Annotated in this window: 115 protein-coding genes and 1 tRNA gene (2 of these 116 running past the window's edge); 93 read left to right on the plus strand and 23 right to left on the minus strand. The window is 44.1% G+C overall.

Annotated elements, in window-relative coordinates:
• From ACESZH_RS03705 to ACESZH_RS03760, 12 genes are all read left to right on the plus strand, one after another.
• Window positions 1-860, plus strand: the 3' portion of a protein-coding gene (locus tag ACESZH_RS03705) for an acyltransferase family protein (RefSeq protein WP_373212361.1). The gene continues 304 nt to the left of window position 1, outside the view; only the last 860 of its 1164 coding nucleotides appear in the window; its start codon lies beyond the left edge, outside the window; its stop codon occupies window positions 858-860.
• Window positions 861-913: 53 nt separating this feature from the next.
• The gene (locus ACESZH_RS03710; protein ID WP_373212358.1) at window positions 914-2215 is read left to right on the plus strand and encodes an adenylyltransferase/cytidyltransferase family protein; all 1302 of its coding nucleotides are present in this window, start codon (window positions 914-916) and stop codon (window positions 2213-2215) included.
• Between the two features lie 3 nt (window positions 2216-2218).
• The gene (locus ACESZH_RS03715) at window positions 2219-4510 is read left to right on the plus strand and encodes a LicD family protein (RefSeq protein WP_373212355.1); all 2292 of its coding nucleotides are present in this window, start codon (window positions 2219-2221) and stop codon (window positions 4508-4510) included.
• A gap of 25 nt (window positions 4511-4535) precedes the next feature.
• Window positions 4536-5696, plus strand: coding sequence for a hypothetical protein (locus ACESZH_RS03720; RefSeq protein ID WP_373219854.1), 1161 nt, complete (start codon window positions 4536-4538; stop codon window positions 5694-5696).
• Window positions 5697-5703: 7 nt separating this feature from the next.
• Complete coding sequence (locus ACESZH_RS03725; protein ID WP_373212352.1) at window positions 5704-7476, plus strand: thiamine pyrophosphate-binding protein; 1773 nt, start codon at window positions 5704-5706, stop codon at window positions 7474-7476.
• A complete protein-coding gene (locus ACESZH_RS03730; RefSeq protein ID WP_373212349.1) occupies window positions 7473-8210 on the plus strand; it encodes an SDR family NAD(P)-dependent oxidoreductase in 738 nt (245 codons plus the stop codon). The genes ACESZH_RS03725 and ACESZH_RS03730 overlap by 4 nt, the downstream gene beginning before the upstream one ends.
• A gap of 205 nt (window positions 8211-8415) precedes the next feature.
• Window positions 8416-8565 carry a 50S ribosomal protein L33 gene (rpmG, locus tag ACESZH_RS03735; protein WP_373212815.1) on the plus strand — a complete coding sequence of 50 codons (150 nt, stop codon included), beginning with the start codon at window positions 8416-8418 and terminating at the stop codon, window positions 8563-8565.
• 25 nt (window positions 8566-8590) lie between these two features.
• Window positions 8591-8806 carry a preprotein translocase subunit SecE gene (secE, locus tag ACESZH_RS03740; protein WP_373212347.1) on the plus strand — a complete coding sequence of 72 codons (216 nt, stop codon included), beginning with the start codon at window positions 8591-8593 and terminating at the stop codon, window positions 8804-8806.
• Window positions 8807-8822: 16 nt separating this feature from the next.
• Entirely contained in the window at window positions 8823-9338 is a 516-nt protein-coding gene (gene nusG / locus ACESZH_RS03745) for a transcription termination/antitermination protein NusG (protein ID WP_373212345.1), read from the plus strand.
• A gap of 66 nt (window positions 9339-9404) precedes the next feature.
• A complete protein-coding gene (gene rplK, locus ACESZH_RS03750; RefSeq protein WP_373212343.1) occupies window positions 9405-9830 on the plus strand; it encodes a 50S ribosomal protein L11 in 426 nt (141 codons plus the stop codon).
• A gap of 56 nt (window positions 9831-9886) precedes the next feature.
• On the plus strand, window positions 9887-10579 hold the full coding sequence (rplA, locus tag ACESZH_RS03755) for a 50S ribosomal protein L1 (RefSeq protein ID WP_373212339.1): 693 nt from the start codon (window positions 9887-9889) through the stop codon (window positions 10577-10579).
• 637 nt (window positions 10580-11216) lie between these two features.
• Entirely contained in the window at window positions 11217-12137 is a 921-nt protein-coding gene (locus ACESZH_RS03760; RefSeq protein WP_373212336.1) for a D-alanyl-D-alanine carboxypeptidase family protein, read from the plus strand.
• A gap of 169 nt (window positions 12138-12306) precedes the next feature.
• Here ACESZH_RS03760 and ACESZH_RS03765 read toward each other — a convergent pair whose 3' ends face one another.
• Together ACESZH_RS03765 and ACESZH_RS03770 are read right to left on the minus strand one after the other, a co-directional pair.
• On the minus strand, window positions 12307-12849 hold the full coding sequence (locus tag ACESZH_RS03765) for an NADH peroxidase (protein WP_373212333.1): 543 nt from the start codon (window positions 12847-12849) through the stop codon (window positions 12307-12309).
• A 99-nt stretch (window positions 12850-12948) separates the two neighbouring features.
• The gene (locus ACESZH_RS03770) at window positions 12949-13347 is read right to left on the minus strand and encodes a transcriptional repressor (RefSeq protein ID WP_373212332.1); all 399 of its coding nucleotides are present in this window, start codon (window positions 13345-13347) and stop codon (window positions 12949-12951) included.
• Window positions 13348-13569: 222 nt separating this feature from the next.
• On the opposite strand from ACESZH_RS03770, the gene ACESZH_RS03775 reads away from it, so the two are divergent.
• The 4 genes from ACESZH_RS03775 to metG all read left to right on the plus strand — a co-directional run bounded on the left by ACESZH_RS03775 (window position 13570) and on the right by metG (window position 18367).
• The gene (locus tag ACESZH_RS03775) at window positions 13570-13938 is read left to right on the plus strand and encodes a BlaI/MecI/CopY family transcriptional regulator (RefSeq protein ID WP_373212812.1); all 369 of its coding nucleotides are present in this window, start codon (window positions 13570-13572) and stop codon (window positions 13936-13938) included.
• On the plus strand, window positions 13935-15920 hold the full coding sequence (locus ACESZH_RS03780; protein WP_373212329.1) for a M56 family metallopeptidase: 1986 nt from the start codon (window positions 13935-13937) through the stop codon (window positions 15918-15920). Before ACESZH_RS03775 ends, ACESZH_RS03780 begins: the two co-directional genes overlap by 4 nt.
• A 116-nt stretch (window positions 15921-16036) precedes the next feature.
• Window positions 16037-16219 (plus strand): hypothetical protein, encoded by a 183-nt coding sequence (locus tag ACESZH_RS03785; RefSeq protein WP_373212326.1) that lies wholly within the window; start codon window positions 16037-16039, stop codon window positions 16217-16219.
• Between the two features lie 186 nt (window positions 16220-16405).
• The gene (gene metG / locus ACESZH_RS03790) at window positions 16406-18367 is read left to right on the plus strand and encodes a methionine--tRNA ligase (protein ID WP_373212323.1); all 1962 of its coding nucleotides are present in this window, start codon (window positions 16406-16408) and stop codon (window positions 18365-18367) included.
• Window positions 18368-18468: 101 nt separating this feature from the next.
• On the opposite strand, the gene ACESZH_RS03795 is transcribed toward metG, so the two are convergent.
• On the minus strand, window positions 18469-19746 hold the full coding sequence (locus ACESZH_RS03795; RefSeq protein ID WP_373212320.1) for an ATP-binding protein: 1278 nt from the start codon (window positions 19744-19746) through the stop codon (window positions 18469-18471).
• Window positions 19747-20064: 318 nt separating this feature from the next.
• Between ACESZH_RS03795 and moaC the strand changes: the two genes are divergently transcribed.
• Both moaC and ACESZH_RS03805 read left to right on the plus strand, forming a co-directional pair.
• A complete protein-coding gene (gene moaC / locus ACESZH_RS03800; RefSeq protein WP_373212318.1) occupies window positions 20065-20544 on the plus strand; it encodes a cyclic pyranopterin monophosphate synthase MoaC in 480 nt (159 codons plus the stop codon).
• 38 nt (window positions 20545-20582) lie between these two features.
• Complete coding sequence (locus ACESZH_RS03805) at window positions 20583-21359, plus strand: TatD family hydrolase (RefSeq protein ID WP_373212316.1); 777 nt, start codon at window positions 20583-20585, stop codon at window positions 21357-21359.
• Between the two features lie 130 nt (window positions 21360-21489).
• Here the strand turns inward: ACESZH_RS03805 and ACESZH_RS03810 are convergent, their stop codons facing one another.
• The gene (locus ACESZH_RS03810) at window positions 21490-22905 is read right to left on the minus strand and encodes a CapA family protein (RefSeq protein WP_373212314.1); all 1416 of its coding nucleotides are present in this window, start codon (window positions 22903-22905) and stop codon (window positions 21490-21492) included.
• A gap of 126 nt (window positions 22906-23031) precedes the next feature.
• Complete coding sequence (locus ACESZH_RS03815) at window positions 23032-24813, minus strand: DUF885 domain-containing protein (RefSeq protein WP_373212311.1); 1782 nt, start codon at window positions 24811-24813, stop codon at window positions 23032-23034.
• Window positions 24814-25006: 193 nt separating this feature from the next.
• On the opposite strand from ACESZH_RS03815, the gene trxB reads away from it, so the two are divergent.
• The 7 genes from trxB (at window position 25007) to ACESZH_RS03850 (ending at window position 33255) form a co-directional block, all read left to right on the plus strand.
• Window positions 25007-25927 carry a thioredoxin-disulfide reductase gene (gene trxB, locus ACESZH_RS03820; protein ID WP_373212309.1) on the plus strand — a complete coding sequence of 307 codons (921 nt, stop codon included), beginning with the start codon at window positions 25007-25009 and terminating at the stop codon, window positions 25925-25927.
• A 239-nt stretch (window positions 25928-26166) separates the two neighbouring features.
• Window positions 26167-26610, plus strand: coding sequence for a C40 family peptidase (locus ACESZH_RS03825; protein ID WP_373212307.1), 444 nt, complete (start codon window positions 26167-26169; stop codon window positions 26608-26610).
• Between the two features lie 626 nt (window positions 26611-27236).
• Entirely contained in the window at window positions 27237-28238 is a 1002-nt protein-coding gene (locus ACESZH_RS03830) for a LacI family DNA-binding transcriptional regulator (protein WP_373212304.1), read from the plus strand.
• Between the two features lie 265 nt (window positions 28239-28503).
• Complete coding sequence (locus tag ACESZH_RS03835; protein WP_373212301.1) at window positions 28504-29814, plus strand: sugar ABC transporter substrate-binding protein; 1311 nt, start codon at window positions 28504-28506, stop codon at window positions 29812-29814.
• Window positions 29815-30004: 190 nt separating this feature from the next.
• Window positions 30005-30904, plus strand: a complete 900-nt coding sequence (locus ACESZH_RS03840; protein ID WP_373212298.1) for a carbohydrate ABC transporter permease — start codon at window positions 30005-30007, stop codon at window positions 30902-30904.
• Window positions 30905-30920: 16 nt separating this feature from the next.
• Entirely contained in the window at window positions 30921-31769 is an 849-nt protein-coding gene (locus ACESZH_RS03845; protein WP_373212295.1) for a carbohydrate ABC transporter permease, read from the plus strand.
• Between the two features lie 7 nt (window positions 31770-31776).
• The gene (locus ACESZH_RS03850) at window positions 31777-33255 is read left to right on the plus strand and encodes a glycoside hydrolase family 32 protein (RefSeq protein WP_373212292.1); all 1479 of its coding nucleotides are present in this window, start codon (window positions 31777-31779) and stop codon (window positions 33253-33255) included.
• 69 nt (window positions 33256-33324) lie between these two features.
• Here ACESZH_RS03850 and ACESZH_RS03855 read toward each other — a convergent pair whose 3' ends face one another.
• Window positions 33325-33519 carry a DUF6783 domain-containing protein gene (locus ACESZH_RS03855; protein ID WP_373212809.1) on the minus strand — a complete coding sequence of 65 codons (195 nt, stop codon included), beginning with the start codon at window positions 33517-33519 and terminating at the stop codon, window positions 33325-33327.
• On the opposite strand from ACESZH_RS03855, the gene ACESZH_RS03860 reads away from it, so the two are divergent.
• Entirely contained in the window at window positions 33439-33615 is a 177-nt protein-coding gene (locus ACESZH_RS03860) for a DUF6783 domain-containing protein (protein ID WP_373212807.1), read from the plus strand. The two genes, ACESZH_RS03855 and ACESZH_RS03860, sit on opposite strands and share 81 nt — an antisense overlap.
• On the opposite strand, the gene ACESZH_RS03865 is transcribed toward ACESZH_RS03860, so the two are convergent.
• From ACESZH_RS03865 to ACESZH_RS03905, 9 genes are read right to left on the minus strand one after another with little or no spacing between them, the layout of a single operon-like run.
• Entirely contained in the window at window positions 33593-34210 is a 618-nt protein-coding gene (locus ACESZH_RS03865) for a V-type ATP synthase subunit D (protein ID WP_373212290.1), read from the minus strand. The genes ACESZH_RS03860 and ACESZH_RS03865 overlap by 23 nt on opposite strands.
• Before the next feature lie 25 nt (window positions 34211-34235).
• Window positions 34236-35618, minus strand: coding sequence for a V-type ATP synthase subunit B (locus ACESZH_RS03870; RefSeq protein ID WP_373212287.1), 1383 nt, complete (start codon window positions 35616-35618; stop codon window positions 34236-34238).
• A gap of 17 nt (window positions 35619-35635) precedes the next feature.
• On the minus strand, window positions 35636-37405 hold the full coding sequence (locus ACESZH_RS03875) for a V-type ATP synthase subunit A (protein ID WP_373212286.1): 1770 nt from the start codon (window positions 37403-37405) through the stop codon (window positions 35636-35638).
• Window positions 37398-37985 (minus strand): V-type ATP synthase subunit E, encoded by a 588-nt coding sequence (locus tag ACESZH_RS03880; RefSeq protein ID WP_373212285.1) that lies wholly within the window; start codon window positions 37983-37985, stop codon window positions 37398-37400. The genes ACESZH_RS03875 and ACESZH_RS03880 overlap by 8 nt, the downstream gene beginning before the upstream one ends.
• A gap of 18 nt (window positions 37986-38003) precedes the next feature.
• A complete protein-coding gene (locus ACESZH_RS03885) occupies window positions 38004-38312 on the minus strand; it encodes a V-type ATP synthase subunit F (protein ID WP_373212284.1) in 309 nt (102 codons plus the stop codon).
• Window position 38313: 1 nt separating this feature from the next.
• Window positions 38314-38748, minus strand: a complete 435-nt coding sequence (locus tag ACESZH_RS03890; RefSeq protein ID WP_373212282.1) for an ATP synthase subunit C — start codon at window positions 38746-38748, stop codon at window positions 38314-38316.
• A 51-nt stretch (window positions 38749-38799) separates the two neighbouring features.
• Window positions 38800-40773 carry a V-type ATP synthase subunit I gene (locus tag ACESZH_RS03895; protein ID WP_373212280.1) on the minus strand — a complete coding sequence of 658 codons (1974 nt, stop codon included), beginning with the start codon at window positions 40771-40773 and terminating at the stop codon, window positions 38800-38802.
• Between the two features lie 17 nt (window positions 40774-40790).
• Window positions 40791-41834: a V-type ATPase subunit gene (locus ACESZH_RS03900; RefSeq protein WP_373212278.1), complete on the minus strand. Its 1044-nt coding sequence runs from the start codon at window positions 41832-41834 to the stop codon at window positions 40791-40793.
• 35 nt (window positions 41835-41869) lie between these two features.
• Complete coding sequence (locus tag ACESZH_RS03905) at window positions 41870-42178, minus strand: hypothetical protein (RefSeq protein WP_373212275.1); 309 nt, start codon at window positions 42176-42178, stop codon at window positions 41870-41872.
• A 327-nt stretch (window positions 42179-42505) separates the two neighbouring features.
• On the opposite strand from ACESZH_RS03905, the gene trmB reads away from it, so the two are divergent.
• The 27 genes from trmB (at window position 42506) to ACESZH_RS04040 (ending at window position 64662) form a co-directional block, all read left to right on the plus strand.
• Window positions 42506-43159 (plus strand): tRNA (guanosine(46)-N7)-methyltransferase TrmB, encoded by a 654-nt coding sequence (gene trmB, locus ACESZH_RS03910; protein WP_373212272.1) that lies wholly within the window; start codon window positions 42506-42508, stop codon window positions 43157-43159.
• A gap of 150 nt (window positions 43160-43309) precedes the next feature.
• Window positions 43310-43474, plus strand: coding sequence for a hypothetical protein (locus ACESZH_RS03915; RefSeq protein ID WP_373212269.1), 165 nt, complete (start codon window positions 43310-43312; stop codon window positions 43472-43474).
• A 90-nt stretch (window positions 43475-43564) separates the two neighbouring features.
• Window positions 43565-43637, plus strand: a tRNA-Lys gene (locus ACESZH_RS03920).
• A 266-nt stretch (window positions 43638-43903) separates the two neighbouring features.
• Entirely contained in the window at window positions 43904-44122 is a 219-nt protein-coding gene (locus tag ACESZH_RS03925; protein ID WP_373212267.1) for a hypothetical protein, read from the plus strand.
• A 142-nt stretch (window positions 44123-44264) separates the two neighbouring features.
• Window positions 44265-44594 carry a nucleotidyltransferase domain-containing protein gene (locus tag ACESZH_RS03930; RefSeq protein WP_373212264.1) on the plus strand — a complete coding sequence of 110 codons (330 nt, stop codon included), beginning with the start codon at window positions 44265-44267 and terminating at the stop codon, window positions 44592-44594.
• 54 nt (window positions 44595-44648) lie between these two features.
• Entirely contained in the window at window positions 44649-44876 is a 228-nt protein-coding gene (locus tag ACESZH_RS03935) for a DUF2442 domain-containing protein (protein WP_373212261.1), read from the plus strand.
• Between the two features lie 234 nt (window positions 44877-45110).
• Window positions 45111-45755, plus strand: coding sequence for an HD domain-containing protein (locus ACESZH_RS03940; RefSeq protein WP_373212257.1), 645 nt, complete (start codon window positions 45111-45113; stop codon window positions 45753-45755).
• Window positions 45756-45799: 44 nt separating this feature from the next.
• Window positions 45800-46351, plus strand: coding sequence for a GNAT family N-acetyltransferase (locus ACESZH_RS03945; protein WP_373212255.1), 552 nt, complete (start codon window positions 45800-45802; stop codon window positions 46349-46351).
• A gap of 65 nt (window positions 46352-46416) precedes the next feature.
• The gene (locus tag ACESZH_RS03950; RefSeq protein ID WP_373212253.1) at window positions 46417-46806 is read left to right on the plus strand and encodes a nuclear transport factor 2 family protein; all 390 of its coding nucleotides are present in this window, start codon (window positions 46417-46419) and stop codon (window positions 46804-46806) included.
• A gap of 128 nt (window positions 46807-46934) precedes the next feature.
• Window positions 46935-47537: a signal peptidase I gene (gene lepB, locus ACESZH_RS03955; RefSeq protein WP_373212250.1), complete on the plus strand. Its 603-nt coding sequence runs from the start codon at window positions 46935-46937 to the stop codon at window positions 47535-47537.
• Between the two features lie 203 nt (window positions 47538-47740).
• Window positions 47741-48184 (plus strand): GNAT family N-acetyltransferase, encoded by a 444-nt coding sequence (locus ACESZH_RS03960; RefSeq protein WP_373212247.1) that lies wholly within the window; start codon window positions 47741-47743, stop codon window positions 48182-48184.
• Window positions 48185-48212: 28 nt separating this feature from the next.
• Window positions 48213-48530 (plus strand): DUF3784 domain-containing protein, encoded by a 318-nt coding sequence (locus ACESZH_RS03965; protein ID WP_373212245.1) that lies wholly within the window; start codon window positions 48213-48215, stop codon window positions 48528-48530.
• 64 nt (window positions 48531-48594) lie between these two features.
• Entirely contained in the window at window positions 48595-49215 is a 621-nt protein-coding gene (locus ACESZH_RS03970) for an NUDIX hydrolase N-terminal domain-containing protein (protein ID WP_373212804.1), read from the plus strand.
• A gap of 123 nt (window positions 49216-49338) precedes the next feature.
• Window positions 49339-49485: a hypothetical protein gene (locus ACESZH_RS03975; RefSeq protein ID WP_373212242.1), complete on the plus strand. Its 147-nt coding sequence runs from the start codon at window positions 49339-49341 to the stop codon at window positions 49483-49485.
• Between the two features lie 137 nt (window positions 49486-49622).
• Window positions 49623-50051 carry a helix-turn-helix transcriptional regulator gene (locus ACESZH_RS03980; RefSeq protein WP_373212239.1) on the plus strand — a complete coding sequence of 143 codons (429 nt, stop codon included), beginning with the start codon at window positions 49623-49625 and terminating at the stop codon, window positions 50049-50051.
• Window positions 50052-50118: 67 nt separating this feature from the next.
• On the plus strand, window positions 50119-50880 hold the full coding sequence (locus tag ACESZH_RS03985; protein ID WP_373212236.1) for a TraX family protein: 762 nt from the start codon (window positions 50119-50121) through the stop codon (window positions 50878-50880).
• Window positions 50881-51031: 151 nt separating this feature from the next.
• The gene (locus ACESZH_RS03990) at window positions 51032-51697 is read left to right on the plus strand and encodes a response regulator transcription factor (protein WP_373212234.1); all 666 of its coding nucleotides are present in this window, start codon (window positions 51032-51034) and stop codon (window positions 51695-51697) included.
• Window positions 51698-51700: 3 nt separating this feature from the next.
• On the plus strand, window positions 51701-53311 hold the full coding sequence (locus ACESZH_RS03995) for an ATP-binding protein (RefSeq protein ID WP_373212231.1): 1611 nt from the start codon (window positions 51701-51703) through the stop codon (window positions 53309-53311).
• A 40-nt stretch (window positions 53312-53351) separates the two neighbouring features.
• Window positions 53352-54254, plus strand: a complete 903-nt coding sequence (locus tag ACESZH_RS04000) for an ATP-binding cassette domain-containing protein (protein ID WP_373212229.1) — start codon at window positions 53352-53354, stop codon at window positions 54252-54254.
• 1 nt (window position 54255) lies between these two features.
• Window positions 54256-55011 (plus strand): ABC transporter permease, encoded by a 756-nt coding sequence (locus ACESZH_RS04005; protein ID WP_373212227.1) that lies wholly within the window; start codon window positions 54256-54258, stop codon window positions 55009-55011.
• 308 nt (window positions 55012-55319) lie between these two features.
• Window positions 55320-56675 carry an MATE family efflux transporter gene (locus ACESZH_RS04010; RefSeq protein WP_373212226.1) on the plus strand — a complete coding sequence of 452 codons (1356 nt, stop codon included), beginning with the start codon at window positions 55320-55322 and terminating at the stop codon, window positions 56673-56675.
• A gap of 129 nt (window positions 56676-56804) precedes the next feature.
• The gene (gene guaA, locus ACESZH_RS04015; RefSeq protein ID WP_373212223.1) at window positions 56805-58349 is read left to right on the plus strand and encodes a glutamine-hydrolyzing GMP synthase; all 1545 of its coding nucleotides are present in this window, start codon (window positions 56805-56807) and stop codon (window positions 58347-58349) included.
• 565 nt (window positions 58350-58914) lie between these two features.
• On the plus strand, window positions 58915-60264 hold the full coding sequence (locus ACESZH_RS04020; protein ID WP_373212220.1) for an MATE family efflux transporter: 1350 nt from the start codon (window positions 58915-58917) through the stop codon (window positions 60262-60264).
• 84 nt (window positions 60265-60348) lie between these two features.
• Window positions 60349-60732 carry a hypothetical protein gene (locus ACESZH_RS04025; protein WP_373212217.1) on the plus strand — a complete coding sequence of 128 codons (384 nt, stop codon included), beginning with the start codon at window positions 60349-60351 and terminating at the stop codon, window positions 60730-60732.
• Window positions 60733-60982: 250 nt separating this feature from the next.
• On the plus strand, window positions 60983-61450 hold the full coding sequence (locus ACESZH_RS04030) for a GNAT family N-acetyltransferase (protein ID WP_373212214.1): 468 nt from the start codon (window positions 60983-60985) through the stop codon (window positions 61448-61450).
• A gap of 34 nt (window positions 61451-61484) precedes the next feature.
• Window positions 61485-62798, plus strand: coding sequence for a Na+/H+ antiporter NhaC family protein (locus tag ACESZH_RS04035; RefSeq protein WP_373212212.1), 1314 nt, complete (start codon window positions 61485-61487; stop codon window positions 62796-62798).
• 28 nt (window positions 62799-62826) lie between these two features.
• On the plus strand, window positions 62827-64662 hold the full coding sequence (locus ACESZH_RS04040; protein ID WP_373212209.1) for a DUF975 family protein: 1836 nt from the start codon (window positions 62827-62829) through the stop codon (window positions 64660-64662).
• Here ACESZH_RS04040 and ACESZH_RS04045 read toward each other — a convergent pair.
• The 3 genes from ACESZH_RS04045 to ACESZH_RS04055 form a co-directional block, all read right to left on the minus strand.
• Complete coding sequence (locus ACESZH_RS04045) at window positions 64634-65683, minus strand: sensor histidine kinase (protein WP_373212207.1); 1050 nt, start codon at window positions 65681-65683, stop codon at window positions 64634-64636. The genes ACESZH_RS04040 and ACESZH_RS04045 overlap by 29 nt on opposite strands.
• Window positions 65670-66362, minus strand: coding sequence for a response regulator transcription factor (locus ACESZH_RS04050; RefSeq protein ID WP_373212204.1), 693 nt, complete (start codon window positions 66360-66362; stop codon window positions 65670-65672). The genes ACESZH_RS04045 and ACESZH_RS04050 overlap by 14 nt, the downstream gene beginning before the upstream one ends.
• Before the next feature lie 115 nt (window positions 66363-66477).
• Window positions 66478-67332 (minus strand): DegV family protein, encoded by an 855-nt coding sequence (locus ACESZH_RS04055; protein ID WP_373212201.1) that lies wholly within the window; start codon window positions 67330-67332, stop codon window positions 66478-66480.
• A 193-nt stretch (window positions 67333-67525) separates the two neighbouring features.
• Here ACESZH_RS04055 and ACESZH_RS04060 point away from each other — a divergent pair, with 193 nt between their 5' ends.
• From ACESZH_RS04060 to ACESZH_RS04115, 12 genes are all read left to right on the plus strand, one after another.
• Window positions 67526-68206, plus strand: a complete 681-nt coding sequence (locus ACESZH_RS04060; protein ID WP_373212198.1) for an exonuclease domain-containing protein — start codon at window positions 67526-67528, stop codon at window positions 68204-68206.
• Window positions 68207-68278: 72 nt separating this feature from the next.
• Window positions 68279-69316, plus strand: coding sequence for an alcohol dehydrogenase (locus tag ACESZH_RS04065; RefSeq protein ID WP_373212195.1), 1038 nt, complete (start codon window positions 68279-68281; stop codon window positions 69314-69316).
• Between the two features lie 168 nt (window positions 69317-69484).
• Window positions 69485-70777: a glutamine-hydrolyzing GMP synthase gene (guaA, locus tag ACESZH_RS04070; RefSeq protein WP_373212192.1), complete on the plus strand. Its 1293-nt coding sequence runs from the start codon at window positions 69485-69487 to the stop codon at window positions 70775-70777.
• A 159-nt stretch (window positions 70778-70936) separates the two neighbouring features.
• On the plus strand, window positions 70937-71059 hold the full coding sequence (locus ACESZH_RS04075; protein WP_373212190.1) for a hypothetical protein: 123 nt from the start codon (window positions 70937-70939) through the stop codon (window positions 71057-71059).
• Complete coding sequence (locus tag ACESZH_RS04080; RefSeq protein ID WP_373212188.1) at window positions 71056-71625, plus strand: TetR/AcrR family transcriptional regulator; 570 nt, start codon at window positions 71056-71058, stop codon at window positions 71623-71625. Before ACESZH_RS04075 ends, ACESZH_RS04080 begins: the two co-directional genes overlap by 4 nt.
• An 8-nt stretch (window positions 71626-71633) precedes the next feature.
• Window positions 71634-72782 (plus strand): GNAT family N-acetyltransferase, encoded by a 1149-nt coding sequence (locus ACESZH_RS04085; protein ID WP_373212185.1) that lies wholly within the window; start codon window positions 71634-71636, stop codon window positions 72780-72782.
• A gap of 165 nt (window positions 72783-72947) precedes the next feature.
• Window positions 72948-73091: a hypothetical protein gene (locus tag ACESZH_RS04090; protein ID WP_373219861.1), complete on the plus strand. Its 144-nt coding sequence runs from the start codon at window positions 72948-72950 to the stop codon at window positions 73089-73091.
• A gap of 586 nt (window positions 73092-73677) precedes the next feature.
• Entirely contained in the window at window positions 73678-75582 is a 1905-nt protein-coding gene (locus ACESZH_RS04095; protein WP_373212182.1) for a diguanylate cyclase domain-containing protein, read from the plus strand.
• Between the two features lie 330 nt (window positions 75583-75912).
• Window positions 75913-76350, plus strand: a complete 438-nt coding sequence (locus ACESZH_RS04100; RefSeq protein ID WP_373212180.1) for a MarR family winged helix-turn-helix transcriptional regulator — start codon at window positions 75913-75915, stop codon at window positions 76348-76350.
• Between the two features lie 46 nt (window positions 76351-76396).
• Window positions 76397-76876: a GNAT family N-acetyltransferase gene (locus tag ACESZH_RS04105; protein ID WP_373212177.1), complete on the plus strand. Its 480-nt coding sequence runs from the start codon at window positions 76397-76399 to the stop codon at window positions 76874-76876.
• Window positions 76877-77149: 273 nt separating this feature from the next.
• Entirely contained in the window at window positions 77150-77476 is a 327-nt protein-coding gene (locus ACESZH_RS04110) for a PadR family transcriptional regulator (RefSeq protein ID WP_373212175.1), read from the plus strand.
• Window positions 77469-78161, plus strand: a complete 693-nt coding sequence (locus ACESZH_RS04115) for a DUF2812 domain-containing protein (protein WP_373212173.1) — start codon at window positions 77469-77471, stop codon at window positions 78159-78161. The genes ACESZH_RS04110 and ACESZH_RS04115 overlap by 8 nt, the downstream gene beginning before the upstream one ends.
• 25 nt (window positions 78162-78186) lie before the next feature.
• Here ACESZH_RS04115 and ACESZH_RS04120 read toward each other — a convergent pair whose 3' ends face one another.
• Window positions 78187-79056 carry a DegV family protein gene (locus tag ACESZH_RS04120; protein ID WP_373212170.1) on the minus strand — a complete coding sequence of 290 codons (870 nt, stop codon included), beginning with the start codon at window positions 79054-79056 and terminating at the stop codon, window positions 78187-78189.
• Between the two features lie 180 nt (window positions 79057-79236).
• On the opposite strand from ACESZH_RS04120, the gene ACESZH_RS04125 reads away from it, so the two are divergent.
• Window positions 79237-79773, plus strand: coding sequence for a TetR/AcrR family transcriptional regulator (locus tag ACESZH_RS04125; protein ID WP_373212168.1), 537 nt, complete (start codon window positions 79237-79239; stop codon window positions 79771-79773).
• A 77-nt stretch (window positions 79774-79850) separates the two neighbouring features.
• Window positions 79851-80201 carry an arsenate reductase family protein gene (locus tag ACESZH_RS04130; RefSeq protein ID WP_373212165.1) on the plus strand — a complete coding sequence of 117 codons (351 nt, stop codon included), beginning with the start codon at window positions 79851-79853 and terminating at the stop codon, window positions 80199-80201.
• 3 nt (window positions 80202-80204) lie between these two features.
• Here ACESZH_RS04130 and ACESZH_RS04135 read toward each other — a convergent pair whose 3' ends face one another.
• Entirely contained in the window at window positions 80205-80960 is a 756-nt protein-coding gene (locus tag ACESZH_RS04135; RefSeq protein WP_373212162.1) for a hypothetical protein, read from the minus strand.
• Window positions 80961-81175: 215 nt separating this feature from the next.
• Between ACESZH_RS04135 and ACESZH_RS04140 the strand changes: the two genes are divergently transcribed.
• A complete protein-coding gene (locus ACESZH_RS04140) occupies window positions 81176-81970 on the plus strand; it encodes a SagB/ThcOx family dehydrogenase (RefSeq protein WP_373212159.1) in 795 nt (264 codons plus the stop codon).
• Window positions 81971-82094: 124 nt separating this feature from the next.
• Complete coding sequence (locus ACESZH_RS04145) at window positions 82095-83099, plus strand: helix-turn-helix domain-containing protein (RefSeq protein ID WP_373212156.1); 1005 nt, start codon at window positions 82095-82097, stop codon at window positions 83097-83099.
• On the opposite strand, the gene ACESZH_RS04150 is transcribed toward ACESZH_RS04145, so the two are convergent.
• Window positions 83082-84014 carry a helix-turn-helix domain-containing protein gene (locus ACESZH_RS04150; protein WP_373212154.1) on the minus strand — a complete coding sequence of 311 codons (933 nt, stop codon included), beginning with the start codon at window positions 84012-84014 and terminating at the stop codon, window positions 83082-83084. The genes ACESZH_RS04145 and ACESZH_RS04150 overlap by 18 nt on opposite strands.
• 135 nt (window positions 84015-84149) lie before the next feature.
• On the opposite strand from ACESZH_RS04150, the gene ACESZH_RS04155 reads away from it, so the two are divergent.
• The 5 genes from ACESZH_RS04155 to ACESZH_RS04175 all read left to right on the plus strand — a co-directional run bounded on the left by ACESZH_RS04155 (window position 84150) and on the right by ACESZH_RS04175 (window position 89271).
• On the plus strand, window positions 84150-84458 hold the full coding sequence (locus ACESZH_RS04155) for an LPS biosynthesis protein (RefSeq protein WP_373212151.1): 309 nt from the start codon (window positions 84150-84152) through the stop codon (window positions 84456-84458).
• Between the two features lie 113 nt (window positions 84459-84571).
• The gene (locus tag ACESZH_RS04160) at window positions 84572-85849 is read left to right on the plus strand and encodes a 2-hydroxyacyl-CoA dehydratase subunit D (protein WP_373212149.1); all 1278 of its coding nucleotides are present in this window, start codon (window positions 84572-84574) and stop codon (window positions 85847-85849) included.
• Window positions 85842-87497, plus strand: a complete 1656-nt coding sequence (locus ACESZH_RS04165) for an acyl-CoA dehydratase activase (RefSeq protein WP_373212147.1) — start codon at window positions 85842-85844, stop codon at window positions 87495-87497. The genes ACESZH_RS04160 and ACESZH_RS04165 overlap by 8 nt, the downstream gene beginning before the upstream one ends.
• Before the next feature lie 55 nt (window positions 87498-87552).
• Window positions 87553-88719: a glycosyltransferase gene (locus ACESZH_RS04170; protein WP_373212144.1), complete on the plus strand. Its 1167-nt coding sequence runs from the start codon at window positions 87553-87555 to the stop codon at window positions 88717-88719.
• 69 nt (window positions 88720-88788) lie between these two features.
• Window positions 88789-89271: a glycosyltransferase gene (locus tag ACESZH_RS04175; RefSeq protein ID WP_373212142.1), complete on the plus strand. Its 483-nt coding sequence runs from the start codon at window positions 88789-88791 to the stop codon at window positions 89269-89271.
• 8 nt (window positions 89272-89279) lie between these two features.
• Here the strand turns inward: ACESZH_RS04175 and ACESZH_RS04180 are convergent, their stop codons facing one another.
• Window positions 89280-90536: a hypothetical protein gene (locus ACESZH_RS04180; RefSeq protein WP_373212139.1), complete on the minus strand. Its 1257-nt coding sequence runs from the start codon at window positions 90534-90536 to the stop codon at window positions 89280-89282.
• Window positions 90537-90753: 217 nt separating this feature from the next.
• Between ACESZH_RS04180 and ACESZH_RS04185 the strand changes: the two genes are divergently transcribed.
• The 18 genes from ACESZH_RS04185 (at window position 90754) to ACESZH_RS04270 (ending at window position 112667) form a co-directional block, all read left to right on the plus strand.
• Window positions 90754-91425, plus strand: coding sequence for a hypothetical protein (locus ACESZH_RS04185; protein WP_373212137.1), 672 nt, complete (start codon window positions 90754-90756; stop codon window positions 91423-91425).
• Window positions 91409-93322, plus strand: a complete 1914-nt coding sequence (locus tag ACESZH_RS04190; protein WP_373212134.1) for a DUF2142 domain-containing protein — start codon at window positions 91409-91411, stop codon at window positions 93320-93322. The genes ACESZH_RS04185 and ACESZH_RS04190 overlap by 17 nt, the downstream gene beginning before the upstream one ends.
• Window positions 93323-93348: 26 nt before the next feature.
• On the plus strand, window positions 93349-94782 hold the full coding sequence (locus ACESZH_RS04195) for a flippase (protein WP_373212132.1): 1434 nt from the start codon (window positions 93349-93351) through the stop codon (window positions 94780-94782).
• Between the two features lie 31 nt (window positions 94783-94813).
• On the plus strand, window positions 94814-95698 hold the full coding sequence (locus ACESZH_RS04200) for a glycosyltransferase family 2 protein (protein WP_373212130.1): 885 nt from the start codon (window positions 94814-94816) through the stop codon (window positions 95696-95698).
• 7 nt (window positions 95699-95705) lie between these two features.
• Entirely contained in the window at window positions 95706-96794 is a 1089-nt protein-coding gene (locus ACESZH_RS04205) for a glycosyltransferase family 1 protein (RefSeq protein ID WP_373212127.1), read from the plus strand.
• Window positions 96795-96813: 19 nt separating this feature from the next.
• Window positions 96814-97935: a glycosyltransferase family 1 protein gene (locus tag ACESZH_RS04210; RefSeq protein ID WP_373212124.1), complete on the plus strand. Its 1122-nt coding sequence runs from the start codon at window positions 96814-96816 to the stop codon at window positions 97933-97935.
• Window positions 97936-97939: 4 nt separating this feature from the next.
• Window positions 97940-98674, plus strand: a complete 735-nt coding sequence (locus tag ACESZH_RS04215) for a glycosyltransferase family 2 protein (protein ID WP_373212121.1) — start codon at window positions 97940-97942, stop codon at window positions 98672-98674.
• A complete protein-coding gene (locus ACESZH_RS04220; protein ID WP_373212119.1) occupies window positions 98671-99045 on the plus strand; it encodes a DUF2304 domain-containing protein in 375 nt (124 codons plus the stop codon). The genes ACESZH_RS04215 and ACESZH_RS04220 overlap by 4 nt, the downstream gene beginning before the upstream one ends.
• The gene (locus ACESZH_RS04225) at window positions 99042-100184 is read left to right on the plus strand and encodes a glycosyltransferase family 4 protein (protein WP_373212116.1); all 1143 of its coding nucleotides are present in this window, start codon (window positions 99042-99044) and stop codon (window positions 100182-100184) included. The genes ACESZH_RS04220 and ACESZH_RS04225 overlap by 4 nt, the downstream gene beginning before the upstream one ends.
• 47 nt (window positions 100185-100231) lie before the next feature.
• On the plus strand, window positions 100232-101194 hold the full coding sequence (locus tag ACESZH_RS04230; RefSeq protein ID WP_373212114.1) for a DUF6020 family protein: 963 nt from the start codon (window positions 100232-100234) through the stop codon (window positions 101192-101194).
• 5 nt (window positions 101195-101199) lie between these two features.
• Entirely contained in the window at window positions 101200-102009 is an 810-nt protein-coding gene (locus ACESZH_RS04235) for a DUF6020 family protein (protein ID WP_373212111.1), read from the plus strand.
• On the plus strand, window positions 102002-102952 hold the full coding sequence (locus ACESZH_RS04240) for a glycosyltransferase family 2 protein (RefSeq protein WP_373212801.1): 951 nt from the start codon (window positions 102002-102004) through the stop codon (window positions 102950-102952). The genes ACESZH_RS04235 and ACESZH_RS04240 overlap by 8 nt, the downstream gene beginning before the upstream one ends.
• Window positions 102953-102955: 3 nt before the next feature.
• Window positions 102956-103339: a GtrA family protein gene (locus ACESZH_RS04245; protein WP_373212109.1), complete on the plus strand. Its 384-nt coding sequence runs from the start codon at window positions 102956-102958 to the stop codon at window positions 103337-103339.
• 8 nt (window positions 103340-103347) lie between these two features.
• Entirely contained in the window at window positions 103348-105879 is a 2532-nt protein-coding gene (locus tag ACESZH_RS04250; RefSeq protein WP_373212105.1) for an LTA synthase family protein, read from the plus strand.
• A 340-nt stretch (window positions 105880-106219) separates the two neighbouring features.
• Window positions 106220-107188 carry a hypothetical protein gene (locus ACESZH_RS04255; RefSeq protein WP_373212104.1) on the plus strand — a complete coding sequence of 323 codons (969 nt, stop codon included), beginning with the start codon at window positions 106220-106222 and terminating at the stop codon, window positions 107186-107188.
• A 393-nt stretch (window positions 107189-107581) separates the two neighbouring features.
• Window positions 107582-109228: an AAA family ATPase gene (locus ACESZH_RS04260; protein ID WP_373212102.1), complete on the plus strand. Its 1647-nt coding sequence runs from the start codon at window positions 107582-107584 to the stop codon at window positions 109226-109228.
• 310 nt (window positions 109229-109538) lie between these two features.
• Entirely contained in the window at window positions 109539-110258 is a 720-nt protein-coding gene (locus ACESZH_RS04265) for a glycosyltransferase family 2 protein (protein ID WP_373212099.1), read from the plus strand.
• Between the two features lie 72 nt (window positions 110259-110330).
• Window positions 110331-112667 carry an Ig-like domain-containing protein gene (locus ACESZH_RS04270; RefSeq protein ID WP_373212097.1) on the plus strand — a complete coding sequence of 779 codons (2337 nt, stop codon included), beginning with the start codon at window positions 110331-110333 and terminating at the stop codon, window positions 112665-112667.
• A gap of 90 nt (window positions 112668-112757) precedes the next feature.
• Here the strand turns inward: ACESZH_RS04270 and mgtE are convergent, their stop codons facing one another.
• The gene (mgtE, locus tag ACESZH_RS04275) at window positions 112758-114095 is read right to left on the minus strand and encodes a magnesium transporter (RefSeq protein ID WP_373212096.1); all 1338 of its coding nucleotides are present in this window, start codon (window positions 114093-114095) and stop codon (window positions 112758-112760) included.
• Between the two features lie 326 nt (window positions 114096-114421).
• Here mgtE and ACESZH_RS04280 point away from each other — a divergent pair, with 326 nt between their 5' ends.
• Window positions 114422-115343 carry the 5' portion of a PLP-dependent aspartate aminotransferase family protein gene (locus ACESZH_RS04280; RefSeq protein ID WP_373212094.1) on the plus strand. Its footprint extends 245 nt past the window's final position, so the window shows 922 of its 1167 coding nt (coding positions 1-922); the start codon lies at window positions 114422-114424; the stop codon falls past the right edge of the window.

The raw sequence follows: 115343 nt of genomic DNA on the forward strand, positions 1-115343 counted from the left end.
TTGATTATGAGCTGCTCCGTCCTTCAGGAACAGTTATGTGGTATGTGTTGGCGCTTTTTGCCTACCGTCTTACCATAGAAGCGTTAGGAAGGATTCGCTTTATCGTACCCCTGAGCATTATTTTTGCATTGTGGGCAGGGACGAGAGCGGAGTTCAGCACCTATCTGTCGGCATCCAGAATCGTAGTATTTTTTCCGTTTTTTGTGGCAGGCTATCTTTGGAAAAGCGAATATACTCATGCGGTCCGTAAATTCAAGGGAAAATGGGTGCTGCTGTTTTTGGCTGCATTTTTGCTCTATGCAGTCCCGAATTATATGATCAGCAACGCAGTCCCGGTAGATATTTTCCGGGGAAATCATTCCTATAAAGTCTGCGGCATGAATGATCCGGAAGGAATGGTCATCAGGCTTTTGATGTATCTGGTATCCTTTGCGCTGATCATTACTTTACTGGCGCTGTTGCCGGATATAAAGCTTCCGTTTACTTTTATCGGAAGAAATACCATGGGAATTTACTTTTTCCATTATCCCATCATGATTGTGATGAATGGACTTCTGATATTGAAAATCCCGCAGCTTCTGAATGTGTGGGCGCTCCTGGGTGTTTCACTGGTATTTGTTCTGATATTGGGAAGCCCGCCTGTAAACTGGCTGTATAATGGAATTTTGTATCTTATAACTCTTATTTTTTTCAAGAGGGAGAAAAAGATTGAGGAGGAAATAGAGGAAGAGACAGAGCTTCCGGAGGATGAGTACGATGAGGAAAAGGAAAATAAATTTGAAATATTAAGCCAGCGCCGCAAGGCGATCGCTGAGCTGGCGGCAACGCTGGAAACAGAAGAGAAGGGAAAAGGTCTGTAAATAGTAACAGTATTGAAGTAATAAACAGGGGATTGTAATAACAGGGGTAAAATATGAAACGAGTGATCACTTACGGAACATTTGACCTGTTTCATCAGGGGCACTACAACATTCTGAAACGGGCGAAGGCGCTGGGCGATTATCTGATCGTGGGAGTTACCAGCGAAAGTTACGACATTGAGAGAGGGAAACTGAATGTGCGCGACAGCCTCCTGAAAAGAATTGAGAATGTCCGGCAGACAGGCTTTGCTGATGAAATCATAATTGAGGAATACCAGGGACAGAAATTAAGTGATATAATCAAATACAATATTGATGTGCTGGTGCTTGGTTCCGACTGGAGAGGAAAATTTGATTATCTGAAAAGCTACTGTGAGGTGGTTTATCTGGAGCGGACAAAAAATATTTCCAGCACCAAGCTGCGGGGCGCAGGCACGAACTATAATGTAGGCGTTGTCACAGACGATACCTGGGATAACGGGATCGTGTGGGAAGCAAAGTATGTCAGCGGCGTTCATGTGGAAAGTGTATTTTCCGAGGACGAGGATGCAGCCAGGATTTTTTGCAAAAAATATGAGCTTGATTCCTACGGGACGGATTTTGACAGATTTTTGGACCAGGTGGAGATCGTTTATATCAAGACTCCTCTGGAAACCCGTGCCGGGTATATCGAGAAGGCTCTGAAACGGGGGAAATATGTGATCAGCGATTCGCCTATGACCTTAAGCCCTGAAAAAGTAAAGGGACTTTTTGAACTGGCAGCCAGGCAGAATGTAGTTCTTGTGGAAAAAATCAACCTTGTATACCTGAGGGCTTTTAACCAGCTTGTCTGGCTGACACACGGCGATGTGGCAGGCAGTGTGGTGTGCGTAAAATGTTCCATATGCCAGGAGCATTTTGAGGGAGGAAAATCATTTAATGAGACTGTTGTTTATCCTCTTTGCGCCATCATCAAGCTTTTGGGAAAAGATTTCCTTGAGGTAAACACCAACGCTGTAAAGGATGACCAGGGACACCTGATCTATAATATGATAACCCTGCGATATCCCAAAGCCATTGCCACCATTGAGATCAGCAGTTCTGTTGAGGTGGAGGATGAGTTTGTGGTGATCGGCACAAATGGGCGCATTACTATTCCAAATGACTGGTGGAATACCGGATATTTTGAGGTAAAGGTGGATGACACACAGTTTTTAAAGAGATTCAGCTTTAACTTTGAGGGAAACGGTTTCCGTTATCTTCTTCAGGAGCTGTTGATCATGATTAGCGATAAACGGACAGAATGTACCAGACTTTTTACGGAGGAATCCAGGACTTTGGTTGACATTCTCAGAATCATTGATGAAAGAGGATAACAAATGACAGAAAAACAGGAGCATCTGCTGCAGCTTTTTCAGGAATTGGATGAAATCTGCAAAGAGAATAACCTGAGATATGTAATGGCGGGCGGGACTGCTATCGGCGTTGTGCGGAATGAAGGCTTTATTCCGTGGGATGACGACGTGGATGTATATATGCCCCGGGATGACTGGGAAAAGCTGGTGGAGCTGTCAAAAACACAGCTTCCGGAGCATCGTGCCCTCCAATGTGTGGATGTGGACAGATCCTATACAAATACCTTTCCACGCTATGCCTCCACGGATAGCTGCGCACTTCATAAGCATCAGATCATCGGAGATGATACTGCAGGAGAAATTATAGACGTGCTGACGCTGGATCCCATTCCGGCTGATGACAGGGAATACGAAAAATACAGAACCCATATGATGATCTACTCCGAGCTGGTAAATATTGCGGTGGTATTCGGCGCACGCTGGGAGATCCCTGTAACCAAATATCTGCGCTGGCTTTTGTCCTATGCTTTTCTGGGAAGGGACAGGACGCTGAAAAAGCTGGAAAAGATCATGTTTTCCTACCAGGAGGAGGACTGCCCACGTTATGCCATGCGCTGGGGCGGCTGTCCGTTTCTCTTTGATAAAGATATGATGTTCCCTGTAAGATATATGAAATTTGAGGGACTTGATGTTATGGTTCCCCACCGCATGAGCGATTACCTGATCTGGCATTACGGGGATGAATGGTCTTACATTCCGCCTCACGGAGAGAGAGAGTCCCACGATGCCATCACGGTGGAGGGCATCAGCTACAAGGAATTGCGAGAGGATTATCTGCCGGGCATCAAAAAGGGAAAACTGAAGCGAAGCGCCATTATGCGCAAGCTTTATTATCTTGCAACGGCGAAACGCACCCATCGTCTTAACCACAAGCGTGACCTTCTTCGTGCAAAAAGTACGGTAATGGACTTAAATGCCCGTATCCGGGAGTGCGGACGCAGCGTGAAGGACCTTGCAGGGGAGCGGGATTTTAAGACCTTAAATGATATATTCGGTAATTATTTCCAGGTACAGTTAAGTGCCGGATTTATCGGAAGGGAGGATTTCAGTGGTATTTATGCCTTTTATCACCCTACGCTCCTGGAGGTTGATGATGATACATTCCTGGCAGCTATGCTGACGCTGATTTACACAGAACGGGTGGGAAAGGCGTACAGGATGCTCCAGGTCAAAGAAAACATGGATCATTTGACGCCTGAACTGGAAAAACTTAAGGCAGATATTGTGCTGTTCAGAAAAGGCGTTTCCCATTACGAATTCGGGGAATTGAAAGAGGCAGAGCAGATTGCAGAGGAGCTTCTGGAAAGGTATCCCCAGGCGCCTGGATTTATGAAGTTTAAGTGCTGTTTCCTGATGGAAAGGGCGAGAAAGGACGGATATCCAGGTGAGGCTCAGGAGTTTATCAGGGAGGCACTGGAGGTTTATCCGGAGGACGGATATTTCCTGAAATACCAGGGCGAGCTTTTGTGGATGAAGGGCAAATGCGCCGATGCGCTTGAGGTTTTTGCCGATGCCCGTGAAAAAACGAATAATGGAATTACCCAGCTTGAGCTGGACAAATTTCTGAAACCATACGGAAAGCAGACAGTGGAGACCTGCTATATGCTTCTGCGAAACAGGGAAAAGCAGGGAGCATTGAAGCTTATGACCCTGTGGAACAGGCTTTTGCCCAATGATGAGTTGGTGAAGGAGGCATTTTATCTGGCGCGTGTCAGCGCAGCACAGACACGCCATGAGATGGAGTCAATTGTTGGCGAGATCATGCAAAAGCTGGATAATGCGGCAGCAAGTCCGGGTGAGCGGGAGGAAACTACAGAGAATACAGAGATTTATAAAAAGGCATTGACGAAGGCATGGGAACGTTTGGGGTTCCCCGCAGAGCTTGCCACACTCCGCACAGATATCCTTTATACGGAGGAGCCAGGCGAGCTGGAATGGATGGCAGAGAAGGTAAAAGATTGCCAGCTTCGCAAGGATAAGCTTGCCGAGGTGTATAAGGTGCTGGGCGATGCACGCAGGAAACAGGGGCAGACGGCCCAGGCATTTGAAAATTATAGGAAAGCCATGGAATGTGCTTCCGGCCGTTCCTACGTAAAGACGGAGCTTTCCAGGATCTTCCTCACGGATTTCTATGAGGGAGACCAAAAAGCAAGGATTTATGCGGCTAAAACGGATGCAGCGGAATATCTGGATCAATGGCTGGACAAATACGGAAGCGTGGAAGAAATCCAGGCTTTGGCACGGAAGGTTTTGTAAGAAGAGCAGATTGGAGCAGACTGGTTTGAATAGAGAGCAGAAAAAAGTTTTATCTCTTCTCGCAGAAGTGGATAAGATATGCAGAAAGCACAAAATTACATATTATCTGTCCCCGCAGCTCACCCTGTGCAGTGTGACAGGGCAGCCTTTTCCCCAGAATCCCGGTGCAGGCGTTGTCTACATGAAGATTGGGGATATGGAGCAGTTCAGGCTGGCGGTGGAAGAGGGGTGTCCGGAGCGGAGAATCCTGGAGTCTATGAATAACAATAAATTCTTCCCGGGCTTTTTTCTGCGGTATACGGATATGGATACCCTGGATTTCCGACTGAATGAGGGACGTAATTTTAAATATCCGGGGATAGGCATTAACATTCTGCCTTTGCGTGGAAAAATGAATTCCAGGCTGCGGCATCTGTGGAATCGCGTAGAAGAAGTGGGCTGGATTGAGATGTGTGATTTCTATGGCGATAAAAAAGGGAAAAAGAGATTCCTGTGCCGCCTGTTCATGCGTTTCCGCTGCATTGCCGGACGCGGTCGGCTGGGAAGGAGTCTTTACCGCCATTTCTGCAAGCGCCAGAATGTGGAGAAAACACAGGAGTACGTATTGCGTTTAAAGAAAAAGACGGTTTATTTTCCTGCGGAAACCTTTGATGGAACGAGAAAGGTCATGCTTGAGGGAAAGAAATTCCTGGCACCGGAAAAGCTCAGTCTCTATCTGACGAAATATTACGGGCCGGAATACAGGGAAAAGGAATTTGCAAAATATGTGCCAAAGGCTGCCCAGATGGTTAGCGCTCTGGTGAGCTATGAGGATTATTTTCAGGAGATTGGAAGCCAGAAGCGGTTTATTAAGAAACGGAACCGCGCCCGGAGGAAGGATACCTACGGACGGAACCAGAAGAAATATCTGACCTGGAGCTGGAATTATGCAAAATTTTGTGGCTCCCGCATTGAACTGGAGAATTATTATCTGAAGAAAAAAGACTATATTGAGAATCTTTATAAAAATAAGGATTATGCGGCGCTGGAAGAGATTTTTGTGCCATATACAAAGGCTATGGTGAAGAGCCTGAAAAGCAACGAGATTTTTGCGCCGGATGAAGAACTTCTGGAGATTTTTCTGGCAATGCTTGAAAAAACAGGGCGGACTGCGCTAAAGGGGAAGGTAGAGAAGTTCTGGAGGTAAGTTGTAGATGAAATTAACGGATTTTGTAGTTGAGTTTTTGCAGAGAAAAGGGATTCAGGATTTCTTTGGATACCAGGGAACCATGATCGCCCATCTCGTTGATTCCATAGAGAAAAACCCGGAAACACGAAGCCACTCCTGCTACAATGAGCAGGGAGCCTCCTTTGCCGCCTGCGGTTACGCCCAGGCAAAGGAGGACTGTGCCTGCGCATATGCCACCAGCGGGCCGGGAGCGGTGAATCTTCTCTCCGGTGTGGCGGATGCCTATTTTGACTCTCTGCCTGTGGTGTTTCTTACAGGACAGTTAAATACCTATGAATATTCAGGGATCGATGGTCTGAGACAGCAGGGATTTCAGGAGATTGACATTGTTTCTATGGCGAAGCCTGTGACAAAGTATGCGGTACAGGTACGTGAGCCGGAGGATATTGTAAAAGAGCTGAATAAAGCGTATTATATAGCAAATACCGGGCGGAAAGGTCCGGTACTTATTGATTTGCCTATGAATGTGCAGAGAGGAGAGGTAGAAACGCCTGTCTATGATATGCTACCGGAGGAATGGGGGCAGGAGAGCGGAGTTGTCTGTGAGGCGGATAAGAATGAGAAAACAGCTTGCAGAGCAGCATCAGCCATTGAGACAGCGCTTGGGAAAGCAAAGCGTCCTGTAATCATGATGGGCCATGGAGTCAGCGGCAGACAGGAACAGCAGATGTTGCTGGAGATGGCGGAAAAGCTGAACATTCCTGTGGTTACCAGCGTGCTGGAGAAATCTGCGCTGCCATATGAGCATCCGCTGAATTTCGGCTGCATCGGCGGCGCTTACGGGCATAGATACGCAAATATGATCGCGAATATAAAGAGTGACCTGCTTTTATGCTTCGGCATTTCCCTTTGTACAAGGCAGATTGGGACAAAGGTACACGAGTTTGCAAAGGATGCGGAGATTATCCGTGTTGATCTGGATTCCTTTAATTTACAGAGGGATATCCATGAGAATGGAGACAGGGAGCAGAAATTCTGTGCAGACGCGGGGGCGGTGATCCGGCATTTGTCGGAGTTAGAGCTTTCTGCGGACGAAAAAAGCCGTGAGTGGCTTAAGGTCTGTCAGATAATCAAAGAAAGCCTTCAGGCAGTGGATGATGCCACAGAGGAACGCTATCCCAACAGAATGATCAGGGAGCTGAGCAGACAGCTTAAGGACGCCTCTGCCGTGGCGGTAGATGTAGGACAGCATATGGTATGGAGCTACCAGTCCTTCGAAAACCAGAAGGGGCAGAAGCTGCTTTTTTCCGGCGGTCACGGGGCTATGGGATATGCTCTTCCGGCTGCCATCGGGGCTTACTATGCTCTGGGAAAACCGGTTGCCTGTATCTGCGGCGATGGAGCGTTCCAGATGAATATCCAGGAGCTGCAGTGGGTAAAACGGGAGGGCATTCCGGTCAAAATCATTGTGACAAACAATAATGCTCTGGGCATGATCCGTCATCTTCAGCGGGATTATTTTGACAATGTGTTTGCAGATACGTCTGATGGCAGCGGATTTTCTTCCTGCTGTTTCGGGGAGGTCGCCAGAGCCTATGGGATTGAGGCAAGGACAATGGAATGTGAAAAGGCAAAAAGCGGTGCGGCGGAATTTCTGGCGGGTAAAGGCCCAAAGCTTTTGGAGATCACCATGGAGCCGGGAACCTACGCATATCCCAAGACCTGTCTTGGAGAGCCGATTCACAACCAGCAGCCCTATGCACCGGATGAAGTTTATGAAAGGTTATTAAAGTTATGAGTCGAGTTTCAGTGGTGACTGGCGGAACGTCAGGCATTGGACGGGGGATTGCAGAGAAGATCCTGACGCATTCCGGACCGGAGGATCTGGTTTTTGTCAGCTATGGGCACAACCGGGAACGGGCGGAGGCTTTTTGGGAGGCGCTTTCGGAGGAAAACAAAAAGAAGGTTATTCTTTTGCGCGCAGACATGTCCTCCTATGAAGAGATGATCTGTTTTGCCCGGGAAATAACAGAGCGTGCCGGACATGTGGACTGGTTGGTAAACAATGTGGGAATCGGGATTTATAAAAAATATGAGGACTATACCTTTGAAGAATGGACAAAGGTGGTAAACACAAATCTTTCTATTCCGGTGTTTCTGGTAAAGGAGCTGCGTCCGGTTATGGAAAAAGGAGGCAGCATCCTTTTCACAGGCTCGTATGCAGGACAGCAGGCTTATTCCTCCTCTCTGGTGTACGGAGTGACAAAGGCGGCAATTCATTTTCTCACAAAATCTCTTGTGAAAGAGTTTGAGCCGAAGGGAATTACGGTAAATGCCATTGCGCCAGGCTTTATCCAGACAGCATGGCATGAGAATCGAAGCCCGGAAAGCTATGAGCGTATCAACAAAAAAATTGCGCTTCATCGTTTTGGGGAGGTATCTGAGGTTTCCGATATGGCATATGCAATCCTCACTAACGGATATATGAATGGAAGCGTTGTGGATATTCATGGGGGATATGATTATTTTTAGCGATGACCGGGGAAGCCGGATGGGATATTTATAAGAAGATATAAGAAGAAATTCCTGGAAAAGACTTGACGAAAGCGCACTGTCTATGGTAAACTGGACAAGCGACATGGAAGTTAGGTCTTTTTTTTATGCCCGAAAATTGCGGCGGATAAGCAGTTTTCATAGGAAGAAGACCATGCAAATGAAAACACTGGAGGTGGAAGTTGTGCGCGTTAAGATTACATTAGCATGTACCGAGTGCAAGCAGCGTAACTACAATATGACGAAGGAGAAGAAAAACCATCCTGAGAGATTGGAAACCAAGAAATATTGTAAGTTCTGCCAGAGACACACAATGCACAAGGAAACAAAATAGTCACTGAAGATTGTGAGGTTAGGCTATGCAAGAAAAGGAAAAATCTGCTGGCAAGGCAAAAGGCCAGAAGAAAAGTTGGTTTCAGGGACTTCAGGCTGAATTCAGGAAGATTGTCTGGACAGACCGCAATACACTGATGAAGCAGTCCGTAGTGGTGATTGTTGTTTCCGTGCTTTTGGGCGTAATTATCAGCGTTATGGATGCAGGCATTCTGGAATGCATTAATCTTTTAATCAAATAAGGACAAAGGTGATTGTATGTCAGAAGCGAAATGGTACGTTGTCCATACCTATTCCGGGTATGAGAACAAGGTAAAAGCCAACATTGAAAAGACGATCGAAAACAGACATCTGGAAGACCAGATCCTGGAGGTCCGCGTTCCGCTGGAAGATGTAGTGGAAATGAAAAACGGAACTGCCAAGCAGGTTCAGAGAAAAATGTTTCCGAGTTATGTTCTGATCAACATGGTGATGAATGACGATACCTGGTATGTTGTCCGTAATACCAGAGGTGTGACAGGTTTCGTAGGACCTGGATCCAAGCCTGTACCGCTGACGGAAGAAGAGATGAGGCCGCTGGGCATCAAGGAAGAGACTGTTCAGGTCGATTTCGCAGAGGGCGATACAGTGGTTGTCACAGGCGGAGCCTGGAAAGATACCACAGGTGTTGTATCGGCTATCAACATGCAGAAGCAAGTTGTGACCATCAATGTTGAGATGTTTGGCCGCGAGACGCCGGTAGTAATTAGTTTCGCAGAAATCAAAAAGATGTAAAAATAAGGTAACAGATATCGTGGGAGGGATACACCCCCGCCAATACCACATAGGAGGTGCCGAAAAATGGCAAAGAAAGTAACAGGATATATTAAATTACAGATTCCCGCTGGTAAAGCAACTCCAGCACCACCAGTTGGTCCTGCACTTGGACAGCACGGTGTAAATATCGTTCAGTTTACAAAAGAGTTTAACGCAAGAACAGCAGACCAGGGCGACTTGATCATTCCTGTTGTTATCACTGTTTATGCAGACAGAAGTTTCAGCTTCATAACCAAAACTCCGCCGGCAGCAGTTCTTCTGAAGAAAGCTGCTAACATCAAATCCGGTTCCGGCGTACCGAACAAGACAAAAGTTGCAAAGGTTACCAAGGCTCAGATTCAGGAAATTGCTGAGATGAAGATGAAAGACTTAAATGCAGCATCCATCGAAGCAGCTATGAGCATGATCGCAGGTACTGCAAGAAGTATGGGAATTGAAGTAGTTGATTAATCGCAAATTTTAAGTGGGAGGGCTTTTCCCCGCAAATACCACAGGAGGTTATAGAAATGAAACGAGGAAAGAAATACGTGGAAGCTGCGAAAGCAGTGAACCGCGCAACATTATATGATACCGCAGAAGCTATCAGCTTAGTTAAGAAAACTGCAGTTGCTAAATTTGATGAGACTATCGAAGCTCATATCCGCACAGGCTGCGATGGACGTCATGCAGACCAGCAGATCCGTGGTGCAGTAGTTCTGCCTCATGGTACTGGTAAACAGGTTCGTGTTTTAGTATTTGCAAGAGATGCTAAGGCCGAGGAAGCAAAGGCAGCAGGCGCTGAGTTTGTTGGAGCAGAGGAACTGATTCCGAAGATCCAGAACGAAGGATGGCTGGATTTCGACGTTGTTGTTGCAACTCCTGATATGATGGGTGTTGTAGGACGTCTGGGTCGTGTACTTGGACCGAAAGGTTTAATGCCAAACCCGAAGGCTGGTACTGTAACTATGGATGTTACGAAAGCGGTTCATGATATCAAAGCAGGTAAGATTGAGTACCGTCTTGACAAGACTAACATTATCCATGTTCCGATTGGTAAGGCTTCCTTTACCGAGGAGCAGTTAAGCGACAACTTCCAGACGCTGATTGGAGCTATTTTAAAGGCTAGACCGAGCACTGTAAAGGGACAGTATTTGAAGAGCGTTACCATCGCTCCGACAATGGGTCCTGGTGTGAAGATTAATCCGATGAAATTGGCTTAATAGATTTATGAGGACACCCGTTTTGTGCGGGTGTTCTTTTTTTGGGGGGAAGGGGACGGCGGGGAGTGAGAGAAGGTGCAGAGGCGTTTCGCGGGACGGAATTACTAAGGCTTCTTCGATTTGCTAAAGGCGTCGCGGATTTGGGCAAACTCGCTTCGCTCAGACAGTGCCCAAATCCGCTCCAACGCAAATCGCAGAGGCCTAAGTAATTCCAGGTCCCGCTGCAAAAGCCTCTGTACCTTCTCTCACTCCCCGCCTGTGCATCGGCTCCGGAAGAGCGGCGGCGTAAACGACCTCATATGGGGGAGGGGCGAACGGGAAGGTTTGGATTTAGAGATAATTTACAGGAATGGGTGGTAGTATGGTATAATGTGAACACTTGATGAGCGCAAGCCGTTAGGCGAAGTGCGAGTCTAGTGAGAACATATGGCTGGACACTTAGTGAATGCAAGCTGCAAAGTGCAGCATGAACTTAGTGACCATGGTATAATGTGAACACTTGATGAGTGGAAGTCGTAGGCGCGGTATGAGTTTTCGGTGTGTTATATTGTTATGTGTAAGAGAGAGTTTGGGATTGAGAGGTGTTGGAGTGGCTAGACGGCGTAGGAGGAGACGGAGAAATTCGGGGAAGAGGATTTTGGTTTGTGCGGTGATTGAGATTGTGGTGCTTTTGGCGTTGGGGGTTGTGCTTTGTTGGAATAAGGGGGTTAGCTCGTGGGTTGGAAATCTTGCGGGGGTTTTTGACAGGGCGGTGGTGAAGGATGTGGATCTTTCGGGGATTCATAGTACGAATGCGGTTTTGATGGATGCGGGGAGTGGGAAGGTGATCAGTGAGGTTAAGGGGGAGGATGCGATTTATCCGGCTTCTATGACGAAAATTATGACGGCTATTGTGGCGATTGAGGCATTGGATAGCCTGGAAAAAGAGATTACTTTGACGGATGAGATGTTTGCGGGGCTTTATGAGCAGAATGCTACGCAGGCGGGATTCCAGCCAGGGGAGACGGTGAAGGCGATCGATCTTTTGTATGGAGTGATGCTTCCATCGGGGGCGGAGTGTTGTATTGCTTTGGCGGATGAAGTCGCTGGTTCGGAAGAGGCATTTGTGGAAAAGATGAATAAGAAGGCGGAACGGTTGGGGATGAAGAAGACGAATTTTTGCGACTCTACGGGGCTTCATGATCCGGATCATTATAGTTCTGCTTATGATATAGCGGTGCTTTTGCGGTATGCGCTGCATAATAGTACGTTTCGGGAGATCGTTCAGTCGGCACGGCATTCTACACCGGGGACGAATGTTCATCCGGATGGGATTACGTATTATAGTACCTTGTTTAAAAATCTGAGTGATACGACGGTGACGGGCGGAAAGATTCTTGGAGGGAAGACGGGATATACAAGTGAAGCGGGGCATTGCCTTGCAAGCTTTGCGGAAATTGAAGGGCGTGAGTACATATTGGTGACAGCCGGGGCGGCTGCAGATGCTACGGGGATTCCGCATATCCAGGATTGCCAGACGATTTATAATCGTGTGGGAGCGGCTGCGGCTGGAGAATGACAGAAAAGGGCTGAAATGTAGGGAGGAGCTATTTGCAGCGGTGGGATTTGTGGGGCAAATCGAGGTGCTCCCGTGGTTTTGGCGATGAGGAACCGGCATAAAAGAATCAAATAAATTAGGGTGTGCGGGATATTCCGCACACCCTTAAAGGTTAAAAATAAGACTTTTCTTAGCCGAAGTATCTCTTTAACAGACCAGCGAATGCTTTTCCGTGACGAGCCTCGTCTCTTGCCATTTCATGAACAGTGTCATGGATAGCGTCAAGGTTAGCAGCTTTTGCACGTTTTGCAAGGTCGAATTTACCAGCGGTAGCGCCGTTCTCAGCAGCAACACGCATCTCAAGGTTTTTCTTGGTGCTGTCAGTAACAACTTCGCCTAATAACTCAGCGAATTTTGCAGCATGCTCAGCTTCTTCGTAAGCAGCTTTTTCCCAGTATAAGCCGATTTCCGGATATCCTTCTCTGTGAGCAACACGTGCCATAGCCAGATACATACCAACCTCAGAGCACTCGCCCTCGAAGTTTGCTCTTAAATCTGCAAGGATGTCTTCGCTAACGCCCTGAGCAACACCAACAACATGCTCAGCAGCCCAGCTCATCTCGGAATCCTGTTTGGAAAATTTTTCAGCAGGTGCTTTACAGATTGGACATACTTCCGGAGCTGCTTCTCCTTCATAAACATAACCACAAACATTACATACCCATTTTGCCATAGTTTTTTTCTCCTTTTATTTTGATTTATTTAGTTTTGATAATAGTAATTATTACTATTTTAATCTAACATATTAATGTAGACTTGTCAAGTATAAGTTCTAGTTTTTCTCCTTTTTCAAACAATCTTCACAAATCCCGAAAAATCGTGCCGAAAAACCGAGAACCTGCCCACTTTCAAACTTTGATGCTGTTTTTTCCAAAAGCTGATCAATGTTTTCCGTGTCTATGTCCATTATTCTGCCGCATTTTGTACAGATGAAATGGCTGTGCTGGTCAGTACGGAAATCAAATCTGTCTGCGCCGCCAAAACTGGGGAGCTTTTTGATTTCTCCGATATCAGCAAGAAGAGAAAGATTGCGGTATACGGTGCCAAGGCTGATATTGGGGTAAATGAGTTTCATATTCTCATAAACCACATCGGCCGTCGGGTGATCCGTCCTGCCCATCAGAAATTCTTTGATGGATTCTCTCTGGCGGCTGTACTTTAGTGATGCCATGACATCTCCTCCTTTCTCTGTAGTAACAGTAACAATTACTGATATCACAATTATAGAATATTGTACTAGTTTTGTCAAGTAACTTTCTTGTTTTGAATGTTCAGGAAAATCCTGGAAAAATAAAAAAACACTTGCAAAGTTTGGTCTATTGTTATAGACTTTATGCAGGAGGTTTATACTCATAAACCAAAATGAGACGATAAAATGGAAAAGAGGAAAATTATGGAAAGCTGGAAGCTGTGCGACAGCGATTATCGATTTATGAGCATCGTGTGGGACCACGCACCCTTGGGTTCAGGAGAACTGGTGAAAATCTGCAGAGAGGAGTTGGGGTGGAAAAAATCAACCACCTACACTGTGCTGAGGAAGCTTTGCGAAAAAGGCTATATAGCCAACGAAAATGCAGTTGTGTCTGTTCTCGTTCCCAGAGAGCGGGTTCAGGAGGATGAAAGCACATATTTTGTGGAGCGTACGTTTGGAGGATCGCTGCCTGGATTTCTCACCGCCTTTCTCGGAAATAAAAAACTGAGTGACAGGGAGGTAAAAGAACTGGAGCAGCTTATTTCAGCGCATAAGGAGGATGGCGTATGATAGAAAAGCTGGATAGAGTTTTTTTGTATCTTGTAAATAAAAATATCACGATTTCCATCGTAGTGCTGTGCATTCTGGTTGTGCGCTGGTTATTAAAAAGATATCCCAGGAAATATTCGTACCCGCTGTGGGCAGCATTGGGCGCACATATTATAGGTGTAAAGCTTGGGAAACTGGTGCATTTTGATATTTTTCCAACTTCTGTTTTGACGGACGGTATATGGAACGGAGCAGTATATACGCGAAATGCAGTTGGAAGTCAGGCGTCTGTCGGTGCGGGGGAAAGCGGCACTGTAGGAGTAAAGATTCCAGTAAGCAGTCAGACAGCACTGGAGCCGGTAAAAGGACAGCAAGGAGTGGAGCTGCTGAGAATTGCTGCTGTTATATGGCTCATTGGACTTGTTTTGTTCTGCGGCTATTTTCTGATATCGTACATCCGTATGAGCAGAAGAGTGCGTTTTGGGATACGGCTTCAGGATAATATTTTTGAGTGTGATACGGTTGCATCGCCTTTTGTTATGGGCGTTTTCCGGCCCAGGATTTATCTGCCTGTCCGTATGACTAAGGAGCAGCAGGCATATGTGATCTGCCATGAACAGTACCATATCCGCAGAAAGGATTATCTTATAAAGCTTTTGGCGTTTTTTCTTCTGGGAATTTACTGGTATCATCCGATGATGTGGGCCGCATATTTTTCTATGTGCCGTGATATGGAAATGAGCTGTGATGAACATGTATTAGAATTGCAGGGCTTGGATTCCAGGCGGGCATACAGCATAGCTCTGCTGGATTTTGCTTCAGGAAAAAGGCTGCCGGGAAACCTTCTGGGATTTGGAGAGCACGAAGCACAAGGAAGGATCAAAAATATTCTGCGGTTCCGCATTCCGGGAAGATGGGCGAGGGCGATCCTTCCGGCAGTGTGTATTGTGGTTTTTGTGATACTGGGATGCAGCGAGATCGCAGTGGGAAAGGACGCTGGGAGCCAGCAGATTGCTGTGGAAAAGGATGCGGGCAGAGGCACAGAAGCGGTGGCGGCAGAAAGGCTGTATGGTGCATCCACACCATATATAGGGGATGCCTCGGCAGTGGGAAACCTGCTGAAGATTTTAACGGAATATGACATTATGCCAGACGGGGAACGGACAATGGAGCTGTTTACAGATGAAAAGCCCTATGGGATGGCGGTGCATTTTGCCGGGATACCAGAGGATGAGGATGGTTTTACAGAGAAAATGTACAGTACAGGTATCTTGTGCTGGGCACTGATTGAAAATCTGGAAGACTTCCAGTGGTCTTTTCCGGCACCAGAGGAAAGCCAGGAGATACTGACGACCTATTATCTGGATGAGACGGCGCTGAAAGCGGCATTTCCCGGTATTTCAGATATTAAAGAGTATGGAAAAAGTGCAGAAGGAGTTCAGGAGCTTATGAAAAGGATAGGGTTAGAGAGTGAGCAGAAACCGGAGGAGATAGAAAACATTGTTTCAAGCATCATCGGAGGAGCGAGCGGGCCTACATCCATTTTTATTGCGGGAAAAGTGGACAGAACGGATATGGACGCAGCCATAAATGCCTGCCTTTTGCAGAAAAAAAGGGATGCAGAGGATGTTTCCGGGGATTTCCAGGTGTATGCGCATGTTGTTCAGGACGCTGCTGAGACACAGGAGCAGGAAGACGGAGTATATAAGCTGCATCTCTGGACCATGTATCATGAATACGACTATGACACCAGAAGTGGCTTGCAAATGCTGAAAAATGAAACAAAGCCTGTGTATATGGAATTGAAATTGAGCGAGCAAGGCGAGTACCAGTTATTGGACTATATTGAATGGATGGAAGAAAACAGAGAGGAAGAGCTCTGGAAACAGTTTTCATGGGATGATAAGTACAGGGAGCAGATGTTTGATGACTGTCAGAAACAGGCGGAAGAATACAGTGAGATGATCGCGGAAGTACAAGAGGCTATAGATAAAGAAGAATAAAACGTCGTTACATCGAATGAAGCCAGATGCTTGGGCGCAGGCACAGTAATCTGGCTTCATCATTTGCCGCAGGGCGGAAAATCTGATAAAATCCGGGTTTACAAATGCAGGAAAATATGTTACGATTCCTTCATACGAAAAACCCGTGGAAGAAAAGAGTACATGTGCGTACCGCACCACAGAGAAATCCTTGCGGAGACAGAATGGCATCAGACGGTTTGGTAGGATATGATGTTTCCAGAGCTGAGAGAGGATGTGTATGGAGCAGATGGAAGATGGTTTCGGAGGGGCATTGCTGAAGGATAAGTAGGCAGTGACAGGGCCGCCTGTTACAGCGGAAGGGTATGTCAGTACCTGATGAGGTTTCGTGCCGTGAGGCCGGAACGAACAGAAGTGGTAACACGGGTAGGAACTCGTCTTCTCATAGGATATGAGAGGGCGTTTTTTTGTTTCATGGGACAATAAATATGAGAGGAGATAGAAACATGGAAAAACCAAAGTATTATATTACAACGGCTATTGCCTACACATCCGGTAAGCCGCATATCGGCAATACTTATGAGATTGTGCTGGCAGACGCCATTGCCCGTTACAAAAGGCAGCAGGGCTACGATGTATTTTTCCAGACTGGAACCGATGAGCATGGCCAGAAAATCGAGCTGAAGGCCGAGGAAGCGGGAATTACGCCAAAGGAATTTGTAGATGGTGTTTCCGGTCAGATTAAGGATATCTGGGATTTAATGAACACCTCTTATGACAAGTTCATTCGCACAACGGATGAGGATCATGAGAAACAGGTGCAGAAAATCTTTAAGAAAATGTACGCTAAGGGAGATATCTACAAAGGACACTATGAAGGTATGTACTGTACTCCCTGTGAGTCCTTCTTTACGGAATCCCAGCTTGTAGACGGCAAATGTCCTGACTGCGGACGTCCCTGCGTTCCGGCTAAGGAAGAGGCTTATTTCTTTAAAATGAGCAAATACGCAGACCGTCTGATCGAGCATATTAAGACCCATCCGGAATTTATCCAGCCGGAATCCAGAAAAAATGAGATGATGAATAACTTCCTGCTTCCGGGACTGCAGGATCTGTGCGTGTCCAGAACGTCCTTTAAATGGGGGATTCCTGTAGACTTTGACCCGAAGCATGTGGTTTACGTATGGCTTGACGCGCTTACAAACTATATCACAGGAATCGGATACGACTGTGACGGTGAAAGCACAGAGCAGTTCAAAAAATGCTGGCCTGCTGACCTGCACCTGATCGGAAAGGATATTATCCGTTTCCATACCATTTACTGGCCGATTTTCCTGATGTCACTGGATCTGCCGCTGCCGAAGCAGGTATTTGGTCATCCGTGGCTTTTACAGGGCGATGGAAAGATGAGCAAATCCAAAGGAAATGTGCTCTATGCTGATGAGCTGGTTGATTTCTTTGGGGTGGATGCTGTCCGTTATTTCGTGCTTCATGAGATGCCGTTTGAAAATGACGGTGTGATCACCTGGGAGCTGATGGTAGAGCGTCTGAATTCAGAGCTGGCAAATACACTGGGTAACCTTGTAAACCGTACCATTTCCATGTCCAACAAATATTTTGGCGGTGTTGTGGAAAATAAAGGGGTTACAGAGCCTGTGGACGATGAGCTGAAATCCTTTATCCTGGCAGTTCCGGGCAAGGTTGAGGCGAAAATGGAGAAGCTGCGTGTAGCAGATGCTATTACAGAGGTATTTACACTGTTTAAACGCTGCAACAAATATATTGACGAAACAATGCCGTGGGCTTTGGCAAAGGATGAGACAAAGCAGGATCGTCTTGCAACGGTTCTCTATAATCTGGTTGAGGGTATCTGTATCGGTGCTACTCTTTTAGAGTCCTTTATGCCTGATACTACAGGAAAGATCCTGGCTCAGTTAAATGCCGAAAAGAGAACTCTGGAGGAGCTTAAGACCTTTGGAAGCTATCCTTCCGGAAATAAAGTGACAGAGAAGTCGGAAATCCTTTTTGCACGTCTGGATGTGAAGGAGGTTATGGCAAAGGTAGCTGAGCTCCATCCGGCAGAGCCTGAGAAAGAGGCAGAAGAGGAGAAGAAGGAAAATGTGATAGACATTGAAGCAAAACCGGAGATCACTTTTGATGATTTTGGTAAGCTTCAGTTCCAGGTAGGTGAGATCATTGCCTGTGAGGAGGTAAAGAAATCCAGAAAGCTTCTCTGCTCTCAGGTAAAGATCGGCAGCCAGGTGCGCCAGATCGTGTCGGGCATCAAATCCGATTACACCCCGGAAGAAATGGTTGGGAAAAAGGTTATGGTCGTGACAAACCTGAAACCGGCGAAGCTTGCGGGCGTGATGAGCGAGGGCATGATCCTCTGCGCAGAGGATGCGGAAGGAAAGCTTTCGCTGATGGTGCCGGAAAGAGAGATGCCGGCGGGCGCTGAGATCTGCTAAAAACCGTATAGAAAGACATCCCTGATCGAAGGAAAGTCTGTCAGACTTAAAAATTCGATCAGGGATTTTTTTGCGCCCGCCGTTTTGTAAAAATCAGCAATTTATTCTCTGAGAGCGGTAATGGGAACGACGAACACACCGTCGGGCCGTTTGTAAGCCGCATTGGATAAGCCGCATAAGACACACAGGATTTTAGGAGGATGCCCGTCCGGATCTGATTCGATTTCTTTCTTAAGTGAAAGCAGATTTTCAGCAGCGGCATCAATCTGGTTGGCACCCAGTTTTATCTCGAATGCGCACCAGTCGCCGTTTTTTAACTCAATAACAGCATCGATCTCTTTGTTGTTGTAATCCTGGTAATGATATAAATGCGCATCAAAGGATTCAGCATATATTCGTAAATCCCTTTCGCATAGCGCTTCAAACAGGAAACCAAGTGTTTCCAGATCGCCTAATAGCATTTCCGGAGTTGCTTTCAGCAGTGCGCATGCCAAAGAGGGGTCGGAAAAATGACGTTTTTCAGCCTGCTTTACCCTGACGGAAGAGCGTATCTTTGAAGCAAAGGGCGGTTGGTTATCTATAAGAAACAGTCGGGTAAAGACATCGAGATAGGAGGCTATGGTATCCACGTCTATATTTTCGTCATCCTGTTCTTTGACGTCATTTTTCAGAATGCGGTTTGTGGCGGTCGTGCTCTCGTTACGGGCAAGAGAACGCAGGAGCAAACGCATTTTGGAGACATCTCTCTTTATCCCGTCAATCCGATAGGCGTCGTCATTGATTATAGCCTCTAAATATTCCGCGGGTAAATAGGAAGCTTTTTCTACGGGCAGATTTATGCTGGCGGGCCATCCGCCTTTTATGATTATGCCGATCAGTTCTTTCAGGTCTACGTCCCCTGTCATGACCGGATCTAATTGACCTTCGCACAGGGCTTGCAAAGAAACGGCGCCGCTTGAGTTTCCGGACTCAAACAGAGACATGGGGCGCATATGCAGTCTGGCAATCCGCCCGGCACCGCTGTGAAGAATTCCTTTGTGATTCGGAGTGGCGGATCCGGTCAGGATAAACTGTCCTTTTTGCATATTCTGGTCAACCTTGTACCGAACGGCATCCCAGACAGGCGGAACCTCCTGCCACTCGTCAATGAGCCTGGGAGATTGTCCATCCAGGATCAGGGAAGGGTTCAATTCCGCAAGCTGCCTGTTCTGGAAATTCCCGGCGGGATCACCTAAATAAATTTCACTTTTGCTGTGATGTGAGGAAGTCCATGTTTTTCCGCACCATTTAGCGCCTTCTATGCAGACGGCGCCAAATATATCAAGGTATTCTTTTATTTTTTTATCTATAATCCGTGGCTTATATTCTTTTCGATACATGGCGTTACCTCCTGACTGTATTTTACTACATTCCAAGCGATTTTGCAATTCTATTCCGAGCGATTTCATAATTTCATTCCGAGCAATTTTACAATTACATTCCGAGCGATTTCATAATTTTATTCCGAGCAATTTCATAATTTCATTCCGAGCGATTTTGCAATTACATTCCGAGTGATTTTAAAATTACATTTTTCAGAATTGGGAAAAGCGTATGAAACATATAGGATATTATGCCACTTTTTATAGTTTTTACTTCTTTCTTGACTGCGGACTGCGAATTTCTTATACTAAAGAGAACAGGAAAGGGGATTCGCAATGGAAAAAGAATTCAGTCATTTTGACGAAAAAGGAAATGCCATTATGGTAGACGTTTCAGGCAAGGCCGTCACATATCGGACAGCAGTGGCTGTTGGCAGCATATTGGTGGGAAAAGAGATCATGGAGGCTGTGACAGCCGGAACGGTAAAAAAAGGCGATGTGCTGGGTGTGGCACGAGTGGCAGGTATCATGGCGGTGAAGCGTACCTCTGAGCTGGTACCCATGTGCCACCCGCTCCCGATCCAGAAATGCACGATAGATTATGAATTGGATACGAAAAAGAGCATGATCCGTGCGATCTGCACTGTAAAAACTGAGGGAAAAACGGGCGTGGAGATGGAAGCGCTCACAGGGGTACAGATTACCCTGCTTACCATTTACGATATGTGCAAAGCCATTGATAAGCATATGGTCATGACAGACATTCACCTTCTGGAAAAAACAGGGGGGAAAAGCGGCGATTTCCGGTTTGAATAATATGTTTTAAAGAATGCAGCATACAGGAGAAAACAGACATGATATTTGATACACATGCACATTATGACGACAAGGCCTTTCAGGATGACAGGGACAGTCTATTAGCATCTATGGAGGAAAATGGAATCGGCTGTATTGTAAATGTCTGCGCATCAGTCGGAGAGTTTGGCAGAACCGTAAAGCTGACAGAGCAATATCCTTTTATTTACGGCGCTGTGGGTGTTCATCCTGATGACGCGGATAAGATGACAGAGGAAACACTGGATGAGATCCGGCGCTTATCCCATATGAAAAAAATGATCGCGATCGGAGAGATTGGCCTTGATTATTACTGGCACAAGGAAGAGACGGAACATCAGCTACAGCAGAAAATGTTCCGCGCTCAGATGGACATTGGAAGGGAGGAAAAGCTTCCGTTCATGATCCACAGCCGCGACGCTGCGGAGGATACGCTGAACATTGTGCGGGAATACATGAACGGCGGTATGTACGGCGGAATTATCCACTGCTTTTCTTATGGAAAGGAAATTGCCAGGGAATATTTGAAAATGGGACTGTATCTTGGCATTGGCGGAGTCCTTACTTTCAAAAATGCAAGAAAGCTGAAAGAGGTGGCGGAAATAGCCCCGCTTGAGCAGATCGTTTTGGAAACGGACTGTCCGTACATGTCCCCGGAGCCTTACCGCGGGAAACGGAATTCGTCGTTAAATCTTATCTACGTTGCCAAGACACTGGCGGAAATTAAAGGGATTACCCCTGAAGAGGTTATCGCTGTCACAGAGGCGAATGCGAAAAGATTGTTAAATCTGAAGTAGAATTGCAGGTACGTGAAAAGGAAAGGGAATTCTGACTGAGCGCAGAAATGTTTGTCTAAGAAGCGGAAAAAACGGGGATTCCGAAACCATTATGGTTATGGAATCTCCGTTTTTCGGTGGTGTAAAACTGTCATTCTTCTGAATCGCTGTCATTCCCAGTGTTATTAGAACTCTGCGCATTTGCAAGATTTGTATAATACTGTCCGGAAGTGATGGAGTCCGTATCCTCCACATAATTTCCGCTTGCGTCCACCATGTTGCCGTCCGCATCGAATCGTACATCAAGCAGGTTGCTCTTCGTAGACGGTGTCACATTCATAGACATGATCTCATCGTATTTAGTCTGCAGGTTTTCAAGACTGAACTCATCTCCGATGATCTCCCTAACGCTGTGCTGTGAAGCAAGATCCTCCGTGTAATCGGACAGGAGATACGGCGTGTAATCACCGCTGTCATAACTGTAATGCATGACAAGAGGGGTGATGGCGGCATCCGTGATCTTTATGGAAGTATCATCGCCGTTCACAGTCTTTTGGATAGTGAAGTTTGCCATGCCTCCCAGGAGCTGTTTCAAAGTTTCCTGACCTGAAACAAAGTTTCCGAGAGAATAGTAAATGAGCATATTATGTCCTTCGTCATCGGTCAGATAACCATAAGGCTGCAGCACATTTGGATTGGTGCCGATCACTACGTCTACGCCCTGCTGCATAAGGAAATTAGCCCATTGCTTTTCATATTCCGTGGGCATAGGCTCCTCTGTCTTGCCCCAGTTTGCGGCAAAAATCACGCAGTCGGCAGCAGCCTTAGCATTCTGGATGGCGGTGGCGACAGTCTGGGTGTCAAAGGTATCGATCATATATTCTTTTCCCGCGCTTTCCGTTCCGCTGGAAGGGAAGGTATAGTTGAGAAAAGCAATCTTTATGCCGTTGACCTCCAGAGTTTTTACCGTGTCGGCATCCTCCTGGGTACTGTGAATACCTAAAAGGGTCACATCGGGATGGCTGCTGCTCCAGAAGTCAAAGGTCTGGGAAAGAAAATCATATCCATTATCATCCATGAATGCAGTGGCGGATGTTACAACATTGAACCCGGCGGTCACAAGTGCATCGCCCATTTCGGTAGGTGTGGCGTAAGGGGCCCTTCCGCTGACCGCATCATGGCTGCTGGTGAAAGGCGTTTCCTGATTTATCATGGCAATATCGGCAGCCTGGATCTCGCTCAGGAAATTTGCGAAAACATGGTCATAATTCCAGGTTCCCGATTCATACTGACCGGACTGGAGAAGACTTGGCTGAACCAGATTATCGCCTACTGCCATAACGGTAGCGGTGGTTACTTCCGGTGCTGCTGCGGCAGCCTCTTCCTCTTTTCTCTTTTCGGCCTCGGCAGCTTTTTGCGCCTGGGCGGCGGGTTTGCGGATCATATTATAATCCATTTGGTTAAAGATCAGGCATAAAACTGCCAGCACCGCTATTGACGTCAGGAGACTGATCTTGGAATTGGTGCGTTCCTTTAAATTTAAAGGCAGATTATCATTTTTTCTCATAAGATTTTCCTTTGTATCCTCTATCGTGAAATTGTTTAAAATAGTACGTTGTTCATAATTATTTTCCATTATAGCAAATTATCTTCCGTAAAGAAAGAATTTATTACGAAAATGTTTAAATATTTGTTACACCTCCTCGTTGATATATTTTTCAAGAACCGGAAACTGTACCGGACCGATTTCCAGAATCTTTTCATGAAAATCTTTTAAATTGAAAGCATCGCCCAGAAGCTGCTTCTGCTCTTCCTGCAGATCTAAAAAATTCAGGTATCCCAGATAATATTTCAGATAGTTGCCGGGTGTTTCCACGATGTAACGGTAAACCTCGGCAGCCGCAGAAGCATTTCGAATTCCAAAACTGCTGAGAAATTGTGCAGCCTGTGCCTGACTCCATCCGCGATAGTGGATTCCCACATCAAGAAGGGAGTAGATGCAGAGATTCATGCTGCGGTTCAGCCATGCCAGATGTGTGATATCTGCTGCTGCTTCATCCTCCAGAAAGTCTGCCGCATAACGGTAAGCGAAAGTTTCCACGTAGGTGGCCCAGCCTTCCACGTAACCGCTGGAATCAATGAGATACCGGATGTGGGAGGGCTTTTGCCGTCCAAAGGATACCGTCTGATAAAGGTGGCCCGGAAAGCCTTCATGGGCCAGTGTAGTGAAAAGTTCCAGATTAGAGCTGCGCCCGGAGTTATTGATGTAAATAACATTCGGGCTTCCGGTGTCCAGGGGAGGGGTAAGGTAAAAGGCAGGACTCAGGTATTTTTCCATGGATTTATGTACATACCGAATCTCATAGGGGGTGTCCTGCATTTCGGGGAAATCGTCGGCAATCCGGTCTTGGAGTGCTTCCATAATCTTATCCGGCTCCATATCCGGCAGGTCTGTACCATTTGTGAGCTTTGTGAGCAGAGAGGGCTGCTCTGTCAGCATCATGGAGATTTCTTTGGAATCTTCCATAAGCTGGGTAGTGAGACGCTGTTCCAATTGCTTCACCGGCGCATATACGCCCACCTTGCTTTGGAGCAGATACTGATAATATTCCTGACCGCCCTCAAAGTGGGAAAGCCCGCAATCGTTTTTGCCTGTGCCGCGCAGTTTTTCAAGACCATCCATCAGTATCTGGTAGGCGGGAATCACCTTGTTCAGGAGAATTTCCTTGTGCTTTTCATTCAAAAGCTGTTGGTCGGCATCGGAGAATTTTCCATAATCCTGAAGCTTCTGTGAAAAAATTTCCAGCATGTAATTGGAATCCGGATTCTGGATAAAGGAGCTGCACTGTTTCAGAATCCGGTCCAGGGTGGCATCGCTCATAAAATATCCCGCCTGGGATTTCTTCTGTTCAAAGGCGAGAATGCTTTGGAAATAAGGCTCTACGCTTGACAAAAGATTCAGGTAGTCGGTAATATCCTGATCTTCATAAAAGGCATATTCTGCCAGCAGAACGGGAAGCTGTGCCTGGATTCCCAGACTGGGTCCAAGAGGTTCCTCGAGAAGATAATTGTCTCCAAGAGAAGCCTGAGTATGGAAATATAGCAGGAGCATATCAAGGGTAAGGCAGTTTGTCTGGGAGAGCTTGGAGGTATTAAAGCTTTTTAGTGTGTCTACATACTGTTTGCAGAGATCCTGAGATTGGGAGATGTCCGTATTTACGACTCCCAGTGTGGCCTTGGGACGTGTGATGCCCTGCTTTTCGGGATGGGCGAGGGAATAATGAAGCGTCAGCGAACTGCCGGAAACCTCGCTTCGGAAAATATCTTCGGCGAAGTCCTGGAATTTTCCGTTTTCTGAGAATACATGATTGGAAAGATAGCCAATACTAATGCCGAGAACGAGCGTAAGGGATAAAAGAAAGGCTGTAAACAACGCCTTTTTGGTTTTTGAAAGGTTGGAAAACTTGGAAAGCATAGGGGATTCCTTCCAGCGTGACCATTTTTACTATATTATTGGAAAAAAATAGATTATATGCTATTATTTACAGGAAAGCCCGGTCAAGCGGCTGCGAGTGCGGACCGATCAGCTTTCAGGTATGAGCCGCGTGAAGCGGTCATGCGCAAGACGGCAAAGTTTCATTACGATAGGATTGATAAGGAGAAAAAATATGTCAGAAATATACGATGTAATTATTCTTGGCGCAGGTCCGGCAGGGATTAGTGCTGCCATCTATGCGTCAAGAGCCAGACTGGAAACATTATGGCTGGAAAAGCAGTTTGTGCCGGGCGGACAGATCATAGATACCTACGAGGTGGACAACTATCCGGGGATGCCGGGGATGAGCGGTATGGATTTGGGTGAAGCTATGGGAGAACATGCGAAAAAGCTGGGGATCGAGCCGGTGCGGGAGACCGTACGCTCCATTGAAGACCAGGGAAGTGTCAAGGTAGTCCGCACGAAAAAAAATGAATATCTGGCAAAAACGATCATATATGCCTGCGGGGCAAATCACCGCCATCTGGGAATACCGGGGGAAGAGGAGCTTTCCGGAATGGGTGTGTCCTATTGTGCTACCTGCGACGGAGCATTTTTTAAAGACAGGGTAACCGTTGTGGTAGGCGGAGGAAACGTGGCGGCAGAGGATGCCGTTTTTCTTGCACGCCTTTGTAAGAAGGTATATGTGGTTCACCGCAGAGACCAGCTTCGGGCGGAAAAAGTTCTGCAGGAACAGCTTTTTGAGTGCCGGAATGTAGAGATGGTCTGGAACAGCATACCGTTGGAGATCCAAGGGGAAAGCCAGGTGACCGGGCTTAAGGTACAGAACGTAAAGACAGGTGAGGAACAGGTGCTTGCTGCAGACGGTGTGTTTATTGCAGTGGGTATTACGCCCAATACAGGTCTGTTGAAGGAACTTGTGAAAATGGATGACGGCGGTTATATTGTGGCGGGAGAAGAAGGGATTACCACTGCGCCCGGGATTTTTGCTGCCGGAGATTTGCGGACAAAGGCGCTTCGGCAGGTGGTAACGGCTGTATCCGATGGTGCGAACGCGGTAACATCTGTGCAGCATTACCTGATGGGACGCTAAATTTCAAGAAATATTGTGGATATGCCTGTGCGGGCTGGATTTTCTTTGCGGAAAACCAGCCCGTTGTGCATTTGCGACTAAAAATGTTTTGGGATTTTAGGAAAATCGCTGAAAAATATTTAGAAATTGTGTTTAGCCCGAATTTGACAAAGAAAAACTCCTGTGATAAGATACGAACCTGTTACATGAGCGTAACAAAAATGTAACAAAATTGAGCTTAAAATGAGGAGTATATTATCGTGAGAAAAAAATGGAGTTTGATCATATTAAGTATTAGTTTGCTGCTTGGATTCAACGTGCAGACGACTATGGCGGCAGAGGACACACAGAGACAGGAAATCGTGGATTTTGCTTTGCAGTTTGAGGGAAATCCCTATGTGTATGGAGGCACCAGCCTGACAAATGGCGCAGACTGTTCCGGCTTTGTGATGTCTGTTTTTCGGGAATTCGGCTATGAATTGCCGAGAGTGGCAGGAGAGCAGTATGAGCAGTGTGAAAAGAAAGATATAGCGGATCTGGAGCCGGGCGACCTGGTTTTTTACGGCTCCGGCGGAATCAGCCATGTGGCGCTGTATATCGGGGATGAGCAGATCATCCATGCCAGTACGTCAGCGACAGGGATTAAAATATCTGACTATGATTACCAGCAGCCCGTAGGAGCTGGGTCTTACATTACGGAATAAGAGAGTAGAAACGGAAGCAGATCCTTTGGTATGCTTCCGTTTTTTTATTATTATTACCGGAAGAGGCTGCCAGCGCAGCCGCGCACCGGCGTGATCACATGCCTCGGCACATACTTTCTATACCGATTATGGCAAATTTAGCACTTTGCACAAAGATTGTCGAAGAATGTTGATTGTACCAAAATAAGTACAAAAGTTTTCCACTTTTTTGAGGGTGGGAAAACCCTTGAAAATAGAGTTATACACAAAATTATCCACATTTTCCACATGGACAGGATGTGGAATAGTTGATTTACATAAAAATTGAAAAAACAAATGTTTTGGTGAATTGTCATAAAAGAGGGAAAAAAAGAAAAAATTGGGAATGGTTGTCATAATGCGGGGAATGATGTCAAAGGCAGTCTGCGGTCATATTAGCTACGGAAATGTGCCCGTCGGCAGCGTGAATATGTGGAGAATAACGGAAAAAGTGAAAAATTTTAGTAAGTGGTGATAATTGTAAAAAAATTTTTAGCATGATATAATTATCAGAAGTATATTTACCGTAAGGAACGGTTTCCAGCGGGGGGACACCGGAAATTCGGAAAGCTAAAAGCAAGTTGTAAGAAAGGTATAACATAAGGAGTATGGCAAGTATCAGAGATGTAGCACAGAAAGCCGGAGTGGGTGTAGGGACCGTATCGAGGGTTCTGAATAATACCGGTTATGTTGCTGCAGACACAAAAAAAAGAATTGAGGATGCGATCAGTGAGCTTGAATATACGCCCAATGAACTGGCACGCAACCTTTTCCGCAACCGGACAGGAATCGTGGGGATCCTGATTCCGGATTTGGAGCACCCGTTTTTTTCAAATTTTGTGAGACAGACAGAAGTGGAACTGTATAAACTGGGGTATAAGACCATGGTGTGCAACACGATCGGTATCAGCAACCGGGAAAAAGAGTACCTGGATATGCTGGACAGAAACATGGTGGACGGAATCATTACAGGAGCGCACACGCTGGATGGGGAGGAATATCTAAAAAGAAAGAAAACCATTGTCTCCCTGGACAGGGACTTCGGACCGGAGATACCCATGGTGTGCTCAGATCATTTGTATGGGGGCAAGCTTGCTGCGGAGGTGCTTCTGAAAAACAAGTGCAGAAAAATTTTACATATTACAGGTATTGCACCGGATATGGCGGCAAATGACCGCCATGCTATTTTTGAATCTATTATAAGTGAACACGGCGTAGACGTGGTGGATATGGTAATGGAGTGGAACCGGTTTGACCATGCCTCTTATTGGGAGATCGCCCGGGAGGCAATACGGAAATGCGACGGGATCGACGGGGTATTTGCCGCAGACCAGCCGGCGCTGTATTATATGCACCTGGCAATGGAAGCAGGAAGAAAAGTGCCGGAGGATCTGAAGGTACTGGCCTACGATGGTATGGATGTCACGAAGGTATGCTATCCGGAGGTGACAAGTATCTGCCAGAACATACAGTTTTTGGCGGAAACGTGTGCCAATACGGTGGTAGATTTGATAGAAAACAGGAAACGGGTTCCACATAAACAGATCATTTCTGTGGATTTTCGTCAGGGTCAAAGCACGCTGCCGGTGAATCTGGATGGTAATATATAAAAGAAGCGCCAAGATATAAAAGTAAACAATAGAATATGTAAAAGTGCACAAAACTAAAGCGCAAAAATCAGATAAAATATACATAATTTGATTTCTGCGCTGTTTTTTTGAGAAAATATATTGACAAATCGGAAAAGGCGGTCTATTATAAAGGCAACATATGAAACGGGTTCCACATAATAAGGCGCGGAAAATAAGAGGTAAATTTTTTTAAACCATGTGGAACGGGTTCAATAAAACCACAATATATTAAGGAGGAAACAAAATGAAAAAAAGTGTAAGTTTTGCAATGGCTCTGACGCTTGCTCTTACCGCAGTTCCTGCAACCGTATGGGCAGATGATGAGGTTACCACATTAACGATCTGGAGCCCATCAGACAGAGAGGCCATCGAAGAGTGGTGGACAGAAAAGCTGGCTGAGTGGAATGAGGAGCATCCGGAGATTCAGGTTAGCCGTGAAGCAATTGACCGTTCTGATTCCTATGCTTACGATAATAAGATCGCAACAGCCGTAACTTCCAACGACCTTCCGGATATCTTCTATGTAGATGGACCGCAGGTTTCCTACTATGCAGCGAACGGAATCAGCGTTCCCCTTGACGATTACTTTACAGAGGATGATCTTTCCGATTTCGTACCTTCTACAGTTGCTCAGTGTACATACGACGGACAGCTCTATGCAATTGGCGCTACTGAGTCTTCCGTAGCATTCTTCTATAATAAAGACTACCTGACCGAGTGCGGCGTAGATGTAGAAGATCTTGATTCCCGTACATTAGAGAACCCGATCACCTGGGCAGAAATGGCAGAGATCGCAGAAAAATGTACAACAGATAGCTATGTTGGTACACACATTATCATGGACCACGGCGAAGGTCTTCCATATGCACTGGAGCCGATGTATCTCTCTGCTGGAAAAGACTACATCAGCGAAGACGGTGCTGAGGCAGAAGGATATGTAAACAGCGAGGAGGCTGTTACAACCACTGCATACCTTGCAGATCTGATCGCAAAAGGATATGCAAATATTGACCCGATTGACGATGAGTTCTTAAACGGCGCTTGCGCTACTATGCTTGGCGGTTCCTGGGAAGTAGCTACTCTGGAAGCAAACGCAGATTTTGAGTGGGGTGTGACCTACTATCCTGTAAACGATGATACAAAAGAAGCTGTTTCCCCATGCGGAGACTGGTCTGCAGCAATCAGCAAGGACTGTGAGAACGTAGAAGCAGCAGGCGAATTCCTTCAGTGGCTGATGAGCACTGACAATGTAGCAACCTATGCAGCAGCGATCGCAAAACCGGCAGCACGTTCTTCCGCTTACGACAACGAAGCAATGGCTGATTACAATGACGGCGCACGTGCCCTGTTCGTAGAGCAGCTTGAGAACACTGCAGTTCCGCGTCCCAGAACACCTTCCTATGCAACCTTCTCTTCCGCATATGCAGAGGCAATGACAAACATCCTTTCCGATGCAGCTACCGCAGAAGAAGTTGACACAGATTATGTTCAGTCTGAGCTTGACACTGTAGCAGAAACCTTTACAGAGGATTACGAGACATATTACGCTGAATAAAGGTTACTGACGGAGTGAACAGCAGCGAATAAATCAGGGAGATAACCTGGCCGCATCGCTTTGCGGTGCGGCCTTTCCTATACCTAAAAACGCAGCTTACCCTGCGCAGATGCGTACTATGCACAAGCGAAAGTTAGCTGACAGGGTGCATACTACTTACAGTTTTTATAAAGGAAAAGAGGAAAAAGTTATGGCAAATACAAAAAAACTTTCCGGCCGGAAACGTGACGAAAGAGTTGCTGCATATTTTTTTGTAGCTCCCGCAGTAATTCTTCTGATCGCCTTTCTGGTAGTGCCTATGATATATACCGTATATTTCTCCGGATTTAAATATCAGATCATGAGGCCGGATGTCATTGATTTTATTGGTTTGGATAACTATAAGAAGTTGTTCAGCGACAAAAATTTCTGGATCGCATTAAAGAACACTGTTTACTTTACCGTGATCGTAGTGCCGGTTCAGTGTGCTCTTGCACTCGGCCTTGCACTGCTGGTTTCCAAAAAATTCCGCGGTGTGGCGATTTTCAGAACCATGTACTTCAGCCCGCAGCTGACCTCTATGGTTGTTATTTCCGTACTGTGGTCTGTTCTCTATAATGCAAACCCTAACACTGGTCTGATCAACTCTATCCTGGTAGCTCTGGGTATGAGCCCGATCAAATTCCTGAATGACGCCAATACTGCTATGAATTCTATTATCTTTATGTCAGCATGGCAGGGCGCAGGATATCAGATGATGATCTTCCTTGCCGGCCTTCAGGGAATCCCGAGAGATCAGTATGAGGCAGCTTCCGTAGACGGCGCTACGAAATTTAAACAGTTCCTCTATATTACATTGCCGGGATTGAAAGGAACTATTAAATATGTTATCATGATCACCATGATTCAGGCAATGAAACTGTTCACACAGCCTTACATCATGACACAGGGCGGACCGAAAAACTCTACCAAAACACTTGTATATTACATCTATACGCAAGGTTTTCAGAAGGGTAACTTTGGATATGCCTGCTCAATCGCAGCAGTATTCTTTATCATCGTAGTAGCGATGTCTATGGCTATGAAGAAAGTTACTGCAGCGACAGATTAAGGAAGGATGTGTGATTATGAAAAAATCAATGAAATTCTCAGCGGGACTTTCAAAATTCATGTTTTATTTTGGAAATATAGTCATCGGCATTATCTTTGTATCCCCGCTGATCTGGATGATTTCTGCTTCTCTGAAGCCGGAGGCAAAGATATTTGCCAACATGAATTCCATAACAACATTTCTGCCGGTACAGGCTTCACTGGCTAACTATGCCGAGGTATTTTCCAGATTGAACCTGCCGCAGGTATTTAAAAACACATTGGTGTATATTGCGCTGATCCTGGTATTGGATCTGCTGGTAAACTCCATGTGCGGTTATGCCCTGGCGAAATTTGAGTTCCGCGGAAAAGGAGCGATCCTGAATCTGGTTGTTGCTCTGATGGTACTTCCTATGGAAGCGATCATGCTGCCTCTGTACATTGAAATGTCCCAGCTTGGCTGGGTAAACACATTAGCTGCACTGGTTATCCCGTTTGTGGCAAAATGTTTTTCCATATACATGTTCCGTCAGTTCTTCTACGATATTCCGGATGACCTGATAGAAGCGGCATCCATCGACGGCTGTACGCCGGTGGGAACCTTTTTCAAGATTGTTATGCCGATTTCCAAAACCGTATATGCGACTGTATTTATTCTTGACTTCGTATCTCACTGGAACGACTTTATGTGGCCATTCCTGGTTATGACCGGTGAGGACAAACGTACTATCCAGCTTGCAGTGCAGTCCTTCTTCGGTACACAGCCCGTTCATTACAGTGCCATTATGGCAGCGCTGGTTGTTTCTGCGATCCCGATGATCATAATGTTCGTCTTCATGCAGAAATACTATGTAGAAGGTATTGCATCATCTGGAATTAAGGGGTGATTGTGATATGAACAGTGAAATGCTGCAGAGAGCCTGCAGGTTTGAGGAAGAGCATATGAAGCTGATCAGTCCCGCAGAGCGCCCATGCTATCATTTGACTGGCGGTGTGGGATGGATTAATGATCCAAACGGTTTTTCCTTCTACAAAGGAGATTACCATTTGTTTTATCAGTACCATCCGTATTCGAACGAATGGGGTCCCATGCATTGGGGCCATGTAAGAAGTAAGGACCTTATTACCTGGGAGCGTCTTCCGATCATAATGGCGCCGGATGAAAGCTATGACAACGACGGCTGCTTTTCCGGCAGTGCGCTGGAGCTTGAGGACGGCCGGCATCTGCTGATGTATACAGGTGTAGAGCTGGTAAGGGCTCAGGATGGAAGTGAACGGCGTTTTCAGACGCAGTGTATTGCCATCGGCGATGGAATGAATTATGAAAAATATGCCGAAAATCCGGTTATCGCAGGAAAAGATATTCCGGATGGCGGAAGCAAAGTAGATTTCCGGGATCCCAAGATCTGGCAGGAGGACGGCGTTTTCTATGCGGTAGTGGTCAATGAGGATGCAGAGGGAAACGGCAGAGTTTTACTGTACAGCAGTGAGGACGGATTTCATTGGAACTATTGTAATGTAATAGACGAAAGCAAAGGCAAGCTGGGAAAAATGTGGGAATGCCCTGACTATTTCCCGCTTGACGGAAAGCAAGTGCTCATGGTCAGCCCGATGGGGATGATGCCTGAGGGAGATAAATTCCACGTAGGACACGGTACGATCTATATGGTGGGAAGCTATGACCGCTCTACCCATGAGTTTGTCCGGGAGGATGTACAGCCGATTGACAGGGGGATTGATTTTTATGCCCCCCAGACTATGCTGGCGCCAGACGGAAGACGCATTATGATCGGCTGGATGCAGGCTTGGACAAACAGTAAATTCGTCCCTGACGGCGTGAAATATTTCGGACAGCTTACCGTACCGAGAGAACTGTCTTTGCGGAACGGCAGAATGATCCAGGAGCCGGTGCGCGAACTGGAGAAGTACCGGGGCGAGAGCGTAGGGTACGAGAATGTGTCTGTATCAAATGAGATGAGTCTGGATGGAATAAGCGGCAGAGTTCTGGATATGACCGTCCGGATCCACCCGGAAGAAGAGTGCAGAAAATTCTCTATGAAGGTGGCAAAGAATGAGGAGTATGAAACCTCCATCATCTATGACCCGGAGAAGAGAAGACTTCTGGTAGACAGAAGCGCCTGCGGTTATTCCTACGACATTGTACATAGCAGGGATATCCTTCTGGAGCAGGAGGGCAAAGACTTAAAGCTCCGCCTGCTGATGGACAGATTCAGTCTTGAAATCTTCATCAACGATGGAATCCAGACCGCCAGCTTCACCATTTACACTCCCCAGACTGCCGATCAGATCACCTTCTCCGCAGAAGGCAGAGCGGTAATCAACATCGACAAACACGAATTGTTATTTCCATAAATCATGTCCATAAGTTACTTCCATAAAAAGGTGTCAGCGTTTACCCACGCTGACACCTTTTTTTCCACATCAAAATACATAAAACCAAATCACCCCCCCTCGGCAGGCAGGCGGGGCCAACAGGGGGAGCCAGGAGCGTGTTTGAAAATTCATTCCTGCAATCTGCACTTCCCACTTTGCGGTATATTTGCCCCGCATTCGGTCAGCGTAGCCCGCTACGCCTCCCTCATTTGGGACAAATCTCCCACAAATTGTGAAGCACATCTTGCAGAAAGCAATTTTCAAACACGCTCCCGGGTGCATTCGGCCTTCGCAACTTTGAGATTGCCCCCTCGCATCAACTTTGCTTCATCCTCTTAATAACCTTCAACCGTGTAAACTCTTCACGTTCCTTCTCTTCAAGCGCATTTGAAATATCCTTAGTAAGCGCCTCAAACTTGGGAATCGTAATATTCTTCAGGGCATTTGCTCTTTTCTGCGTCTTTTTAATATTGCTTGCAAGCCTTATAGCGGAATTTTCCACCATGGAAAGCCTTATGGAAAGCTCCTTCACCCTTTCAAACGCTGCTTTCGCCTCATCCAGTGACATTTTCGTATCATAATAAGCATAAGTGGGATTGCCGGCGCTTTTCTCATATTCCACCAGAGGGATTTCCGTTCCCATAACACTTCGCGTCTTGATCCGTATAGAATTCTCAATAGGTACTGTATGAGAAATCTGCTGTACAAAGGCGATCCCCATTTCCATATTGGCTGTCTGGAGCGCTGAATAAGCAGCCCGGAAGGTTTCGTCGATCTGTGCCTGGATATCTTTGGCTTGCTCCACAAGATTCATCATTTCCCGGATCAGAATATTCCGTTTCTTATCCATCAGTTCATATCCCTGACGGGAAAGAGCCAGAGAGTTTTTGGCAAGGATTAAATTCCCTTTGGTGGGAAATGTATTGGGATCCATAAGATCACCTCCCTGTTAAAAATCCTTATCGTTCTGTCTCACGGTAATACTTATCAAGTATCTTCGTATCAACACGGTCAAGCTCATCCTTCGGCAGCATTCCCAGGAGCTCCCAGCCTTTATCCAGGGTTTCCGTAATGCTTCGGTTTTCGCTGTCCGTCTGTCCTACAAATTCCTCCTCAAAGGCTTTGCCGAATTCCAGATACTTTTTATCCAGCGGAGAAAGCTCATCTTCACCGATAACGGAAGCCAGAGCCCTGGCATCTCCCACTTTTGCGTAGCAGGAAAAAAGCTGGTTTGCAACATCCTGATGGTCTTCCCTGGTAAAGCCCTCTCCAATACCATCCTTCATCAGACGGGAAAGAGACGGCAGAACGTTGATAGGCGGATAAACGCCCTGCCCGTGGAGCTGCCGCTCCAATACAATCTGTCCTTCTGTGATATATCCGGTCAAATCGGGGATGGGGTGTGTGATATCATCATTGGGCATTGTCAGAATAGGGATCTGTGTAACGGAACCGGAGCCGTCCCGGACGATTCCGGCGCGCTCATACAGGGTTGCCAGTTCGCTGTACAGGTATCCCGGATAGCCCTTTCTGGAAGGAATTTCGCCCTTGGAGGAGGAAACCTCACGCATAGCCTCGCAGAAAGAGGTAATATCAGTTAAAATGACCAGAATGTGCATCCCTTTTTCAAATGCCAGGTATTCCGCTGCGGTAAGAGCGATCTTAGGAGTCAAAAGACGCTCTACGGTAGGATCATTTGCCAGGTTCAAAAACATGACCACATGATCAGAGGCGCCGCTTTCCTCAAAGGTTCTGCGGAAAAATTCCGCTACATCGTATTTGACGCCCATAGCGGCGAACACAATTGCAAAGTTCTCATCAGAATCCCCCCCAAGGGAAGCCTGACGGACGATCTGTGCGGCCAGCTTATCATGGGGAAGACCGTTTCCTGAGAAAATAGGAAGCTTCTGGCCGCGGATCAGGGTAGTAAGTCCGTCGATCGCGGAAATTCCGGTGTTGATATAGTTTCTGGGATACTCACGGGTGACTGGGTTCAGGGGAAGTCCGTTGATATTCAGGCTTACCTCGGGGGTAATATCTCCAAGCCCGTCAATAGGCTGACCGATGCCGTTAAAGGTACGCCCGAGGATTTCCGTGGAAAGCCCGATTTCCATGGGGTGTCCGGTGAGGCGTGTGTGGGTATTTCCCAGGGACATGCCGTCTGTACCCTCAAAAACCTGAATCACTGCCTTATCTTCATAAATTTCAATGATACGGCCGATTTTTTCTGTTCCGTCATCCATACGGAAATTTACAATCTCCTCATAGGCGGCATTTTTTACACCTTCCAGGACAACAAGGGGGCCGTTTATTTCACTTAAGCCTAAGTATTCAATTGCCATTTTTATCCTCCTTTCTGTCAGCCGTTCTTCTCTAACACATTGTTATAGAAACGGTCAATGTCCTGTCGGTACTGGTCAAACAGCTCCGGCTTATTATTAGGAACATCATATTTAATGGAAATGACCTTCTCAAAGATATTATCCTCCTTCAGTACGGAAACAGGCATTCCGCGGTTTATCAGGGCGCGGGACTTTTCGTACAGGTAGAGGATGGTCTCCATCATCAAAAGCTGCTTTTCCATAGGAACGCAGGTGTCGTCTGGATGGAAGGCATTCTGCTGTAAAAAGCCAAGACGGATGACTCTTGCGATTTCCAGAGTCAGCTTCTGGTCATCGGGAAGAACATCGCTTCCGATCAGCTTTACAATTTCCATAAGCGAGCTTTCCTGGTTCAGGATCGCCATAAGCTGGTTTCTGCAGGAAATAAACTTCGGTGAAACGTTGTCACGGTACCAGGGGCTTAAATCCTCCAGATATTCGCTGTAGCTGGTGAGCCAGTGGATTGCCGGGAAGTGCCGCGCGTAAGCCAGGGATTTATCAAGTCCCCAGAAGCAGCGCACGAAACGCTTTGTATTCTGGGTAACAGGCTCGGAAAAATCGCCGCCCTGGGGAGAAACGGCACCGATAATGGTGACAGAGCCTTCTGTTCCGTTTAAATTCTGCATCATTCCGGCTCTCTCGTAAAAGGCGGAAAGCTTGGATGCCAGATATGCAGGGAAGCCTTCCTCTGCAGGCATTTCTTCCAGGCGTCCGGACAGCTCACGCAGGGCCTCAGCCCAACGGGAGGTGGAATCCGCCATGATCGCCACATCATAGCCCATATCCCGGTAATATTCTGCCAGGGTAACACCTGTATAAATAGATGCCTCACGCGCTGCCACAGGCATGTTGGAGGTATTGGCGATCAGGGTGGTTCTGTCCATCAGAGGGTTGCCTGATCTGGGGTCGATCAGCTTGCCGAAATCCTCCAGAACCTGTGTCATTTCATTGCCTCGTTCTCCGCAGCCGATATAAATGATAATGTCGGCATTGGACCATTTTGCAATGGAGTGCTGGGTCATGGTTTTTCCGGTACCGAAACCGCCTGGGATGGCTGCAGTGCCGCCCTTTGCGATCGGGAAAAGCGTATCCAGGATACGCTGTCCGGTTACAAGAGGGACACATGCCGGAAAACGTTTGTAGGTGGGTCTGGGAATACGGATCGGCCATTTCTGGGCCAGGGCGATATCCTGTTCGCTGCCGTCAGCCAGACGTACTGTAATGATTGGATCAAGGACGGTATAGGAACCGTCGGGAACCGCTTTGATAACCGTTGCCTCGGGGATGGAGGGAGGAACCATGGATTTGTGAAGGATGGAGGCAGTTTCCTGTGTTTCTGCGATGATCGTTCCTGCCAAAACCGTATCTCCCTCTTTTACGGTGACATGTACCTGCCATTTTTTCTGCGTGTCCAGGGAATCTACGCTGACACCTCTGGAAATATATTTTCCGGAGGATTTTGCAATTTCATCCAGGGGACGCTGGATACCGTCAAAAATGTTGTGGATGATGCCGGGTCCAAGAAGAACGGAAATGGCATCGCCTGTTCCTGTTACGGTGTCGCCCGGCTTTAAGCCTGTGGTTTCCTCAAATACCTGGATCGTGGTCATGCCTTTTTTCAGGCCGATGACCTCGCCTACCAGTTTTTCAGAGCCCACATAGACCATCTCGGAAATCTTGAAGCCCGGGTCGCCTTTCAGAGAAATGACAGGTCCGTTGATGCCGTAGATAATACCTGTTTTATTCATGACACAGACCTCCGTCAAATTTGAATTCTTTGTGCAGTCTCTGATAAGCTCCCATAAAGGAATTGTCGATCAGAATGTTTTTGTCTGGAATAGCCGCCTTGATCCCTCCAAAGAAAGGCTCTGCGGATATCTGTACGGGCAATCCGGTTTTTGCGGTTACAGAGTGCTGATGGGCGGAATCTTCGGGGGAAAGGTAGATAAAAATTTCATCCTCTCCGGCAAAGGCTGCGGCTTCCTGGACTTTACGGCAAAGATAGCTTTCATACTCCGGTGTGCTCATAAATTTATCCAGATGATCCTTCACCTCAGCAAAAAGCTTATCCTTCAGCTCATTTTGTTTTGCATTCCAGCTTCGTTTCAGTGTAAGCTGCCGGGCAGAAAGCGCTTTGTTGACCTCGCGCTTTGCATTTTCTGTTTCTGCATTGATCTCCGCCTGTGCATCCTGTGTTCTGGCTTTTTTATGTTCAGAAAGCATTTCATTGAGTTTGTTCTGGTGGGCTTCAAGCTCCTTGGAAGCCTGGTTTCTGGCTTCTTCCACAGAAGTATCATAGAAATGCTGAAGTTTTTCTTCAATTGTCATATGATCTACCTCCAGCGGCTATAGTTTCAGTCCTATTGCCTCGTTTACGTATGATGTGATGAAATCCGGTTTTCGGCCAGTACCGTGCCTGTCAGGGATTTCGATGATAAGGGGCGTTTTATGGTTCAATTTTACATCGTCCACGATCCGGGGAAACTGTCTCCCGAATTTTTCGGTCAGAAGAATGATTCCGATATCCTTGTTGGAAATGGCTTTTTCCAGAGCTTCCCTCAGTTCGTCGGGTTCATGGACGACAACGCCTTCCACACCGGCCAGTCGCATCCCTGTGTAAGTATCGATATTGTCGCTTATCAAAAACATTTGCATATTACAGTTTACCTATGATCATGAAGGAGATGATCAGACCGTAAAGGGCAACACCTTCGGCCAGACCTACGAAGATCAGAGATTTACCAAGGATGCTCTGATCCTCACTGATGGCTCCAAGAGCTGCGCTTGCCGCACTGGCTACGGCAATACCGCCGCCGATACAGGAAAGTCCGGTAACAAGAGCTGCGGCAATATAGCCAAGCCCTGTAGCAAGACCTCCGTCTGCTGTGCCTGTAGCTGCCTGTACAGAAGCGCTTCCGGCAAACATGACTGCTACGGCGATCAACATGGTTCCGAAAAAGAAGAATGCGTTGACTCCAATGGCTGTTTTGTAACGGCCTCTGCTTTTTTCCCCAATGAGATAATATCCGAAGGGAAGAACGATACTGAATACCAGGGCTGCTGCTAATACAATTTGTGTCATGACTGTCATAATAATGACCTCCTCTTATAAAAATTTTTTACGGTTTTTAACTTTTTAACTTCAGTCCGCAGTGGAGCGAAAAGGCTCGAATTTTCTTCCGCTTCCTTTATAGAAACGGCTGAAAATCTCATAATATTCCAGACGAAGCACCTGAATGCCTACGATCAGTCCCTCCAGGCAGCAGACGAACAGGTTGCCGAGGACAATGACGATCCAGTTAGGGCTTCCGTTCTCCGCACCTGCCAGCATGAGAACGACCTGCATCATGGCTGCGTGGCTGACTGCAAATGCTCCGATACGGACAAAGGATAAGGTGTTGGAAAAATAGCTCAAAATCACTTCAAACATTTCGAAAAGACCCTGGACAATAAACATTCCGATGCCGCCGTCCACAAGCCTGGGCTTCTTTTCTGCCAGATTTGTGAGAGGCTCCTTTAAGAACATCACAAGGAGGGGCAGGAGGAACATGATGCAGAGAACTGCGGTTCCAGGAAGCTTTTTGCCTGATACGAACAGTGCGATGACCAGTACGGCGGAGCCGTAAAATACAAGTCCCGCAACAGAGTTGGTGTCGAACCAGGTTTTTTCGATATCCTTGGATCTCAGGGAATTGACAATGTTGAAAAGCATACATATAAGAATGATTCCCATTCCAAATCCGATCGCTACGATAAATACCGTATTCAGTTTTCCTACAAAGGGCACATTCATCATGGCATTCATAGGCCGGAGCCAAATGGGCTTCAGGATATCCTCAAAGCCGAAGAAGCTGCCGAACATGAAACCGAAGAAGGTGGAAAAGATACCGGCACAGCTTATGATCCCTGCCAGATCCAGGTGTTTGAACTTATACAGCAGCAGACCGCCCAGAAACAGTACCAATCCCTGCCCTACATCTCCGAACATGGCGCCGAAGATAAAGGAATACGTGATCGCCACGAACCATGTGGGGTCCATCTCGCCGTAAGCGGGAAGACCGTACATTTTGGTATACATTTCAAATGGCTTGAACAGCTTTGGATTTTTCAGTTTGGTTGGCGGCTGCTTTTTGATATCCTCCGTGTTTTCTTCCACAAGGCAGAAGATGCGGGAATCATTGGAGATATCTTCCTGAAAGGACGCCGCATCCTTCTCTGTCATCCATCCGCATAGAATGTAAAAGGTTTCTTTTCCGGAAATCGAGCTGTCCTTCATGATTTCTCCCGTCTGATTGTTCGGCCCTTGCGTACAGGCGGCAAGCCTTCGAACATCAAAATTTCTGGAAAACTGGGAAAGGGTGGTTCGTGCGGAAACGATATTTCCTGCATTTTCCGTCAAAAATTTTTTCCAGGATTTTCTGTTGTCCTGAAGACGTTTGGCATTTTGCTGAAACTGTTCTTCCAGTTTGGCGTAAGCTTCCTGCCCTGTTCCATCATACTGGTCGGGGACGTATATTTTTTCAAAGTGCATGGCTGCATAGACGGCATGGATCTTTTCCGCTTCATGCCGGGGTACGAAATAGATACCCCATATATACCGCTCATCCTCGTCGCATTTGATAAAAATCGTATCGAGATTTTCGTAAATATATTTTTTGAAATTCTCGAAGTATTCTTTTTCAATGCGTCCGAAGCGGTAATGGATGCAGCGCATTTTCAGGATAGAGGAAAGGTCATAATCCACGCTTTTAAAGGGGCGTATAATGCGCATGGACTCCTCCAGGGAAGCCTGACGCTCTTCCAGATTTTTGTATTCCTCTGCAATCTGTCTGGCTTCTTTGTCGATCAGCCGGACAAGGGAAAGCGCCTTTTCAATGGTAAGGCTTTTCCTGGGAACCTGTGCCGGTTCTTCAATCTCCTCATAGTAGCCGCTTATGGTGTTTAGGGCGTCTCTGTAAGGATTGATTTCCAAATACGGTGAGAGATTTTTGACAGTGGTCAGCTCGGAAAGGGCATTTTCCAAATGAATCTCATATCGGCAAAGGTAAGTGTTTACCACTCTGTCGATATCCGCTTTTGGCCCGGTAATGCTCACAAATTTCATTTTTTCAATCACGTTGTTACCTCCGGGTGTTAATTGTTGCGAATATACCGCATTGCTGCCTCTGGGTTTACTCCGTAGCGCACACATTCCAGGGCGATAGTCAGGCGGTTTACTTCATGTTCTTTATGATAAAGATAGGAATAGAGAACAGCCACGGAGTAAGGGTCGTTTCGGGCTTCCTTCTCCAGAATATCCCGGAGGATACAACGATAGAACTCCTCCAGGGTAGCTGCGGTAAGCTGCTCGTATTTTTGTCCGTAATAGGTACGGTCAAAAATCTGCCTGAACTCTTCGTGAGAGGAAGCTTCCGCAAGGGCTGTAATTTCTTCCTTTTTTATTTTATAGTTCATAGGTATTAGCTGGTTGTATATGGCAGCCGGTTCCATGCGGTAATAGAATTTGGAGCGCTGGATAAACTGCAAATTCAGCATGTCGAATTTCTCGCCGTACGCCTTGGTGATCTCATCCAGGTCATTGCCCTTGAAAAGCTTCTTTCGCACATTCCAGATCTGTGTAAAATAATACAGATCCAGCGCTGTTCCATAATCAAAAAGAAGCCCTCCGCCCCGTTCATGAGCTCTGGAAAGCGGAACATAGAATTCATTGCCTTTCAGGGCATTCATGAATTCATCCATATTTCCTGCAGCAGTCAGCCGACTGAGATCCAGCCTGGAATGATGCAGGAAAAAATCCTGATAAGGGCTGACATCAACAGGGTCCGTGTCACGATGATCAAAAAGGTTTGTCATGATGGCTTTGAGAACCCGGATTTCATATCGCTTGGAATACAGCTCCAGAAATTTGCGCTGCTCCTGATCAGCAAAGTGATAAATGCGGGAAAAATTCCCAAACACAGAGCTTTTCAGAAGCTTCTCGATTTCCCCTCTGTGCAGGTTATTCTCATCAAGGGATGACCATGCCTGAGAGTATTCGGGAGTTTTTTTCAGGTAGGCTGCAACCTGTGGAACATTTGGCAGCCGGACGATCTCCTGAAGCTGCTCTTCTGTAATAAGGCGGCTCTGCATGGCTCGTATTTTTGCAGAGATCCCGCTGTAAGAGAGAACACTTCCCATTTCGAATCACTTCCTTTCCGTTGTGTAGTTGAACCTTATTCCAATATTTTTTCAAAAATTTCTTTGGAAAGGCGTTGGTGATTTTTTTCGTAATAGGAATCGAGAGCCTGGATCGAAGCCTCTGTTTCTTTACTCAGGGATGAGAGCAGGTCATTTTTTTCGCTTTCCAGATTGCGTCGGATTTCTCCGATCTTCCGGTCTGTTTCTTCTGCCAGGGCAGCGTCAAACTCTTTGCATTGTTTTTCCATTTCCTCAGAGAGAGCCTTTTTTTGCCTGTCAGTATCCTCCATGATAACCCTTGCTGATGTCTCGATTTCTGATAGCTTGCTGATAATCTGTTCCATTAGTAACCTCCTTTTTAAGAAGTTATGATCGTTGTTCAGATAACCTGCTAAATGGTGTCCGGACAACGGAATATTTTTTAAAGGGAAGTATAATCACCTGTACATAAAATGTAAAACGTATATTTGATATGAATGTCATATATTTTTTGTATGAATATAGAAATTGGAAGGGGCTATAACGTGGAAAATTTCTGTTATTTTCAGGATTCGTATAGAAAGATTCAGTTGCAGGAAAACGTCAAAACAGGTATAGTGTTATATTATATAAAAAACCGCAGCAAAAGTTGACGGCTGTGTGCTGCGGCTGAAAGCGATATGGAGGATATTATGAGACTGAGAAATATTCCTGGGGCAAAGGATGCGATCATAGACAGTCCTTATGTAATTCAGGAGCCGGAGTCAAAGAAAGGGTGCTGGGCTTCGCTTTTTCCAAAGAGGCAGCCTCTTCATATAGAAGTGGGTATGGGAAAGGGACGTTTCCTTATGGATATGGCGCGCATTCATCCGGATATTAATTATGTGGGGATTGAGATGTATGACAGTGTTCTTCTGCGCGCACTGCAAAAGATGGAGGAGCTGGAACGGGAGGGACAAGGACTGCCCAATCTGGTTTTTATGCGTATGGATGCCAGGCTATTGCCGGAGGTGTTTGAACAGGAAGAGGTTGGTAAGATTTATCTGAATTTTTCCGATCCGTGGCCGAAGGCTCGCCATGCCAAGAGGAGACTTACATCGCGGGAATTTCTAGTGCGTTACGACAAGATCCTGGAAAAGAACGGCGTTGTGGAGTTTAAAACAGACAATAGGGATCTGTTTGAGTTTTCGCTGGAGGAAGTACCCGAGGCAGGATGGACTTTGGTGGCACATACTTTTGACCTGCATAATAATGAGGAAATGATGCAGGGGAATGTGATGACGGAGTATGAGGAGAAATTTTCCTCTATGGGAAATCCTATCTGCAAAATGGTAATCAGGCGCTAAAATATAGCCAGGGGCAGGGCTTATCCGGAGTTGTCCGGCAGATGCCGGCCTGGAAAAACATTTCAGGCAGCAGGCGCAAAGGCTTGTGGTGCTGCATAGGATAGAATAAAAATCTGGTGCCGGAGGCCGTGCCTCCGGGGAGACTGCCCTATGAAAAGAAATAACAGCCTGAAACGAAAAATGACCCAATTCAGTTACGACCACAGAGAACTGGACAACCAGCTTATGCGCATCCGCAAATCCACGGGCGAAGTGTCAAAGCTGCTCGATAAAATGGTTCCAAAAGACAAAGAAGAAAAAAATGAAGAAAAATGAAAAAAATATAAAATTTCTCTTGACTTTTATATAATCCATGATATATAATAGCTTTTGCGTTAAGGAAATGAAAACAAAAGATAACGCTAAGCGCCTTTAGCTCAGTTGGTAGAGCACCTGACTCTTAATCAGGGTGTCCAGGGTTCGAGCCCCTGAAGGCGCATTGAAAGTACTGTTTTTGCGGACAACATGATTGCCGTGGGGACGGTGCTTTTTTTGTGCGTTTGCAAGGGTTTGCGGACTTTTGGAAATTGTAACTGTCCTGGGCGGAAAGTAGAGAGGACGTGACGGATCGCGGAAGTTTGGGCGCGAAACTCGGCGAGAGGGAAATAAAAAGTAAGAGTATGACCATTAGCTGGCTGTGAAATACTGGCGGCTATTTTGTTTTTTTAAGGGAAATGAAATTTATATTATGATTGTGATGCCGTTATGAACAGTCATAAGGTTATCGGATTAATTCTAAAGGAGGTTATGCGGTGGATAGTATACTCAAAAATATTTGTGAAGGGATATTACGCCCGGGTGACAGATTTAAGCCTGTTCTGGAAAGATATAGGAAAAAGCAAGGAGAAGAGTCTAAAAAGAATCAAGCTTTCCTGGAAAAGTTATTGGATGAGGCTTGGTGGAAAATGGAAAGGAATGTCTTAATCTAAGGTGACAACCTTTTGTGTATTTCTGCATGTTCAGAGATAATTTCGGGTGAGAAATTATACTGTTAGTAAATGAAAAGGTATGGTATAATTTATAAAAAGGCATAGTAGTAGAGTCTGGAGAGGAGGTTAGATTTACCATGGAAATTTCTGATTTATTAAAAATATACGCCGGAAAACTTAGGAAGATATTTACTGGACATTTAAAGAAAGTGATTTTATACGGTTCCTATGCAAGAGGGGATTTTAATGAATTTTCTGATATTGATATAATGGTATTGACGGATTATTCGGAGGATGAAATTAGAAGAATCACATCTGCTGTAGCTGATTTATCATTCGATATGGAAATGGACTATGGTATTCGCTTCTCTCCTGTTATAGAAAATGAAGATCATTTTACTAAGTGGGTAAAGTATCTTCCGTATTACAGGAATGTATCAGAGGAAGGGGTGACTGTAAATGGATGACATATTAAAAGAATTTATTGCGGAGAGCCGGGAGAATCAATACGCATATCGTCTGTGAAACCGCTTGATGATATGATGATGCTGATTACTTTTTCAACAGGGGAAACCCGGTTATTCGATGCAAGGGTATTAAAAGGAAAAGTCTTTGAACCATTGAAGGATGAAAAGGTTTTTAAAAATGTTGTTGTAGAATACGGGGTCGTTACCTGGATGAATGGCGATATTGATTGTGCACCAGAATATATGTATAAAAATAGTTATGAATACACAGTGGTATCGTAAGAGGCATTATCCTAATGATTAGGGATGATGCGCATTGATAAACATTGACTAATATGTACAAAGTTTAAGCAAAAGCATCCCAGCGCGGTTTTGGTCAATTCCATGACTCTTAATCAGGGCGTCCAGGGTTCGGGCCCTGAAGGCGCACTGGAAAGTACTGTTTTTGCGGGCAATGCGATTTCCGCGGGGACGGTGCTTTTTTGTGTTGTTGGGTTTTGAATGGAAAGGAGGCCTATGGATACAGGGATTATCAATGCTGCGATTGAATTTGTGAAACAGATATTTGAAAACGATTATAGCGGTCATGATTATTTTCATACGCTCAGAGTTTACAAAATGGCAACCGATATAGCGGTTCAGGAAAACGCAGATCTGCTGGTTGTTCAATTGGCAGCTTTATTACATGATGTAGATGATAGAAAGTTATCACCAGAAACATACACACATAAAAATAAGGCAGTGACCTTTTTGAGAGCGCATAATGCTGATGAAGAATTAATAGAAGAGATATGTAATATTATCAGTGAAATTTCATTCCGGGGATCGGATTCTGTTGTACCTGAAACGATAGAAGGTAAGTGTGTTCAAGATGCGGACCGGCTTGATGCCATAGGTGCAATCGGAATCGCGCGGGCTTTCTCATACGGAGGAAATCATAACCGAGTAATTCATGACCCCGATATTAGCCCTGTTCTGAATATGAACGGAGAAGAGTACTATAATCATGTTTCAACTACAATTAACCATTTTTATGAGAAATTATTTTCAATCGGAGATAGAATGAACACCTTCACAGCAAAAAAGATAGCAAAGCACAGAGAAAAATATATGCGGGAGTTTATTTCGGAATTCCTGGATGAATGGGACGGAATGCGGTAGGATAAAGCTTTAGTATAGAAATATGGAATGGAAATGGTGTGGATATGCTATATAAAGAGGAAAAGTTTATTGGAAAAAACGGCAGTCAATACATTCTAAAAAGCCCGGAAATTTCAGACGCTGAAAAAGTCATCCACTATCTGAAAACATCTGCACAGGAAACGGAATATGGCATAAGTTATCCGGAAGAAATGGACTTTAGTATTAAAGATGAGGAGGACTTTATCACCCGTTTCGCAGATGATAAAAAGAGCATTATGATTTCTGTTTTTGAAGGAGATACACTGGTCGGAGGTGCAAGCTTAACAAGTGTTCTGGATAAAAGGAAAACCAGACATAGAGCTACTTTTGGGATCGCAATGCTGAAATCAGCATGGGGACAGGGACTGGGTTATAAAATTCTGTCGGAATTGATTGCATTTGCAAAAAAAGCAGGATATGAGCAAATTGAACTGGAAGTTGTATCAAGCAATCTACCTGCCATCAACCTTTATAAAAAATTAGGATTTGTTGTGTATGGAGAAAGACCGCGTTCTTTTAAATTGAAAAATGGAAATTATAGCGATGAATTACTTATGGTGTTAGCATTGAAATGAGGAGTCAGATTTTATACGATAGTATAATGCTACCCAGATAAAGAGGCATTTATAGGAGTGATCACATGAATCTGAAAAGGTATTGGAAAGCGACGCTAGAGCAGCAGGCAGAAGAAATGAGCAGCTATTTCCATAAAGATGCCTATGTAAATTGGCATAATACAAATGAGCATTTTACAGTCAGTGAGTTTATCAAAGCAAACTGCGAATACCCCGGACAATGGGATGGAGAGATAGAACGTATTGTAGAAAAAGAGAACTTAATTATTACCGTAGTTCATGTGTTTTCCAGTGATAAAAAATCATCTTTCCACGTAACATCTTTTATTCAAATAAGGGATGAAAAAATTGAGTCTATTGATGAATATTGGGGAGATGATGGAGCACCGCCGCAATGGAGATTGGATAAGCGTATTGGGACTCCGATCCATGGAGGAATTTCAGATCATATGTAGAATTTTCCGGTTCATCTATATATGATGAATGGAAGTTTAATGCACTATAAATAATTATTTATTACTATTGCAATTGTATGGTATGTTATAATTCACCCAGGTTTATGAAAAGCAAGGGAGGAATACAGATGCAGGACACCAATATCATGAAGGAAATACGAAGCTGGTTTATAACACTGGGTATTTGTATAGCTGCTGTTTTGATTTTGAACAATTATGTTATCGTTAATGCTAAAATACCAAGTGAGTCCATGGAGAGTACATTAGAGCCGGGAGACCGGGTGATCGCTTCTCGTCTGGCTTATATTTCTTCTGAGCCGCAGCGCGGTGACATTGTAATTTTCAAATATCCTGTTGATGATGCGCTGGGTATCACGAAATTATATATAAAGAGAATAATAGGGCTTCCAGGAGAAACGGTTGAGATAAAAAACGCGGGAATATATATAGACGGTTCAGATATTCCTCTGGATGAGACATACTTAAAAGAAGAATGGATAAGGAGAAACGACGGGCTAACCTTCCACGTTCCAGAGGGGCATTATTTCATGCTGGGAGATAACAGAAACAATTCATCCGATTCCAGATATTGGCCGGAAGAGGCTATTCAAAAAGGACTGACAGTCAATTTAGAAGAGGCGGAAAAATATAGCTATGTTTCCCGGGAGAAAATTCTTGGGAAAGCGAGTTTCAGATATTGGCCGTTGAATGAAATAACAGGATTTGACTGAAAACGGAGTATGAGCATTAGCTGGCTGTGAAATGCAGCCGGCTATTTTAATATTCCGAGGTGTATGGCAATAAGGTGTTCTATGATATTGAACATATACAAATACTGAGGTGTGTATTATACTGTTATATAAAACGGAAGCTTGAGAGCGGCTGATTTAACAGTGAGCCGCGGGCATGGCAGGAGGAGTAGGAGGAATGATCAATGGAAATCAGGAAGATGAAACTGAGCGATTATGAGGAAGTATATGAACTGTGGATGTCCTGTGCCGGAATGGGGTTAAACAATCTGGATGACTCCAAAGAAGGAATCGAAAAGTTTCTGAACCGTAATCCGGAAACCTGTTTTGTGGCGCTGGATGAGAATGGGCGGATTACAGGCGTGATGCTGACGGGAAATGATGGCAGGAGAGGATATATTTATCATACCGCAGTACATCCGGATCATAGAAAGCAGGGAATTGCCAGAAGCCTGGTACAGCAGACCCTGAATGCTTTAGAAAATCTGGGGATTCATAAGGCAGCCTTGGTCGCGTTCCGAAGAAACGAAGAGGGAAATCAGTTCTGGGAGAAAATGGGTTTTTCAGTCCGGGAAGATCTGACTTACAGAAATAAAACAATAACAGAAATGGTAAGAATTGATACATAATTTCAGCATACAGAGCAGGGGGTGCAATATGAATTTTTACATTTTTTTTGATGTGGGAATGGTTATCCTGATATTTATAATAGGGTATTATTTTTATAAATCCAATGGAAAAGCCGCGAATTTCTTGTCAGGCTACAATATGAAGACAGATGAAGAACGAAAGAAATATGACGAAAAAGAGATGTGCAAGGCGTATGGAAAAAGAATGATGGCCATGTCTCTGCCTTTTATCGTAGGTGCAATCATAGATACCCGGCTTAACGGAATTGGTTGTCTCATCGCATGGGGGATATGGGTTATTATGTTCATTCTGCTGCTTGTTGACAGGCACAAAAGAGAACGGTGATTTTCAGTTTGGTCGGAGCTTACGAATTAAGGTTATCCCAACAGAAGAGGAAGGGAAAATGAACATGGAAAAGAACGAAAAGTGGCTGGAATGGACGGTGAAATTACAGAGTATTGCCCAGGCAGGTTTATTCTATGCAAAAGATGTATTTGACATAGAAAGATATGAGCAGATAAGGGAGATATCGGCTGAAATGCTTGCTTATAAAACCGGGATTCCCATAGATAAAGTGGAGGATTTGTTTTGCAATGAAATCGGTTATCAAACTCCAAAACTTGACAGCCGTGCCGCCATATTTCAAGGTAATAAGATCCTGCTTGTAAAAGAAAAAAACGGAACATGGTCTTTGCCCGGCGGCTGGGTGGACGTTACGGTTTCTGTGAAAGAAAACGTAATAAAAGAGGTAAAAGAAGAAGCCGGATTAGATGTGACCGCAGATTTGGTGATAGCGGTACAGGACAGAGAAAAGCATAATTTGCCTGTATATGCGCACAAGGTATGCAAAATTTTCGTTCTGTGTACTGTTATTGGCGGAGAATTTGAGCCAAACATAGAAACCGTGGAAAGCAGATACTTTGGAATTGACGAATTGCCTGTACTTGCAGAAGAAAAGAATAATGCAGAACAGATAAGAATGTGCTTTGACGCATATTATGCAGATAATTGGAAGACCTTGTTTGACTGACAGCGTATAGCTGGCAATCAGGTAAGCATCTGCCTGCCTCAGGAGCTGTGTATATACAAAAATGGGGGAATATGCTATGATGATGTTCAGATAAAGCGAAAGCTGAAAAGGAGAACGTATCAAATGAAAAAGAAAAACACAGACAGCAGTTTATATTTCATTGCCGGAGTCTGTTTCCTGGTGGCAGCGTTAGCGGGCGGACATGTAGCTTTTTATCCGGTTGCGTGCTGCATGTTTATCCTGGGAATCACAAATCGTAACAAAAAATAGCTGGGCGTGTGTCAAAGATACTTTGCGCGCTAATGGAACAGGGCAAAAAGGATTTGCTGGTGTTTTTGTTTAAATTCCCCGATAATACAAGTGAGGGGAAAACCCGGAATTTGTATTGCGAAAGAAAGGGGAAGAACATGAATATCGGAGGAACAATATCTGTTCTGCGAAAAGAACACGGAATGACTCAGAAGGAATTTGGAGAAATGTTTCATGTTACCAGGCAAACTGTTTCCAACTGGGAGAATGAAAAAAGCTATCCGGACCTGCATACACTGGTAGAAATAAGCAATAGGTTTGGAATCTCTCTGGACACATTGCTGAAGGAAGACCAGCTTTTGGTGGAAAAGATTGATAAAGAACGGAATTACGGAAAAATGAAGCGCGAAAAATCCGTGATCGACTTCCTTACAGGGGCAGGTACCGGAATTGTGGTTTCCTGTCTGGCATCTCCGGACTCGGTCAGAAGAACAGCAGTGATCTTAGTAGGGCTCATCATGATTGGAATTGGATGGTATAAAAAGTCTGTATATGATAAAGCAGTAATGAAATATTTAGAGGAATAAAGTGATTATAACACGGGATATTTTGCCGTACATTTGTAAGAATATATGAAAGGACAGCAAAAAACGCATGAAAAGCAAGGCCGCACAAAACTATCGCATCCTAACCCGCGATACGATAAAATTAATAGCTATCCTAACCATGGTATTGAACCATTTTGCAGGCTGCTTCTGGGAACCGGAGCAGCCTTTCTATCATGTGTTTATTTATATCGGGCATTTTACGGCAGTAACCATGTGCTGTTTTCTGGTTGAGGGCTATCATCACACCCGGTCAAAGAAAAAATATGGGACAAGGCTGCTGGTTTTCGCGCTCCTCTCGCAGCTTCCCTTTGACCTGGCATTTTCCCGAGGAAAAATACCGGAATTTCAAAGGCTGAACATGATTTTTACGCTGTTCATCTGCTTCCTGGTGTTGGTTGCTATGGAATATATCCGGGACAGGAACCTTAAAATATTGGCAGTGTTTACCCTGACCGTGGTATCAAGCTGGAGCGACTGGGGGATTTTGGCACCCCTTTTTGTTATCATATTTGAAAAAAGTTATGGCTCACGCAGGAAAACGGCGGAAGGTTTTGTGCTGGCAGCCTTACTTGACTGGCTGGTAACCTTTGCTTCGGAAATTTCTTATGGAATTCCCGGTAAAGCCGGAAGCGGAGCGCTTACAGCTCTGGCAGACTGTGCCGGGATCCTGGCAGCAGGGGCAGTCATGGTGCTGCTCTATAATGGAAAAAAATCCGAGCGGGGAGGAGAAATCTCAAAATGGTTTTTCTATCTTTTTTATCCCCTGCATTTGCTGTTGTTCGGGCTGATCCGGATCAGTCTGATCTAGCGGACATGTTGCTGGTGCAGCCGCACTCCAGCGCGAGTGTGCGTTTTAGAGCTCGCTTTTTATTTTCGGGAAAAAAGCACGGCATCTTCATTTGAAATTCATACGGTTCTGTTATAATAAGTCCCAGAGAAATGAAAGGGACTTATTTTTTATGGAGAAAATATTATTTTTAGAGGACGAACCGACCATTCGGGAGGTTTTGACCGAATATATGCGAATGAAAAATTACCAGGTCACCACAGCATCTGACGGGGAGGAAGCGCTGGAATATCTGAAGAATTCCGGAGCCAGGGCATTCGATATGGCGATCCTGGATATTATGGTACCTAAGGTGAGCGGAATTGAAGTGCTGAAAAGCATCCGGAAAAGCCAGCCGGAGATGCCGGTGATTATGCTCACCGCCTTGGGAGATGAAAAGACACAGTTGGAAGCCTTCAATGAATATGCGGATGATTATGTGATCAAGCCGGTTTCCCCGATCATTCTTCTGAAACGCATGGAAACGATTTTGCGCCGGGTAAAGAGGGAGAAGCCGGAACGGGCAGGCCTGGTAATCGAAAATGATGCGTACCAGGCATTCTACAATGGCAAGTCGCTGGAGCTGACTGTGAGTGAATTTTTACTGCTGTCGGCGCTTCACAGGGAGCCGGGCCGTGTTTTTACCAGAGAGCAGCTGATCCTCCATATTTATAATGAGGAATATATCGGAAATGACAGGATCATTGATGCCCATGTGAAAAATCTGCGGAAAAAGCTGCCGTTTAACTGCATCAGGACAGTGATCGGTGTGGGATATCAGTTTCAGCGGGAGGAATGAGGCATGAAATTATCGAGGAAAACATTTTTGTACAGCATCAGTCTTTCTGCGCTGTTTACCGGACTGATATTGCTCTATTTTGTCTGCATGCTCCCTGCTCTTTATGTGGAGTATCAGAATCGGAATAATCTGGAGTCTGTGGCAGAAGTAGAACGGGGCTATATGGAAACCAGAACCTATAACGGACTGAACGTAAAGAATCCTACGGGAAGCGTCAGTCTGGAAATCCCTTTTTCCGGGAACAGTGTGTATCTGGCAGGGAAAGGCTTCCGCATACAGATGAGCATAGAGGATGAGAGGCTTCTGGAGCAGTTTGACAGATTGAGAAACTGCATGAAGGATCGGGAAAGTCTTGAAAAATTAGATGCGGATTTGTTTGACTTTGACTTAATAAAAGAACTCCTTTTTCCTGAGAATATGATGAACCAGGATTATCCGCTGCATTTTCAGATGGACATAGAGGATGAAGAAAGGGACTTTGAAAATCAGGATTTGAAAATCCATCAGCTTTCCGGCGATCTGGTGGTCGCAGAAGCATATGCTTCGGACGGAAAAAACCAATATACCACCTATATGGCTTTTGGAACAACAGAGGATGCCGCTGTGATTTCAATTTTACCGATGCTGACGCCGCAGATGACAGAAATAAAGTCCATTGTGTTGGACAGCGTGCCAATGATCATGGCAGTTGTCTTTTTGATCGTTCTGATAAGCTCCCAGTTTTTCTCCGGAAAGATCGTAAATCCCATTATCCGTCTGGCGAATTATGCGGGAGAGATACGGGAAATACAGCCAGGGGCAGCAAAGCCCTTTGCTATCCGGCAGAAGGACGAAATCGGAGAATTAGGTGATTCCCTGAACAAGCTTTATGAGAGGTTAGGCAAAAGTTATCAGGAGCTGGAAAAGGCAAATGAAAAGCTGGAAAAGGAAAATGAGCGTCAGGAGGTATTCATGAGAGCCTCGTCTCATCAGTTGAAAACTCCGGTGACAGCGGCCCTGCTTTTAATAGACGGAATGACAGATGGAGTAGGAAAGTACAAGGACACAAAGGCGTATCTGCCTATGGTAAAGGAAAAGATTCTGGAGATGCGCAATATTATCGATGATATCCTTTATCTGAACCATTGTGCGGACGACCTACAGATGAGGACGGTGGAAGTGATCCCTCTGGTTATGGGAATTATGGATACTTATAAGGTCCAATTGGAAACCAGGAAAATCCGGATACAGTATATCGGACTGCAGGAACAGGAAAACGCTTCCGGAAATGAGAAGAAAGGGTGCGTTCTGTACGCAGACTGTGAGCTTTTGAAAAAGATTCTGGATAATCTGATTTCGAATGCCGTGTCTTACACCCTGGCCGGCGGTGAGATTGAAGTGGCTTTTCAGTCCAGGGGTGTTATGGTGCGGAATCTGGGAGCGCATATAGAAGAAAGTATTTTGCCGCACATTTACGAACCGTTTGTGAGCAGCGAATCCGGGAAAAAAGGAAAAGGGCTGGGACTTTATATCGCGTCCTACTATGCAGAGCTGCTGGGACTTAAAGTCACTGTAGAAAATACTCCCGTGGGTGTGGAGGCAGGTGTTATGGAGAAAACAGAAAATCCATTTTGAATATAGCCAGCAGATTTGAAAGAAGGAAGGAGAAGGATATATGTATGTAACAGTCAGCAATTTACAGGTAAACTATGGAAAACACACAGCATTGTCCATTAAACAGCCCATTACGATCGGGGAAAATGAGAGGATCGGAATAATCGGTTCCAACGGCGCCGGGAAGACCACATTTGTAAAAGCCATTCTGGGCCTTGTACCAAGTAAAGGCGTGATCAATACGGATTTAAAAAACTATGAAATGGCGGCACATCTTCAGTTCAATGAGTATGTAAACAGCATGCCGGTCCGCTACATTATGGAGGCGATCCTGGATACCAGTGTCCGCAAAAATAAGAAGCTCGGGGAGCTGATCTCATATTTTGATTTTGAACCCTGCCTGCGAAAAAGATATTCAGCACTGTCCGGCGGACAAAAGCAGCGTCTTACGATCATTATGGTCATGATGCAGGATGCTCCTTTGACCTTTTACGATGAGGTAACCTCCGGACTGGATTTCGAGACAAGGCAGAGGCTGATGGAACGTCTTGTAAAGTGGTATGAAAACAAAAAAAATACGCTGTGCATCGTTTCACACTATTATGAGGAATTGCAGCTTTTGGCTGATAAAATACTGATCCTGGACAAGGGGAATGTGATTGATTACGGCAGTAAGGATGAACTGTTTGTAAAGTATTGCGGAAATGCGATTTTGCTGGCAGATAACACGGAGAAAAACAGGGAGCTTCTGAAAAACTGTCCCAAGCTTTTTGCGCCCGAGCATCTTATTGCAGTGCCCTGCAAAACCCAGGAAAAGGAGAAGGAGATTTCGGAGCTTTTCATAAAAAATGATGTGAATTTTAAGCGCAGCAACAACGATATCGAGCTGATGTATATCAATGCAAAAGCTGCTTATTACGGTGAGGATGCAATGGCAGAGATATATGGCGAGGGAGGAAATTAAAATGAAAAAGAGGGTAAGCAAAAGGCTGGTTATGTATGAAATAAGAAATATTCTGGGAAATCCTTTTATTCCGTTTTTCGGAATGGCATTTCCGCTGATCATGTTGTTTGTGATCGCAAAAGCAGCGGCTCAGGAAACCCCTGAAAGCATGATCTCCCAGGTAAATACGGCAGTATTCATCTCCATTAGCATGATTATTCCTATGGCAGTTCTGCTGATAGGCTACGCTGCCAATTATTCCCTGGAATTGGAGAAGGGGATTCCGATGCGGATGAAGCTTTTTGGATTTGAAGAAAACACTATACTTGCGGCAAAAATTGTCGCACAGCTTTTGGTAGTGACAGTTGGACTTGTAATCTATACGGCGGTGTCCTATGCACTGCTGGATATGGATATTCCTAAAATATGGCCTGCGGTGTGTCTTATTTTATGTCTTTACATTCTGAGCCTTATTTTTATTGTGTTTTCACACGGAGTGGCAAATCTGATGAGAAAATTCGGACCAACCTATGCTGTCACTATGGGCCTGTATTTTGGCATAATGATCTTATGCGGTATGATGGGGATAAAAACAGATCAACTGCCGGGCATTCTGCGAAAAATCGCATATATGCTTCCTATGACATATATTGGAAATGATTTCATTACGTTCTGGCAGGGAGGAAGCTATAATTTTGCGCCGTTAATACAAGCGTTTCTGCTGCTGGGAGCTGTATCGGGAATCATTCTTCTGCTGTCACGGAGAAAAAGGGGGTAAAAAGAAGGAGGGCCGGACCTTCTGGCCCGGCGCGTATGAAAAAGAAAAAGTTAAAAAACAAATCTATGTAAAAAAGCTTTCGCTTTATTTGCTTAATAATATACCGGGAAAATGTGTTGGAATTGTGAGGAATGGTTGAAAAAAACATGATGAATTTCTAAAAATCCTATAAAGAAGGGCGGGAAAACCGCCCTTAAATTTGTCTAAAAAGCAGGTTGTTGCATGAGAAGTAAAGTGCTACAATATGGCTTACGGATTATTTCGGTTTTACGAAATTTGGGGAATTGAGGGAAATGGAGTGAGTTATTTTGGACAAAACAGTGGTTTCGGAAAAGAAGTATTTATTCAGTAACGAAGATCTGAAAAGGCTGATCATACCGCTTTTGATCGAGCAGTTTCTGGCTATCTTCGTTGGCCTTGCGGATTCTATCATGGTGGCGTCTGTGGGCGAGGCAGCGGTGTCGGCTGTTTCTCTGATCGATACGATCATGATACTTTTGATTAACATGTTTACCGCGCTGGCAACAGGCGGCGCTATCGTAGCAGGCCAGGCTCTGGGAAGGAAGAGGCAGGATGACGGCTGCGAGGCGGTGGAGCAGACTCTTTTGTTTTCCGTTGTTTTTTCCGTGATCATTATGATAGTGGTATATGCGGGGAAATGGTTCATTCTACATATTGTTTTTGGAAAAATCGACGCGGTTGTCATGAGAAACTGCAATATTTATCTGTTGATCGTGACAGCATCCATTCCTTTTCTTGCTGTTTATAACTGCGGCGCGGCTATGTACAGGGCTATGGGAAATTCCAAAACCCCAATGCTGATGTCTCTTGCCATGAACGGCATGAATCTGGTGGGAAATGCAATTCTTCTTTATGGATTGGGCTGGGGAATCGAAGGTGCTGCGATTCCCACTATGGTATCCCGTGTTCTGACGGGGATCTGGATGATTTTTCTTATCAGAAAACCGCAGAATGTGCTTCATGCCAGAACTCTTCTGGGAATCCGTTTCCATTGGAAGAGCATGAAAAAAATCCTGCATATCGGTATTCCCTACAGTCTGGAAAACAGTATGTTCCAGCTTGGAAAAATTCTTGTTCTAAGCCTTGTATCAGGTTTTGGAACTGCTTCCATAGCGGCAAATGCGGTGGCAAACAATGTGTGCGCTTTTGCCATCCTGGGCGGAATGTCTGTGGGATATGCCCTTTCCTCTGTAAGCGCCCAATGCGTAGGTGCGGGAGATTATAAACAGGTGCGGTATTACACAAGAAAGCTCATGGGAGTGGCCTATGCCGGGGTTGCGTTTATGAATGTGATCATTGTTGCTGCCCTTGGCTTTGTCATCCGCATTTACAATCTTTCTCCGGAAACAGGCATGATCGCTAGACAGATTATTATTTACCATGCCATATGTTCTGTTTTGATCTGGCCGCTATCCTTTACCCTTCCAAATACCTTAAGAGCTGCCAACGATGTAGGCTTTTGCATGTGGAGTTCTATTCTTTCCATGTGGGTTTTCCGTATCGGATTCAGTTTTATCCTGGCAAAATATGCAGGAATGGGAGTTCTGGGCGTGTGGGTTGCCATGACCATTGACTGGGCAGTAAGAGGAATTCTCTTCGTAATACGGTACAGAGGAAATCGATGGGAATTTAAAAAGGCATAGGATTTTAAAGGGGCTGCATTCCTTTGCACAAAAATGAAAAAGAAGATTGCAAAATGCCAATCACTTCTTTATAATAGGGGAAAATATAAAATACTATTGATATATCACGTTAAGGAGGAAACAAAAGCGATGAAAAGAGAGACAGTCGTTGTACTGGACTTCGGAGGCCAGTATAATCAGTTAATTGCCCGTCGTGTCAGAGAATGCAATGTATATTGTGAAATTTATTCCTACAAAACAGATATCCAGAAAATAAAAGATCTTCAGCCGAAAGGCATCATTTTTACAGGCGGCCCCAATAGCTGTTATGAGCCGGATTCCCCAACCTATACAAAAGAAATTTTTGAGCTTGGCGTACCGATTTTGGGAATCTGCTACGGTGCGCAGCTTATGATGCACCTGCTGGGCGGTACTGTGGAAAAGGCGCCTGTCCGTGAATACGGAAAGATCGAAGTGAATGTTGATACGAATTCCAAGCTTTTCACCAATGTTTCTCCTAAAACAATCTGCTGGATGAGCCATAATGATTATATCTCCGGGCAGGCTCCGGGTTTTGAAATCTGTGCCTGGACAAATGACTGCCCAGTGGCAGCAGTGCAGAATGCAGAGAAGAACCTTTATGCGATCCAGTTCCATCCTGAAGTGCTCCACACCAAGGAAGGAACCAAGATGCTTTCCAATTTTGTATATAATGTGTGCGGCTGTGCCGGAGACTGGAAGATGGACTCCTTTGTGGAGGAATCCATTAAGGCAATCCGGGAAAAAGTAGGAGACGGCAAGGTGCTGTGTGCTCTGTCAGGCGGTGTGGATTCCTCCGTGGCAGCAGTTCTTCTGTCCAAGGCGGTAGGAAACCAGCTTACCTGCGTCTTTGTTGACCACGGTCTTCTCCGTAAGAACGAGGGCGATGAGGTGGAAGCCGTATTCGGCCCGGATGGCCCCTATAACCTGAATTTTATCCGTGTAAATGCCCAGGATCGTTTCTACAGCAAACTGAAAGGCGTGGAGGAGCCGGAGCGGAAGCGTAAGATCATCGGCGAAGAGTTCATCCGCGTTTTTGAGGAAGAGGCAAAGAAGATCGGAGCAGTTGATTTCCTGGTTCAGGGAACCATTTATCCTGACGTGGTGGAAAGCGGCGTGGGCGGCGAGTCCACTGTGATTAAATCCCATCACAATGTAGGCGGTCTGCCGGATTACGTAGACTTTAAGGAGATCATTGAGCCGCTGCGCAATCTGTTCAAGGATGAGGTCCGCAAAGCCGGACTGGAGCTTGGAATCCCCGATTATCTGGTATTCCGTCAGCCTTTCCCGGGACCTGGTCTGGGAATCCGTATCATCGGCGAGGTAACCGCTGAGAAGGTTAAGATGGTCCAGGATGCAGATGCGATCTGGAGAGAGGAAATTGCAAACGCCGGATGGGACAAGAAAGTAAACCAGTATTTTGCCGCACTGACGAATATGAAATCCGTGGGCGTCATGGGCGATGAGAGAACCTATGATTACGCGGTTGCTCTGCGTGCAGTTACCACCACGGACTTTATGACCGCTGAGAGCGCGGAGATCCCGTGGGAAGTGATCGGCAAGACGACGAGCAGGATCGTAAATGAGGTGAAGCATGTGAACAGAGTCCTCTACGACTGCACAGGGAAGCCGCCGGCTACGATTGAAATGGAATAAGTTGCAAAAGCCTGGAGACCCAGTGTGCGTGTTTCCGGGCTTTTTTCTGCTCTGTGACATTAACAGTAACGTCACGGAGCAGAAAATAACACTGGTAACACCGAAGATATATGTCAGCTTATTTTGAAACTGTGAATGTTATTATGAAGAGCCGTATGTGGGAAAACCGCAGCGCATGTACAGGTGCTGAGAATGTTGTTTTCAGGAGTCTGGTATCGCCTCCAGTGATGTCATAATCGTTTCTTGATTTTTTTCTTTACAAATGCAAAAGATATGTGATATTATGATATCCAAGCGAATAAGTTTAAAGCCGGCTAAAAAAGCGTGAAATCAAGGAGAAGTGCTTATCTCCCCTTGTTTTCACGCTTTTTTATGTTAAAGGAAAGTACTCCATTTTGTTCCGCACGGAAGTTTGCTAAACTTTCCTATAACATAAAAAACGCAGCTTACGCTGCGAGGATGCGCACTCAGCGCAAGAGGAATATGGTTGCTGGCGCAACCGCGCTTCGGCGCGAGTGTGCGCCAAGGCGCACACTTTTTATTTGGAGAGGAGGAATTTTGCAATATGAAAGAAAATAAAATGGGTGTCATGCCCATGCCAAAGCTTGTTATTACAATGTCGCTTCCTTTGATGCTGTCATTGTTGATACAGTCACTTTATAATATTGTGGACAGCATTTTTGTGGCAAAGCTCAGTGAATCTGCATTGACCGCTACTTCGCTGGTGTTTCCCATACAGCTTTTGATGATCGCGGTGGGCGTTGGTACTGGAGTAGGTGTAAATGCAGCTTTGTCCAAAAATATAGGTGCGAAAAATACTGCCATGGTTGAAAATATTGCTATGACAGGGGTGCTGCTTTCGCTTTTCAGCACAGTGGTTTTTATGGTTTTGGGATTTACATGCACTGGAATCTTTGTTCACGCTTTTACGAAGGATGAAACCATTGCGGAGTACAGCATCCAGTATCTTTCTATCTGTATGATTTTTTGTGTTGGAAGCCTGGTCAGCACTATGTTTCAGAGATTTTTGCAGTCAGTTGGGGATACCTTTTACAGTATGGTATCGCTGATCGCAGGTGCAGTGACCAATATTATTTTGGACCCGATCATGATTTTCGGATGGTTTGGAGTTCCGGCCATGGGAGTACGCGGGGCAGCGATCGCAACGGTGATTGGGCAATGTGTCAGCGCCGCTGTGGCTATTTGGCTTAATGCTGTTAAGAATCCTACTGTGAAAATAAAGTGGAAAGGATATAAGCTGAACAAAGCTGTCGTAGCACAGATTTATAAGGTCGGACTCCCCACTATTATCACCCAATCAATTGGCAGTATTATGGTGGCAGCGATCAATGCAATTTTGATGCCGTTCTCATCCACAGCAGTTGCCTTTTTCGGTGTATATTACAAATTACAGAACTTCCTGTTTATGCCAATGAATGGCTTGGGACAGGCGGCAATTCCAATCGTGGGATATTGCTATGGTTCTAAAAATTATAACCGTATCAAAGAAGCGATCCGGACGATCTTACCCATTGCGATCGGTATCGCCCTTGCGGCAACAGTAATTTTCATGGTGTTTCCATCTGCGCTGCTTGGTCTGTTTTCACCGAGCAAGGAGATGCTGAGCATTGGTGTTCCGGCTTTGCGGATCATTTCCATAACCTTTGCTCTTGCATCGGTCACAATGATCCTTGGATATTCCATGTCCGGTCTTGGGACGGGAATGGTCAATATGTTGGGGACAGCTTTGCGCCAGTTGATCATATTTGTGCCGCTGGCATATTTATTTGCATCGCATTTTGGAATTGGAAAGGTATGGTATTCCATGTGGATTTCTGAGCTGATTGCTGTAGTTTATGCTGTTTTGGCTTCCAGAAATGTAATGCGTAAGAGGAAAATCATGAAAAATGGCTGAGCCGCAGGGCGAGGCTGTTTGCAATAAATCCCACAGTTTTTTTGGTGTAGGGAATGTATATCATATAAAAGGAGAAGAAAGATTATGAACGAAAACACAAAAAAATGTCCAATTTGTCCAAAAGAATGTGACTTATCTGACCCTCATTGCGGGCGGGGCGAGGAGTATGCCAAAACAGGAAAACTCCCGGATCAGGAACATGGAAAAGGTGAACACGGAAAGGGAGAACACGGCCCAAAACGACTGCGATTTGAAAACAAAGAAGAGCAGCTTGTGATGAAGTATTTGCATCATGCGGTCGGCGTGGCTGACAGAGGCGGAATCAACCAGGAGCAGGCAGGAGAAATGTTCTCTGTACTTACCACGGAAGAAACGAAAAAGCTGGCAGAAATGCTGGAAAAATTATCGGAACACTGGATGAAGATGGCGCCTGATAAGCCTCACCATCATGGAAGAAGGCATGGTTAAGCAAAGGTGGTACCGAATGGAATAAGCCTGGAATGCGCAAAATAGGAAGTAGTATTCAAAAATCGTTTAAACCTCTAAACTGATGTTGACAAACATATTCAGTTTGGAGGTTTATTTTATATTTGAGAATTTTGTACCAGAAGCTTGACTAATTTGAAAATATATGCTCAAATTATTGAAGCATATGTTCCGATTAGAAGTGATTACAGGAAAATTTTTGGAGGAACTGGCAGTTCAGGAGTGTATCAATATGGAATTAACGTATAAAATTGCTGCATTAGAAGATATAGAAGTTTTAACATCTGCACGAATTGAAGTGTTAAGGGCAGCAAATAAACTGGATGACAGTGTTGATATGTCAGAGGTGGAGCGCGAGTCTTATCAGTATTATAAAGAAGCATTGGCGGATGGTTCGCATATAGCAATTTTAGTCTATGACGGACACAAGCTTGTGGGGGCAGGCGGAGTGAGTTTTTACAAAGTAATGCCTACATACCATAATCCCAGTGGCAGAAAAGCATATATCATGAATATGTATACAAAGCCGGACTATAGAAGGAAGGGAATTGCCTATCATACACTGGATCTACTGGTAAATATTTCGAGGGAATGCGGCATTGATCATATTACCTTAGAGGCAACTGATCTGGGCAGGCCATTATATGAAAAGTATGGATTTGTGAAAATGAATGATGAGATGGAATTATTAAAGCAATAATCAAAAATAAATGTTACTATGAGAGGAAATGAGTATGAAAAAGAACAATCCAAAAGCATTGCTGCCAATAGGTGTATTTCTGGTTCTATATCTGGGACTGGGAATCATATTTGAGTATGTGATGAAGATACCCATGGGATTTTATAATGTTCCCATTGTGATCGCATTTATGGCGGCAATCCTGGTGGCGTGCCTTCAGAACAGGGAGCTAAAATTTGATGACAAGCTGGAGGTTATGGCCCAGGGGCTGGCAGATAAGAATATTATCACAATGATTCTAATCTTTCTGACAGCAGGAGCATTTGTGGGCGTAGTGGGAAGAAGCAGCGCGGAGAGCGTGGCATATTTTATGCTGTCTTTGATCCCGGCGAAATTTGCGGTTGCCGTATTGTTTGTGGTAGCATGCTTTGTATCTACGGCTATGGGAACCTCCGTGGGTACGATCACACTGATTACACCTATCGCGGCAGCAGTGGCTGCAGCCTCCGGATTTAATCTGCCCCTGTGTGTAGGTTCTGTTATGGGCGGCGCGATGTTTGGAGATAATCTGTCATTTATATCAGATACAACCATTGCAGCGTGCAATGGTCAGGGCTGTGCTATGAAGGACAAATTCCGCGAGAATTTTGGAATTGCGTTTCCGGCGGCGGTGGTGACATTGGCGCTGATCCTGGTGCTGTCTCTCCGTACCGACTTAAGCGGGGCAGTGTCACAGGATTATAATCTGATACAGATTATTCCATATGTGCTGGTTCTGATCGGAGGGATTATTGGGATTAATGTGTTTGTAGTCCTTTTGGTCGGTATTGTATCCGGTGCGGTGATCATGCTTGCAACGGGGCAGATCGCTCCGGTGGATCTGATCAGCAGCATGGGCTCCGGAGCGGCTGGAATGTTTGAAACAAGTATGGTCGCCATTCTGGTCTCCGCAATGTGTGCTTTGATCAGGGAGTACGGCGGCTTTGAGGCGCTGCTGTTTGCGATCCGCAGAGTATTTAAGGGCAAAAAAGGCGGGCAGCTTGGTATGGGAATCCTGGTTGGCGTGATGGATATTGCCACTGCAAACAATACGGTCGCCATTGTTATGGCAAATCCCATTGCCGCAGAGATGGCACAGGAATACGGCATTACCCCAAGGAAATCAGCGTCTATTCTGGATACCTTTTCCTGTGTATTCCAGGGTGTGATTCCTTATGGAGCGCAGATGCTGGTGGCATTGTCAGCAGTTAATGAACTGGGTTATGAACTGTCGGCGTTTGATGTGATTCCCAAGCTGTTTTACCCGGGACTGCTGCTTGTCAGCTCTTTGCTCTTTATCTTTGTAGTTCCGGAAAGAAAGAGAAAATAAAGAATACCGGATGGAGGAAAAAGAAAATATGTCAACAAGAAAAGAGATGAAGAAAAAGGCAAGGGCATCACTAAAAAAACACTATCTGATTTTTGTGATCATTTGTGTGATGGCAACATTTATGGGAAGCCAGAAAAATGGAATTTTCTGGAGTATGGAACCGAATCAATCATCCGATGCGGATGTTGTCCAGACGGGAACGACCTCTGTCAGCAGGGGCTTTAACAGTGTGTGGAACAGTATTTTGGAGGGAAATCTGGCTGAAAGCAAGGAGGAGTCAAAGGAAAACCTGAACGAGATCAAGAAAAACGACACCAACCGCTATCTGGGACACAGCAGAGGCGTATTGGCACAGGTGGTGAATTCCTTTACGTCAGGCACTATCCTGGTAACCATCGCCAGCGCCGTCAGTTCCATCGTAAAATCGCCGGATGTGGCAACGGTGATCCTGGTATTTCTAAGTATGTTGTTTGTAGGATCCATATGGGCGTTTATTCTTAATGTATACAGTGCGGTATCTGCAAGATTTTTCCTGGAGGGCCGCATTTATGATACGATTCCCATACGGCGTTTTGTATTCTTTTTGAGCATCCGGAAATGGTTCCGGGCTGCCTGGACGTTGCTGTACGAGAATATTCTGCTGACTCTTTGGAGCTTTACCATTGTGGGAGCCGTAATTAAAACATACTCCTATTTTCTGGTTCCATACATAGTTGCGGAAAATCCGGATATGCCGGCAAAAACCGCAGTAACTCTCTCACGGAAGATGATGAATGGTCATAAATGGGAATGCTTTAAGCTGGATCTTTCCTTTATTGGATGGAGGCTGTTGGATGTTTTACCGCTGGGAATTGTAGGGCATTTTTATGTGAATCCTTACTATGAGGCAACCATGGCAGAATATTATTATCAGCTTCGGAGGCTTGCAAAGGACAGAAACATACCAGGAGCAGAACTTCTTAATGACAGATATCTGTATGAGAAACCGTCTGAGGAAGTGATGGAAAAGGCATACGGGGATGTGCTTGCCCTGACAAATAAGCCAGACGCTGACAACGGAAAGCGGATGGGACTGCGTGATATTCTGTCAAATGTTTTCGGAATCGTCTTAAACTATGGGGAAAAGAATCAGATTTATGAAGAAACGGTTGCGCGAAATGCAAAAACCGATGCCCTGAAAAATATACTCAGAGGCAGGGAATATCCTTTCCGTCTGTATCCCATGGCAAGACCGGAAAAGGAGAAGGATGAGGCGGGACTCCGCTATCTGCGAAGCTATTCGGTTTCCTCACTGATCATGATGTTTTTCCTTCTCTCCTTTGTGGGATGGTTATGGGAAGTCAGCCTTCATCTGATCACGGATGGAGAGTTTGTAAACCGCGGCGTGCTCCATGGTCCCTGGCTGCCAATCTATGGAACAGGAGGAATCCTGATTCTGATCGTGCTGAACAAGTTCCGGTCAGATCCGTTGAAGGAGTTTATTGCGACTGTTGTTTTGTGCGGCTGTGTGGAGTATTTTACCTCCTGGTATCTGGAGATCACGCACAATGGTATGAAATGGTGGGATTACAGCGGATATTTCCTCAATCTTAACGGGCGTATCTGTGCCGAAGGACTTTGTGTATTTGGACTTGGCGGTCTGGCTATTGTGTATCTGATCGCGCCCCTTGCGGACGATCTGTTAAGGAAAGCAAAGCCGCGCCACCTGGCAGCAGCATGTGCGGCTTTGCTCCTGATATTTTCCGCAGATCAGGTCTATTCCTCCAAGAATCCCAATGTGGGAAAAGGAATTACCGACTATCAGGCAAGAGCGGTTTCCTATGAGAAAAACCTGGTTATTCTGGCTGAGGCAGGCAAACGATGAACTGGCTGCCTTCCTCCAACTTGCTTTTTACCTGAATGGTTCCGTTACATAATTCTACAATCTGCTTTGCAATGGAGAGACCCAGACCGAGCCCTGGCGTGGAACGGGAAGGGTCACCCTGATAATATGGATCAAACAAATGCGAAAGCGTTGTTTGATCCATTACTTTTCCATTGTCTTTGACGGTGACAACGATCTGGTCATCCTGACGGGAAAGCTCTACGGAGATTTCTCCCCCTTCGGGGGTGTATTTTATTGCGTTACTGATCAAGTTGATCCACAGATGTTTCATCAGCTCCCGATTTCCCGTGAAATCCACGTTGGGAAAGTCGCCGCTGAAGGTCTGCTGCTTTTTCAGCCATTCGTGGGATAAAAGAATGGCACACTGACGGAGCTGCTCCCCAAGATCATAGCGCTGGATGTCTGACACCAGCTGCTGCGAGGATAATTTTGTCAGAAGGATTACATTGCTTGTAAGGTTGGAAAGGCGTTCGGATTCCTCCTGGATGATTTCCAGATAGGTGCGCTGGTCCTCCCTGGGAAGCTCCTTTTCCAGAAGCAGGGATGCAAAGCCATTGATGGATGCAATGGGAGTTTTAAATTCATGGGAATAGCTGTTTACAAAGTCTTTGCGTAGGTATTGCACGCTTTCCAGCTCTGCGCTCATTTTGTTGAAATCCCTGTAAACATGCGCCATAGAATCGCCTTTTCCGTAGGTGATCCTGGCGGAAAAGTCACCGTTTGCCACCTTACGGATGCTTTCTGATAACGTAGTCAGCTCCCGTTTTCTGCGCCTGTACATAATAGCAAAGATGATGATCAGAATGATCAGGGCAAGCACAAGTGTGCTGAGAAACTGAAATTCTGCACGGAGATAAACATCTTCGATAGCGGCAATTTCAGTGAGCAGCCAGGTCATAAAAATGTACAGCGCATTGATGATAAACACCAGTGCGGTCACAAGTATGATCAACTGTAACACAAATTTCCGCATGGAGCGGCCAATATCATTTTTCGCCATTGATAAACTCCCTGTTGATCTCTGCCTTATAACCAAGCCCCTTGATGGTCATAATATGAAACTCCCGGATATCCGACAGGCGGTTACGGATGCGGTTTATATGCGTTTTAATGGTATCTCCGCTGGTACCGGAATTAATTCCCCATATGCTGTCCAGAAGCTGTTCCTTGGAAAAAATCTGATTGGGGTAGGAGAGCAGCTTGAAAAGCAGATCAAATTCTTTTTTGGGAAATTCCAGGTATTGGGAATCAGAGTAAACGGCATATTTTTCAGAATCTACGGTTATGCTGCCCAGGACGATTTTTTTGCTCTGGGAAATGTTTGCCCGCCTTAAAAGGGCGCTGACACGCCAGAGCAGTTCGTCGCTGCTGAAGGGCTTTGTCATGTAATCGTCTGTTCCAAGCTCAAAGCCCTGCTGCTTGTCATCCAGGGATTCCTTGGCTGTAAGCAGCAGAAAAGGTGTGGTATATCCTTCCTCGCGGATGTTTTTCAGCAATTCATAGCCGTCCATGCGCGGCATCATAATATCCGCCACGATCAGGTCAATACCGCCGCGGTGGATGCGCTCCAGCGCTTCTATGCCATCGCAGGCAGTCGCCACTGTGTAATGATCTACAAGCCGTGCCTCAGTCAAAAGACGCATGTTACGGTCATCTTCTACAATTAATATTGTTGCCATAATATGATACTTCCTGTTTTTAGTCTGACATAACCGGCTTATTTCTGTGCGGCTCTGTCAAAAATAACATATACCATATAAAATGGGGCTGTCAATCCTATTCTTTTGAAATGTGCTATTCTTCGGAAATACCGCATACGCCGAACGCACCCGGGCCGCTGTGGGTGGAAACAACGCTTCCTGTCTGGATCCACCGGATTTCGCGAAAGCCCAATGCCGCCGCCTGGTTTTCAATTTCATGCTTTATATTTTCCGACAGACCGGGAGAATAGGGGCAATAAAGGAAGTCCCTGGATAGTTTGTATTTTTCTATAAATTCAGCAAACAGCTTTTGGGATACGCGGTTCATGTTGCCGCGGTATTTTTTTGTTGCTACCAGTTTGCCGTCAACAAGCTCGATAAGCGGATTGAGGGACAAAATTTTGGCACCCAGATAGGCAATATTGCTGACTCTTCCTCCGGCTCTTAAATAGTCCAAATCTCCCGGGAAAAAGCCCATATGACAGTTCTGTCTGTATTGCTCTGCCTTTTTCAGGACAACGGAAAGGTCTGCGTCCGGATTGGCTTCCAGAAATCTTGCCATCAGGATAACCACCAGGCATTGTCCGGCGGAAACCTGCTTGGTGTCAAATGCGGTTACATAGTCCCGATGCTCTGCGGAAATCGCGGCGCTCTGGTAAGAACAGGTTGTGGCGGCGGAATATGCCAGATAGAGGATGCGGCTTTCCGGATATTTTGCATGGATCTCGTCAAAAACTTTGTCGAAATCCGTCACATTACAGCCACTGGTTCTGGGGAGAATCCCGCTTTTTTTATAAAAATCAAACACCTCACTGGTTGGAAAGGTGCCGTCATCCTTTGTCTCACTTCCAAAGCTTACGTGCATAGGTACCGTATATATTCCATACTGCTCTGCCAGCCCTGCCGGAATATCGGCACCTGTCTCGGCTAAAATAATATATTTTTTCATAATTTCCTCCTGTTTGGTATTGCACTGCCGATGGTTAAAAAAATTATAAGGGGGCTGAATAACAGTAATGTAAATTTTGAAGGTGAGTTTGTTTACGTTGAGTTTACTTAAGGAAGATTTGTATGTTGGTTGAAAAAAAGGCTGTAAACTGTTAAAATTTATGAAACAAAAGACATGCTACGGGGGATAAAAAATGCTTGGAATGAACTGCGGAAAAAGGATGGAAAAATATGTGCCGGATTATGTTGTATTTGATCTGGAGACGACGGGGGTATCCGCGGCTTCGGATGAGATTATTGAAATATCCGGCTTAAAGGTTGTGAAGGGAAAGGTGGAGGAAGAATTCAGCACCCTGGTCAATCCTCTGCGTCCGATTCCATATTCGGCAAGTATGGTAAACGGGATTACAGATGAGATGGTGGCAGAGGCGCCGACTCTTGAAAAGGTATTTCCGGAATTCCTGAATTTTGCCGGAAATTCGGTGCTGATCGGACATAATATCCATACCTTTGACCTGAAGTTTCTTTACAGGGCAGCGGGTCACTTTTATGGAAAAACGCTGGACAATGATTACATTGATACGCTGATTCTGTCAAAGATCTGCCTGCCCCAGCTTGCACGCCGCCGTCTGGTAGACCTTGCCGCTTACTACCATATTTCGGCAGAGGGCGCCCATCGCGCGTTGAATGACTGCTATATGAATCAACAGGTATTTGAGGCCCTTGGAAAGGAAATACAGACTGGAAATGTCAAGATTAAGATCTGTCCCCGCTGCGGGCAGGTGATGCAGAAACGAAACGGCAGGTATGGCGAGTTCTGGGGATGCAGCGGATATCCGAGGTGCAGATATACGGAAAATATTTCGTACCGTTGAGGAAAATGGGAGCCATAACCGCAGCTTTTGCGGGGCTGAAAAGAGCAGAAAAAACATCGGGGAGGAAAAAGAATGCTGGCATATACATACATGGAAAAGGGAAAATTTGAGTTGTTGGACAAGCCAAAGCCGACACTGCAGAACGAAAAGGATGCTGTCGTAAAGGTGACACTTGCCAGCATCTGCACCAGTGATCTGCACATTAAGCACGGTTCGGTCCCAAGAGCAGTGCCCGGAATTACAGTGGGACACGAGATGGTGGGAATCGTGGAAAGCATCGGTTCTGCAGTGAAAAAAGTAAAGCCCGGAGACCGGGTAACGGTAAATGTGGAAACATTTTGCGGAGAATGCTTTTTCTGCAAAAACGGATATGTAAATAACTGTACGGATCCGGATGGAGGCTGGGCTTTAGGCTGCCGCATTGACGGCGGACAGGCGGAATATGTGCGGGTGCCTTACGCAGACCAGGGATTGAATGTGATCCCGGACGAGGTGACAGACCAGCAGGCACTGTTTGTTGGGGATGTGCTTGCCACCGGATTTTGGGCAGCCAGAATTTCCGAGATCAAACAGGAGGACACGGTGCTTATTATCGGTGCAGGTCCTACGGGAATCTGCACACTTCTGTGTGTGATGCTGAAACGTCCGAAGCGAATCATTGTATGTGAAAAAGATGCAGACAGGAGAGCGTTTGTCCGTGAACATTACCCGGATGTGCTTCTGGCAGAGCCGGAAAACCTGCAGCAGTTTGTGAAGGAAAACAGCGATCACGGCGGAGCGGATGTAGTGCTTGAGGTTGCCGGAACGAAAGATACCTTCCGTATGGCATGGGAGTGCGCAAGACCAAATGCCATTGTGACCATTGTTGCTTTGTATGACGAAGCCCAGAGCCTGCCCTTGCCGGATATGTACGGAAAAAATCTTACCTTTAAAACAGGAGGAGTGGACGGATGCGACTGCGAAGAAATCCTCCGTTTGATCCGTGAAGGAAGGATCGACACCACCCCTCTGATCACCCATACTTATCCCCTTGCACAGATCGCGGAAGCCTATGATTTGTTTGAAAACAGAAAAGATCATGTGATCAAGGTAGCCGTGAAGCCGTGCTGATGCGGGAAAGTTCTCTGATAAAAAATGATGAATGCTTTGAAAAATATTGGCGCAGATGACGAAAAGGCATCGCGGATATGATAAAAGACTTCGGCTTAAAACATGCTTTTCAGAATCCGATGTGTATGTTACTATAAAGGTATGATTAATGACAAAGGAGAGGGAAAGATGAAGCAAGATATGATTGTGATTCTGGATTTGGGAAGTACGGAAAATACTGTATTGGCGCGGCAGATTCGTGACCTGGGCGTTTACAGCGAAATCCATCCTCACGACATTACCGTGGAGGAGCTGAAGGCACTTGACAATGTAAAGGGAATCATCCTGAATGGCGGGGAAAACAGGATCGTGGACGGAGTGCCGGTGGAGGTCAGACCAGAGATATACACATGTGGCTATCCGGTGATCTCAGTGGACCATCCTACAGCACAGTGTGAGAAGCAGTTTGCGCAGCTTCCGTCAGAGGAGGAGTTAAAAGCGTTTGTTTTCCAGGAATGCAAAGCTGAGGCAAACTGGAACATGAAAAATTTCATCGAGGACCAGGTTGAGCTGATCCGCAGACAGGTTGGAAGCCGTAAGGTTCTCCTTGCTTTATCCGGCGGCGTGGACTCCTCCGTGGTAGCAGCGCTTTTAATAAAAGCAATCGGGCAGCAGCTTGTATGCGTGCATGTAAATCACGGTCTGATGCGTAAAAATGAATCAGAGAGTGTAATCGAGGTTTTTCGGAACCAGCTTCATGCAAACCTGATTTACGTAGACGCGACTGAAAGATTTCTTGGAAAGCTGGCAAACGTAGCAGATCCGGAGCAGAAGCGCAAAATTATCGGCGGAGAGTTTATCCGGGTGTTTGAGGAAGAGGCAAGAAAGCTGGAAGGGATTGATTTCCTGGGACAGGGAACTATTTACCCGGATATCATTGAGAGCGGCACAAAGACAGCGAAAATGGTAAAATCTCACCACAATGTAGGCGGGCTGCCCGAGGATCTGAAGTTTGAGCTGGTAGAACCGCTGAAGCAGTTATTTAAAGACGAAGTACGCGCCTGCGGCGTAGAGCTGGGACTTCCGGCTTCTATGGTCTACCGCCAGCCGTTCCCGGGACCGGGACTGGGAGTGCGCTGCCTTGGAGCTATTACCAGAGACAGGTTAGAAGCAGTGCGGGAATCTGACGCGATCCTGAGAGAGGAATTTGAAAAAGCCGGGCTTGATAAGAAGGTATGGCAGTATTTTACAGTAGTACCAGACATTAAGTCCGTAGGCATGAAAAACCATGCAAGATGCTTTGAGTATATGGTGATCATCCGCGCGATCAATACCATTGATGCCATGAGCGCAACCATTGAGCGGGTTGATTGGGATGTATTGCAGAAGATCACAGACAGGATCCTGGCAGAGGTGGAGAATGTAAACCGGGTATGCTATGACATGTCTCCGAAGCCGCCGGCTACGATTGAGTTTGAATAAATCATATTTTATACAGATTATTTAAAATGACAGGTAGTCGATGGATTATCTGTCATTTGCTATATTATCCATAATGGCAAAGGGATAAAATATTTTTTTGTTGCCATAGTAGAAAAGCTGTTATATCTATTTGGAGGAAAATTGATTGAGGAGAGGTGTATGGAAAAAAGTGAAATTGTAGGATATGAGCCATTGGTCAATGACCTAAAACAATTGACAAAATCAACACAAGTCTCTAAAATAATAATCGACATAGGTGTCGAAAGTGGGGACGCAGCATGATTAGTAAAAAAGAACGTACAAGAGAAAGGATTTTAAAGGCTTCATATAGTCTATTTGCAAGGGATGGATTCAACAAGATTACGATGAAAGATGTTTGTGATGCAACGGGAATGAGTCGTGGTGGATTATATAGCCATTTTGCAGGAACAAAGGAGTTATTTGAGGCTATTCTGATAGAAATTAATAAAAAAGATGAGATGGATTTCTATAAAGAAATGGAAGAAGGATTGTCTGCAGTAGATATCTTAAATCGCGCACTTGTGTTGATGCGAGATGAAATGGAGCACTCGGAAGATTCTCTTTCTTTGGCTATGTATGAATATTCAGGAACGGTATCGAAAGATATGATGAATCATTTTAATAAAATCGGAGAACAGAAATGGACGGATCTGATTGAATATGGAATAAACAGAGGAGAGTTTAAGTGTGTTGATGTGGTAGAAATGGTTAATGTGATTCTGTATGTATACCAGGGGGTTCGAATGTGGAGCCGTATTGTAAGTATGACGCCTGAGGTGTTTGATTCCATTACAAATCATATTAAAAAGCAATTGATAAAGGAGTAGTGAGGAATATGAGATTTGAAACAGATAGATTATTTCTTCGTCCATGGACAGAAGATGATGCAGAAAGTTTATTTGAATATGCTAAAGACCCTGCTGTTGGACCAATCGCAGGCTGGCCAGTTCATACAAGTGTAGATAACAGCAAAGAAATTATTAAGGAAGTATTATCGGCGGACGAAACATATGCGGTATGTCTTAAAGAAGACAATCGCGCAATTGGAAGTATTGGACTAATTCCACCGGCACAGTCACATACAAAGGTGGCTGATAATGAGATTGAAATCGGTTATTGGATCGGAGTCCCATTTTGGGGCAAAGGATTGATTCCGGAAGCTGTAAGAAAACTGCAGGAACATGCCTTTGTTGATCTTGGTTGTAGTGCTATGTGGTGTGGATATTATGATGGAAATGAAAAGTCTAAAAAATGTCAGGAGAAATGTGGATTTACCTATCATCATACTGAGGAAAATAAGCCTTGTGAATTAATGGGTGATGTAAGGACTGAACATTTTACAAGAGTTACCAAGGATGAGTGGATGACCGGTCTAAAGACAAATGAAGTAGTTTTATACATTCACGGTAAAGGTGGCAGTGCAGATGAATCAGAGCATTACAGACAATTCTTTCCGGGAATAGATGTATATGGATTTGATTATAAATCAGAATATCCTTGGGAGGCGAAGGAAGAGTTTACTGATAAGGTCGCTGAATTATCTGAAAAGTATAATAGGATAATTCTAATAGCCGAAAGTATAGGCGCATATTTTTCGATGAATGCCGGTATTGGTAAGTTCATAGATAAAGCATATTTTATTTCTCCAATCGTTAATCTTGAAAAGCTGATATTAGATATGATTAACTGGGCTGGGACGAGTGAAAGTGAGCTTGAAAAGAGAAAAATAATACCAGTAGATTTTGGTGATGATTTGTCATGGGATTATTTGCAGTATTTAAGGAATAATAAGATTATCTGGGATGTTCCAACAGAAATCTTATATGGAAGTGCTGATAATTTACAGTCGATTGATACAATACAGGAATTTGTCATTAAAGAATCTGCGAAACTAACTATTATGGAAGGTGGAGAACACTGGTTTCATACAGATGAACAGATGAGTTTCTTAGATCAATGGCTGAGGACAAAGATTTCAGGATAGATAATAAGTAAATTCCTATTTTTACGCCGATGGAGGATATGGGATGTTTGAAGTATTACTTACTTGTACAACTGAGGAATTATATCATAATGCTGAGATACTTGCTGAGAATCTTACTGTATAAGCTGGACGAACCATCTTGCCATTATGTCAAAAGCAAAAACGATGGAGTTTTATAAAACCCTTTGCATAAAAGAAGCATACTCATCAAGAGAATTGGAACATCAAATAGAAAATGGATATTATGAACGATATATGCTTTCTAAGGGAATTGCTTCCAGAACCAATAAAGGGATTGAAAGAGAATGAGAATCCTAGTGTGGGAATGACTCTTTGTGCTTCTAAAGATGATGAGGTAGTAGAATATGTGATGAGCAGAACTCTGTCTCCGATGATGGTTGCTTTTTTGTCAAGTGTGCCAGAATTGTGCTACTTTTTATTTTTTAGCGATTTTATAGCATCCTGCCGGATGGCAGGCACCAGATCAGTGCCAGAGCACTCCTGCAGTTGGCTAACTGCATTGCCTTGTACATCCAGATACAGATGACAGTACAGTGACAAGATGGTTGTACAGTTACAAGATGACTGTATATTTCGGCCCGCACAGGCTCAAATATACAATGACCTGTATTTCTGTGCCTTAGACGTTCTGATAGCAGCACTCCCATGCACACCGCTTTTATGTGCCGGCGGGCATGAGGGTGTCTAAACTTGCCGTGACTGGATAGAGATTACGTTTGTAATTTCACAGGAAATCCGCTATACTAACAAGCAAGGTCATTAGTATAGCGGATTTTTATGAAGGCAGCCGGACTTCATCAGAGAATGCGGGAACCGCATTTGCAATATACTGATGTTATCATGCAGCAGGTTATTTGATTTCAAGGAGGCACGAATGCGTACATTGCAGAAGATAATCAGCAGATATATGTATCAAGTAGCTGGAATTTTAGTTGCTGCAATGCTGGTTATTGTATTATACATTGACATTACAAATGAGCAGGAGCTGGCGCGTGAAAGTGCGATGAGAACCTTTATGCAGATGGAGCAGGTCTTGGAAGAAAACCAAAAGGAGCTTGAGGAAATCCGGGAAGAATACAAGGAGACCTCCCTGCATAATGCGGAAGTCATCGCGCGTTTGATTGAAAGCGATCCGAACGTAGTGGATAGTGTACAGGAGCTGAGAAAAATTGCTGCATCTGTAGAGGTGGATGAAATTCATATTTTCGATACTACAGGCCGTATCGTTGCGGGAACCCATCCTGAGTATTATGATTATACCTTCGATTCTGGCGAGCAAATGATGTTTTTTAAACCTATGCTGGAAGATAAGAGCTTAAAACTGGTTCAGGATATTATGCCGAATACTGCGGAAGGAAAGCAGATGCAATATTCGGCGCTTTGGAGCAGCAGCGGGGAGTTTATTGTCCAGGTAGGGATGGCGCCGGTCAATGTAATAAAGGTTACTGAAAAAAATCGGTTGTCCTATATATTTTCGCTGTTCCGCGTGAATCCGGAAATTAATTACTATGCCATAGATGCAGAGAGCGGAAAAATCGTAGGCTCTGCAGATCTGGAAAGTGTGGGGCGCAGTATTACGGAAATCGGGTTGACATTTGACGATATCACAAATAAGAAAATGGGATTTGAGGCCATGGTCAATGGTCAGCATTCCTTTTGCGTGTTTAAAAAGATAGGTTCCAACTATATCGGGCGGGTGGTTTCCAGCCGCAATCTTTATCGGCGTCTGCCGGCGATCATGCTGATGGTTTTCGTTTGCCTGCTGGTAAGTGCATTGTTTCTGGCAAATGCCGTGATACGCTATATGAACAAATACGTTGTGGATGAAATCCATGATGTGAATAAGAAACTGAAAGCCATTGCCAATGGAAAGCTTGATGAGACTGTGGATATACAGAACAGTATTGAATTTGCGGAATTAAGTAAATATATCAATGCGATGGTAAAGAGCTTATTGGATAATAACAAAAAAATGTCCTATGTGTTGAGCAAAACCAATCTGTATATTGGTGTGTACGAGTACAATAAACACATGGAAAAAGTCCGTTTCACAGATTATATGCCAAGGCTTTTTTCGCTGGACAAGGAAGAGATGGAACGATTGTCTTCGGATATCGGAGCATTTAGAGAATTTATCGATAAGATCCGTGAGAATCCGATGGCAGATGAAATGGGGGTATACAAAGTTGGCGAACAGTATATCAGGCTGGAAGAAATACGAGATGGCAATGAGATCTTTGGCGTTGCAGTTGATGCGACAACTGAAATCATGAGACTTAAGAAAACCGAGGCGGAAAGAGATATCGATTTGCTGACGGGCTTATATAACAGGCGCGGATTGGATATACAGCTTGCGGATCTGTCTGGTACCCCGGAAAAGCTGGGGTACTGTGGGATGATCATGATAGATGCCGATGGCCTCAAGGAAATCAATGACACATACGGGCATGAGGCGGGGGATATTTATCTGAAGAAGCTTGCAGAGCTGATTTATGGCTTTGGTACAAAAAGCAGTATTGCGTCAAGACAGGGCGGAGATGAATTTGTATTGTTTTTATATGATTATGAGAGTGAGGAAGCGCTGCAGAAAACGATCGAAATACTAGCAGACCGCCAGGATCACAGCTCTGTGAAGCTTGGAGAAGATCTGGAGGTTCCCCTTGGATTTTCGTTCGGGTATTGTTTGGCAAAGGAAGAAACAGATTATCAAAGGCTGTTTAAAGAAGCGGACCAGAAGATGTATAAAAATAAGCTGGAGCGTAAAAAGAATATGGCATAATGCTTCTGGATAAGAAAAATAATGGATGAAACACCGGCGGTGCTGAGAAAGGGGCATTTCCGGTGTTGTTTTTTTATGTTAAAGGAAAGTACTCCATTTTGTTCCGCGCGGAAGCTTGCTAAACTTTCCTATAACATAAAAAACGCAGCTTACGCTGCGGGGATGCGCACTATGCGCAAGAGGAATATGGTTGCCGGCGCAACCGCGCTTCGGCGCGAGTGTGCGCCAAGGCGCACACTTTTTTATTGAAAATAGTTGACAATATCCACTATGTGGAATATAATAAGAAAAAATAGTTGACAAAATCAACTATTATGAAAGGAAGGCCGTATGGACAGTTATGATAAAACAATCAGTGAAATAAGGAAATTTAATCGTTTTTATACGGTAAATATGGGATTTTTGGATGCGGGTTATCTTGAGACGGAGTATTCAGTAGCGGAAACAAGAATTCTGTTTGAGATAAAGACACATAAAACATGTATCCAAAGTGATATTGTGAAAACCCTGCACATGGACAAAAGCTATTTAAGCAGGATGATCAAAAATTTTTATAAAAACGGACTTATAGAGAAAAAGAAATCTGACGAGGATAAAAGAGCGACATATATCAAGCTGACTGAAAAAGGAATTCAGGAAACAGAGAAACTGATTGAATTGACCAATGATCAGATCAAGACAAAAATAAACGGATTGAGTTCCGATAAGTGCCATGAGCTGTGCAATGCATTGAACACGGTTATTTCCATTTTGGGAAAAGAAGAATGAGTATTATGAAAGCTATAGGATTTTAGGAAAAGAGGTTTGGATAATTATGAAAGTTATACCATTTGAAGAAAAGTACAGGCAGGACTTTATTGATTTTAACACGGACTGGATCGTTTCGAATTTTGGATTTCTGGAACAACACGACATAGAAACATTCGAAAAAATAGATGAAGAAATGAAAGCAGGGGCGATGATATTTTTTGCCGTAGAAAACGACACAGCGCTGGCAACCTGTATGGCAACGCCCATGGAAGGCACGACATGGGAAATTTGCAAGCTCGGTTCCAATAAAAATGTTTCACACAAGGGCGCAGGAAGTGCAGTTTTTCACGCCGCAATGGAATGGGCGCTGGAGCATGGAGCGGAAAGGCTTTTTATACTGTCAAACAGTAAATTGAAGCCAGCACTTCATATCTATAGAAAATTTGGTTTTAAAGAAATTAAGCTTGAGGATTATGAATATATCAGAGGCGATATTGCATTTGAATATAAGAAGGAACGTACAGGGAACGAAGAAAAACTCTAGTCTGCTCTATAGCATTTGAAACTTGGGTTAAAGTAAAGCATGGAATACAAGGCAGGGATTCGATGAGAACACCTGCCTTATTATATTACAATAAGGCAGGCAGAGAAAATATCATTAGATTCAGGTAAAAAACTTCTGGGATTGATAAATAGAAAAATATGTGGGGCAAATGGAAAATTCATGTTGACAAATATATCGGGAGATGATATATTGAAATTACGATATATCGTTTGCCGATGTATCGGATGGCGAAGTTATAAGGAGGCTGATCATTTGGACAAAAATATTCCGCTGACAGAGGCATTGTTTTATATTTTGCTGGCAGTCAGAAAACCCAATCATGGATACGGAATTATCCAGGAGGTAGAGGAATTAACAGGAGGGCGTGTGGTTCTGGGACCGGGAACTCTGTATGGAGCGATACAGTCTCTTGTTAAAAAGGGATGGATACGGATTTACAGCATGGACACAGAGTCACGGAAAAAGAAAGAATACCTGATCACAGAAGAGGGAAAAGAAGTTTTTGCAGAGGAAGTAAAACGGCTGGGAGAACTATTGCAAAACGCAGAATTAATGAGGGAGATTGAAAAAGATGGTTAAATTTCGTTTGTATTTGGATAAAGATGAAGAGACAGTATGGCTGAATGAAATGGCAGCCCGGGGCTATGCAATGAAACGGTTTTTTGCGGGATTTTACTGGTTTGAAGAATGTGAGCCGGGAGAATACACTTATCAGGTAGATTTTGGAAATAAGCTGTTTTCCGTATCTGACGATTACAGAGAATTTATGGAGGATACGGGCGTGGAGATCGTACAGACCTGGGGGTTTTGGGTGATTTTGCGCAAACCTGCGTCGGAGGGCGGGTTTCAGTTATATACAGATGTGGATTCCAGTATTGAGCATTACAGCAAGATCCGAAGGATGTTTAAAGCAGTTACAATACTGGAGCTGATCTGCTTTATGAGCGAGGGATATGGTGCAGCGACAGGAAGCACATGGGCAGTCGCCTTTATGTTTCTCATAGGTGCTATGATGCTGGCACTGGCCAATGCTGTAAACAAAACGAGCCGCATTATTGCGGAGCTGCAGGAGAGAAAAGGAGAGCAGCCTAAAACATGCAGAAACAGAGATATTTCCCCATTATTGCCATGCGGATTGCTGCTGAATAGCTGCGCTCTTCTTGCCGAAGAATCCGTATCCCATCCTGTGAAGCTGGTCATCCAGATTATCGCAATCATATTTATGCTGGTGGGGGTCTACCAGACAAGCAGATCCAGGAGATAAAAAACCTGGATCTGCTTTTTCTTTTTTAATCTCTGTCTGCGATACAAACTGCAAGTCCGGCAGCATTAATTCCTACATGACATGCAATGCTGCATGACAAAGGCAGATAATAGCTGTCGTATTCCGGAATGGCTTCGTGCAGAGCAAGCTGCCATGCCTGGGCAGTTTCACGGGATTCAAAGGTTCCTGCGGTTCCGATCCGTATGCGGTGAGCCGGAATATGGGAAAAACGTTCCTGGATATCTTTTCTCAATGCTTCCAGCATTTTTCTTTCCGCCTGCTTCATTCCCCTTGTTTTGGCAAAGGAATCCAGGCGTTCCCCCTGGATCGTCAGGATTGGCTTTAAATTGACAACTCCGGCAATGGCAGCGGCGGCAGGTGTGATGCGTCCGCTTTTTTTCAGATATTCCAGAGAATTTACCGTAATATAAATGCTGGCATTGAGTGCATTTTTTTCAAGCTCATTCTTAATAGCAAGGGCGGAATAGCCCTGTTCTGCCATATATTTGGCATCCAGAACAGATTCTCTCAGGGTAAGGGAGATGCGGTGGTTATCTGCTACCTGAACCCTCCCGTTATAGCTATGGGCGTACTGCATCGCATTCTGGCATGAACCGCTGAGCCCGCTGGACATGGGAATGTAGACAAGCTCATCATATCCGTCGCGAAAAACCGAATCCCACAGATCAGTCACATCCCCGGGGGAGGGCTGCGAAGAAGAAATATTCTTTTTAAGCTTCATGGCATCATAAAGCTGCTCATGAGTAATATCAATACCTTCCAGATAACTTTTTTCTTCAATGATTACCGGCATGGGAAGTACATAAATGCCGCGCTGCTTTCCCTCTGTGGCTGTGATTCCGCTGTTGGTATCTGTTACAATTGCTGTCCGCATATATATTCCTTTCGTTGACAAAAATTAGGTAGTATGTAAAAATACAATATAAAACAACTGTATCACATTAGAGTGAAAATGACAATTTTACGATATGATACAAAAAGCGACAAACTGTATCATTATTAATTGAAAAAAGAATAATTGCTGCATCCGGCGGCAGAAGCGGGGATTTCAAACATGGATAAGCGCAGGGAAGCAAATATCAGGGTAAAGAAGAGCATTACGGAAACATTGTTTTCTCTGATGAAAAGAAAGAATCTTTCCGAGATCACGGTTACGGAGATCATCAGGGAAGCGGACGTTGCGAGAGCATCCTTTTACCGCAACTATACCTCCAAGGAGGATGTACTGCTTACACTGATCAGGGATATTCTGAATCAATTCAGGGAGGAGGCGGATTATGATCTGGAGGAATACTATTCCTATCATCATATACTAAGATGTTTCCAATACTTTAAAAGGTATGACGGGTATATGGTGGACCTGTACCGATCAGGATTCGGAACCACATTATTGGAAGAGTTAAACCAGTTTCATGAGTCCATAGCAGGGACCATGAAGGCCCATTCCACAACAAGATATCACCTGTATATGTTTATCGGTGCGCTATATAACACGGTGATGGTGTGGCTTTTGAGCGGGGAAAAGGAGCCGGAAGAGGAAATAGCGGCGCTTTTTTGCAGAGAGATCAATAAAGTGAGAACAGAGTCTTAAAAGTATTGTAAGAATGGGAATTGAATAGTATGATAGAAGACAGAAATGATTTAAAAAGAGAAAGAGAGGAATCAACTATGTTATTTGTAGAATATCCTAAATGTACCACCTGTAAAAAGGCAAAAAAGTGGCTGGATGAGCACTCTGTCAGCTACGAGGACCGTCATATTAAGGAGCAGAATCCTACTGTTGAGGAATTAAAAGAATGGCATGAAAAAAGCGGACTGCCCCTTAAAAAATTCTTTAACACAAGCGGTCTTTTATATAAAGAAATGAACCTGAAGGACAAGCTGAAAACTATGAGTGAGGAGGAGCAGTTTGACCTCCTGGCATCGGATGGAATGCTGGTAAAAAGGCCGATCGCGGTAGCTGCTGATACTGTGCTTGTTGGGTTTAAAGAGGCTGACTGGGAAAAAACACTTTTATAGAGCTTACTGTGTGACCTGGTTTTCCGCGTTGTCTGTGCTTCCTTCCGGACTTTCCGGCGTATGCAGGGCGGTGAAGGAAGCCAGAACTTCATCGGCCTGTGCTGCCGTGTCTTCCGTGTAGGACAGGATGATGGAGACGAATTTATCACCTTGTTTTCTGGTACAGTATTTCTGGAATACCTGGTAGCTGTTCATGGTAAGAGAAGCGGTCAGAACACGGAAATCCTGTCCTGCTATGGCGGTGTCTGTCACGGTTTCTTCATATTGATAGCCAAGCTGTGTTGCATCCAGTAATTGTTTCAGAGCAGTAAAATACTGGTCCGGAGTGCTGCTTTCCTGGGGAGAAGTTTCTACTACAACAGATACATTGGGAAAGCCAGCGGAGGAAGCTGCCATCATTTCGTATACGGTTTCCGGAAGAGCGGTATTTTCATCAGTAGGGGTGGTCTGCTGAAGGGTATTTTGACCGTACTGTATAATACTTTGCAGTTCCTCTTCCGAACTCATCACCATATAGGCGGGCGGGGTGAACTGCAGGTTCAGCCATTCGCTTTGGAAGCCGTTTTCCGTGCTGGTGCCTTTTGCGTAGGTGGATTCGGGTGCAGCATCTTGCTGTATGTCTGACAGGGTATTATCTGTATATGCCTGGGAATCCGCTTCTGTTTGGGGGCTTTCGCTCTCTGCAAAGACGGGAAGAGCGGCGAAGAAGCAAAGGGATAGAACAAGGGCGGAAAGTATCTTTATCTTTCTATTTTTCATAAGTAAACGACCTCTTTTGATTACAATAATTCTCTAAGTAATTCACATTATACCACGAGGGTATATGTTCACACTAGATTCGCCCTGCGCCTTTCGGCTTGCGCTCATCAAGTGTTCACATTATACCACCATTCCCTACGGACGAAAAGAGGATTTTGATACAGGGGCAGAAGCGGATTAGAATAAAACATAGATATTTCAGGGAGGACTCCAATATGAATGATAAGACAAGACAAAAAATCATGCAGAACCGGGAATTATTGAAGGGGTATGGTGCTTGGGACGTAGGGGCGGAGGAGACGGACCAGCAGCAAAAGCTTCCGTATCTGCCGCCGCTTAAGGAAAAGAAGAGCGGAGAGCTCATCGCTCTGTCTTTGGATTTAGAGGAGGAAGCAGGGGACAGGAACCTTTACCGGCTGATTGAAAACAGGGAAAGCCGCCGCAGCTTTTCACAGGAAGCGGTAAGCCTGAGACAACTGTCTTTCCTGCTCTGGGCGACACAGGGAGTAAGGAAATATGCAGGCAGATTCAAGCAGGTCACGTTTCGGAATGTGCCGTCCGCAGGTTCACGTCATCCATTGGAAACCTATCTTTTTTTAAACCACGTTGAGGGGATCCCAAAAGGGTTATACCACTATCTTCCAGCCGGACACGAGTTGGAATGTATAGACAAAAGAGAGGATTATGAGAAAGAACTGACCTTTGCTCTGGGCGGTCAAAGGTTTGCCGCCTGTGCTCCTGTGGTGTTTATATGGAGCGCTTTACCTTACCGCACAGAGTGGCGCTACGGGTTAAAGGCGGTGAAATATATTCTCCTGGATGCGGGCCATGCCTGCGAAAATCTGTATCTTGCCTGTGAAGCAATGGGATTGGGGACCTGCGCCATCGGGGCCTACGATCAGGAAGCGTTGGATGAACTGCTGGGCTTTGCGCCTGGCCCTTCTGCAGAAAAAGACTATGAGTGTGCCATTTATGCGGCCGCAGTGGGAAAACAGGCAGAAACAACCTGATTTTTCCGGAATGCAACCGCTGGTTGACAGATTTTCAAGGGCAATTGGTAGTTGTCAACCGACATATATGCTATAATTTCAGCAACTCTGGAGGGAAAATATTTGAAAGGAAGGCAGAGTCGTTATGGATTTGGCAGAAAAAATCTCTACATTAAGAAAGCAAAAGGGTTGGTCCCAGGAGGAGCTGGCAGAGCAGATGGATATTTCCAGGCAATCTGTATCAAAGTGGGAAAGCAGGATGTCTGTTCCAGATCTGGATAAAATTATCAAACTCAGTACAATTTTCGGAGTCACCACAGATTACCTGTTAAAAAATGAAGAAATCGGAGAAATAGAGCTGGTCAGTGCTGAAAAGGCAGTGGAAAGGGAAAACGGAAGGGGCTGTGAAGGGACAGAACGGATAATATCCATGAAGGAAGCAGGAGAATATTTGGAGCTTGTTTCCGGCACAGCAAAGAAGATTTCAGCCGCCATACTTCTGTTTATTCTTTCTCCTATTACGCTGCTTCTGCTGAGCGGCATGTCGGAATATCAGGCGGCATCCATAGGTGAAAATGCGGCTGCAGGAATTGGCGTTGCGGTACTTTTATTAATGGTAGCTGCAGGCGTTATGATCCTGATTTTAAATGGTACAAAGCTTTCCAGATATGAATATCTGGAAAAAGAAAATGTGCTTTTGGAAGCTGGAGTCAGGGAGATGGTAGAGCGCTGCCGGGATGATTTTGATGGGAAATTCAGGCGGTTTACAGCGCTTGGGATCGGGCTTTGCATCCTGGGTGTTGTGCCGCTGTTCGGTGCAGTGGCGCTGGATGCTTCGGAGCTTTTATATGTGTATTCTGTGTGCATGATCCTGGCTTTTTGTGCCTGCGGTGTATTTCTGATCGTATGGGCAGGAAGCATCAACGGAAGCTATCAAAAGCTGCTGGAAGAAGGGGATTATACAAGAGATAAGAAGCGTCTTGCCGGGAAATGTCAGGGCATAGGCGGCGCATACTGGTGTATTGTGACAGCAGCCTATCTGGGCATCAGCTTTCTCACAAAAAGATGGGATATATCCTGGCTGATCTGGCCATGCGCGGGAATTATCTGGGCAGCAATCTATGCCCTGATGTCAGGATTCAGAAGGTGATCCATTCTCCTTATGTGCATTTCTGTATTGATAAGGCGTTTTGCCATATTGTTTTTTGAAATAGCTGATATAGGAACTGGCGGATTGAAAGCCTACGCTCATGGCAATTTCCGTTACGGATAAGCCGGTAGTGGAGAGCAGGGAAGTGCTCATATGAAGACGATATTTCATCAGATAATGATATGGGGATTCCCGTACAAATTTCTGGAAACACCGGAGGCATTCCGTCTTGCTGATATGGGCGGAACCGGCAATATCATCAGCGGAAACAGGCTGGCTGTAATGGCTGTGGATGAATGCGATCATTGTGCGGATGCGATCATAATTCTTGCTGTCAGCCCGGGTATTTGCTTCAAAAACGGCATTTTCAGGAACAGTCAGCGAAACAAATTGAAACCACATCTGAACCAGGCGTACCATGAGCCCATACTCGTGATGCGCCTGTTTTTCTGCGCAGAAATACAGTGTATCCAGGGCTTGTACAGACTCTAAAACAGGCTTGTGGGAAGGGCAACCCCAGTGCAAAAGATAGTGAGTAAAAGCAGGATTGCTGACAATTTTTTCTACTTCCTGCTGCTCCATCAGGCTGCCAGGGAAAAAGCCCAGCATCCGCGGGGGAATGATATAGCTGTGGTAATGGCAGTCCTCTTTTTCGGTAATGTGATGCAGGACAGTGCGATTGATAAACATGCAGTCGCCTGGATTCAGATTGAATTCTTCATCGTAGATTCTGATATGCACGATTCCCTGTAAGACATAAATAAACTGTACTTCCTCGTGCCAGTGCAGCACCTGGAAACCTTCATTAAACGGCGTACAGGCGCGGTGCTCTACATTCAGCACCAGAAGTGGGAAGCCTGTAGCGTGATAGGGATTATGGGAATGTACCGGGGAAGAGATGCCTGGAGTATTCATCTGATACGTCTCCTTGTCCAAAATGGCTGTTTTTTTATATATTATAGGATGATAAGCAGTATTTTTCAATGAAAAATGGCTCTATAATTCTACTTGCGTGACGCGAGAGAGTGCAGCAAAAGGAGGATTTATAATATGATCATTGACGGAAACGAAATCGAAAAAGCAGCCATGGCGGAATTTCACAGAGGAAACAGGAAGGAGGGTCTTCGCATTCAGGAGGAATTTGCATCAAAATTCAGGGAAGAATACAGGGAAAAGGATCATTGTTCATGCAAGAAAGCCTGCCGTTATCACGGAAACTGTAAAGAATGCGTGGCAATCCACCGTGCCCATCAGGAGCATGTGCCCAATTGTATGCGGGCGCTGATCAATAGGAAGATCAAGATCCTTTCTGAGCTTACAGAGCACACGATAGTCAGTGAAATTGAAAACCCGGATTGATCGGAAAATAGACAGCCGGATTGATGAGAAATCGGACAGCCGGACGAATCGGGATTTGCATTTTGGCAGGAGAAGTGATAAGATGAATAATCATTTTAAAGGACCTGACATAAATGGATATCGTAGAAATTTTTGGAAATTATGTGGAGCAATTAAGTAAAGAACACCAGGAAGGGGCAAGGAGGCTTCTCAAAACAGGATGGAAAGCACAGAATCTGAAATACCGTTTTGCGCCTGACAAACGGCTTCTGCCTGCAGACCGCTATCTGGCGCATTTGATGATGAACACCATGCTGAAGCCGCTTCAAAAGCCGGAGAAATCCGCCATCGTAAGTATCTTTACTCCCTGTGAGCTTTTACAGGAGGTAGGGCTGAATCCTTATAATGTGGAGAGCTTTTCCTGCTATCTGGCAGCCTCCCGTGCAGAGCGGGCGTGCCTGCAGCAGGCGGAAAACGAAGGGATTTCAGAGACTCTGTGCAGTTATCACAAAACCTTTATCGGCGCTGCGGAGAAGGGAATCCTGCCAAAGCCAAAATGTATTGTATATACAAATCTTACCTGCGATGCAAATCTGCTGACTTTCCGGCATCTGGCAGAGCTGTTTGATGTGCCTGCCTTTGCCATAGATGTTCCGCTTCAGCAAAGCGGGGACAATGTAAAGTATGTGGCAGACCAGCTTAAAAGCCTGGGAGAGTTTCTTGAAAAAAATACAGGGAAAAAAATAGACGAAACCGGTCTGACGGAACGCCTTCGCCGCAGCCGGCGCACCTTGGAAAACTTTCACGAGTGCCAACTGGCGCGGGCAGACCGCTGCATTCCTACGGACCTGGTAACGCCGCTCTACTGCGGCATGACTAATCATATTCTCATGGGAACTCCGGAGGAGGAAAAATATACGGAAATGCTCCTTCGGGACATCCGCACTGCGCCGAAGGCCCATGGGAAACGGATCTACTGGATGCACACCATCCCATTCTGGTCCGATGCGGTGAAAAAGGAGCTTAGCTTTAATGAAAATGCCCAGATCATCGGATGCGAGCTTTCCCAGACCTTTGATCTGGAGGGAAGAGATTTTGACCCGGAGAAGCCCTATGAGGCAATGGCGGAACGAATGGTATATCACGGCCTGAACGGCGGCGTGCTGCGGCGAATCCAGGCCGGAATACGCCATGCAAAGGAAACAAAGGCGGACGGGGCTGTGTGGTTTGGTCATTGGGGCTGTAAGCATACTTTGGGCGGTGCCCAGCTTGCAAAGAAAAGGTTTGAGGAAGCGGGGATCCCTCTCCTCATTCTGGACGGTGACGGATGTGACCGAAGCCACGGAGGTGAAGGCCAGACGGCTACGCGGCTTGGGGCATTCCTGGAAATGTTAGGAGACAGCGATGAATAAGACATATTACGTTTGCAAATATACACCGGTTGAATTGCTTACTGCCCTGGGCGCAGAGTGTGTCAACATGAATGAAATGCCTCAGGGCTTCGAGCTTGCGGACCAGCTTGCCCATCCTAATATCTGCGGCTTTGGGAAGGCGCTTCTGGAGGCTGTTATGCGGGGAGAGGTGAAAGAGCTTGTCCTGGTCAACTGCTGTGACACCATCCGGAGTGTCTGCGATGTTCTGGAGGACAGCGGCAAGCTGGATTTTCTTTATATGATCGACATCCTTCATTCTGACGGCGCCTGCAGTCGGGAGCGCACTGCGCTTCAGCTAAAAGATCTGGCAAAAGCATACGCTGCTTACCGCGGTACTACATTTAATGCGGAGATTTTTTCGAAAGCATTTGTACCGCACCAAAAGGAAAAAGGTCCCCACATTAGTGTCCTCGGCGCCCGTATGGGAACCGGGCTTTTTGAGATGGTGCAGAAAACCATGCCCCTTCCGGTGGAAAATGATTCCTGCGTTTTCAATCGTTCCGTTGGCGGGACAAAACCGCCGGAAACAGAGGATTTTGATGAGCTTATGAAATGGTATGCAGGGGAACTGTTAGGCCAGATGCCCTGCATGCGTATGATGGACAATACGGGACGGAAACAGCTTTATAACGATCCTGACTTAAAGGGGATTATTTATCATACTGTAAAGTTTTGTGATTTTTACAGCTTTGAGTATGCGGAATTGAAAACACACGCGGCTGTTCCTATTTTAAAAATAGAGTCAGACTACACCATACAGAGCAGCGGGCAGCTTTTGACCCGTCTGGAGGCGTTTGCAGAGAGCATTGCCCCCGCGTTGTGTGAAGGAAAGGGAAAGAAAATGGGAAAAGGATATGTTGCAGGGATTGACAGCGGCTCTACCAGTACCGATGTGGTGATCCTGGATAAAAAGAAAGAAATCGTGACAGGGATTATTTTGCCCACAGGTGCCGGAGCCGCCATTGGCGCGGAACGTGCCCTGGAGGAAGCGCTGAAAAGTGCAGGTCTAAGCCGCGAGGATATTGACGCCCTTGTGACGACTGGATATGGGCGGACAGCCATTCAGGACGGCGACAAAAGTATAACAGAAATCACTTGCCACGCCCGCGGCGCCCATTATTTGGATCCTTACGTTCGGACCGTGGTGGATATTGGCGGACAGGACAGTAAGGTGATCCGCGTTGACGAAAACGGAGCTGTGGTCAATTTTGTTATGAATGATAAATGCGCTGCCGGAACAGGGCGATTCCTGGAAATGATGGCGAGAACCATGGAAATGAGCCTTGATGATCTGAGTCAGCGGGGCCTGGATTACAAGGAAGATATCACGATTTCCAGTATGTGTACCGTCTTTGCAGAGTCCGAGGTGGTGTCCCTCATTGCCCAGAACAAAGCCACGGATGACATTGTGCATGGATTGAATAAGGCTGTGGCTGCAAAAACAGCGGCTCTCGCCAAGCGTGTGGGCGGCGAAGAAAAATATATGATGACAGGCGGTGTTTCCAAAAACAAAGGGCTTGTGAAAACTCTGGAGGAAAAACTGGGAACGATGTTGGTGATCAGTGATAAAGCCCAGTTGTGCGGCGCCCTGGGCGCTGCGTTATTTGCGGCAGATATGGTGGAATAAGGATTGCGCTTGAGGAAATCTTTCTATATAATAGCAGAAGGAGGAGTTTACGAAAATGAGTTTTTGGACCGCATTCAAGCAAAAATTAAGAAGCATTATCCCTGTAAGCCGGACCTACATGGACAATAAGCTGCGCGAACTGGAAAAAGAAAACAAGCGCCAGGGAAAGATCCTTCAGGAGCTGCAGAAAAATACGCAGTCTCTTTTGGATCTGAAACAGTATATCGACCAGGAGTTTGAGCGCCGCGACGATTGGGGAAAACGGGCAGCAGAAATCAGACATCTTGCCGGGGATCGCCCGGTGTGGGTTATCAAATGCCCGGCTCCGGAAGGAGAGGTCAAGGTGCGCTGGGGAGACTACGCATATGCTGTGGCTCTGAAACGGTATCTGGACAGAATGGACATTTTTACGATCATTGATATGAAGGAAGACTGGAACTGCGAAGAAAACGCGGATGTAGTTCTGGTACTGAGAGGCTGCCATTTTTACCGTCCCGACCGCCGGAATGAAAAATGTGTTTATGTCATGTGGAACATCAGCCACCCGGAAATGGTGACTCCGGAGGAGTATCAGCTCTATGACATTGTTTGCGTGGCTTCCCTTCATTATGCGGAAAAACTGAAAAAAGAGCTGACAGTGCCCGTGGTGCCTCTTCTGCAGTGTACGGATACCGAGCTTTTCTATCCGGTGGAAGAAACAGAAGACAGCCGGAACAGCGACTATATTTTCATCGGAAACTCTCGCGGTGTGGCGCGCCGCTGTGTGATGTGGGGCGCTGAGGACAAGCTTCCCCTGAAGATTTGGGGCAGCGGCTGGAAAGCTATGCTGGGACCGAACAAAACTATGGTGCAGGAGCTTTTTATAGAAAACAGCCAGATCCCGGCTCTTTACCGGACCTCAAAGGCCACCTTGAATGATCATTGGAAGGATATGCTGGATCACCAGTTTGTAAATAACCGGATCTTCGATGCACTTGCCTGCGGTCTTCCGGTCATTTCCGATTACTGCGAGGAGCTGAAAGACATTTTCCCCGATGCGGTTCTTTACTATAGTAATAAAGAGGAATTTGACCAGTGTGTGAAGGAACTGGATAATAATTACGGTGAAATCAAAGCAAAAGTTGCTGCGCAGTGGCCTTTGATAAAGGAAAAATACTCCTTTGAGGTTAGGGCTAGGGAATTGGTGGAGATTGTGGGGGAATATGGAAAAACTACTTTATAGCCTTCCGATTATTAAAAAATTTGTTGAAAAATGGAATGGAAGGCGACCTGACATTTTTGGACAAAAGAAATGATACGTTTTCGGTTTCGGGCAAATGGGAAACGGAAAATTTTAGATAACGCTTCAACGAATGAATCACTGGCAGTTCTTGAGGACTATGAAAAGGAATTGGAAATTAGGATCATTAGAAATGAAAAAAATCTGTCTTTTTCAGCAGCAAATAATATTGGGGCGAAGAAAGCATCTGGTGAATATCTGTTGTTTTTAAATAATGGTACGGAAGTAACAGACGAATGGCTGGATGAGCTGCTTATTACTGCTATGACAAAAGAGAAGGCAGCAGCAGTTGGAGCAAGACTTTGTATCCGGAAATTCCGGCGAATAGCATCAATGCGGGCAAGTCTTATGCAGTTCAGCATGAATGTATTGCTTTTCGTAATGTTTCGTGAAAAGAGGCAGGAATTTCTGGAAAAAAGAATCGGGGAACATAAAAACAATATTTTCATATGTTTACTGAGTAGAATAAAAATTGCTATGGCCTGTGAACCATAGCAATTTTTTTATTCAGAAAGGATTTTCAGTTCAGATGCCTTTATGTTGGGGAAAAGTGCATATCCCATGGTTTTGGTTTCTAAATGATAGTAAGGAATTTTTATATTACCATCGCCCAGTCCGGAGCAGGATACGCTTTGCCCTAATAAAGACGAATAATCGGAGGTTTTGTAAGTTATTCCATAAATTTCTGTTGAATCTGCTTTTTGAATCAAAAGAGAAACTTTACTACTTGATGTACTGGCATTCTCATAAATAATTTTTCCCGACAAGGATAATTCTTCATCTTTATAATAATAAGGATACTGACAAATGTCACTATAGCTAAAAGTAAGATTCACAGGATCGATACGACTTTTATCACTTTCCCAGTAAAATGCTGAAAAGACAGGGAATTTTTTTTCAAGGTCATCATCGACTACTTGGCTAACAGCCTGTACGCTGGCAAGAAAATCTGGGTCGCGAATGGAGTCTTCAAGATCCTTGAAATCCATTTCATATCCAAGTGTGTGCTCATATAAAGCCAGAGGATTATTAATATAATCATTCAGAGCATTAAAAAAACCATAAATAGTAATTGCGTCTCCTACAGATACGTTTTCAATATTGGTCGAAAAAAATGGTTGAATAGCTCCGTTTGGATAATTGAAAAGATATAAATGGTTTTCTGTGTCGCGTATTTTTAAGTAAGAGTGTGTGGGTATTTCATATATTGCCTCCACAGTTCCACATACTTTTAGAGGCAAATCTACATAATCATAAGGATTAGAAAGTAATGCGCGGTAATCAGAAGATAAAGCAGATTGAGTCAATTCTTTTACAGACTTGCCTTGATGATACCAATCTAAGTCAAGAAGTTCATCATCTTCTGAATAAGTTAAGATTTTTTTGCAAGGTATTCCCGAATTGCAAGTAAAAGTCTGATAAGTGCCATCTGGATAAATGGTTTTTACCTGCTTGCTGATGATCCCTTTTTTATATGTTACAGATTGAACAGTACCGTCTTCATAGGAGATAAGGCAGTCACCGTTAAAGGCATTAAGCTTATCAGACCATTTTCCGGTAATAGTCAGCATCTTGTCATTAGAAGCGTTTGCTGTAAAAATGGTTGTACCGTTATTTTCGGACTCTAATGTTCCGTAATAAATATCATTTAAAATATTGACGGACACTACATCCGCATTGTCTGATGCATGTATTGGAAACATATATAGTAAAATGGGTGACAAAGAAAGTGCTAAAATATATAATGCTTTTTTAATCATAATACAATCTCCTCTTTTAAAACTATATTACTATATTGAGATATAATCCGTCAAATTATTTTTTGGTTGAAACAAAATTGAAACAAATCTGAGAACTACTGTACATGAAGAGGCGAATGAGGAATATGGAAATAACAGTGAGCGGAAATAACGCTTGTCTTTGGAGTGATTCTTTGCTACAATTATTAAATTAAGAGGCATAAAAAAGGAAGATTTTATGAACAAAAAATTAAAATGGATACTTGGAGCAGTAAACTTGCTGCTATTATTAGCTTTGATTATTTCAGTTATAATCCCAATAGAGCGTAAGACATCTTTATATATGAACGTTGATGTAAGCGATTTTAGCGGACAGAATCAAATCCCAAGAGTGGGAGTGATTTCAAATGACAGAAGTGCAAACTTAAAGTTTTGCTTATATAATGAAAAGCTTTATGGTGTCAGTCTGTATTTTTCTGTAGATGGCGAAGAGGATGAAGGGGAAATACTGTGTACAATAAAACAAAATGATGAAACAGTTTTAGAAGAGACTATTTCCGTAAAAGCATTATCCATATTAAGCAAAGGCTCCTCTTTGAATCCGGCAGTGTTTGTAGTGGGAAATAGCAAAAAGGAAAATGGTGAATTTACCATCAGCCTGCAGGGAAATGGAATCTCTCCAAAGACAAGGGTGTCACTTTTGGGGAATCAAAGCACAGGAAACTATTTAAAATATGTTGATTATGAGAAATATGGAAAATATTATGCAGTTCTTTATTCGATTGAAACACTCGTGCCAAAGCATCCATATATCTGGGCATGTACGTTGGTACTTATATTGAGTCTGTTAAGTAGCTATATTATCTATATAAATTGCAATAAGGAGATAAAAGTTGAAGCTGTTAAATAGGATGAGAGAGTCAGATAGATATAGAAGAATTGTTGCGTTTTTTATCATTCTAATACTGACGGCATTAGTAGAAGTGGTTTTTAATTACCATACGATCATATCTGGATTTGATGATATGGATCTCACTGATGCGATCAAGCTTGAAGAAGAAGGTAATCACGAAAAGTACGTGGTTGATTTTGTATCTGACCAAGGAATATATGTTAAGCAAATTAAGCTGACCGGTGATTTCGGAAGCGATAATACGTATGTAGTAGAAGCCAACGAAATTAATGGATTTGGAAAGGAAGAGACAAAATATTACTGGGATAATGTAAGCACCTGGTTTCGTGAAAGTTATACAAATCTAAACAAAAAGATAACAGCACTTAAGATTACTTTGTATAAGACAGAAAAAACTACATTGGAGTCGATTTCGCTATCAAATCATTTTGAGGTAAATAAGTACAGGTTTATTTGGGTGCTGTTTACGCTGTTTTTTTTGTATGGTGCATTTTTTGAGAATAAAGCCATTAAAAAAATAGAGTGGTATTTTGTGTGTTTTTCGTTGATCTTTGGAATGCTCATAATAATTTATGCACAGCCTACTTATAATGCTTGGGATGAGGAGGTGCATTTTAAAAATGTTTATAGTATTGCCAGCGGTAAAAACGTTGAATGGTCTGAAGCTGCTTTGGAAATTATAAACAGAACGGTTCCTGTCTGCAATACGAAAGCGGAATATGCAGAATTAAGGAAAGCAATGGATGAGAAAGGTCAGGAGTACTTGTATGTAGAGAGAAAAGAAACGGCAGTGGTTCCTTATTCATTTCTTGCATATATTCCAATGGCAATTTTTGTGAAAGCTGGAATGATTTTAGGGCTTTCATTTTCTCAAATATATATGATTGGTAAAATCGGAAATCTGCTTTTTTATATTTTGGTTATGTTCTGGGCCATATATCTGGCCAGACAAAAAAAATTATTTATCGTATTTATTGCGATGATGCCCACATCTATATATCTGGCTGCTTCTTATTCTTATGATGCAGTTGTCTTTGGTTGTGTAACGCTGGGCTGTGTTTTGTGGTGCAATGAAATGTTTTATTCACAGAAAAGATATCAGACAGCAAACATTATTGGCGCCATTTTTTTGCTCTCTGTGGGATGTTTGTCGAAAGCAGTATATATACCGCTGATTTTGTTGATGCTTTTACTGCCACAATTTATGAAGATGAATAAAAAACAGAAGACCGTATTTGCACTTGGAATATTGGCAATTTTGGGGTTGATTATGATGACCTTTGTGCTTCCTGTATTTTCGAATACAGTTGCTGGAAACCTTTCGTTTGGCGGAGACTCAAGAGGAGGGGATACCAGCGTTGTACGGCAAATTATTTCTATGGTAAAACATCCATGGACCAGTATAAAATTAATGGTTACCAATGTACTTCGGTTTGACAATTTCAGAAATCTTGGGGACTCTGCCTCCAGTAATTATTTCTGGGGAAGCCTAATGTTTCTCAATTTGGGATCATTGGGAATATTGTCACATAAATGGGTTGCGCTTTTGATTCCGGTGGTTGTACTTTTACTTCTTTACAGGGAAAAGCCAGAAGAGGCTCTGCACTATCAGAAAGGGTATAAACTGATTATTGGATTGATCATAGCGATGACGGTATTTCTGATTTGGCTGGCCTTGTATTTGAGTTTTACACCAGTGGGCGATGAAGCAATAGCAGGGGTACAGGCAAGATATTATCTACCGCTGATCTATTTGATCGCACTTCTGATATCGAACAGGAATGTGTATATACAGGCACGCAATACAGGTGTTGCGAAGATTGTGCTGGCAACGGTAAATGTTTTCTGGATTATATCCATATATAGCTTTTTCTTGCAGACAAGATTGATATAATTTGAACTATAGCATAAGAGGACAATATGTTTCAGACAAAATCGCTAAAAGTAAATTCAGCCATTAACATTATTAAAACAATCCTGAGTATTATATTTCCGCTGATTACTTTTCCGTATGCGTCCAGGGTTTTAGGCGTAAATGGAATTGGAAAGGTAGATTATGCCAATTCCGTTGCCAATTACTTTGTACTATTTGCGGAGCTAGGAATCACAACTTATACAATTAGGGAAGGGGCGAAGATACGAGATAATAAAGAAAAGCTAAATCAATTGTGCAGTGAGATTGTGATCATAAGCTCTATTTCAACGGTAATTGCTTATATGGGGCTGGTTCTTTGCTCTTTTCTTCCGGTTTTTAACGGATACCAGGAGTTATTGCTGTTGTTTGGAACAACAATGCTCTTTAATTTGATTGGAATAAACTGGATATTTAATATTTTTGAGGATTATATATATATTACGGTTAGAACATTTGCTTTTCAACTGCTTGCACTTATTGCTCTGTTTGTGTTTGTGCGTACGAAAACAGACTATATGATTTATGCTGGTTTGGTGGTTTTATCCAATGTGGGTTCCAATGTATTTAATATTTTTTATGGAAAAAGATATATTAAATTATTTGGCAGAAAACATTATGAATTGAAAAAGCACATGAAACCTATATTAATTATATTTGGAATGAGTGTAGCTTCACAGATTTATCTGAATATGGATACAACGATGATTGGGGCGATAAAAGGTGATGCAGAAGTTGGTTTATATTCTGCTGCAGTAAAAATCAACAGAACACTTGGAACATTGATTTCCTCGGCATGTGCTGTTCTTATTCCGCGGCTATCTTATTATATCAAACAAGGTATGAAAGAGGAATATCGGGAAGTGATTTATAACGCAGTGAATTATATTATGGGAATGGCGATACCCTGTGCATTTGGATTTGTCTTATTGAGTCCGGAGTTGATCACCATTTTTAGCGGAGTAGAGTTTGGCGGCTCGGTTCCGATCATGCGTATCCTAAGTCCTAATATTATTTTATCAGTTATAAATGGCTTTTTGGTCTTCCAGGTATTTGTTCCGTTCGATAGGGAAACAGACACTCTAAGTTCTACAGTAGTTGGGGCTGTGGTCAATATGATTCTGAATTTTATATTGATTTTTTCTTATGGAGCAAAGGGGGCTGCTGTAGCGACTGTTATCGCGGAGGGAACCGTATACGTTATTTTAAGTATCAAAATGAAAGAATTTTACAGGGATGAATCTCTGTATGGAGAATTATGGAAATATTTTACAGCGGGTTTAGGAATGTTTGCTGTAGGTCTGCTGATTGGCGCTTTGAAGCTTGGTATTATATTGAACATTATTGTTACAGTATTACTCTGTGTAGCTGTGTATTTTATGATCCTGATTGTTTTGAAAGCAAAGCTGGTATGCTCAATAAGAGAAATTATAAAAAGGTAATTTTAAGATTGGATTTTGAGAGGGAAAATATATGGGTATATCTGTAATTATACCATATTATTATGGGAATAAATATTTAAGCAATCTGGCGGATGTCTTAGCGGAAAATATAAAAGACTATGAAGAAAGGTTTCATGAAAGAATAGAGGTTTTGTTTATAAATGACAGTCCTGGAGATATAATAGAGGAAACGTTTCTTAAGAAAATAAAAGGATATTATAGGATTATTGAAAATGAAAAAAATTGCGGTATCCACGGTACAAGGGTTCATGGCATTTTAGAAGCAAGTCAGGAATACATTTGGATGTTGGATCAGGACGATGCAGTTTCTGCCAGGTGGTTGTCCAGTCAGTATTCGTGTATAAAAAAAGGAAGCGTTGACATGGTGATTGCTAACGGAATCAGGCAGATTGACAGCAAAGACTATCCCATATTTAAAAATGAGACTGCTTTAAGGGATGGGACTACCATAGCTCCCTATATTGCATATGGAAACGTTATTGCCTCTCCGGGTCAATGCTTGATTCGCAAGGAGGCGATTCCACGTTTCTGGATGGAACACATTCTTACTGAAAATTGTGCGGATGATATGTATCTTTGGATGTTGATGTTAAGTGAGAAAAAAAATATAAGCTTTAATGCAGAATTTCTGTACACTCACGTTGCTACGGGAGAAAATTTTTCTGCAAATGAGAGACAGACTATTCAATCGGAATATAGGGTAATCGAACTCTTAAAAGAACACGGTGGAGTAAAGGAAAGCTATTTAAAGTTTTATGCGAAACGTTTGAGAATAAGAGAAAAAGTTATGTTCGGAATAAAGAATAAAAGCTTGGCTAATGTTTATTATTTCTGGACTGAGGTGGGGAAATTTTTAGTTTTCTGCTGGATGAAATACTTTGTAGTGAAGAGATGAGAAGGATATGAAGAAAATATTAGTATATGGTCTTAGTTCCATGTATGGCGGCGTAGAGGCATTTATATTGAATTATGTAAATTATTTGCCTGAGGACAAATATAACGTAGAACTTGTGGTTATGAATAAGGAACCCGAGTATCTGAAAGAAAGATTGCAGCGTAAAGTGACGGTGCATGTGGTCCCCGAAAGAATAAAAAATCCAGTGGGGTATAGCGGCAAGGCGAATCAAATTATCCGGAATGGAAAATATGATATACTTTGGTGCAATTTTTGTACACTCACAGATATAACATGGCTGAAGGCAGGGACGAGGTATAAGATACCAGTCAGAATTGCGCATAGCCATAATTCAGAGAATATGGGCGGCAAGGTGGTCATGCTGACTCATTTACAGCATAAAAGAGTTATTCAAAAATATGCAAGCCATTTTTTTGCATGTTCTGATATAGCCGGAGAATTTATGTTTGGCAAAAAAATTCTCCGGGAAAATAATTATCATATGATTTATAATGCTATTGAAACAGAAAAATATGCTTTTTGTAAAAAGGTAAGAGATAAGGTACGAACGACTCTGGGATTAGAAGGAAAACAGGTGATTGGAAATGTTGGAAGATTTCATTTTCAGAAAAACCATAGTTTTATTATTGAACTTTTTAACCAGTTTCACAAAATACATCCTTCCAGCGTTTTAATGCTGGTGGGAAATGGAGAGCTTCTGGAAGAAGTGAAGACGCAGGTTCAATCGCTTGGAATTTCTGACAGTGTTTTATTTATGGGTAGCCGCAGGGATGTAAACGAGCTGGTGCAGGGAATGGATTTACTTTTGATGCCGTCTAAGTTCGAGGGACTTCCTGTTTCAGCTATTGAGGCACAGGCAGCAGGATTGCCATGTCTGTTTTCAGATGCCGTTACGGATCAGGTGAAAATTGCCGAAGCTGTAAAATTCGAGAGTTTGGATGCGCCGGCAGAAAAATGGATTGAGGATATGGAAGCGTTGCTTCAGACACCGCGGGAAAATACCAGTCAGATGGTAGTGGCGGCGGGTTACGATATTAAAGAAAACGCAGGGCATATTTTTGAAAGATGCGTTTAGGCTTGCGAGGAGAACCGTGATGGATAAATGTATTCATGTATTGCATGTGATCAGAGCTATGGACAGAGGCGGAGCGGAAACGATGATCATGAATCTGTATCGACGTATTGACCGTAGCAGAATACAGTTTGACTTTCTGGTACATGTAGAGCGGAAATGCGATTATGATGATGAGATTCTTAGGCTGGGAGGCAGGATTTTCCGGGTTGTTCCGTATAGAATTTACAATTATTTTTCTTATAAAAAACAGTGTGGAAAGATATTGGAAGAGCATCCGGAGGTAAAAATCGTTCATGGTCATATAGGCAGTTGTGCTTCTGTTTATTTGCGTGTGGCTAATAAACGGCAGCGTTATACCATTGCACATAGTCATGCCATGAACAAAATGGACAATGTTGCTGATATAATATTTAAAATAATGACCTTTGATAACCGATGGCTGGCAGATTTTTATTTGGGGTGTTCAAATGAGGCCGGAATAGATCAATATGGAAAAAAGGTTGCAGCTTCAGAGAAATTTCAGGTTTTGAATAATGGAATTGACGCAGGCCAATATTGTTATAATGCCGAAATGCAAAAGCATATGAAAAAATCATTGGGGTTTGAAGAGAAAATTGTTTTTGGGCATGTGGGGCGTTTTATTCCGCTGAAAAATCATAAATTTTTGGTGGAGATTTTTCGGGAAATAGAAAAGATAGAACCTAGAGCGGAATTTATCTTAGTCGGCAGAGGCGAGTTGGAGGATAAGATAAAGGATAGAGTCCATGATATGGGAATTGCAGATAAAGTGCATTTTCTGGGGGTCCGGGAGGATATTGCCGAATTGATGATTATGATGGATGGATTTATTTTCCCTTCCATACATGAGGGATTGGGGATTGTTGCGGTCGAGGCGCAGGCAGCGGGACTTCCTTGTGTTATTTCAGAGGGTATTCCTGATGAAGCAGTGGTAACGGAAAATGTAAAGCGTCTTGAACTCTCTTTGGGTGCGGAGACATGGGCCAAAACGATCCTGCAAATGTATAAGGATACCCAGCGTAGCAGCCAACTGGATGCGATTAAAAAAGCAGATTATGATATATCCGTGACAGTAAGACAACTGGAAAATATTTATTGTAATGCGGTGAAAGAGGAAAAGTAAGAAAATGAAAATGCTGATTATTATTCCTGCTTATAATGAGGAAAATTGTATTATTGATGTAATTGAAAATTTGGTTAAAAATTATCCTCAATATGATTATGTGGTAATTAATGATGGATCAAGCGATCATACCTCTCAGATTTGTCATCAAAGAGGGTATGAGATTATTGACCTTCCCATTAATCTGGGGTTGGCAGGGGCTTTCCAGACAGGGCTAAAATATGCGTATCTTAAGAAATATGATTATGCAATGCAAATGGATGCAGATGGACAGCATTTGCCGAAGTATATAGAAGCTCTTAGAACTAAAATCAATGAGGGATATGATATCGTAATAGGCTCCAGATTTGTAACGGAAAAGAAGCCCAAATCTATGCGGATGCTGGGGAGTAATCTGATTTCAGGTGCAATTTATATGACCACTGGAGTGCGTATTATGGATCCTACTTCAGGTATGCGTATTTTTAATAAAAGCATGATTAGGGAATTTGCAAACAATATTAATTACGGACCGGAGCCGGATACCGTTTCTTTCCTGCTTAAGCAGGGTGCAAAAGTAGGGGAGGTACAGGTGAAGATGGCAGAAAGAATGGCTGGAGAGAGCTACCTCAATTTTACGAAATCCATTTTATATATGACCAAAATGTTAATTTCAATCCTTGTATTACAAAATTTCCGGAAACGAAAATCTAATCAGGATTTTGAGGAAAGCATAGAAAATAAGGAGGCAAAGAAATGATTTCATTAGTATTTAGAATTGCATTGATCGTATGTTCTCTGTTGACATCTATCTTTATGATCAAAAAAATTCGTAATTCTAAGCTGCAGATAGAACATGCTATTTTCTGGTTATTGTTTGCCTTTTTACTGATTATTATCAGCATTTTTCCGCAACTGACAATCTGGGGCGCGAAATTGCTGGGAATATACTCTTCTACAAACTTTATTTTCCTTGTTATTTTATTTATTGTAATTTTAAAATTGTTTTCTGCAACTATTGAGATTTCAAATCTGGAATATCGTATTAAGGAATTGTCTCAGAAAATGGCGATTGAGGAAAAAGTGGAAAGTGATAAAAGGCGTGAGAATAAAAAGGAAGACAGAGAATGAAACGAGTATGTATTTTTTCAGCACAGTATTTGCCTACGGTAGGAGGCGTTGAACGGTATACTTATAACATCGCGAAACAGCTTCAGAAGGATGGCATTGATGTAACAATCGTTACTTCAAGGATTCAGAACTTACCGGAAACAGAAAATACAGATGGAATCAAACTTTACCGATTACCGTGCTTCAATCTAATGAATGGAAGGTTTCCGACTGTGAAATTTAACCGGCGATATTGGAAGGTGATGAAACAGCTAAAAAAGGAAAAGTATGATTTGGTGATCACTAATACCAGGTTTTATGTTCATTCTCTTGTTGGAGTAACCTTTGGAAAGAAATATGGCAGGAGAAGTATTGTCATCGAACATGGTACATCTCACATGTCTGTTCATAATGCAGTATTGGATAAAATGGAGCAGGTTTTTGAGCATGGAATTACGTATTTGGTAAAGAGAAAATGCAAAGAGTTTTATGGCGTTTCAAACGCCTGTCTGGACTGGTTGAAACATTTTCATATTCAAGGAATTTCTACACTATACAATGCTGTAGATATTAAAGAAATAGAGCGGCTGATGGGGCTGACAACGAGCGGTATCCGCTCCAGATACAACATCTCAGATGGAGCTGTTGTAATAGCTTTTACAGGACGTTTGATTGAGGAGAAAGGTGTTTTGCAGTTACAGGCGGCATTTGAAGCTGCCCAAAAACGTTTTCCGGAAACGTATCTTATTCTGGCAGGAGATGGGATTTTGTATGAGAAATTACAGAATAAACATACAGAAAATATGATTCTTATGGGACAGATTTCTTTTGAAGAGGTGATTGGCCTTCTGAAAGAATCTGATATTTTTTGTCTGCCGTCTGTATCAGAAGGAATGCCTACTTCTGTATTGGAGGCCATTGCTTGCCGAAATTTTGTCATTACTACTGAACGGGGTGGCGCAAAGGAAATTTTGTTAGATGAGTCCTATGGTCTTGTATTGTCGCAAAATAATACGGAATTAGTAGAGCAGGCATTAATACGTGCAATTGAAAACAAGGAATATCGTATAGCGGCGGTAGAAAAGAGTTATGAGCGCTTATGCTCAAGCTTCACGTGGGAAAAAGTTGCCGCTAAAATCGAAAGCAAATTTTTACGGTAGTATCGCTCATGTAATAAGAACAATATTAATAAAAATAGGAAAAGTGTATGGATAGAAAAATAAAGGCAGTTATTTCTGCGATGGGAATTACATATCTGATAAAGATTCCAATTGTAAGTATATGGCCAGCTTGTTTGGCTTTAGTGTTCTATTATTTGTATGGAAGTGAGGAGAATATTGAAAAGAGATTAAGAATTTGTGCTGGGGTGTGTGCTGCATTCTTTGCTCTTTGCGGTTGTCTATTCAAATATGAAAGCTATAATGTGGGCTGGATTGGTGTCTGGAAATTAGCAGTGTTATTCTTTGGATCATTTCTGAGTTTCCGCTGGGGGCTTATTAAGCTTTATGAATATATGGATGCTAGACAGCCCAAAGAAGTAGTAAAGCCAAAGACAGGTAAAAAATTCTTTTTTGGGATAAGCATTTCTATAATAATTTGTTGGTTGCCATATTATTTAAAATATTATCCTGCAGTAATGACATCAGATGCGATTTCACAGGCAAATCAGGCATTGGGGCTGGAACCGTATAAGGATCACCATCCTATTGCTCATACATTTGTAATGAAGTTTATACATCATTTCGCGAGAATATTTACGAAAACGGAAACAGCAGCCTATGGAATCGTATGCGCTATACAAATGATATTGCTGGCGATTACTTTCGCAGCCGTGATTTGCTATTTGTATAAATCTTTTAAAGGAAGAAAAGCCTGGTTGCTTGCATGGATATTCTATGCAATTATACCTTATAATGGGATATACAGTGTGACGTTATGGAAAGATGTGTGGTTTGGTGGAATCGTGGTATCGTTGCTGCTGTTTGTATGGATTTATTTTACGGAAGCGTTGCAGACACATCAAAGAATTGGACTAATGTTTTTAATCTGTGTAATGGGAATAGGAGTTTGCTTGTTCAGAAGTAATGGGTATTACGCTTTTGCAGGATTCGTAGTTGTTTTGCTGGTGTTTAGCTGGAAGAGAAATAAAAAGCTGATTCTGATATTTTAGTAGCATTGGCTGCAGCTACTATTATAAAAGGTCCCGTTTATAAGAAGTTGGGGATTGAGTCGGCAGATAATATTGAGAGTCTATCTATACCGGCGCAGAATGTTGCCATGGTAATAGCAAGTGGAAAAGAACTGGAGACGGAAGAGTATAAGCTTTTAAGTAAGATTGTCGATGTTGATAAAATAGCTCAGAATTATAATCCTATTATTTCCGATCCCATAAAGAATCTGGTGCGAGAACATAAAAATCTTGATTATTTGGGGAAAAATAAAGGGAAATACCTTAAACTATGGATTGATTTAGGGATGCGATATCCCAAAGAATATTTGATTTCCTGGGTGAATCAGACGAAAGGGTATTGGTATCCCGATGTAGAATATTGGATTTATGCGGAAGGACTATATGAAAATCAAATAGGCATAGAGAGATCTTCTGTATTGTCTGAAGAATTGCAGACGAAACTGGGCTTTTGGAGTGAACTATACAAAGATATTCCTATATATGGAACCGTTTGGTGCGTCGGAGCATTTACATGGGTATTAATTGCAATGAGCGGCTATGCGATATACAGAAAAAAATGGAATGTACTCTTTTTGTACATTTTTTTGCTTGGTGTATGGGGAACACTTCTCATTGCAACACCAGTTTATGCTGAGTTTCGGTATTACTATTCAGTAGTAGCCGCATTGCCATTAGTATTGGCGCTTTCTATAATAAACTCTGAGGAAAAAGGCAGTCAGAGTCAGTATAGAAGAACCATTCTGGAGGAAAAGAAGTACGAAAAAGAGAGAAAGCAGTGTGAGAAAGATGGATAAAATTGCTGTATTGATACCTTGCTATAACGAGAGCAAAACGATTGGAAAAGTAGTAGATGATTTTCGAAAGGCATTACCAGAAGCTGTGATTTATGTTTATGATAACAATTCGACAGATCACACGGATGAAATTGCACGTAGAGCGGGAGCAGTTGTGCGGTATGAATATCAACAGGGAAAAGGAAATGTGATCCGTCGTATGTTCCGTGAAGTTGACGCGGAATGTTATGTCATGACGGATGGAGACGATACCTATCCTGCGGAAGTTGCTACGGAAATGGTAAAAAAGGTTCTTGAAAAAAAGGCTGATATGGTAATAGGAGATCGCTTATCCTCTACATATTTTGCTGAAAATAAGAGATTATTTCATAATTTCGGTAATAGCTTGGTTCGTAGTGCGATTAATCTTATGTTTAAGACGAAAATCAATGATATTATGACGGGCTATCGGGCATTTAGTTATCAATTCGTAAAATCATTTCCTGTGTTGTCAAAAGGCTTTGAAATTGAAACGGAAATGACCATCCATGCAATAGACAAAAATATGTACATAGAAAATGTAATTATTGAATACAGGGATAGACCGTACGGAAGTGAGTCTAAATTAAACACATATTCGGATGGATTTAAGGTTTTGAATACTATTGGCAGATTATATCGGAATTATAAGCCGTTTGCCTTTTTTGGTATATTGGCATTAATATTAACTTTATTGGCACTGGGATTTTTTGTTCCGGTCTTTACTGCCTTTCTTGAAACAGGCAAAGTGATGAAGCTGCCGACTTTGATTGTGTGTGGACTGGTGGAATTAGCAGCAATACAGTCATTTTTCTCCGGATTGATCCTTCAGACAATGGTTCAGAAAAACCGTCAGGATTTTGAGATGGATTTGCAGCATATTCAGGAGCGCTATAATGAATTCTTACTCAAGGAGAGGAGATAGATTATGAAAACGTTAATGGCGCAGATATTACGTTTCGGCATTGTGGGGGGAACAGCGTTTGTTATTGATTATGGAGTAATGGTTGCTCTGACGGAGATTTTTGGGATTAATTATCTTGTTTCCAGCGGAATATCTTTTTGTGTATCAGTGATTTATAATTATGTTCTGAGCACCCACTGGGTATTTGATGTTGCAAAAAAGCGGAAAAAGAGCGAGGAATTTGTGGTATTTTTGGTTCTGAGCATAATCGGGCTTGGGATTAATGAACTGTTGATGTGGTTGTTGGTAGATAAAGCAAAAATTATATATCTTTTGTCAAAAATTTTCGCCACAGCTATTGTTATGGTATATAATTTTATTACCAGAAAAGTTTTTTTGGAAAATTAAAGATTTATTTGACGACTACAATTACAAAACTATATATTTTACAAATGATTGTAGAGGTTAAAATGTTGCTGAGCAAAAGAATAAATATAAGACACGAAGTATGTTTTTGGGGAGTTATAGCACTTTTTCTACTGGTTGTGAATTTCTGGAGTTATCGAACTCAAGTAAACTGCCCAGTTTATGAGGAATCTGGAGTAGAGTACGATGAGAACGCGGAGTTTGACTTTACGTTGCCCTTTTTAAGCCGTTCAGATGAATTTGTGCAGAAGTTTGTCCCGGTACGTCCTTACTTAGAGACAATAAAATTACGATTTGCCTTATCGACAGAAGAAGAGTTCCACGATTCAAGTATTACGTTTTTTATAGGCATTTATGACAGTGAGAATGTGTTGATCTGGGATTCCAAAATTGTTCCGGTAGAAGTTGAAGATTTGCAGTATGGTGTATACGAAGTTGACAGGAATGTGAATGCAGGAGAGCCATACCAGTTAAAAATACATCCTGAATTTGATGTTGAAATGAAAAATGACAGACCGATTTCGATACACTGTTTTCTTAGCACAGCGAATCTTAAAGAAAACCAAGGGTGCAGTTGGAATGGGGAAACACTGAGTGGAAATGTGGACATTGTCTATCAGTACAAATACTATGATATTCAGGCATTTTATAAAATTATATTTGTCGATTTTCTACTGTTTGTGTGCATATTTGTGTTAAAACTTTTGGAAAGAAAGCTGCAAACCGCCAAAAGACAAAAAGCTGTTGGCTGGATAATGTGGGGAATAACTCCGCTTACAATGTATTGCATCTTTGAGTCGATTATAGGAAATTTTTCTACAATTCAGAACAAATATGTTGCAATTAATATCCTATTGTTTTATATTCTGTATCTGGTTTTCAGCTTGGGTTGGAAAAGGCTGCGGATATCGGCGGACGTTTTTGCAGTCGTACTTCTGATAGTGGCATTGGCTCAATATTATGTAATGCTCTTTAGAGGAAGACCATTTATGCTGTTTGATGTTATAAATATAAAAACAGCATTTACAGTTTCTGATTCCTATGTGTTCGAAATGCCTGTACGATTAGCAGTGTGCTTACAGGCGTTTCTTGGATTGGTTGCTGCACAGCATATTTTACAAAAGATGTCTTTTCCTGAAAACAGGGTGGTCATAGCAGTAAGAGTTCTGGGCATAGGTATTTTTGTGAGTATTATAGCTGCTTTTTTGAATACTGGAGTAATGGGCCGATTAGGATTTGAGGGAGTGGATTTTTGGAACCTTAATGGTAACTATGAGGAAAAGGGAACTTTGTATACATTACTTTTGGAATGTGCGTATAATAATGTGGAAAAGCCAAAGGGATATTCGCCTGAACGTGCGGAAGTAATTGCTGTAAGCAGTGAGACAGAGGATAAGTCAGTGGTACAACCGGAAAACTTAATTGTTATTATGAACGAAAGTCTGGCTGATTTTGAGAGCATCCAGGATTTGGCAACGGATGAAGAGATACTTCCTTACCTACATAGTATGAAAGACAATACAATTAAGGGATGGTTGCAGATGCCGGTCTTTGGGGCCGGAACAGCAGAGTCCGAATACGAGTTTTTGACGGGGAATTCGAAACAGTTTCTGGCGAGCGGAAGTACAGCTTATGAGATTTATTGCCAAAACCCAGAGTATGGAATGGCGTGGTCGATGAAACAGCAGGGATACCGTACTATTGCGCTACATCCGTATTGGTCTACGAATTGGAATCGTTCATCGGTTTACCCTGAGATGGGATTTGATGAGTTTTACGGAATTGAAAACTGGGGAGAGGACATTGAAAATATCCGATGGTGTGCAAGCGATAAATCTGCTTACGAAAAAATAAAACATCTTATTGAAGAGAAAGATCAAGGGGAGAAGATGTTTACTTTTCTTGTGACAATGCAGAATCATGGCGGATATGGCGAGGATACTTTTAATGAATTTATCCCTTCAGTTTCGTTAAATTATGAGACGGTTTATCCGTTTACGGAAGCCTATTTATCACTTATAAAGGAATCTGATTCGGCATTCCATGAGTTGGTCAGCTATTTTGAAAAGGTAGATGAGCCGACAATGATTGTTATGTTTGGTGACCATTTACCGGCCGTAGAGGAGGAATTTTATAGTGAGCTTTTCGGTGAGGACATGAACAATTTAGATATGGAACAGTCGCAGGTGCTGTATCAGACTCCTTATGTAATCTGGACTAATTATGAGCACGAATCTAAAAAGGATGAAAATATGAGTGCTAACTATTTATCGAGTTATGTTCTGCAGCAGGCAGGTTTAGAACTGACACCGTATAATAAATTTTTACTAAATTTAAAAGACACGCTGCCGGTTATTGGAATGGGAGCCGTTTGCAATCATAGTGGAAAGTGGTATGCAATGGATGAACTCACAAAGGAATACGAGGCGCTCATCACCCAATATAAAACCATTCAATACAATAATGTTATTGACAGACGGCACATACAAAGCAATATTTTTACTCTTTCGGATGAAGAATAAGGCAAAATTCGTATAGTATAGGCAGAGGGTATGATGGGATTCAGAATAGAATCAGCAAGGGGACTGCCGTCCAATCTTTCAAATCAGTCTTCCGCCCGTTTTTATTGAGTGCTTACAAATGCAAGGCTTAAAATTTTCGGATGACAAAAAGTACAAATCGTGCTATGATATTCGCATAAGAAGCAAATCAATGTTTAATTTATTCAGAACATGAACAGCCGAAAGGCAATCTTCCGTTATCACGGAATCAAAGGCAAACGACAGAACTAATCGCTAATAGCAGAATAATCTGTTAAAACATGACTACTTAGATGCTTTTGATCACGAAAGGAAGATGCAGATGAAAAATGAAATCGCAAAGGCGCTGTCCCTGGCGGAGAGCAAGGAACAGTACGATGCCCAGTGCAAAAGGGTTCTTGGAAACAAAGTAATCCTGGCGTGGATCCTGAAAAGGGTGGCGAAAGAGTTCTCCGATATGAAGATCGGGGAGATCATGGATTGTATTGAAGGGGAGCCGGAGATCTCGACGGTGCCTGTAGACCCCGGAAAAACGAACCGGGAGCGGGTCAGCGGCATGTCCAACGAGGATACTGTGCCGGACGAGGGGACAGTCACCTTCGATATCCACTTTTATGCGTATGTGCCCCACGAAAAAATAAAGATCAAGCTGATCCTCAATGTGGAGGCGCAAAAGGATTTTTACCCGGGGTATCCGATCGTAAGCCGTGGTATTCTGTATGTGGCGCGGATGATCTCCGCGCAGCTTGGCCGCGAGATCGTCCATTCGGAGTACGGAAATCTGAAGAAGGTGTACTCGATCTGGATCTGCATGAACGCGCCGAAGTACATCGGGAACGCCATCGCACTGTACGAATTTCAGAAGGAAGATCTATTGCCGGGAGTGCCGGACAACAAGGATACATATGATAAAATGAGCGTGGTGGTGATCACGCTGAATGAGGATGTGGAATCGGAAGACGAGTTTATCAATATGATAAATACCACCCTGTCCAGCCATATGAGTTATAAGGAAAAGAAGAAGCGGCTGGAGGAGGAATACCATATAGAGATGAGCAGGAAGCTGGGAAAGGAGATGAACCTGATGTGCAATCTTTCGGATTTAGTGGAGGCGAGAGGAATTGAGCAAGGAATCGAACGAGGGATCGAGCAAGGCAGCAGAAACTTGTTAAAGGTTCAGATCAAGAAAAAAATTGCAAAGGGTAAGCCCGTTGAAACCATAGCGGACGAGCTTGAAGAGAGCGTGGAGAAAATAGAAGAGCTTCTGAAGGAAATAGAAGCAGAAGAATAAGGAAAGGGTGAGGCAGTTGTTCGACGAGGGGTGACCACGGCGGATTGGCTGCCTCTCTCTATTAGCGATTAGTGCGTTTCGATGGTAACGTAACATTTATTCCACATTGTCATCAGAAAAAGAGAATGTTATACTATTAATAGGTAGTTGCGAAACAAGTCAAATTTATTTTGGCAATCGGTAAAAATTTCTGCCAAAGAGAGCAGCTTATGTGGTAGCATATAGGTACATCTCCTTATTGATGGATTGGTTGATAGTTTTTGGCGACTCTATTTTACCATAAACCAATGAGGAGATGTTTTATTTTGTAACAAAAAGAAGGCCGTATTTATTGGGCTTCCGGCGTTTCAAAAACGCCTAAACACTATTAAAAATGAAAGGAGCGTTTGTCATATGGGAATGTATCTGAACAGTATGGCGGCATATGATGCTTACAAGGAGATTTGCGACAGCTTGTATTTTGTGGATAAATCTTCCATGTTAGCGCAAATCATTCCTAGAATCGGAACGCCTGGAAAGAATATATGTATTACAAGGCCACGTCGCTTTGGCAAGTCGGTAATGGCAAATATGATTGCCGCTTTTTTCACAAGAGGATGTGAAGCAAAAGAGCTATTCAATGAACTGGATATTGTAAAGGTACTGACCGGGGATTCTGTTCGGAAGAATCTGAACCAGCATAATGTGATTCATATATCATTTAATGAAATACCCAGAAGATGCAGGACTTATGAACAGTATATCAGCCGTATCGAAAACAGTCTGCTTGACGATTTAAAGACAGCTTATCCTGACGTGTGCATTAATGCAAATGATGCGGTGTGGGATGTTTTAAAAAAAATATATACAATGGATAATACTGCACGTTTCATATTTGTGTTGGACGAATGGGATTTTATCTTTCACAGAGATTTTGTAACGGAGAGCGACAAAGCGGATTACATTGATTTTCTAAGTAATTTGCTGAAAGACAAGCCCTATGTGTCACTGGCGTATATGACAGGGATTCTGCCGATTGCGAAATATTCCAGCGGTTCTGAACTGAACATGTTTTTGGAGTATACGATGGCTTCTGAAGAGATGTATGGTGATTGTTTTGGATTTACAGAATCGGAAGTAGATGAACTGTTTGATCGTTTTTTAATGAATCAGTCGAATCCACTGGTTACCCGTGAGGGATTGCGAACATGGTATGATGGTTATCATACAAAATCCGGAGAGCGAGTGTATAATCCGCGTTCGGTGGTAGTGTCTCTGACAAACAACAACCTTGGAAATTATTGGACGAGTTCGGGGCCATACGATGAAATTTTTTATTATATTGAGCAAAATACGGCAGCAGTTCGGGAAGATCTGGCACGAATGGTTTCGGGTATTTCCGTTCCGGCGAAGATCAAAGAGTACGCCGCGACATCAATGAATCTTACAACCAAGGATGAGATTTTTTCTGCCATGGTGGTTTATGGATTTTTGAGCTATGAAAATGGCTGTGTCGCTATTCCGAATAGGGAATTGATGGATAAGTTCAGTGATATGCTGATGAAAGAGCCGTCTTTGGGATATATGTATCGGTTGGCAAATACGTCATCTGAAATGTTGAAGGCAACCCTTGAAGGAGACGCTGAAAAAGTTGCTGAGATCATGGCTTTTGCACATAATACAGAATCACCGTTGCTGAGCTATAGTACAGAAAGCGAGCTAACCGTTCTTGTAACGCTTGTCTATTTATCAGCAAGAGACTTTTACAGGATTGAGCGTGAAGATAAAGCTGGTGTGGGGTATGTTGATTTTATTTTTTATCCGGAGGTGGATCACAGTGCAGACGGAATTATCCTGGAATTGAAGGTTGACCATACGGCAGAAGATGCTCTTCAGCAGATAAAAGACAGACAGTATGCTTTGCAGTTTGAAGGAAAAATGGGAGAAAAGCCAAAGTATACAGGTCGTATTCTGGGAGTAGGAATTGCTTATGACAGAGCGGCGAAAAGGCATGAATGTAAGATTGAAGTGCTTCGGAAACGGCTGACCTTGAGTAAATGATTAATTTGTAAGAAAGAACAAGGACGCCTGGTCGCTAATTTTGTTGCCGCTCCTTGCGCTTCTGTTCTTGGTGGAACCGCAGGGCGAGACCTGTTTAACGGGAGATATCAGGAAAGTCAGAATATGGAATGGTATGTTTTTCATATCGGCGGTATTACTTATATGGTCGGGCAATGCATGTACCAGTGTCTGATAGGAGCAAGACTTGTCTAGTACCGTAAGGAAAGAAAAAGTGCCTCTTCTTCATTGCCATCAAGAAAAGAGAATGTTATACTGTTACACATGTAGAACAAACTTTTGAGGACAAAATATGGACAAATTATTTATCATAATCCCCGCATACAATGAGGAAGAAAACATCCGTCAGGTGATCGACGAATGGTATGCGGTGGTAGAAAAGCATAACGGCGGAGGGGAATCGAGGCTTGTGATCATTGATGACGGGAGCAAGGATTCCACCTATTCGATCATGAAAGAATATACAAAGGACAGGCCGCTGTTTCAGCCGATCACCAAGCCAAATGGAGGTCATGGTGCGACGGTACTGTATGGTTATCATTATGCTTTGGAGCATGGGGCAGATTATGTTTTTCAGACAGACTCTGACGGGCAGACGCTGCCGTCAGAATTTGGGCCATTCTGGAAGCAGAGGCAGCAGTATGATATGTTGATCGGGTGGAGAAAAAGCCGCGAGGACGGCGCGGCAAGGGTGTTTACCACCAAGGTTTTGAAGTTGGTCATCAGACTGTGTTTTGGAGTGAATGTGCGGGACGCCAATACGCCGTATCGTTTGATGAAAGCGGAAACCTTGCGGAAAAATATTAAGTTTGTGCCGAAGAATTTCAATCTTTCTAATGTATTGATCTCCGTTATTTATGCAAAAAAAAGGTTAAAGGTGAAGTATATTCCCATTACATTCCGGCCGCGTCAGGGGGGCGTAAATTCGGTAAATATGAAGAATATTTTCAAGACGGGAAAGCAGGCTCTGAAGGACTTCAGAGAGATAAATAAACAGCTTTCCGGGAAGTAAAAGCAGGATGGAGAGTGGAATCGATCCGCGGTAATGATTCAATGTAGGTTGGACAACAAAGGAGTTGGACATATGAAGAAAAGAAGCAGATTTATTGCGGGGCTTTTAAGCGTGATTCTGGCGGCGCAGCCTGTGGGGATTTATGGACAGGAAGAGCTTACACAACGGGATAACGAGGCTATGTGGCAGCAGGAAGCCGCCGGACAGTTGAAAGAAGATGGTTTTTCTACTGATCCGGAGGCCGGTAATTTCGGCGTTTCAGAGGACATGATCTCAGCGAATGTGAGCGCGGAAAACGAGGGTTCAAAGTATGCAGGCACAGAGTTTGCGTTTTCAGCGGACGAGGATGCAGAGGGAATGATTCCAGAGAACGGGACTTCCGCTCAGGGTTTTACAGACGGAGAAAGCAGCATACCGGGGGAGGAGCCGGAAGAGAATGGTTTCCTGGATGACGTGAATCTGGCAGAAGCACAGGATACTCTGAATGAAGTGCAAAACCCAGAGTCTTACATGACAGATGAGGTTGAAGCGCCCATAAAGGCGGCTGATGAGCTGGCATCAGGCATCAGCTTTTTTTCTATTGGATACTACAACGGGAGCTACGGTGAACAGCTAGGTGATGAATCGGCGAATCTCTATGGAAGGATGGTGGAACGGTATGTGACAAACTACCGGACGGGGCTGGCTGATGCAGATTATGCGGAGCTTGCAGTGAGCCTTCTGGACAGAATTTACTTTGATGCTTCTGTGGGGGATGACGGAAAATTAGTGCAGGACGACAATTTCGCAGCAGCAAGAGCGGAGTTAAAATACATCGTGCAGGCGGCAGTAGACGCATTTTCCTACGACCATCCGGAAGTATTCTGGTTCAGAGGGTGTACTTATACATTTAGCTACGGATATACGAAGAATGCAGACGGAAACTGCCAGGGTTATATCAGCAACAGCGTAAAGCTACAGATGGGAACGAAGGAGATTGAAACGGATGCGCATAAAGATATGGAAGCATTCATGGCATCTGTAGATAACACAGTGAGTATTCTTCAGGGAGAGCTGGGAAATGCCTCAACACCGGAAAAAGTAAAGGGAATCCACGATTACATATGCCGTCTGGCAACCTATAAAGGCGCAGATGCCCCGGGAAATTTGGTGGTACACAGCGCGCGCCCGGCTTTTCTGGGAACGGATCACGGATTCGTCTGTGAGGGCTATGCAAAAACCATGAAGATCCTCTGTGACCGTCTGGGGGTAAACTGCGCATGTGTCAGCGGTCTGGCGAAATCCACAGCTTACGGAACAGTAGGAGCCCATATGTGGAATTATATCCAGATGGCTGACGGAAAATGGTACCTGGTAGATGCAACCTGGGATGACACAAAGGACCCGGAAGTACCGCTTACTACCTACCTTATGGTTGGATGGGATTCGCAGGGCCTGTATATAAAGATCAGCGAGGAACGTACGGAAAACAGAGATTTATCCGCGTCAGGCGGTATGCAGTTTACTTTTCCGCAGCTTGAGAGAGGTATATATCATAGCTGGACATTGAACCAGACGGAAATCGCACCAACATGTACAGAAGCCGGAAGGGGAGCCTACCGCTGCATTCTCTGCGGAGAGACAAAGACAGACGCCATCCCGGCGGCGGGGCATCAATTGACAAAGATTGAAGCAAAAGCATCTACCTGCACGGTGCAGGGAAACGGAGAATACTGGAAGTGCACCCGGTGTGGAAAGCTTTTCAGTGATGCGCAGGGTACGAAAGAGACGACAGAAGCCGCCATGAAGCTGCCCCTTGCCAGCCACAGCTATGGCGAATATAAGACAACAAAGGCTGCTACGGCCTTGGCAGAAGGTGTGAAAACGGCTGTTTGCAGCAACTGTGGGGCTGCGGTTACAGCTCCCATTGCCAGGCTGACGCCTGCTGTCAAGCTGAGTGTTTCGAGTCTGACCCTGAAGGTGCGTCAATCCTTTACCATAAAAGCCTCCGGCCTGGCGTCAGGAGACAAAGTGACAAAGTGGAAATCAAGTAACACGAAAGTTGCTACTGTCAATTCCAAAGGAAAGGTCATCGCCAGGAAAAAAGGAAGTGCGACCATTACCGTAACCCTGGCAAGCGGTCTGAGTAAAAAAATCAAGGTAAAGGTACAGAACGGAACCGTAAAGACTACAAAAATTAAGATAAATACCAGACAGGTAACGCTGGCGAAAAAGGGAAAAACTTATACACTTACAGCTACCGTATCTCCGGTCACCAGCCAGCAGAAGGTGACCTACACAAGCTCGAATCCCAAGGTTGCAACAGTCAATTCCAAGGGAAAGATCACGGCAAAGCGCAAGGGGACGACAGTCATAACCGTCCGTTCCGGCTCTAAGAAAATCACCTGTAAAGTGACCGTGAAAAAGTAAAGGACAAAACGAAAGAACGCTGCAGGAGCAGAATCGAAATGATTTCGGTTAAGCTCTCAACAGCGTTTTTTGTATTATCATATTCAGCTTTCATATTGTCAAATGAAACACCATCGTTGCGATATTAAAATAAATCAAAATGGAACAGGTATCCACAATCGTCGTAATAAGCGGCGCAGCCATAATGGCAGGGTCCAGATGTACCTTTTTTGCCAGAAGCGGCAGGGTGCAGCCGATCATTTTGGAAAGCATGACGGTCACCACCAACGACAGTGCAATGACAAATGCCAGATGAGAATCGCGGTACATGATCAGGATCCGCAGCCCGTTGGCAATGGCGAGAAATGCGCCTACTACCATGGAAATCCGAAATTCCTTAAATACAGCCTTAAAAAGATCCCGGAACTGGATCTCCCCAAGGGCGATTCCGCGGATGATCAGGGTTGAACTCTGGGAGCCGCAGTTTCCGCCTGTGTCCATCAGCATGGGAATGAAGGAAACCAGAAGGGGAATAGCGGCAAAGGCATTTTCATATCTGGTAATGATCGTTCCCGTAATGGCGGCTGTCAACATGAGGATCAAAAGCCAGGGAATCCTGTTTTTTGCATGTTCCCACACAGAGGTTTCAAAATATGTCTTTTCACTTGGATTTATGGCAGCCATAAGGGACATATCCTCAGTGGCTTCATCTACCACAACGTCAATGGCATCGTCAACGGTCACAATGCCCACCATACATTCATCCGCATCCAGTACCGGAAGCGCCAGAAGGTCATATTTTGCAAAAAGTCCTGCAACCTCCTCCTGATCGGCATGAGTTCCGACGGAGATGATCTCTGTTTCCATCAGATCCGCAATCCGCACATCGTCCTCTGCGGTCATCAGGTCTTTGGCAGTGACAATACCGGAAAGCTTGCGGGATTCCAGCACATAGCAGGTATAAATGGTTTCCTTGTGGATGCCCACCTGCTTAATGTGTGCCATGGCTTCCTTTACTGTCATATGCCCCCGCAAATCTACATATTCGGTCGTCATAATAGACCCGGCACTGTCCTCCGGGTAGCGGAGGAGAACATTGATCTGGGCACGTTTCTGCGGCTCAATGGCTTCCAGGATCCTGGTCACCACGTTTGCAGGCAGATCCTCCAGCATATCTACGGTATCATCCATGTACATATCATCCAGGATCTCCTTCAGCTCTTTTTCCGTGAATACATCGATGAGCTGGCTTTGGAGGGAATTTCCCATGTTGGAGAATACCTCTGCGGCTTTGTCCTTGGGAATAAGCCGGAATGCCAGAGCAAGCTCCCTGTCCTCAAGCTGGGAAAGCAGGGAGGCAATGTCTACGGCGTTCATCACATCCAAAATGCTGCGGACAGCCTTGAATTCCCGCCGTGCCAGAAGTTCCATAAAAATATCTCTGTTCATATCTTATGCTCCTTTTCACTATTCGGTTTTCAGTTAAAATGCACGAGTGATAACTACTGACACCAGATTCCATTCACCTCACCTGCCTTTCGTTTTCTGTTTATACCCTCATTGTAACCTTAGAGAAAATACACGTCAACACCTTTTTGATAAGAAAATTGGGAAAATGATATAAAAAGGCAATACCGTTTTTGTTATAATTTGCTGAAAAATAAAAAAGCATTCAATGGATTATTGACAAAATTTTACATGATATTTATAATAAGAGTCACAAATTGGTTCAACCACTGAACCATAGAACCAAAAAGGAGAAGGGGGAATAAATCATGGCAGACAACAAGGATTTATTAGCAATGACACATGTGGGCGAAGACCCATCCAAGTACATGAAGTCCGTAACACCGCCGATTTTTATGAATTCACTTCATGTATTTGACTCCGTAGACGACTATTTTGCCGTAGATATTTTCAAGGATCAGTATTACTACGGCAGAGCATCCAACCCTACGGTGACAATTCTTGAGAAAAAAATGGCAGCACTGGAGCATGGAACGAGAGCAGTGGTATTTTCCGCTGGAATGGCAGCATGTGCAGCCACAATCCTTGCGATTTGTAAAACAGGAAGCCACATTATCTGCATCAAAGAAAGCTATGGACCGGTACAGCATCTTTTAGACGAATTCCTGATTGAAAAGATGAACATCAGCGTTACCTATGTAAAGGGAACAAAGCTGGAGGATTTTGAGGAAGCGATCCGTCCGGAAACAGACCTGATCATTCTGGAGAGCCCCACAACACTGCTGTTTTCCGTAATCGATCTGGAAGGCGTTGCAAAGATCGCAAAGAAACACGGTATCAAAACCTATATTGACAATACCTACTCCACACCTATTTTCCAGAAGCCTTTGGATATGGGAATTGATATCGTTATGCACACCATGACAAAGTATATCGGCGGTCACAGCGATCTCATCGGCGGTGTATTGATCTCCAAGGATGAGGAGTTTATGGAAAAAATCATGGTTCAGAGAGACTGGTTCGGAGGAGTCCTTGGACCGATGGAGGCATGGCTGGCAATCAGAGGTCTCCGTACACTGGATGTGAGAATGCAGAGACATTATGAGACAGCAATGAAGGTTGCGGAATTCCTGGAAAATCATCCGAAGGTAAAGAAGGTATACTTTACCGGTTTGAAATCCCATCCTCAGTATGAGCTTGCGCGCAAGCAGCAGAAGGGCGAGTGCGGCC

Source organism: Ruminococcus sp. 5_1_39BFAA (assembly GCF_964240875.1).
Taxonomy (GTDB): domain Bacteria; phylum Bacillota; class Clostridia; order Lachnospirales; family Lachnospiraceae; genus Blautia_A.

Excerpts from the sequence above, each read along its gene's own strand:
- ACESZH_RS03795 (WP_373212320.1), bottom strand. The coding sequence starts at position 19,746 with ATGTATCGAAAAGAATATAAGCCACGGATTATAGATAAAAAAATAAAA.
- ACESZH_RS04255 (WP_373212104.1), top strand. The coding sequence starts at position 106,220 with ATGAAAAATGAAATCGCAAAGGCGCTGTCCCTGGCGGAGAGCAAGGAA.
- ACESZH_RS03950 (WP_373212253.1), top strand. The coding sequence starts at position 46,417 with ATGAATCTGAAAAGGTATTGGAAAGCGACGCTAGAGCAGCAGGCAGAA.
- ACESZH_RS04075 (WP_373212190.1), top strand. The coding sequence starts at position 70,937 with ATGGAAAAAAGTGAAATTGTAGGATATGAGCCATTGGTCAATGACCTA.
- ACESZH_RS03925 (WP_373212267.1), top strand. The coding sequence starts at position 43,904 with ATGAACAGTCATAAGGTTATCGGATTAATTCTAAAGGAGGTTATGCGG.
- ACESZH_RS04210 (WP_373212124.1), top strand. The coding sequence starts at position 96,814 with ATGGATAAATGTATTCATGTATTGCATGTGATCAGAGCTATGGACAGA.
- ACESZH_RS04230 (WP_373212114.1), top strand. The coding sequence starts at position 100,232 with ATGGATAGAAAAATAAAGGCAGTTATTTCTGCGATGGGAATTACATAT.
- ACESZH_RS04080 (WP_373212188.1), top strand. The coding sequence starts at position 71,056 with ATGATTAGTAAAAAAGAACGTACAAGAGAAAGGATTTTAAAGGCTTCA.
- ACESZH_RS03780 (WP_373212329.1), top strand. The coding sequence starts at position 13,935 with ATGATAGAAAAGCTGGATAGAGTTTTTTTGTATCTTGTAAATAAAAAT.
- ACESZH_RS03985 (WP_373212236.1), top strand. The coding sequence starts at position 50,119 with ATGAAAAGCAAGGCCGCACAAAACTATCGCATCCTAACCCGCGATACG.
- ACESZH_RS04000 (WP_373212229.1), top strand. The coding sequence starts at position 53,352 with ATGTATGTAACAGTCAGCAATTTACAGGTAAACTATGGAAAACACACA.
- ACESZH_RS03845 (WP_373212295.1), top strand. The coding sequence starts at position 30,921 with ATGAAAAAATCAATGAAATTCTCAGCGGGACTTTCAAAATTCATGTTT.
- moaC (WP_373212318.1), top strand. The coding sequence starts at position 20,065 with ATGGAAAAAGAATTCAGTCATTTTGACGAAAAAGGAAATGCCATTATG.
- ACESZH_RS04145 (WP_373212156.1), top strand. The coding sequence starts at position 82,095 with ATGGATTTGGCAGAAAAAATCTCTACATTAAGAAAGCAAAAGGGTTGG.
- ACESZH_RS04245 (WP_373212109.1), top strand. The coding sequence starts at position 102,956 with ATGAAAACGTTAATGGCGCAGATATTACGTTTCGGCATTGTGGGGGGA.
- ACESZH_RS03775 (WP_373212812.1), top strand. The coding sequence starts at position 13,570 with ATGGAAAGCTGGAAGCTGTGCGACAGCGATTATCGATTTATGAGCATC.
- ACESZH_RS03855 (WP_373212809.1), bottom strand. The coding sequence starts at position 33,519 with ATGTGCTTCACAATTTGTGGGAGATTTGTCCCAAATGAGGGAGGCGTA.
- ACESZH_RS03900 (WP_373212278.1), bottom strand. The coding sequence starts at position 41,834 with ATGGGAAGTGTTCTCTCTTACAGCGGGATCTCTGCAAAAATACGAGCC.
- lepB (WP_373212250.1), top strand. The coding sequence starts at position 46,935 with ATGCAGGACACCAATATCATGAAGGAAATACGAAGCTGGTTTATAACA.
- ACESZH_RS03905 (WP_373212275.1), bottom strand. The coding sequence starts at position 42,178 with ATGGAACAGATTATCAGCAAGCTATCAGAAATCGAGACATCAGCAAGG.
- ACESZH_RS03870 (WP_373212287.1), bottom strand. The coding sequence starts at position 35,618 with ATGGCAATTGAATACTTAGGCTTAAGTGAAATAAACGGCCCCCTTGTT.
- ACESZH_RS03840 (WP_373212298.1), top strand. The coding sequence starts at position 30,005 with ATGGCAAATACAAAAAAACTTTCCGGCCGGAAACGTGACGAAAGAGTT.
- ACESZH_RS04120 (WP_373212170.1), bottom strand. The coding sequence starts at position 79,056 with ATGCGGACAGCAATTGTAACAGATACCAACAGCGGAATCACAGCCACA.
- ACESZH_RS04125 (WP_373212168.1), top strand. The coding sequence starts at position 79,237 with ATGGATAAGCGCAGGGAAGCAAATATCAGGGTAAAGAAGAGCATTACG.
- ACESZH_RS04005 (WP_373212227.1), top strand. The coding sequence starts at position 54,256 with ATGAAAAAGAGGGTAAGCAAAAGGCTGGTTATGTATGAAATAAGAAAT.
- ACESZH_RS04270 (WP_373212097.1), top strand. The coding sequence starts at position 110,331 with ATGAAGAAAAGAAGCAGATTTATTGCGGGGCTTTTAAGCGTGATTCTG.
- ACESZH_RS03770 (WP_373212332.1), bottom strand. The coding sequence starts at position 13,347 with ATGGCATCACTAAAGTACAGCCGCCAGAGAGAATCCATCAAAGAATTT.
- ACESZH_RS03930 (WP_373212264.1), top strand. The coding sequence starts at position 44,265 with ATGGAAATTTCTGATTTATTAAAAATATACGCCGGAAAACTTAGGAAG.
- ACESZH_RS03805 (WP_373212316.1), top strand. The coding sequence starts at position 20,583 with ATGATATTTGATACACATGCACATTATGACGACAAGGCCTTTCAGGAT.
- ACESZH_RS04095 (WP_373212182.1), top strand. The coding sequence starts at position 73,678 with ATGCGTACATTGCAGAAGATAATCAGCAGATATATGTATCAAGTAGCT.
- ACESZH_RS03725 (WP_373212352.1), top strand. The coding sequence starts at position 5,704 with ATGAAATTAACGGATTTTGTAGTTGAGTTTTTGCAGAGAAAAGGGATT.
- ACESZH_RS04175 (WP_373212142.1), top strand. The coding sequence starts at position 88,789 with ATGATACGTTTTCGGTTTCGGGCAAATGGGAAACGGAAAATTTTAGAT.
- ACESZH_RS03890 (WP_373212282.1), bottom strand. The coding sequence starts at position 38,748 with ATGACAGTCATGACACAAATTGTATTAGCAGCAGCCCTGGTATTCAGT.
- ACESZH_RS03915 (WP_373212269.1), top strand. The coding sequence starts at position 43,310 with ATGAAAAGAAATAACAGCCTGAAACGAAAAATGACCCAATTCAGTTAC.
- ACESZH_RS04090 (WP_373219861.1), top strand. The coding sequence starts at position 72,948 with ATGGAGTTTTATAAAACCCTTTGCATAAAAGAAGCATACTCATCAAGA.
- ACESZH_RS03960 (WP_373212247.1), top strand. The coding sequence starts at position 47,741 with ATGGAAATCAGGAAGATGAAACTGAGCGATTATGAGGAAGTATATGAA.
- ACESZH_RS03940 (WP_373212257.1), top strand. The coding sequence starts at position 45,111 with ATGGATACAGGGATTATCAATGCTGCGATTGAATTTGTGAAACAGATA.
- rplK (WP_373212343.1), top strand. The coding sequence starts at position 9,405 with ATGGCAAAGAAAGTAACAGGATATATTAAATTACAGATTCCCGCTGGT.
- ACESZH_RS03875 (WP_373212286.1), bottom strand. The coding sequence starts at position 37,405 with ATGAATAAAACAGGTATTATCTACGGCATCAACGGACCTGTCATTTCT.
- ACESZH_RS03730 (WP_373212349.1), top strand. The coding sequence starts at position 7,473 with ATGAGTCGAGTTTCAGTGGTGACTGGCGGAACGTCAGGCATTGGACGG.
- ACESZH_RS04025 (WP_373212217.1), top strand. The coding sequence starts at position 60,349 with ATGAACGAAAACACAAAAAAATGTCCAATTTGTCCAAAAGAATGTGAC.
- ACESZH_RS04060 (WP_373212198.1), top strand. The coding sequence starts at position 67,526 with ATGCTTGGAATGAACTGCGGAAAAAGGATGGAAAAATATGTGCCGGAT.
- ACESZH_RS04205 (WP_373212127.1), top strand. The coding sequence starts at position 95,706 with ATGAAGAAAATATTAGTATATGGTCTTAGTTCCATGTATGGCGGCGTA.
- ACESZH_RS04170 (WP_373212144.1), top strand. The coding sequence starts at position 87,553 with ATGAGTTTTTGGACCGCATTCAAGCAAAAATTAAGAAGCATTATCCCT.
- ACESZH_RS04240 (WP_373212801.1), top strand. The coding sequence starts at position 102,002 with ATGGATAAAATTGCTGTATTGATACCTTGCTATAACGAGAGCAAAACG.
- ACESZH_RS03995 (WP_373212231.1), top strand. The coding sequence starts at position 51,701 with ATGAAATTATCGAGGAAAACATTTTTGTACAGCATCAGTCTTTCTGCG.
- ACESZH_RS04200 (WP_373212130.1), top strand. The coding sequence starts at position 94,814 with ATGGGTATATCTGTAATTATACCATATTATTATGGGAATAAATATTTA.
- ACESZH_RS04065 (WP_373212195.1), top strand. The coding sequence starts at position 68,279 with ATGCTGGCATATACATACATGGAAAAGGGAAAATTTGAGTTGTTGGAC.
- ACESZH_RS03785 (WP_373212326.1), top strand. The coding sequence starts at position 16,037 with ATGTTACGATTCCTTCATACGAAAAACCCGTGGAAGAAAAGAGTACAT.
- ACESZH_RS03850 (WP_373212292.1), top strand. The coding sequence starts at position 31,777 with ATGAACAGTGAAATGCTGCAGAGAGCCTGCAGGTTTGAGGAAGAGCAT.
- ACESZH_RS03980 (WP_373212239.1), top strand. The coding sequence starts at position 49,623 with ATGAATATCGGAGGAACAATATCTGTTCTGCGAAAAGAACACGGAATG.
- trxB (WP_373212309.1), top strand. The coding sequence starts at position 25,007 with ATGTCAGAAATATACGATGTAATTATTCTTGGCGCAGGTCCGGCAGGG.
- ACESZH_RS04020 (WP_373212220.1), top strand. The coding sequence starts at position 58,915 with ATGAAAGAAAATAAAATGGGTGTCATGCCCATGCCAAAGCTTGTTATT.
- ACESZH_RS03865 (WP_373212290.1), bottom strand. The coding sequence starts at position 34,210 with ATGGATCCCAATACATTTCCCACCAAAGGGAATTTAATCCTTGCCAAA.
- mgtE (WP_373212096.1), bottom strand. The coding sequence starts at position 114,095 with ATGAACAGAGATATTTTTATGGAACTTCTGGCACGGCGGGAATTCAAG.
- ACESZH_RS03970 (WP_373212804.1), top strand. The coding sequence starts at position 48,595 with ATGGAAAAGAACGAAAAGTGGCTGGAATGGACGGTGAAATTACAGAGT.
- secE (WP_373212347.1), top strand. The coding sequence starts at position 8,591 with ATGCAAGAAAAGGAAAAATCTGCTGGCAAGGCAAAAGGCCAGAAGAAA.
- ACESZH_RS03710 (WP_373212358.1), top strand. The coding sequence starts at position 914 with ATGAAACGAGTGATCACTTACGGAACATTTGACCTGTTTCATCAGGGG.
- ACESZH_RS04225 (WP_373212116.1), top strand. The coding sequence starts at position 99,042 with ATGAAACGAGTATGTATTTTTTCAGCACAGTATTTGCCTACGGTAGGA.
- ACESZH_RS04155 (WP_373212151.1), top strand. The coding sequence starts at position 84,150 with ATGATCATTGACGGAAACGAAATCGAAAAAGCAGCCATGGCGGAATTT.
- nusG (WP_373212345.1), top strand. The coding sequence starts at position 8,823 with ATGTCAGAAGCGAAATGGTACGTTGTCCATACCTATTCCGGGTATGAG.
- ACESZH_RS04100 (WP_373212180.1), top strand. The coding sequence starts at position 75,913 with ATGGACAGTTATGATAAAACAATCAGTGAAATAAGGAAATTTAATCGT.
- guaA (WP_373212223.1), top strand. The coding sequence starts at position 56,805 with ATGAAAAGAGAGACAGTCGTTGTACTGGACTTCGGAGGCCAGTATAAT.
- ACESZH_RS04105 (WP_373212177.1), top strand. The coding sequence starts at position 76,397 with ATGAAAGTTATACCATTTGAAGAAAAGTACAGGCAGGACTTTATTGAT.
- ACESZH_RS03815 (WP_373212311.1), bottom strand. The coding sequence starts at position 24,813 with ATGCTTTCCAAGTTTTCCAACCTTTCAAAAACCAAAAAGGCGTTGTTT.
- guaA (WP_373212192.1), top strand. The coding sequence starts at position 69,485 with ATGAAGCAAGATATGATTGTGATTCTGGATTTGGGAAGTACGGAAAAT.
- ACESZH_RS04260 (WP_373212102.1), top strand. The coding sequence starts at position 107,582 with ATGGGAATGTATCTGAACAGTATGGCGGCATATGATGCTTACAAGGAG.
- ACESZH_RS03965 (WP_373212245.1), top strand. The coding sequence starts at position 48,213 with ATGAATTTTTACATTTTTTTTGATGTGGGAATGGTTATCCTGATATTT.
- ACESZH_RS04050 (WP_373212204.1), bottom strand. The coding sequence starts at position 66,362 with ATGGCAACAATATTAATTGTAGAAGATGACCGTAACATGCGTCTTTTG.
- ACESZH_RS04195 (WP_373212132.1), top strand. The coding sequence starts at position 93,349 with ATGTTTCAGACAAAATCGCTAAAAGTAAATTCAGCCATTAACATTATT.
- ACESZH_RS04040 (WP_373212209.1), top strand. The coding sequence starts at position 62,827 with ATGTCAACAAGAAAAGAGATGAAGAAAAAGGCAAGGGCATCACTAAAA.
- ACESZH_RS03880 (WP_373212285.1), bottom strand. The coding sequence starts at position 37,985 with ATGACAATTGAAGAAAAACTTCAGCATTTCTATGATACTTCTGTGGAA.
- ACESZH_RS04115 (WP_373212173.1), top strand. The coding sequence starts at position 77,469 with ATGGTTAAATTTCGTTTGTATTTGGATAAAGATGAAGAGACAGTATGG.
- metG (WP_373212323.1), top strand. The coding sequence starts at position 16,406 with ATGGAAAAACCAAAGTATTATATTACAACGGCTATTGCCTACACATCC.
- ACESZH_RS04165 (WP_373212147.1), top strand. The coding sequence starts at position 85,842 with ATGAATAAGACATATTACGTTTGCAAATATACACCGGTTGAATTGCTT.
- ACESZH_RS04055 (WP_373212201.1), bottom strand. The coding sequence starts at position 67,332 with ATGAAAAAATATATTATTTTAGCCGAGACAGGTGCCGATATTCCGGCA.
- ACESZH_RS03975 (WP_373212242.1), top strand. The coding sequence starts at position 49,339 with ATGAAAAAGAAAAACACAGACAGCAGTTTATATTTCATTGCCGGAGTC.
- ACESZH_RS04140 (WP_373212159.1), top strand. The coding sequence starts at position 81,176 with ATGAATGATAAGACAAGACAAAAAATCATGCAGAACCGGGAATTATTG.
- ACESZH_RS03810 (WP_373212314.1), bottom strand. The coding sequence starts at position 22,905 with ATGAGAAAAAATGATAATCTGCCTTTAAATTTAAAGGAACGCACCAAT.
- trmB (WP_373212272.1), top strand. The coding sequence starts at position 42,506 with ATGAGACTGAGAAATATTCCTGGGGCAAAGGATGCGATCATAGACAGT.
- ACESZH_RS04085 (WP_373212185.1), top strand. The coding sequence starts at position 71,634 with ATGAGATTTGAAACAGATAGATTATTTCTTCGTCCATGGACAGAAGAT.
- ACESZH_RS03765 (WP_373212333.1), bottom strand. The coding sequence starts at position 12,849 with ATGGCAAAATGGGTATGTAATGTTTGTGGTTATGTTTATGAAGGAGAA.
- ACESZH_RS04265 (WP_373212099.1), top strand. The coding sequence starts at position 109,539 with ATGGACAAATTATTTATCATAATCCCCGCATACAATGAGGAAGAAAAC.
- ACESZH_RS03945 (WP_373212255.1), top strand. The coding sequence starts at position 45,800 with ATGCTATATAAAGAGGAAAAGTTTATTGGAAAAAACGGCAGTCAATAC.
- ACESZH_RS04150 (WP_373212154.1), bottom strand. The coding sequence starts at position 84,014 with ATGAATACTCCAGGCATCTCTTCCCCGGTACATTCCCATAATCCCTAT.
- ACESZH_RS03835 (WP_373212301.1), top strand. The coding sequence starts at position 28,504 with ATGAAAAAAAGTGTAAGTTTTGCAATGGCTCTGACGCTTGCTCTTACC.
- ACESZH_RS04045 (WP_373212207.1), bottom strand. The coding sequence starts at position 65,683 with ATGGCGAAAAATGATATTGGCCGCTCCATGCGGAAATTTGTGTTACAG.
- ACESZH_RS03990 (WP_373212234.1), top strand. The coding sequence starts at position 51,032 with ATGGAGAAAATATTATTTTTAGAGGACGAACCGACCATTCGGGAGGTT.
- ACESZH_RS04135 (WP_373212162.1), bottom strand. The coding sequence starts at position 80,960 with ATGAAAAATAGAAAGATAAAGATACTTTCCGCCCTTGTTCTATCCCTT.
- ACESZH_RS04215 (WP_373212121.1), top strand. The coding sequence starts at position 97,940 with ATGAAAATGCTGATTATTATTCCTGCTTATAATGAGGAAAATTGTATT.
- ACESZH_RS03830 (WP_373212304.1), top strand. The coding sequence starts at position 27,237 with ATGGCAAGTATCAGAGATGTAGCACAGAAAGCCGGAGTGGGTGTAGGG.
- ACESZH_RS04185 (WP_373212137.1), top strand. The coding sequence starts at position 90,754 with ATGAACAAAAAATTAAAATGGATACTTGGAGCAGTAAACTTGCTGCTA.
- ACESZH_RS04160 (WP_373212149.1), top strand. The coding sequence starts at position 84,572 with ATGGATATCGTAGAAATTTTTGGAAATTATGTGGAGCAATTAAGTAAA.
- rplA (WP_373212339.1), top strand. The coding sequence starts at position 9,887 with ATGAAACGAGGAAAGAAATACGTGGAAGCTGCGAAAGCAGTGAACCGC.
- ACESZH_RS03715 (WP_373212355.1), top strand. The coding sequence starts at position 2,219 with ATGACAGAAAAACAGGAGCATCTGCTGCAGCTTTTTCAGGAATTGGAT.
- ACESZH_RS04035 (WP_373212212.1), top strand. The coding sequence starts at position 61,485 with ATGAAAAAGAACAATCCAAAAGCATTGCTGCCAATAGGTGTATTTCTG.
- ACESZH_RS04220 (WP_373212119.1), top strand. The coding sequence starts at position 98,671 with ATGATTTCATTAGTATTTAGAATTGCATTGATCGTATGTTCTCTGTTG.
- ACESZH_RS04130 (WP_373212165.1), top strand. The coding sequence starts at position 79,851 with ATGTTATTTGTAGAATATCCTAAATGTACCACCTGTAAAAAGGCAAAA.
- ACESZH_RS04030 (WP_373212214.1), top strand. The coding sequence starts at position 60,983 with ATGGAATTAACGTATAAAATTGCTGCATTAGAAGATATAGAAGTTTTA.
- ACESZH_RS03885 (WP_373212284.1), bottom strand. The coding sequence starts at position 38,312 with ATGCAAATGTTTTTGATAAGCGACAATATCGATACTTACACAGGGATG.
- ACESZH_RS04180 (WP_373212139.1), bottom strand. The coding sequence starts at position 90,536 with ATGATTAAAAAAGCATTATATATTTTAGCACTTTCTTTGTCACCCATT.